107 protein-coding genes and 1 pseudogene (2 of these 108 cut by a window edge) are annotated in these 115343 nt (G+C 44.6%); 47 read left to right on the forward strand and 61 right to left on the reverse strand.

The window, feature by feature from the left end; genetic code table 11:
- The 3 genes from AC3D28_RS18125 to AC3D28_RS18135 all read left to right on the forward strand — a co-directional run.
- On the forward strand, positions 1-112 hold the final stretch of the coding sequence (locus tag AC3D28_RS18125; protein WP_098413594.1) for a LysR family transcriptional regulator. Its footprint begins 773 nt before the window's first position; the window shows 112 of its 885 coding nt (coding positions 774-885); its start codon lies beyond the left edge, outside the window; it ends in the stop codon at positions 110-112.
- A 176-nt stretch (positions 113-288) separates the two neighbouring features.
- Positions 289-903 (forward strand): outer membrane beta-barrel protein, encoded by a 615-nt coding sequence (locus AC3D28_RS18130; RefSeq protein ID WP_488536221.1) that lies wholly within the window; start codon positions 289-291, stop codon positions 901-903.
- Positions 904-1062: 159 nt separating this feature from the next.
- Positions 1063-2730 carry an ABC transporter substrate-binding protein gene (locus AC3D28_RS18135; RefSeq protein ID WP_488536222.1) on the forward strand — a complete coding sequence of 556 codons (1668 nt, stop codon included), beginning with the start codon at positions 1063-1065 and terminating at the stop codon, positions 2728-2730.
- 386 nt (positions 2731-3116) lie between these two features.
- Here the strand turns inward: AC3D28_RS18135 and AC3D28_RS18140 are convergent, their stop codons facing one another.
- The 4 genes from AC3D28_RS18140 to AC3D28_RS18155 form a co-directional block, all read right to left on the reverse strand.
- Positions 3117-3620, reverse strand: coding sequence for a copper resistance protein NlpE (locus AC3D28_RS18140; protein ID WP_488536223.1), 504 nt, complete (start codon positions 3618-3620; stop codon positions 3117-3119).
- A gap of 248 nt (positions 3621-3868) precedes the next feature.
- On the reverse strand, positions 3869-5092 hold the full coding sequence (locus tag AC3D28_RS18145) for a quaternary amine ABC transporter ATP-binding protein (protein ID WP_098413596.1): 1224 nt from the start codon (positions 5090-5092) through the stop codon (positions 3869-3871).
- Entirely contained in the window at positions 5085-5984 is a 900-nt protein-coding gene (locus tag AC3D28_RS18150) for an ABC transporter permease (RefSeq protein ID WP_098413597.1), read from the reverse strand. The genes AC3D28_RS18145 and AC3D28_RS18150 overlap by 8 nt, the downstream gene beginning before the upstream one ends.
- Before the next feature lie 131 nt (positions 5985-6115).
- Positions 6116-7105 (reverse strand): ABC transporter substrate-binding protein, encoded by a 990-nt coding sequence (locus AC3D28_RS18155; RefSeq protein ID WP_488536224.1) that lies wholly within the window; start codon positions 7103-7105, stop codon positions 6116-6118.
- 359 nt (positions 7106-7464) lie between these two features.
- Between AC3D28_RS18155 and AC3D28_RS18160 the strand changes: the two genes are divergently transcribed.
- The 4 genes from AC3D28_RS18160 (at position 7465) to AC3D28_RS18175 (ending at position 9038) form a co-directional block, all read left to right on the forward strand.
- Positions 7465-7755 (forward strand): DUF134 domain-containing protein, encoded by a 291-nt coding sequence (locus AC3D28_RS18160; protein WP_488536806.1) that lies wholly within the window; start codon positions 7465-7467, stop codon positions 7753-7755.
- A complete protein-coding gene (locus tag AC3D28_RS18165; RefSeq protein WP_488536225.1) occupies positions 7752-8252 on the forward strand; it encodes a NifB/NifX family molybdenum-iron cluster-binding protein in 501 nt (166 codons plus the stop codon). The genes AC3D28_RS18160 and AC3D28_RS18165 overlap by 4 nt, the downstream gene beginning before the upstream one ends.
- Position 8253: 1 nt before the next feature.
- A complete protein-coding gene (gene nqrM, locus AC3D28_RS18170) occupies positions 8254-8463 on the forward strand; it encodes a (Na+)-NQR maturation NqrM (protein ID WP_098413601.1) in 210 nt (69 codons plus the stop codon).
- Positions 8464-8843: 380 nt separating this feature from the next.
- The gene (locus AC3D28_RS18175; protein WP_098413602.1) at positions 8844-9038 is read left to right on the forward strand and encodes a hypothetical protein; all 195 of its coding nucleotides are present in this window, start codon (positions 8844-8846) and stop codon (positions 9036-9038) included.
- A gap of 79 nt (positions 9039-9117) precedes the next feature.
- On the opposite strand, the gene fusA is transcribed toward AC3D28_RS18175, so the two are convergent.
- The 10 genes from fusA to AC3D28_RS18225 form a co-directional block, all read right to left on the reverse strand.
- Positions 9118-11142 (reverse strand): elongation factor G, encoded by a 2025-nt coding sequence (gene fusA, locus AC3D28_RS18180; RefSeq protein WP_488536226.1) that lies wholly within the window; start codon positions 11140-11142, stop codon positions 9118-9120.
- A 332-nt stretch (positions 11143-11474) separates the two neighbouring features.
- The gene (gene dgcA, locus AC3D28_RS18185; RefSeq protein WP_488536227.1) at positions 11475-12467 is read right to left on the reverse strand and encodes an N-acetyl-D-Glu racemase DgcA; all 993 of its coding nucleotides are present in this window, start codon (positions 12465-12467) and stop codon (positions 11475-11477) included.
- A 14-nt stretch (positions 12468-12481) separates the two neighbouring features.
- Positions 12482-13486: an N-acetyltransferase DgcN gene (gene dgcN / locus AC3D28_RS18190; RefSeq protein WP_488536228.1), complete on the reverse strand. Its 1005-nt coding sequence runs from the start codon at positions 13484-13486 to the stop codon at positions 12482-12484.
- Between the two features lie 88 nt (positions 13487-13574).
- Positions 13575-14468, reverse strand: a complete 894-nt coding sequence (locus AC3D28_RS18195; protein ID WP_488536229.1) for a LysR family transcriptional regulator — start codon at positions 14466-14468, stop codon at positions 13575-13577.
- 104 nt (positions 14469-14572) lie between these two features.
- Positions 14573-14968 (reverse strand): DUF2391 family protein, encoded by a 396-nt coding sequence (locus AC3D28_RS18200; protein ID WP_488536230.1) that lies wholly within the window; start codon positions 14966-14968, stop codon positions 14573-14575.
- 13 nt (positions 14969-14981) lie between these two features.
- Positions 14982-15827 (reverse strand): tetratricopeptide repeat protein, encoded by an 846-nt coding sequence (locus AC3D28_RS18205; protein ID WP_179885560.1) that lies wholly within the window; start codon positions 15825-15827, stop codon positions 14982-14984.
- 806 nt (positions 15828-16633) lie between these two features.
- Positions 16634-19735 (reverse strand): efflux RND transporter permease subunit, encoded by a 3102-nt coding sequence (locus tag AC3D28_RS18210; protein WP_488536231.1) that lies wholly within the window; start codon positions 19733-19735, stop codon positions 16634-16636.
- Complete coding sequence (locus tag AC3D28_RS18215) at positions 19732-21057, reverse strand: efflux RND transporter periplasmic adaptor subunit (RefSeq protein WP_488536232.1); 1326 nt, start codon at positions 21055-21057, stop codon at positions 19732-19734. The genes AC3D28_RS18210 and AC3D28_RS18215 overlap by 4 nt, the downstream gene beginning before the upstream one ends.
- Positions 21047-21697 (reverse strand): TetR/AcrR family transcriptional regulator, encoded by a 651-nt coding sequence (locus AC3D28_RS18220; RefSeq protein WP_488536233.1) that lies wholly within the window; start codon positions 21695-21697, stop codon positions 21047-21049. Before AC3D28_RS18220 ends, AC3D28_RS18215 begins: the two co-directional genes overlap by 11 nt.
- A 213-nt stretch (positions 21698-21910) precedes the next feature.
- Positions 21911-23494 (reverse strand): BCCT family transporter, encoded by a 1584-nt coding sequence (locus AC3D28_RS18225; RefSeq protein WP_179885561.1) that lies wholly within the window; start codon positions 23492-23494, stop codon positions 21911-21913.
- 303 nt (positions 23495-23797) lie between these two features.
- Here AC3D28_RS18225 and AC3D28_RS18230 point away from each other — a divergent pair, with 303 nt between their 5' ends.
- Positions 23798-26212, forward strand: a complete 2415-nt coding sequence (locus AC3D28_RS18230; RefSeq protein ID WP_488536234.1) for a beta-mannosidase — start codon at positions 23798-23800, stop codon at positions 26210-26212.
- Between the two features lie 60 nt (positions 26213-26272).
- Here AC3D28_RS18230 and AC3D28_RS18235 read toward each other — a convergent pair whose 3' ends face one another.
- On the reverse strand, positions 26273-26527 hold the full coding sequence (locus tag AC3D28_RS18235) for a hypothetical protein (RefSeq protein WP_098413613.1): 255 nt from the start codon (positions 26525-26527) through the stop codon (positions 26273-26275).
- Between the two features lie 150 nt (positions 26528-26677).
- On the opposite strand from AC3D28_RS18235, the gene AC3D28_RS18240 reads away from it, so the two are divergent.
- Entirely contained in the window at positions 26678-27037 is a 360-nt protein-coding gene (locus tag AC3D28_RS18240; RefSeq protein WP_098413614.1) for a DUF6559 family protein, read from the forward strand.
- A gap of 69 nt (positions 27038-27106) precedes the next feature.
- Here AC3D28_RS18240 and tyrS read toward each other — a convergent pair whose 3' ends face one another.
- The 4 genes from tyrS to ppsA form a co-directional block, all read right to left on the reverse strand.
- Positions 27107-28360, reverse strand: coding sequence for a tyrosine--tRNA ligase (gene tyrS, locus AC3D28_RS18245; RefSeq protein ID WP_488536235.1), 1254 nt, complete (start codon positions 28358-28360; stop codon positions 27107-27109).
- 81 nt (positions 28361-28441) lie between these two features.
- On the reverse strand, positions 28442-29248 hold the full coding sequence (locus AC3D28_RS18250) for a helix-turn-helix domain-containing protein (protein WP_488536236.1): 807 nt from the start codon (positions 29246-29248) through the stop codon (positions 28442-28444).
- A 129-nt stretch (positions 29249-29377) separates the two neighbouring features.
- A complete protein-coding gene (locus AC3D28_RS18255; protein ID WP_488536237.1) occupies positions 29378-30157 on the reverse strand; it encodes a lipid-binding SYLF domain-containing protein in 780 nt (259 codons plus the stop codon).
- Between the two features lie 162 nt (positions 30158-30319).
- Positions 30320-32692, reverse strand: coding sequence for a phosphoenolpyruvate synthase (gene ppsA / locus AC3D28_RS18260; RefSeq protein ID WP_488536238.1), 2373 nt, complete (start codon positions 32690-32692; stop codon positions 30320-30322).
- 250 nt (positions 32693-32942) lie between these two features.
- Here ppsA and ppsR point away from each other — a divergent pair, with 250 nt between their 5' ends.
- Positions 32943-33776 (forward strand): posphoenolpyruvate synthetase regulatory kinase/phosphorylase PpsR, encoded by an 834-nt coding sequence (gene ppsR / locus AC3D28_RS18265; RefSeq protein WP_488536239.1) that lies wholly within the window; start codon positions 32943-32945, stop codon positions 33774-33776.
- A 115-nt stretch (positions 33777-33891) separates the two neighbouring features.
- On the opposite strand, the gene AC3D28_RS18270 is transcribed toward ppsR, so the two are convergent.
- The gene (locus tag AC3D28_RS18270) at positions 33892-35148 is read right to left on the reverse strand and encodes an adenylosuccinate synthase (protein WP_098413619.1); all 1257 of its coding nucleotides are present in this window, start codon (positions 35146-35148) and stop codon (positions 33892-33894) included.
- A gap of 105 nt (positions 35149-35253) precedes the next feature.
- Here AC3D28_RS18270 and AC3D28_RS18275 point away from each other — a divergent pair, with 105 nt between their 5' ends.
- The 3 genes from AC3D28_RS18275 to AC3D28_RS18285 all read left to right on the forward strand — a co-directional run bounded on the left by AC3D28_RS18275 (position 35254) and on the right by AC3D28_RS18285 (position 37216).
- A complete protein-coding gene (locus AC3D28_RS18275) occupies positions 35254-36123 on the forward strand; it encodes a LysR family transcriptional regulator (protein WP_488536240.1) in 870 nt (289 codons plus the stop codon).
- Positions 36124-36126: 3 nt separating this feature from the next.
- The gene (locus AC3D28_RS18280; protein WP_488536241.1) at positions 36127-36519 is read left to right on the forward strand and encodes a ribosome recycling factor family protein; all 393 of its coding nucleotides are present in this window, start codon (positions 36127-36129) and stop codon (positions 36517-36519) included.
- Between the two features lie 82 nt (positions 36520-36601).
- A complete protein-coding gene (locus tag AC3D28_RS18285) occupies positions 36602-37216 on the forward strand; it encodes a LysE family translocator (RefSeq protein WP_098413622.1) in 615 nt (204 codons plus the stop codon).
- 84 nt (positions 37217-37300) lie between these two features.
- Here AC3D28_RS18285 and AC3D28_RS18290 read toward each other — a convergent pair whose 3' ends face one another.
- The 7 genes from AC3D28_RS18290 to AC3D28_RS18320 all read right to left on the reverse strand — a co-directional run bounded on the left by AC3D28_RS18290 (position 37301) and on the right by AC3D28_RS18320 (position 46292).
- A complete protein-coding gene (locus AC3D28_RS18290; protein ID WP_098413623.1) occupies positions 37301-37822 on the reverse strand; it encodes a DUF2058 domain-containing protein in 522 nt (173 codons plus the stop codon).
- Positions 37823-38188: 366 nt separating this feature from the next.
- The gene (locus AC3D28_RS18295) at positions 38189-39595 is read right to left on the reverse strand and encodes an aspartate aminotransferase family protein (RefSeq protein ID WP_098413624.1); all 1407 of its coding nucleotides are present in this window, start codon (positions 39593-39595) and stop codon (positions 38189-38191) included.
- Between the two features lie 41 nt (positions 39596-39636).
- Positions 39637-41157, reverse strand: a complete 1521-nt coding sequence (locus AC3D28_RS18300; protein WP_488536242.1) for an NAD-dependent succinate-semialdehyde dehydrogenase — start codon at positions 41155-41157, stop codon at positions 39637-39639.
- A 155-nt stretch (positions 41158-41312) separates the two neighbouring features.
- Positions 41313-41792 (reverse strand): Lrp/AsnC family transcriptional regulator, encoded by a 480-nt coding sequence (locus tag AC3D28_RS18305; protein WP_098413626.1) that lies wholly within the window; start codon positions 41790-41792, stop codon positions 41313-41315.
- A 35-nt stretch (positions 41793-41827) separates the two neighbouring features.
- Positions 41828-42844 (reverse strand): N(2)-acetyl-L-2,4-diaminobutanoate deacetylase DoeB, encoded by a 1017-nt coding sequence (gene doeB / locus AC3D28_RS18310; protein ID WP_488536243.1) that lies wholly within the window; start codon positions 42842-42844, stop codon positions 41828-41830.
- A gap of 23 nt (positions 42845-42867) precedes the next feature.
- Positions 42868-44055, reverse strand: a complete 1188-nt coding sequence (gene doeA, locus AC3D28_RS18315) for an ectoine hydrolase DoeA (protein WP_098413628.1) — start codon at positions 44053-44055, stop codon at positions 42868-42870.
- A 728-nt stretch (positions 44056-44783) separates the two neighbouring features.
- The gene (locus tag AC3D28_RS18320; protein ID WP_488536244.1) at positions 44784-46292 is read right to left on the reverse strand and encodes a DEAD/DEAH box helicase; all 1509 of its coding nucleotides are present in this window, start codon (positions 46290-46292) and stop codon (positions 44784-44786) included.
- 300 nt (positions 46293-46592) lie between these two features.
- Between AC3D28_RS18320 and AC3D28_RS18325 the strand changes: the two genes are divergently transcribed.
- The 3 genes from AC3D28_RS18325 to AC3D28_RS18335 are packed head-to-tail and all read left to right on the forward strand — an operon-like array spanning position 46593 to position 50290.
- Complete coding sequence (locus tag AC3D28_RS18325; protein ID WP_488536245.1) at positions 46593-47948, forward strand: TackOD1 domain-containing metal-binding protein; 1356 nt, start codon at positions 46593-46595, stop codon at positions 47946-47948.
- The gene (locus AC3D28_RS18330) at positions 47935-49251 is read left to right on the forward strand and encodes a glycosyltransferase family 2 protein (RefSeq protein WP_488536246.1); all 1317 of its coding nucleotides are present in this window, start codon (positions 47935-47937) and stop codon (positions 49249-49251) included. Before AC3D28_RS18325 ends, AC3D28_RS18330 begins: the two co-directional genes overlap by 14 nt.
- A gap of 1 nt (position 49252) precedes the next feature.
- Positions 49253-50290 (forward strand): HlyD family secretion protein, encoded by a 1038-nt coding sequence (locus tag AC3D28_RS18335; protein ID WP_488536247.1) that lies wholly within the window; start codon positions 49253-49255, stop codon positions 50288-50290.
- Between the two features lie 58 nt (positions 50291-50348).
- Here AC3D28_RS18335 and AC3D28_RS18340 read toward each other — a convergent pair whose 3' ends face one another.
- Positions 50349-51059: a lipoate--protein ligase family protein gene (locus tag AC3D28_RS18340; RefSeq protein WP_488536248.1), complete on the reverse strand. Its 711-nt coding sequence runs from the start codon at positions 51057-51059 to the stop codon at positions 50349-50351.
- 340 nt (positions 51060-51399) lie between these two features.
- Between AC3D28_RS18340 and AC3D28_RS18345 the strand changes: the two genes are divergently transcribed.
- The 4 genes from AC3D28_RS18345 (at position 51400) to pstB (ending at position 54944) form a co-directional block, all read left to right on the forward strand.
- Positions 51400-52221 carry a phosphate ABC transporter substrate-binding protein gene (locus AC3D28_RS18345; protein ID WP_098413634.1) on the forward strand — a complete coding sequence of 274 codons (822 nt, stop codon included), beginning with the start codon at positions 51400-51402 and terminating at the stop codon, positions 52219-52221.
- A gap of 100 nt (positions 52222-52321) precedes the next feature.
- Complete coding sequence (gene pstC, locus AC3D28_RS18350) at positions 52322-53248, forward strand: phosphate ABC transporter permease subunit PstC (RefSeq protein ID WP_488536249.1); 927 nt, start codon at positions 52322-52324, stop codon at positions 53246-53248.
- A gap of 22 nt (positions 53249-53270) precedes the next feature.
- Positions 53271-54134, forward strand: a complete 864-nt coding sequence (gene pstA / locus AC3D28_RS18355; RefSeq protein ID WP_098413636.1) for a phosphate ABC transporter permease PstA — start codon at positions 53271-53273, stop codon at positions 54132-54134.
- 60 nt (positions 54135-54194) lie between these two features.
- Positions 54195-54944 (forward strand): phosphate ABC transporter ATP-binding protein PstB, encoded by a 750-nt coding sequence (gene pstB / locus AC3D28_RS18360; RefSeq protein WP_098413637.1) that lies wholly within the window; start codon positions 54195-54197, stop codon positions 54942-54944.
- 125 nt (positions 54945-55069) lie between these two features.
- Here the strand turns inward: pstB and AC3D28_RS18365 are convergent, their stop codons facing one another.
- The 6 genes and pseudogenes from AC3D28_RS18365 to AC3D28_RS18390 form a co-directional block, all read right to left on the reverse strand.
- Positions 55070-56716, reverse strand: coding sequence for a BatD family protein (locus AC3D28_RS18365; RefSeq protein WP_488536250.1), 1647 nt, complete (start codon positions 56714-56716; stop codon positions 55070-55072).
- A 4-nt stretch (positions 56717-56720) separates the two neighbouring features.
- Positions 56721-58588, reverse strand: a pseudogene (locus AC3D28_RS18370) (VWA domain-containing protein).
- The gene (locus AC3D28_RS18375) at positions 58581-59585 is read right to left on the reverse strand and encodes a vWA domain-containing protein (protein WP_488536251.1); all 1005 of its coding nucleotides are present in this window, start codon (positions 59583-59585) and stop codon (positions 58581-58583) included. The pseudogene AC3D28_RS18370 and the gene AC3D28_RS18375 overlap by 8 nt, the downstream one beginning before the upstream one ends.
- On the reverse strand, positions 59578-60054 hold the full coding sequence (locus tag AC3D28_RS18380) for a DUF4381 domain-containing protein (protein ID WP_488536252.1): 477 nt from the start codon (positions 60052-60054) through the stop codon (positions 59578-59580). The genes AC3D28_RS18375 and AC3D28_RS18380 overlap by 8 nt, the downstream gene beginning before the upstream one ends.
- 38 nt (positions 60055-60092) lie before the next feature.
- Positions 60093-61019: a DUF58 domain-containing protein gene (locus tag AC3D28_RS18385; protein ID WP_488536253.1), complete on the reverse strand. Its 927-nt coding sequence runs from the start codon at positions 61017-61019 to the stop codon at positions 60093-60095.
- Between the two features lie 14 nt (positions 61020-61033).
- On the reverse strand, positions 61034-61990 hold the full coding sequence (locus AC3D28_RS18390) for an AAA family ATPase (protein ID WP_488536254.1): 957 nt from the start codon (positions 61988-61990) through the stop codon (positions 61034-61036).
- 297 nt (positions 61991-62287) lie between these two features.
- Between AC3D28_RS18390 and AC3D28_RS18395 the strand changes: the two genes are divergently transcribed.
- The 5 genes from AC3D28_RS18395 to AC3D28_RS18415 all read left to right on the forward strand — a co-directional run bounded on the left by AC3D28_RS18395 (position 62288) and on the right by AC3D28_RS18415 (position 67587).
- Entirely contained in the window at positions 62288-64204 is a 1917-nt protein-coding gene (locus AC3D28_RS18395; RefSeq protein WP_488536255.1) for a methyl-accepting chemotaxis protein, read from the forward strand.
- A gap of 56 nt (positions 64205-64260) precedes the next feature.
- Positions 64261-64461: a restriction endonuclease subunit S domain-containing protein gene (locus tag AC3D28_RS18400; RefSeq protein WP_098413644.1), complete on the forward strand. Its 201-nt coding sequence runs from the start codon at positions 64261-64263 to the stop codon at positions 64459-64461.
- A gap of 354 nt (positions 64462-64815) precedes the next feature.
- Complete coding sequence (locus AC3D28_RS18405; RefSeq protein WP_098413645.1) at positions 64816-65664, forward strand: mechanosensitive ion channel family protein; 849 nt, start codon at positions 64816-64818, stop codon at positions 65662-65664.
- Positions 65665-65922: 258 nt separating this feature from the next.
- Positions 65923-66780 carry a glutathione-dependent disulfide-bond oxidoreductase gene (yghU, locus tag AC3D28_RS18410; RefSeq protein ID WP_098413646.1) on the forward strand — a complete coding sequence of 286 codons (858 nt, stop codon included), beginning with the start codon at positions 65923-65925 and terminating at the stop codon, positions 66778-66780.
- A gap of 402 nt (positions 66781-67182) precedes the next feature.
- Positions 67183-67587 (forward strand): SPOR domain-containing protein, encoded by a 405-nt coding sequence (locus AC3D28_RS18415; protein ID WP_098413647.1) that lies wholly within the window; start codon positions 67183-67185, stop codon positions 67585-67587.
- Positions 67588-67959: 372 nt separating this feature from the next.
- On the opposite strand, the gene AC3D28_RS18420 is transcribed toward AC3D28_RS18415, so the two are convergent.
- From AC3D28_RS18420 to cspE, 4 genes are all read right to left on the reverse strand, one after another.
- Positions 67960-68433, reverse strand: coding sequence for a peroxiredoxin (locus AC3D28_RS18420; protein WP_098413648.1), 474 nt, complete (start codon positions 68431-68433; stop codon positions 67960-67962).
- A 593-nt stretch (positions 68434-69026) separates the two neighbouring features.
- Positions 69027-69167, reverse strand: coding sequence for a PA3496 family putative envelope integrity protein (locus AC3D28_RS18425; RefSeq protein ID WP_098413649.1), 141 nt, complete (start codon positions 69165-69167; stop codon positions 69027-69029).
- Positions 69168-69219: 52 nt separating this feature from the next.
- Positions 69220-69429 carry a hypothetical protein gene (locus AC3D28_RS18430; RefSeq protein WP_098413650.1) on the reverse strand — a complete coding sequence of 70 codons (210 nt, stop codon included), beginning with the start codon at positions 69427-69429 and terminating at the stop codon, positions 69220-69222.
- Between the two features lie 243 nt (positions 69430-69672).
- The gene (gene cspE / locus AC3D28_RS18435) at positions 69673-69882 is read right to left on the reverse strand and encodes a transcription antiterminator/RNA stability regulator CspE (protein ID WP_098413651.1); all 210 of its coding nucleotides are present in this window, start codon (positions 69880-69882) and stop codon (positions 69673-69675) included.
- A gap of 539 nt (positions 69883-70421) precedes the next feature.
- On the opposite strand from cspE, the gene AC3D28_RS18440 reads away from it, so the two are divergent.
- Positions 70422-71270 (forward strand): pirin family protein, encoded by an 849-nt coding sequence (locus AC3D28_RS18440; RefSeq protein WP_488536256.1) that lies wholly within the window; start codon positions 70422-70424, stop codon positions 71268-71270.
- Positions 71271-71526: 256 nt separating this feature from the next.
- Here the strand turns inward: AC3D28_RS18440 and AC3D28_RS18445 are convergent, their stop codons facing one another.
- Positions 71527-72441, reverse strand: coding sequence for a chemotaxis protein (locus AC3D28_RS18445; RefSeq protein WP_098413653.1), 915 nt, complete (start codon positions 72439-72441; stop codon positions 71527-71529).
- 253 nt (positions 72442-72694) lie between these two features.
- Between AC3D28_RS18445 and ppiC the strand changes: the two genes are divergently transcribed.
- Positions 72695-72973 carry a peptidylprolyl isomerase PpiC gene (ppiC, locus tag AC3D28_RS18450; RefSeq protein ID WP_098413654.1) on the forward strand — a complete coding sequence of 93 codons (279 nt, stop codon included), beginning with the start codon at positions 72695-72697 and terminating at the stop codon, positions 72971-72973.
- A gap of 402 nt (positions 72974-73375) precedes the next feature.
- On the opposite strand, the gene AC3D28_RS18455 is transcribed toward ppiC, so the two are convergent.
- Together AC3D28_RS18455 and AC3D28_RS18460 are read right to left on the reverse strand one after the other, a co-directional pair.
- The gene (locus AC3D28_RS18455) at positions 73376-73597 is read right to left on the reverse strand and encodes a hypothetical protein (protein ID WP_098413655.1); all 222 of its coding nucleotides are present in this window, start codon (positions 73595-73597) and stop codon (positions 73376-73378) included.
- Positions 73598-73841: 244 nt separating this feature from the next.
- The gene (locus tag AC3D28_RS18460) at positions 73842-75275 is read right to left on the reverse strand and encodes a glyceraldehyde-3-phosphate dehydrogenase (protein WP_488536257.1); all 1434 of its coding nucleotides are present in this window, start codon (positions 75273-75275) and stop codon (positions 73842-73844) included.
- An 887-nt stretch (positions 75276-76162) separates the two neighbouring features.
- Here AC3D28_RS18460 and AC3D28_RS18465 point away from each other — a divergent pair.
- Positions 76163-77146, forward strand: a complete 984-nt coding sequence (locus AC3D28_RS18465; RefSeq protein WP_488536258.1) for a Gfo/Idh/MocA family protein — start codon at positions 76163-76165, stop codon at positions 77144-77146.
- 67 nt (positions 77147-77213) lie between these two features.
- Here AC3D28_RS18465 and AC3D28_RS18470 read toward each other — a convergent pair whose 3' ends face one another.
- The 4 genes from AC3D28_RS18470 to tal form a co-directional block, all read right to left on the reverse strand.
- Positions 77214-78056 carry an IS3 family transposase gene (locus AC3D28_RS18470; protein ID WP_488536032.1) on the reverse strand — a complete coding sequence of 281 codons (843 nt, stop codon included), beginning with the start codon at positions 78054-78056 and terminating at the stop codon, positions 77214-77216.
- Positions 78053-78559, reverse strand: a complete 507-nt coding sequence (locus AC3D28_RS18475) for a helix-turn-helix domain-containing protein (protein ID WP_098414183.1) — start codon at positions 78557-78559, stop codon at positions 78053-78055. The genes AC3D28_RS18470 and AC3D28_RS18475 overlap by 4 nt, the downstream gene beginning before the upstream one ends.
- Before the next feature lie 108 nt (positions 78560-78667).
- Positions 78668-80659: a transketolase gene (gene tkt / locus AC3D28_RS18480; RefSeq protein WP_488536259.1), complete on the reverse strand. Its 1992-nt coding sequence runs from the start codon at positions 80657-80659 to the stop codon at positions 78668-78670.
- 80 nt (positions 80660-80739) lie between these two features.
- A complete protein-coding gene (tal, locus tag AC3D28_RS18485; protein WP_098414196.1) occupies positions 80740-81690 on the reverse strand; it encodes a transaldolase in 951 nt (316 codons plus the stop codon).
- A 466-nt stretch (positions 81691-82156) separates the two neighbouring features.
- On the opposite strand from tal, the gene AC3D28_RS18490 reads away from it, so the two are divergent.
- Positions 82157-83167 carry a sugar-binding transcriptional regulator gene (locus AC3D28_RS18490; RefSeq protein ID WP_098414195.1) on the forward strand — a complete coding sequence of 337 codons (1011 nt, stop codon included), beginning with the start codon at positions 82157-82159 and terminating at the stop codon, positions 83165-83167.
- Positions 83168-83290: 123 nt separating this feature from the next.
- Positions 83291-84583, forward strand: a complete 1293-nt coding sequence (locus AC3D28_RS18495; RefSeq protein WP_488536260.1) for a glycoside hydrolase family 18 protein — start codon at positions 83291-83293, stop codon at positions 84581-84583.
- Between the two features lie 996 nt (positions 84584-85579).
- Here the strand turns inward: AC3D28_RS18495 and AC3D28_RS18500 are convergent.
- From AC3D28_RS18500 to AC3D28_RS18510, 3 genes are all read right to left on the reverse strand, one after another.
- On the reverse strand, positions 85580-86944 hold the full coding sequence (locus tag AC3D28_RS18500; RefSeq protein ID WP_098414192.1) for a YjiH family protein: 1365 nt from the start codon (positions 86942-86944) through the stop codon (positions 85580-85582).
- Between the two features lie 455 nt (positions 86945-87399).
- On the reverse strand, positions 87400-88071 hold the full coding sequence (locus tag AC3D28_RS18505; protein WP_488536261.1) for a YoaK family protein: 672 nt from the start codon (positions 88069-88071) through the stop codon (positions 87400-87402).
- Between the two features lie 157 nt (positions 88072-88228).
- Positions 88229-88630, reverse strand: a complete 402-nt coding sequence (locus AC3D28_RS18510; RefSeq protein ID WP_488536262.1) for a GFA family protein — start codon at positions 88628-88630, stop codon at positions 88229-88231.
- Positions 88631-88922: 292 nt separating this feature from the next.
- On the opposite strand from AC3D28_RS18510, the gene AC3D28_RS18515 reads away from it, so the two are divergent.
- Positions 88923-89552, forward strand: coding sequence for a hypothetical protein (locus AC3D28_RS18515; protein WP_488536263.1), 630 nt, complete (start codon positions 88923-88925; stop codon positions 89550-89552).
- 124 nt (positions 89553-89676) lie between these two features.
- Positions 89677-90960 (forward strand): peptidoglycan DD-endopeptidase ShyA, encoded by a 1284-nt coding sequence (shyA, locus tag AC3D28_RS18520; RefSeq protein WP_488536264.1) that lies wholly within the window; start codon positions 89677-89679, stop codon positions 90958-90960.
- Between the two features lie 21 nt (positions 90961-90981).
- On the opposite strand, the gene AC3D28_RS18525 is transcribed toward shyA, so the two are convergent.
- Entirely contained in the window at positions 90982-91209 is a 228-nt protein-coding gene (locus AC3D28_RS18525; RefSeq protein ID WP_488536265.1) for a hypothetical protein, read from the reverse strand.
- Between the two features lie 166 nt (positions 91210-91375).
- Here AC3D28_RS18525 and AC3D28_RS18530 point away from each other — a divergent pair, with 166 nt between their 5' ends.
- Together AC3D28_RS18530 and AC3D28_RS18535 are read left to right on the forward strand one after the other, a co-directional pair.
- The gene (locus tag AC3D28_RS18530) at positions 91376-91723 is read left to right on the forward strand and encodes a hypothetical protein (RefSeq protein ID WP_488536266.1); all 348 of its coding nucleotides are present in this window, start codon (positions 91376-91378) and stop codon (positions 91721-91723) included.
- A gap of 123 nt (positions 91724-91846) precedes the next feature.
- Positions 91847-91987 (forward strand): hypothetical protein, encoded by a 141-nt coding sequence (locus AC3D28_RS18535; RefSeq protein WP_488536267.1) that lies wholly within the window; start codon positions 91847-91849, stop codon positions 91985-91987.
- Between the two features lie 48 nt (positions 91988-92035).
- Here the strand turns inward: AC3D28_RS18535 and AC3D28_RS18540 are convergent, their stop codons facing one another.
- The 4 genes from AC3D28_RS18540 to AC3D28_RS18555 all read right to left on the reverse strand — a co-directional run bounded on the left by AC3D28_RS18540 (position 92036) and on the right by AC3D28_RS18555 (position 95235).
- The gene (locus AC3D28_RS18540; RefSeq protein WP_488536032.1) at positions 92036-92878 is read right to left on the reverse strand and encodes an IS3 family transposase; all 843 of its coding nucleotides are present in this window, start codon (positions 92876-92878) and stop codon (positions 92036-92038) included.
- Positions 92875-93381 carry a helix-turn-helix domain-containing protein gene (locus tag AC3D28_RS18545; RefSeq protein WP_098414183.1) on the reverse strand — a complete coding sequence of 169 codons (507 nt, stop codon included), beginning with the start codon at positions 93379-93381 and terminating at the stop codon, positions 92875-92877. Before AC3D28_RS18545 ends, AC3D28_RS18540 begins: the two co-directional genes overlap by 4 nt.
- 81 nt (positions 93382-93462) lie before the next feature.
- Entirely contained in the window at positions 93463-94800 is a 1338-nt protein-coding gene (locus AC3D28_RS18550) for an MATE family efflux transporter (protein WP_488536268.1), read from the reverse strand.
- A 120-nt stretch (positions 94801-94920) separates the two neighbouring features.
- The gene (locus AC3D28_RS18555) at positions 94921-95235 is read right to left on the reverse strand and encodes a DUF496 family protein (protein WP_098413659.1); all 315 of its coding nucleotides are present in this window, start codon (positions 95233-95235) and stop codon (positions 94921-94923) included.
- Between the two features lie 331 nt (positions 95236-95566).
- On the opposite strand from AC3D28_RS18555, the gene AC3D28_RS18560 reads away from it, so the two are divergent.
- The 8 genes from AC3D28_RS18560 to AC3D28_RS18595 all read left to right on the forward strand — a co-directional run bounded on the left by AC3D28_RS18560 (position 95567) and on the right by AC3D28_RS18595 (position 103988).
- Positions 95567-95782, forward strand: coding sequence for a hypothetical protein (locus AC3D28_RS18560; RefSeq protein WP_179885605.1), 216 nt, complete (start codon positions 95567-95569; stop codon positions 95780-95782).
- A 169-nt stretch (positions 95783-95951) separates the two neighbouring features.
- Positions 95952-96602, forward strand: coding sequence for a YceH family protein (locus tag AC3D28_RS18565; RefSeq protein ID WP_488536269.1), 651 nt, complete (start codon positions 95952-95954; stop codon positions 96600-96602).
- Positions 96599-96916, forward strand: coding sequence for a GIY-YIG nuclease family protein (locus AC3D28_RS18570; protein WP_098413662.1), 318 nt, complete (start codon positions 96599-96601; stop codon positions 96914-96916). The genes AC3D28_RS18565 and AC3D28_RS18570 overlap by 4 nt, the downstream gene beginning before the upstream one ends.
- 397 nt (positions 96917-97313) lie before the next feature.
- Entirely contained in the window at positions 97314-98411 is a 1098-nt protein-coding gene (locus AC3D28_RS18575; RefSeq protein ID WP_488536270.1) for an autoinducer 2-binding periplasmic protein LuxP, read from the forward strand.
- Complete coding sequence (gene luxQ, locus AC3D28_RS18580) at positions 98411-100990, forward strand: quorum-sensing autoinducer 2 sensor kinase/phosphatase LuxQ (protein ID WP_488536271.1); 2580 nt, start codon at positions 98411-98413, stop codon at positions 100988-100990. The genes AC3D28_RS18575 and luxQ overlap by 1 nt, the downstream gene beginning before the upstream one ends.
- A 226-nt stretch (positions 100991-101216) precedes the next feature.
- Positions 101217-101672, forward strand: coding sequence for a MarR family transcriptional regulator (locus AC3D28_RS18585; protein WP_488536272.1), 456 nt, complete (start codon positions 101217-101219; stop codon positions 101670-101672).
- A 207-nt stretch (positions 101673-101879) separates the two neighbouring features.
- Positions 101880-102938, forward strand: coding sequence for an HlyD family secretion protein (locus AC3D28_RS18590; protein ID WP_488536273.1), 1059 nt, complete (start codon positions 101880-101882; stop codon positions 102936-102938).
- A gap of 12 nt (positions 102939-102950) precedes the next feature.
- Positions 102951-103988 (forward strand): DUF2955 domain-containing protein, encoded by a 1038-nt coding sequence (locus tag AC3D28_RS18595; protein ID WP_488536274.1) that lies wholly within the window; start codon positions 102951-102953, stop codon positions 103986-103988.
- Between the two features lie 140 nt (positions 103989-104128).
- Here the strand turns inward: AC3D28_RS18595 and AC3D28_RS18600 are convergent, their stop codons facing one another.
- The gene (locus AC3D28_RS18600) at positions 104129-105055 is read right to left on the reverse strand and encodes a DMT family transporter (protein WP_488536807.1); all 927 of its coding nucleotides are present in this window, start codon (positions 105053-105055) and stop codon (positions 104129-104131) included.
- 148 nt (positions 105056-105203) lie between these two features.
- On the opposite strand from AC3D28_RS18600, the gene AC3D28_RS18605 reads away from it, so the two are divergent.
- Both AC3D28_RS18605 and AC3D28_RS18610 read left to right on the forward strand, forming a co-directional pair.
- Positions 105204-105659, forward strand: a complete 456-nt coding sequence (locus tag AC3D28_RS18605; RefSeq protein WP_098413669.1) for an Lrp/AsnC family transcriptional regulator — start codon at positions 105204-105206, stop codon at positions 105657-105659.
- 5 nt (positions 105660-105664) lie between these two features.
- Positions 105665-106288, forward strand: coding sequence for a class I SAM-dependent methyltransferase (locus AC3D28_RS18610; RefSeq protein ID WP_488536808.1), 624 nt, complete (start codon positions 105665-105667; stop codon positions 106286-106288).
- Positions 106289-106841: 553 nt separating this feature from the next.
- On the opposite strand, the gene AC3D28_RS18615 is transcribed toward AC3D28_RS18610, so the two are convergent.
- Positions 106842-107396, reverse strand: a complete 555-nt coding sequence (locus AC3D28_RS18615; RefSeq protein WP_488536275.1) for an ATPase — start codon at positions 107394-107396, stop codon at positions 106842-106844.
- 102 nt (positions 107397-107498) lie between these two features.
- Between AC3D28_RS18615 and AC3D28_RS18620 the strand changes: the two genes are divergently transcribed.
- A complete protein-coding gene (locus AC3D28_RS18620) occupies positions 107499-108170 on the forward strand; it encodes an SH3 domain-containing protein (protein ID WP_488536276.1) in 672 nt (223 codons plus the stop codon).
- Between the two features lie 117 nt (positions 108171-108287).
- Here the strand turns inward: AC3D28_RS18620 and AC3D28_RS18625 are convergent, their stop codons facing one another.
- Positions 108288-109331 carry a DUF4382 domain-containing protein gene (locus AC3D28_RS18625; protein ID WP_488536277.1) on the reverse strand — a complete coding sequence of 348 codons (1044 nt, stop codon included), beginning with the start codon at positions 109329-109331 and terminating at the stop codon, positions 108288-108290.
- Positions 109332-109568: 237 nt separating this feature from the next.
- Between AC3D28_RS18625 and AC3D28_RS18630 the strand changes: the two genes are divergently transcribed.
- Positions 109569-109808: an HP1242/YdcH family protein gene (locus tag AC3D28_RS18630; RefSeq protein ID WP_098414489.1), complete on the forward strand. Its 240-nt coding sequence runs from the start codon at positions 109569-109571 to the stop codon at positions 109806-109808.
- Between the two features lie 54 nt (positions 109809-109862).
- Here AC3D28_RS18630 and AC3D28_RS18635 read toward each other — a convergent pair whose 3' ends face one another.
- From AC3D28_RS18635 to AC3D28_RS18645, 3 genes are all read right to left on the reverse strand, one after another.
- The gene (locus tag AC3D28_RS18635; RefSeq protein ID WP_488536278.1) at positions 109863-110516 is read right to left on the reverse strand and encodes a cupin domain-containing protein; all 654 of its coding nucleotides are present in this window, start codon (positions 110514-110516) and stop codon (positions 109863-109865) included.
- Positions 110517-110727: 211 nt separating this feature from the next.
- On the reverse strand, positions 110728-111180 hold the full coding sequence (azu, locus tag AC3D28_RS18640) for an azurin (protein ID WP_098413675.1): 453 nt from the start codon (positions 111178-111180) through the stop codon (positions 110728-110730).
- A 369-nt stretch (positions 111181-111549) separates the two neighbouring features.
- On the reverse strand, positions 111550-112200 hold the full coding sequence (locus AC3D28_RS18645; protein ID WP_098413676.1) for an HAD family hydrolase: 651 nt from the start codon (positions 112198-112200) through the stop codon (positions 111550-111552).
- 470 nt (positions 112201-112670) lie between these two features.
- Between AC3D28_RS18645 and AC3D28_RS18650 the strand changes: the two genes are divergently transcribed.
- Positions 112671-113366: a hypothetical protein gene (locus AC3D28_RS18650; protein ID WP_488536279.1), complete on the forward strand. Its 696-nt coding sequence runs from the start codon at positions 112671-112673 to the stop codon at positions 113364-113366.
- Positions 113367-113442: 76 nt separating this feature from the next.
- On the opposite strand, the gene manA is transcribed toward AC3D28_RS18650, so the two are convergent.
- Both manA and AC3D28_RS18660 read right to left on the reverse strand, forming a co-directional pair.
- Entirely contained in the window at positions 113443-114675 is a 1233-nt protein-coding gene (manA, locus tag AC3D28_RS18655; protein ID WP_488536280.1) for a mannose-6-phosphate isomerase, class I, read from the reverse strand.
- Between the two features lie 72 nt (positions 114676-114747).
- A protein-coding gene (locus AC3D28_RS18660) for a fructose-specific PTS transporter subunit EIIC (protein WP_488536281.1) crosses the window boundary here: on the reverse strand, positions 114748-115343 show its final stretch. It continues 1312 nt past the right edge of the window; the window shows 596 of its 1908 coding nt (coding positions 1313-1908); the start codon falls outside the window, past its right edge — the gene reads right to left on this strand; it ends in the stop codon at positions 114748-114750.

The raw sequence follows: 115343 nt of genomic DNA on the forward strand, positions 1-115343 counted from the left end.
TTCCCATGGGTTAGAAACTGGCGACAGTTTTTACTTTATTCATAAGAAAAGTCGAGCCAAACAAACGGAGATTATAAAACTCACTAACTGGTTGAAACAGCAGTGTTTGTGAAATAACTAAATTATCATGGCTAAGAAAGTGGCAAGATTATGTCTAAACATTTCATGTTTTATGGAGTTTTGATTCATTAAAATCAACGTGGTTTTGAAACCGAGTGAAATGGACAGCATGACGTGCTTAAGGATGGGCAAAACACAACCTCAATAATAAACAGGCAGTGGAATACAATGTTAAAAAAAACATGTCTAATGACAGCCCTTCTAGCAACATGTTCTCTTGCAAACGCAGCTCCTTACGTCGGTGCATCGGTAGGTCAAGCATCGTTTGGTGATGTAAACGGCTCTATCAATGGTGGTGGTACCAACGCTAGCACTAAGCTTAAACTTGAAGATGACTCAAGCCTTTCAGGTAAAGTATTTGGTGGTTACAAATTCAACGAATACATTTCTCTAGAAGCAGCCATTGGTGGCTACGACGCTTTAGACGGCAAAGTTGTTACTGTTGGTGATATGAAGTATTTATCGATTCAACCAAAGGCGACTCTACCTATTGGTGATCGTTTCAACCTTTTTGCTAAAGCTGGTCTTTCTTACTTCAATGCTGAATTCAAAATTAGCAACTCTGTGATTGACGGTAGCGCAGGCCATACCACCATTTCTGACAGCACTGTGACAGGCATGTACGGTTTAGGCGCAGAGTTTGCTATTACAGAGAACTTTGCTCTGCAAGTTGAATGGGAATACATGATGCCAGAGCTAGACATTGCGAAATTTGGCAATGAAAAAGTAACGGTTGATGCTGACATCAACGTGTTCTCTGTCGGTATGAGTTACCGTTTCTAAGAATACTTATTCAAGTTACCTCTTGGCTTAGTACACGTTTTTGACTTCTGTTGGTCGAGCTGAGTCCAAGCTTTGAATATGTGTAGATATAGCACAGGAAGTTTAGTTGCTAAGCGTCCTGTGCTATTTTTTGCTTTGGAATAACTCTTAGGAATCTTTGTGAACGATATCAATCTTAGGTATCTGGATCTACTGTTAAAGCACTTTGAACCTCATCAATATCACTTCGTTACGCTGTCGGAGCTTGAAGTGGTAATTTGTACGTCGAGGCGCAATGTTTCTATTGTGATGAAAAAGCTTGCCACATACGGTTGGGTAGATTGGCAACCTGCAATTGGCAGAAGTAACGCCAGCCGTCTGAATATTACTACTTCCCTTCAACAAGCGATGACCGAATTTTTGGTTGAGGAGCTTGGTCGGGGAAGAATGAACTCGATAACAAAACTTATCGATTGGTTCGGCCAAAGTGCTGTCAGGGCGCTGACGATTGCCTCTGAAAAAGTGAACCAGTTGAATGAGTCAAATAACGCTATTTTGATCTCCTCTTATCCTTGGGTGTCTAAGGTCGATCCTGCGAATACTTATCGTCATACTGAACTGCATGTGGCGAAAAGTGTTTATGATGTTTTGCTGACTCAAAATTCCAATGGTGGCATTGAGCCTTCGCTAGCACATCAGTGGAAAATGGAAGGCAATGTGATGACGTTTTGGTTGAGACCTGGAATATATCGTCACGATGGCGAACTGCTTAGCATACAAGATGTTGTTTGGAGCATAGAAAGGCTTAAGGAAATAAAAGGACCAGTACACGAGCTCTGGCAATGTATTGACAGTGTGGTTGCCGAAACATCGAGCTGCTTAAAAATTACATTGAAACATCCGAACATGCTTTTTCCATATATGCTAGCCACTCCTCACGCTTCTATTCTTTGTCGAGATGTTGTTTCTTTCGGTTCTGGTTATTCTTACCACATAGGCACCGGACCATTTAAAATCAGTGGTTGGAGCCAAGAGAGCATGACTCTTCAAGCGCACAAAGAGTATTATTCAGCGCGCGCGTTGTTAGACCAAATAACGCTGTCTTATGGTGATGTTAAAACCTTGAACATGTTGAGCTTTAACCAAACCTCTGATCACGTTGAAGTGGAAAAAATCAGCGCATTTTCATATTTGACCTATCGCGAGCGTGCGGACTCTAATCTCGCAAAAGAAGATTGGTATCAACTCGCCGATTACCTCAATGCGCAAAAGAGAATCTATGAGGCGCAAAGTGCCGTTGACAGCATTCAGTTAGCGACTCAAGAGCAAGATTTACTAATAGTAGATTCTGTTGTGACGCCTAAGCTACAAGGTAAAGTAGCGCTAGCCGAGCCAGTATGGACGATACCAAGTTTAATCCGACACTCTGAGTGGCTGCACCGTGTGATTCGAGCGACGGGATTAGAGCTGGAGATCGTCATTATTGATGACATTAGTTTTCCTAAAGTAGTATCACATCGAGCGGACTTGCTCCTAATTGAAGAAGTCATGGAGGCGCCGTTTGAGTATGGCGTATTTGAGTGGCTATCGATAGCAACAGGACTGCGTTTTAGTTTTGACTCAAGTCAGATGTTGAGCCATCGAGAAAAGGTTCGCGAAGCCATGACAAATGCTCAACCTTTGCAATCTCTGTTAGACGTAGAAAAAGCGTTGCGCGACCAGTACATTTATTTGCCTTTATTTGTTGGTTATGAAGAGGTCACAAAGACACAGCAAGTGCGCGGTGTTCAGGTGAAAAATACGGGTTATAGCGATTTGCATCGCCTCTGGATTGCTCACTCTAACTAGTATTTTGGTACACGGTATTAATACATAAAACCATCGAAATGATGGGTTTATATTTAAATGCCGAATTAGAAGTTGTACGACACGCTCGCATAACAACCCATTGGTTTGCACTATCAACAATAGAGAGTCACTGGTACCGCTACCTAGGCGTGTTTATTATGTCATTTGGCTTACTTGCCAGTTGTCCTGCTTTGTTTTGAACGCTGTATATAATGAAGTTGTAAGCTTCTATCAGCAAAGCGTATGGAAATGTTATGAACAATCAGGATGAGAAGCAGAAATAAGATCAAAAGAGGAAGATAAGGGGTACAGTTATAGTCAGTAGAAATAAAAATCCGAGCTGGGGTGGCTCGGATTTAGATTACTTATCAGGTATCGATACTAACTTATTGTTGCTTCGTTAAGTTGTATAACGGTGCTAGGTCACCCGTTACTTTTTCACCGTTCATGTCTAATTTCATCAGTACGTTTTCACCAACGAAGTACTGATTTGGTACTTCTTCGTTTGCTAATGTAACGATGCTGCCGTTTGCGTCCCAAGTAAACTGACCTTCAGATTTTGACTGACCATCTTCTTTGTCTTGGTAACTTTCTTCTAGCATATAAGTGCCGTCTTGATTGAGTATGAGTGTCGTATCAATACCTGAGCAATCTGCACATGGAAGTGTACCTTTATAAGTGCCATTCCAGTCCAATGCATTTTGAGCGTTATGTTCAGAGTCCATAAACGTTTCAGCAGTAATGACTTGCTCTTCTTCTACTGGCAACGCCTCTGTGGTGACTTCTGTTTCTGGGGGTACTTCAACAGCGCTTGTGTCGGTCGGTTTCTCATCTTGACAGCCTGTAAGAATGATGACTGCGCCTGTTAATGCCAATAATGCTTTTTTCATTGTTATCCCTCTTTAAATAAAGATTTTGTATGAGAGTAATAATAGATATTTGTCGGAGAGTTACGTCATAAAAAAGCAATAGAATGATCTATCGATGTCAATAAAATCAAGGTTAAGTATAAAATTGTCAGGAAAATCAGAATAATGTAAACGTGAAGGAATTATAAAGAGTGAACTTAGCTGCGGCACTTTTTAGTCTGTCAAAAGTCAAACGGCCCACGTTAAAGTGGGCCGTTTGATTGAAAAGGCTAAGAGGCTTTGTCGATCTTTGAACGGACAGCACCTCGCTCGGTATCATCGGCAAATATACCAGCCACGGCATTGCGCTCCAATTCACCTTGTAAATGCCCATATTCATCAACAACCGGCAGCGAGTAGTTACAAGACATGGTTTCTGGTAATACTTTCTCAATCGCGGAGTTGGGAGAAATGATGGGCACCTCTTCATAGATGTCGTTATCCCACGTAGACGTTCGGTGTAGCTTGGTCGCGTCTAACAGACCTTGCTGAGTAATGACGCCTTGGTAGCCTTCCTCGGTGACGTGGTAAGCGTAATCACGTTTAACACGTTTCATTTCCGCTAGGGCTTCTTCAATCGTGGTGGCTGCAATTCGGTAAGAAGGCGGCTGCATGACGGTCTCGACGGTCAGTGCTCGTGCTCGGTTTACGTCTTTTACAAACGCTTCCACGTACTCATCGGCAGGATGAAGTAAAATCTCGTCTGGCGAGCCTTGTTGTACCAGTTCACCATCTTTAAGAATCGCAATACGATCGCCAAGGCGTAGCGCCTCGTCTAAATCGTGAGTAATAAAGATGATCGTTTTGTGCAACTTTTCTTGGAGCTCAATTAATTGATCTTGCATTTCACTACGAATGAGTGGATCGAGCGCAGAGAATGCTTCATCCATAAGAAGAATTTCCGCATCGGTTGCTAGTGCTCGCGCCAAACCAACACGTTGTTGTTGGCCGCCAGAAAGTTGAGATGGGTATTGGTTCTCATATCCCGTCAAGCCAACAGCCTCTAGCCATTCATGGGCTTTTACTAAGCGAGTCTCTTTACTGATCCCTTGTACTTCCAAGCCATAAGCGACGTTATCTATGACAGTGCGATGAGGCAGCAAACCGAAACGTTGAAAGACCATCGACATTTTATGTCGGCGAAACTGCTCGAGTTCCTTGGTAGACAATTGCATGACATCCACACCTTCCACCAAAATCTGTCCCATGGTTGGGTCAATTAGGCGGTTGAAATGGCGGATCATAGTCGACTTACCAGAGCCGGACAGGCCCATAATGACAAATATTTCGCCTTCATTAATTTGAAGATTAATGTTTTTCAGGCCGACAGTATGGCCAGTTTCAGCCAGTACTTGATCTTTGCTTTGGCCTGATTTTACGCGTTCAATAACACTTTGGGGTTTAGGACCGAAGATTTTGTACAGACCGCTGATCTCAATAAGTGGGCTAGTCATGCTTTAAGTCTCCTAAATGGGCCTGAGTACGTTTTGCATAAGCTTGTGACGCACGGTCGAAGAGAATCGCCAAGGCAACAATGGCTAAACCATTCAACAGCCCGAGAGTGAAGTATTGATTCGTAATGGACTTTAAAACGGGTTGCCCTAAGCCTTTCACACCAATCATCGACGCGATCACCACCATCGAAAGTGCCATCATGATGGTTTGGTTAATCCCTGCCATGATGGTTGGCATCGCGAGCGGTAACTGGACACCAAACAGGCGCTGATTGCTGCTTGCACCAAACGCGGTTGCGGCTTCCAGTACTTCTTTATCGACGAGTCGAATACCTAAATTGGTCAGACGAATCACAGGAGGAATCGCATAAATAACCACGGCAATCAAGCCCGGAATTTTTCCTATCCCCAGTAGCATCACAACTGGGATAAGGTAAACAAACGCAGGCATGGTTTGCATCACGTCTAGCAATGGCGTCACAACGGACTGAATACGATTAGAGCGTGCCATTACAATGCCGATAGGAATGCCGAGTGCTATTGCGAGCATAGTACAGACCGTAATGATGCTCAGTGTGCGCATGGTGTCTTCCCACATCCCGAAGTACCCAATCAAAATGAGCGAACCGAAACAAGCCACGGCGAGTTTCCAAGAGCGACTCGCGGCGTAAACCAGAACGGTACTCACACCCAGTATGATGAACCAAGGCGTGGAAATGAGGAGGTTTTCAAACCAAACAAGAAACGAAAGGAGAGGATCAAATAAGGATTCAATCAGTTCGCCATATTCTCGAGAAAAGTCTCGGTAGGCACCATCTAAAGTTTTTCGAATCATCCTGAGATCTGAGCGATCCATTTCTGGGAATTCGCTCAGCCAGTTCGAGTCAGACATAGTTACTTCCTTTTTCTTGCCGAAGCGAGAGGTTACCTCGGCATACAACATTTGCTTATACCCAAAATGACGATTTTGTAGTCTGTGTGTTTGACTAGCATTGGGTCTGTTTGGGTATTAATGTCCAAAGCTTATAGCGCGCGCTGAACTTTGTCGGCGACATCTTGTGATACCCAGTGGGTCCAAATTTGTGGGTAGTTTTCTAAAAAGTAGAACATGGTCTCTTCACCGTCCGCTTGGTTATCTTCCATCCACGCCAGCAGCTGGTTCATATCTGCATTAGTAAATCCGCGTTTAGTAAAGTATTGATAAGCTTGCGGTGCACGGTTTGCAAAAGCTTCGGTTGTAATGGTATGAACAGGTGATACAGGGTACATCGTTGGTTTTGGATCATCACAATAGGCGTGAGTGGTGCAGTTTACGAATTCGTCAAGGTTGACTCCGCTCCCAAAGTCGACTTTCACCATATCGTACTTTCCGAGTACTGCCGTCGGTGCCCAGTAATAACCAAACCAAGCTTCTTCACGCTCGTATGCTTTGGCAATCGAGCCTGATAGACCCGCACTTGAACCAGGATCGATAATATCGAACCCTGCCTCATTAAGTTTCATTGCTCTATAGAGGTTGCCAGTACTGATTTGGCAGTTCCAGCCAGCAGGGCAGCTATAAAAGGCCGATTTGGAATCATCTTCTGGGTGAGAAAATAATTTCGCGTGTTTTTTCACGCCTTCAATGGTTTTGAGTTCTGGGTATTGCTTTACTAAGTAAGCAGGAACCCAAAAGCCTTCCTCGCCGCCGTCGATTAATGATTTACCAGCAAAGCGTAGACGTTTTTCGGCAACGCCTTTTTCTAACGCACCTTTTAAGCTATTACTCCAAAGTTCAGGGGCGACATCTGGTTGCCCTTTTTCGATCATTGAGGTGCCGGTTGGCATGGTATCGCCGGGAATGAGCTCTGCATCGCAGCCGTATCCATGTTCAAGAATAAAGCGGTCGACATTCGCCATGAGTGTTGCTGAGTTCCAGTTCATATCGGCAATAGTGACGCGGCCACACTCGTCGGCATGTGCGTGGGTCGCTAGTGCGCCCATTATGATGAATAACGAGACTTTGTACTTCATATTGAGTTCCTTTCTCTAATGGCACTTTTTAATAAAACAATCATTCGTGTTCAAATTAATGATTTGTCTGAATTATAAGTTTCCTTATTTAAGGAAATGAATACATTAGCGCGTATTTGTATGAAAAATCTGCGCAAATTAACACTTTTGTTATTTGAATGAGCAAAAGTGTTTTTCTATTGGTTCGTTGGCAAGACTGATAAATCGTTAGATGTCTAATGAAAGTCCCTTGTTCGAAGTTCATAACAACGTGTATAACGCGATTTTTGCAAACTTAGGTTGTTAGCATATGCCAAAAAATGTTGTTGGCATATGCCATATTTAAGCGTAAGTTGGCGTGGTGTTTTAGAGGAATAATGATGGCAAGACCAAAGATAGAAAGACGAATATGCGGGCGCGCTGCACACTATTGTTTCAAACCTAATGGGGTGCCATTCTACCAACTGGAACAAGTTGTCATATTACCAGAAGAGCTGGAAGCTTTGCGCTTGGCAGATTTAGAAGAACTCAGTCAACAACAAGCAGCAGATCAGATGGGGATATCGAGACAAACTTTTGGTAATACAGTAAAAAGTGCGCGATTAAAAGTCGCAAAAAGCTTAGTTGAAGGTCATGCGTTAGTTTTTCCGAATGAGGAGTCAAACTTATGATTTATGCGGTTCCTAATGATGGTGGGCGAGTGGCAAACCATTTTGTTAAAGCGCCATACATTGCTATTTATTCTGATACTGACGGAATATTAAAAAACTTAGTAAACATCGCTTCGATGCCACAATCTGGCTGCCACGCGAAGTCTCAGCTGATTCAGTCACTACAAGAGTACAATGTGGATGCCGTTCTAGTGCGCAATATTGGTGAACGAGCGCTGAAAAAACTGCTTCGTGATGGCACACAAGTATTCAGGCTGTTAACCCGTAGCTCGTTAGAAGATGTTCTCGGAGTATCAAGAGAGCGATTGACTGACCCATCTCAGGGCCGTCCTTCTACAAACCATAAGAAAAAGGGTGGATGTGATTCATGCCGCTGTGGTGGTAAAGCATCGAAGCCTTCACTGCTAGCTCGGCCAAAACAACTCGATACCGCGTCCACCATGAAATCTAGCCCAGCTATACTTAGTTTACGGGCTTCTGTTCATAAGGCAGATTAATATGGTGTGGTTATTTACTTTTATTGGCTTTCTCGCGATTATTTTGTTGATGTCACTTGGGGTGATCTTTCACAACAAACGAATTCAAGGCAGTTGTGGTGGCTTGAATCATGTTGGCGTTGATAAGGTGTGTAATTGCGAAACCTCTTGTGCAGAGTCAGAGCGTCGTTTATATCAAATTTCTGAGCCTAACTCGTCGCCTGAGCGTTAAACTTTTTCGCCCATTTAGATCATGCTTATATCAACGAAATATACCTACTGGTTTGTGGGCCTTCTCCCGAGATCAGTAGGTTAACCGCGTTTCTCCCAATCCATTTGCTAAAGCGACTGTAGTCACAAACGTTTTCAGGTGGCTTTATTCTGCCTATTTCGTGGGGCTGCGCATTGCTAGGGGATTGCCTATCTTTAGTCATTCTTCAGTTGGCGTAGTGACGCGTGACAAGAATAAGAAGAATGAAGAGAACACCGAAACCCAAAAATGCAATCACAGGGTTAAAAATTGCCGTAAGGGTCTAAATTTTACACTGGTACTTTTGCCCATTATCAGTTCCGTTCTACGCTTAATATTCGATTTAAAAAAGGAGAACCAAGATGGCTGTCATTAAGCAGGATATTCCCAATCGTGTAACGGTTTACCATGACAATGTCGAGCAAGAACAAGAGCTGAAAAATGCGATGCTGCCGGAAAAACCGCGTTACTTTAACGGTGCTCCAACTTACAGAGCGAGCAGTGTCGAAGAATTTGAAAGTAAAATCAGTCAGATAGGCTTGTCTCTAGACAAGTAAATTTCCTTGGATACTTAAAGCGCCCTCATCCCATGAGGGCGCTTTTGTTTTACCTGCCAAGGATTGCGACTGAGGAAAGTCAGCTTTGCTGAGCACGACTTTGGCACACTTGTTGTTGAATGGCGGGTGGGGCTGGCTCGTAGTGACTCAAGGTCATACTAAAACTGCCTTCACCACCTGTGATGGAACGCAATCGCCGCGCGTAATCTTGCAGTTCGTTCACTGGGGATTTGGCTTTTAGGACGGTAAAGTGACTGTCGACTGGCTCTGTGCCCTCTATCAAACCACGATTACCAGACAAGTCACCGGTCACATCCCCAACATTGGCTGTAGGGATATGCAATTCCATCTGCACGATCGGTTCAAGTACGATTGGATCGGCATTGCTAATCGCCTCTAAGAAGGCTTTTTTACCTGCTATCACAAATGCAATTTCTTTTGAATCGACAGAGTGGTATTTGCCGTCGTAAACGGTGACTTCAATATCTTTGATGGGGTTACCAGAAATTGCACCTTCTTCTACTGCTTGCATGATGCCTTTTTCAACCGCAGGAATAAGCGCGGTCGGAATTGCACCACCGACAACTTTATTGATGAACTTAAAACCTGAACCACGCTCCAGTGGGCGCACTTTTAATTGAACTTCACCAAACTGACCTGCTCCGCCACTTTGTTTTTTGTGTCGATAACGACCTTCAGCTGGTTTGGTGATGGCTTCGAAATACTCGACGCTAGGCTGACAAGTTTCAACATCAAGCTTATAGATGTTGGCCATCTTTTCTAATACCACTTTGAGGTGGAACTCTCCTTGACCGCTAATGATGGTTTCGTTGGTTCTGGCGCGATGCTCAATGCGCAAAGAGGGGTCTTCACTGGCAATCTTATTCAGCACATCACTCAGCTTTTGCTCATCGCCACGTTTAACGGGTTTTAAGCGCAGAGCGTACATGGAGTCTGGGAAGTTTAATGTTTTCAGTTCTACGCCGTCTTCTGCATGGGAGTCATGGACAATAGCATCAAATTCAAGATCATCGATTTTGGCTAACACACAGAAGTCGCCGGGCAGTGCGCGAGAAATTTCCATCCTGTCTTTGCCTTGGAGCTGGTATAGGTGCCCAACTTTAAATGCTTTGTTGTTCTCACCAAGGTAGAGTTGACTACCTGCGTTAATTTCGCCTTGATACACACGCAAGTAAGCGAGTTTTCCCATGTACGGGTCAACACTGATTTTATATACGTGCGCAACGGTATGTTCTAACGTTTCACAGTTTACTTTGATTCTTTGACCGTTCTTCTCCAGCATTGGCGGGTTGCCTTCGTTTGGCATCGGCATGATTTCTGCTAACGTTCGCAGGAGTAAATCGACGCCTGCCCCGGTTTGTGCAGAGACAAAACAAATAGGGATGACGTGGCCAGTTCTCAGGGCTTCTTCAAATGGGTCATGCAGTTGCTCGGCAGTCAGTTCTGAGCCTTGTTCCAAATACAGATCCATTAATTCTTCATCAACTTCAATGACTTGGTCGATTAAGGTTTCATGGGCTTCGTCGACTCTAGCCAATAAGGTGTCTTGCTCTAATTCAGGTTCAAAATAGCAATCGACAACCGACTGACCATCGGTAGACGGTAAGTTAATTGGCAGGCAGCTATCCCCAAAATGCTCAACAATACTTTCCATTAATTTTTCTAATTGATTACCGTGATTGTCGAGCTTATTGATGATGATCATCTGACACTTTTTTTGCTCGTTGGCAAAGGCGAATAACCGGTCGGAAGTTTGGTTGAGGGGCGTTTGTGGGTCGATGACAAGAGCCGAAGTTTCTACAGCAGGAAAAATACTGATCGTGCGGCCGAGTAATTCGTTTTGCCCCGGCGTATCGATAATATTAAGCCGATGTTTGTTCCAGCGAAGTGCGACTGGGGTGGCCTCGATACTGTGTTGATATTGAATGGATTGTGGGTCGAAATCAGTAACGGTATCGCCTTTTTCAACACTACCTAAATGACGAGTTGCATCGCAGGTATAAAGCAGTTTTTCTATCAGAGTGGTTTTACCGGTTCCCGTTTGACCGACAAAAGCGATATTGCGAATGTTATTAATAGGCATAGAGCCTCCTTGCAAGATGACGTGAAAAAAACCATGGGTTCTTAGACAAACGTTTATATCCGTCCTACCTGTCACTCCAAGTAGTTTGGGTATATCAGCTCACGAACTGCATTGGAGTCGGGCGGGATTACCGCCTGTTCGTCTTCCATGTCATTTTCCGGATGACTCTATACATATAACCACCTCAATGGAGAATTATAATATTAGCATGCCGTAATCACCGTATAATTTATGTGACTTATTTCATTATGCGGTGGATTATTTCTTAATCGAGATCATAAACTTAGAGGTTCTGTCTAGTAGGTACAAGGTTCACTGAGTTTTTAGGTAGGTTAGTTGGAGAGAACGATTTCGCCCTCACGATAAACTAAGCTCGGTTCAACATCTTGACCCAGTAACACTGGACCATCGAGGTCGACCACACTGGCTTGTGCTGCGATCGGCAGTGCCGCGCGCATGGCAAGTGAAGTTCCAAGCATACAGCCTGACATGAGGTGAAAGCCGAGCTTTTGCGCTTCTTCAGCCAGTAGTAATGCTTCGGTTAGTCCCCCAGTTTTATCCAACTTGATGTTGACCATCTCATACTTGCCGACAAGTTCGTTTAATTGCTCTTTGGTGTGACAACTTTCATCGGCACACAGCGGAATGGGATGAGAAATGTTGGTTAACACATCATCACTGTCTTGCGGCAAAGGCTGCTCAATCATGGTGATATTTAATGGTGTGAGCTGAGTGAAAATGGCGGGCAAATCGAGGTGTTGCCAGGCTTCGTTTGCATCTAAAACGATGGTTGTTTGGGGAGACACGTTACGAACGGCGGTGACGCGTTCGATAATCTGCTCGCCATCGAGCTTCACTTTCAGCAGTTTAGCGCCTTTGAGCAAATAGGCTTGCGCCTGCCTTGCCATGGCTTGAGGTGTGTCGATGGAAACCGTCATGGCGGTCACAATAGACGTGGGTAGCTCAAATAAGTCATTAAGCTGTTGTCGGTGATTCAATTTGGCGAGTAGATGCCACAGCGCGCAATCCAACGCGTTTCTTGCTGCGCCGGCGGGTAATATTGATTGAAGTGTTGTTTTGATGGATGTTACATCGGCTTCTCCCTTAGGGGATAAAGCTTGTAGCTCGTGCGCAGCTTGAGAAATCGCTTTAATAACTGACTCCACCGACTCGCCATAACGAGAGTATGGTGTACATTCGCCTTGGGCGGTCACGCCTCTGTGCTCAATGGTTACACGGACGACGTGACATTCAGCCCGACTGCCGCGAGCGATGCGAAAGGGGGTCGTCAACGCAATCGTCACGGGCTCTACATGAATATTCATTTCACTGCTGTTCCTTAAATCGTAAGAATGTTGTCTGCCACAGTATCAACACCAAAACGAACTGGGTCGGTAACGGGGATACGATATTGTTCGCTCCAGTCTTGGCATAGCTGCCGCGCATCCTGTTCATCGATTGCCGACGTGTTTAAGCAAATCCCAACCAGCTGCGCTTGTGGGTTGGTGAGTCGTGCCGCTTGGAGGTTCGCTGCTATGGCCTGCTCGATGGTCGGCAGACTCGCATGTGGTAAGTTGCGAATGTGCGCACGACCAATCTCATGACACAGTACCAGTGCATCGGCTTGCGCACCGTGAAGTAAACCTAAACTTACGCCAGCAAAAGACGGGTTGAATAGTGACCCTTGCCCTTCAATAATGTCCCAATCGTGGTTACTAAACGTCGGGCTAATCGCTTCTACCGCACCGGAAATGAAATCGGCGACCACAGCATCGATGGAAATGCCGCTACCCGCGATGAGGATCCCGGTTTGACCCGTGGCTTGGAATTCGGCGCGGCAGTTTTTTCGGAGGAGTGCACTTTCTAATGCTAAAGCGGAGTACATTTTTCCTACGGAGCAATCTGTTCCTACCGTCAGTACTCGTTTGCCTAATCGTGCTTTACCATTGCCGACTTTAAGCGGCGCATCATAGTGGCGCACATCATGCAGTTTGGTGAAACCGCGCTGTTCGAGTAGAGAAAGAGGCGCAAACTCAGTTAGGCGTTGGTGCATCCCAGATGCGATTTCAAATCCCATTTCAGCCGCTTCGGTTAATGTGGCCTGCCAAGTTTTGGGGATCACGCCGCCAGGATTTGTCGTACCAATGACAAGCGTTTTTGCACCTTGTTGCTGCGCTTGTTGCAACGTCATGTCTGTGAGACCAAGCGATACGGTTTCTGACGTTAAGCGGAGTTGGCCTAGGCAAATATCAGGACGCCATTGATGGATGCCACGTGCCGTTTTTGCTGCGAGAGGGTCGGTGACATCACCAAGAAAAAGTAAATAAGGTTGAGCAATTTGCATGAGAGTTCCTTTTATCATCTGCATTGCTCATTAAGCTAGCGGGGCTAACCAAAGAAACCGAATGCTTATTTGTTGCTTGGGTATAATGCTAAGTTATAGGCTGCTCAATGCGTTGTTTTAGCGAGGAGATAAATGCTTTGGTCGCGATTGATTGTGGTGTGTGTTCGGCAAACAATATCGAAACAGAGAACGAGATGGTCGGAGAGAGCGTGTACACCGAAATCGCATCATCAGCGCGATATTGCCGAGCGGTCCAAGGGTCAACGATGGCGAATCCTGCCTGATGCTTCACCAGTTCTGCCGCGGCTGAATAGCTGCGTACGGTAATGTCATGTTGAGGGTGTTCTTGACGGGCCGATAAGGTTTGATGCAAGAGCAATCCAAGTGGATCACGACTATCTAAGCCGATAATGGGCATATTGTGCGCGATGATAGTCTCTAAACTCATTGATGCAGGCGTCGTTTCCAGTACGCCTTGTGGTGCTAATAAAACTAACTGTGTTTTGAAGAGCGTATCACTCAAAATCGCTGGTGGTGTTTCTTCTCCAAAAGCGATGGCCACGTCCAGTTCGTGCTGGAGTAACCCAGCGCATAGCTCGTCTTGATTCGCAGTTAATAGATCAAATGAGATGCCTTGTTCTTTAGATAATAAGGCGACCGTTGGCGCAAGCAAGTGTGTGGCTAAGACGGGCGGTGCTCCGACTCTTAAGTGTTGTTTCCCCTGCTTAACTTTATTGGTGAGAGAGCGAAATTGTCCCAGTTGCTGGTAGACCTTTTCTGCTTCTGGCAATAATGTTTTAGCTTCATGGGTTGGTACTAATCGCCCTTTGACTCGTTCAAAAAGAGTCAGTTTGAGCTGCTGCTCAGTGTGAGCCAAGATGCGGGTAACATTAGGCTGAGAGACATGTAACAAGCGGGCTGCAGCGGAGACTGTCCCAGTTTGCATAATGGCGTAAAAGACTTCTAGTTGCCTCAAGTTCACGACGAGCTTCCTTCCCTTAATTTGAACTAAGTTAGGATACCCAAGCTATTACTTAAGTGGTAGTCGTAAAGTGTGTGAACAGCTTAGATAACGAAGCCAGCACTCTATTCTTTGTCGAAACTGTCTACCACAATCGCACCCATAGAAGCGGGCATTGTGATCACGATGATCCGTTTTATGGCGACCACAGGGTCAGTTATAAGCGGTAGTTTATCAAGGCAAAATAATACTAAAGCGACCACTACAGCGGTGATCAAGTAAGCGATGACGACGCGGAAAACAAAAATCCACACCCGGTTTTTGATATGGCTTTGAAAGACGCTTTGGTAAGCGAAAAAGCTAAGGAAAATGACAGAAAGGCTTAACAGCATGAGAAGGTTCACCATCGGTAAGCTTTCTCCTAGTCGCCACGCTTCTTCGGAAAAAGAAATCGGGACGGCAAGGGCGAAAGCACCAACCAAGACTTGGCTGGCGTCCTCTAGGTTAAAGTGGCTACTCATGCTGTTAATTCCATTATTCGTGACTTAGGTTTAACAGCTTCTCAAATCGCTCATTACCATGCAGTAACTCAAGGTCTCGCTCATCGGCGAGTAAGTCACGAATGGATGGGCTGTATTCAATCGCGCGTTCTAAATCTTCAATGGATTGCTCTTCGATACCGAGGCGAGAATAAGCACACGCACGTTGATAAAGCGCAGGGCCGTTGGTGTAATCCACTTCAAGTACGCGGTTACAGATACTCAGTGCCCAATGGTATTCGTTGATTTCCATCGCCGCATCAGCTTTATAGGTCAACGCTTCTAGGTCACCTGGGCGGATCAACAAGATTTCATCATAGATCTCGATACGTTGCTCCGGTGTTTGAGAGCTTTGCGCACGCAGCCACAAGTTATGTATCTCATTGATTTTTTCTATTTCTCTGTTGTTTTCACTAATAATACGAGTTTTGCGTTTCAAGTCTCGTTCAAGAGCGAGGAACTTTTTCTCGTATTCTTGGGCGATTTTTTCTAATCGCTTATCTGCCATCTCTTTCGTGTTGTGTTTAAACTCACGTAATGACTGCCAACCGACGAAGGCGATCAGAGAGGCAACCCCTGCAATGATGTAGAAGAAGTAGGTCACCGTCACATTGGCGTAGTTCAATGACTTATCCGCCACCGTGAGTTCGCGATCGGTGATCTCCGTGATCATTCGTTTTTCTAAGCTCTGATAGTCCTGACGCAGAGATTTAAGCTCATCTAAAATATAGCGTTCCACTAATGGTCTATCTAATAACTCCGACTCTGAATACTTTTCTTCCGATGCCATGGTAGGCAAAGCAAGTATCAGTGAGAAAAAAATACCAATAAATAAGCGCATAAAACGTCCTTTTGCGGGAAGAGTACAGATAGACCATGCAACAATAGCAAATAGCACAAACGTTTAGCAAAGTTATTACAAAAGAAATATTTATTACCAAATATCTTGTGGTTACTTAAGGATAGTGTTTGAAAAACAGACTCTATTTTCATTCTTGTCAGATTGTGATTTGAGAGACTAGTGTTTATTCTTTTTTGCAAATTCTACGGATTAAGAGTGAGCATGGACGCGAAAGTGAAAAAATCACTTAAACCAATACTTAGCGTTATTATCGCCGGATCAGAGGGCGGCAATACCATCGGTAAGTGTTGATGATTATGGTGCGGATGAGTATAACGTGAATGTATGTGCCGATTTTCCCTAATTAATATTCTTTTTTATCGTTAAGAAAAAAAAGCCCACAAAGTAATGTCTTTGCGGGCTAAAAAGGGCACCACAATGGGTGTGTATTCATTTTTGGAGATGGTCAAATGTCCATATTGAAACCGATACTAGGCTAGGTGAGGGGCTTAGCATCAGTGCGACTAACGAAGCTAAAGTTAGCATTGTTGTTTTGGTTGTTAAAATGTTAATTTTTCAATCAATGGTTTCGTTATTGTTGCCTTTGGTTAATAAGTGTGTTGTTTGGGTGTGTTTAAACACGTTAGATTCTACATTAGAGCGTTCAATAAGTTTTGCATGCACCGTTAACGACTTTGATTTAGAACGGCTAGATCTTAAAATCGTTATCGCGTCTGCGAATCAAGTCCTGTTTGCGGAACCACGTATCTTAAGGTTACTTGGGTATCAGTCAGTTTATCGTGTAGCTAAATCTCTTCGTGCTTACGAACCAACCCGAAATCTGCCAAAATCGCATAAGCCGCTGGTATCATAAATAGCACCAATAAGGTAGAGGCAAAAATACCAAACACAATTGAGATAACCAGAGGTTGGATAACCTGCGCTTGCAAGCTGGTTTCTGTGAGCAGCGGCAGTAAGCCTGCTGCGGTTGTTATTGAAGTGAGGAATACGGCTCTAAAACGCTCTCGACTGGCTTTCACCACTGAGTTATGTACGTCATCACCTTCATCAATGTGATGACGTATGTATTGCACCAGAAGAATCGAGTCATTGACTACGATGCCGGCTAATGAAACAAACCCCATCATACTTGGCATACTTAAAGAGTGATTCAGTAGAATATGTCCCCAAACCACGCCAATGAAAGCAAGTGGAATCGCCAACATCACAACCAGTGGCTCTAAATAGCTGCGAAATTGATAACTGAGAATCGCAAATACGCCAAATAAACCAAGCATAAATCCTTTCGCCATAGACGATCCGGTTTCTGCCGTATCTTTCGCCTCTCCTTCAAAGTCGAAACGAAGCCCAGGGTACTTTTTCAGTAATTTAGGCGCTTCGTTTTGCTGGAATTGGCGAACGATTGCAGTGGAGTTGGCTTTGGTATTGTCGATGTCACCAAACACACTAATCGTACGCATGCCATCAATACGTTGGATGCGTACATAATTACGTTGGAAGTCGAGTGTCGCGATGGTCGCGAGTGGGATCTGGCTGCCATTCGCTAAGATGATCGGAAAGTTAGCCAATTGCTGTAAATCGCCCGCTTGTTGCTTATCAAGTCGTACTTCTATCGAAATGTTTTCAACACCGACTTGGATTTCATCTGCGGTTTGACCAAAAAACGCGGCCCTAAGCTGATTTGCGATTAATTGCCCATTCACGCCGTATGTTTCAGCCCCTGGCCGAAGTTTTATTAATACCTCTTCTTTGCCCTTGCGCATATCATCAAGTACGCCGTGAACACCAGAAAACTCATTAAGGTATTGTTGAATATCGATAGAAGCCGCTTTAAGTGCATCAAGGTCATTATGTTGAGCTCGGATTTCAATGGCACGGCCGCCCGGACCCATGGTCGGCTGCTTGAACACGAGTGAAATAGGATCGGCTAACTCACCGACATCTTCACGCCATGCTGCGATAAAATCATCGATCAGTGTGTTACGAGTTTCAGCCCCAAGTAAGTCCAGTCTAACCGTTGCAATATGAGGTCCAGACTCGTTGGCATCGGCATTGGCATTAAACTGGCTCGTGATATGTAATATCAGTGGATTGCCATTTTCAACTTGCTCTGTCCATGCTTTATCGAGTTTTTTCGCCGAGGCGATGATGTTCTCAACCACGACTTCCGTTTGAGTAAGTGACGCGCCCGGTGGGAGAATAATACGCGCTTCGACAACATCGCCGTCGAGCTCAGGGAAAGGTTGAAATTTCAGTAACCCGACGACTATCGTTGCTGCTGAGATAAGCAGTAGAGTAATCACACTGCCCATGAAAGCATAGCGATATTCAATCACGTTATCGACCGCGTTGACGAGCGTGGTATTGCGAAACTTCTCAAAGGATTTGAGCAATTTCTGTTTAAATTTAGGCGTAGATTTCTCTTCTTTTTGTTTATGCAGCGAGTGAGAAAGGTGATTAGGCAAAATTAAAAATGCCTCGATCAAACTTAAGCTCAGCACCAAGATGAGCACTTGCGGCACTGCTTTAAGCACCGCCCCCATTTGGCCTTGCAAAAAGAGTAGACTGCCAAAGATACACACTGTGGTAAGGAAAGATGAGACAACACCGGGCAGGACTTTCTTCACCCCCTTGATCACCGCATCATCTATTGTTTCTCCTCGATCAAGGTGTGCGGCAATAGATTCTGCTATCACGATCGCATCATCCATCATGATCCCAATTGCCATCAACAAGCCGACAAGAGACATGATATTAATGGACAGTCCAAGTTGCGCCATCAAAAACAAACCACCTAAGAAGGCGACAGGTAGACCAGCGGCAACCCAGAATGAATAACGAAAGCTAAAGAATAACCACATGGTGGCGAAGACCAAAGTGATGCCCTGCCAACCGTTTCTGACCATCATGGTAAGGCGATCCCATAATACCGATGAGAGGTCGTTGGTCATTTGCAGTGTCACGCCATCGGGCGCAATCGCTTGTTGATCTTTGACAAATTGAGCCACACGCTCTTTAATTCGCAACGCGTCGTCTTCTTTATTTTTGCTGATTTTCAACAGTGCAGAAGGATGGCCATCAAACAGAATTTTTTGTTCGTCCAGTTCAAAGCGATCAGTAATCGTGGCGATACTACCCAGACGAATGACGGACCCGTTAGGGGAAGCACCGATAACAATGGTGGCTAATTCTTCGGGTGTAATACGGCGTTCATCAAAACGAATGAGAAAGTTTTTATCGTCAGTTTCAATATTACCGCTAGGCAGTTTTACGTTTTGACGAGCAATTTGATTGGCAATATCACCCACGCTCAACCCCAACTGACGAATCGCGAGCGTATCAAGTTCTACTCGGTATTGATGATCTGAAAAGCCAGCGATTTCAACTAAAGAGACATCGTAGTCAAGCTTTAAGGTGCGTTTGAGCTCTTCTGCATACGATTTTAACTCCGGCCAAGTGGTATCGGCAGTCAGGGCAACATCGACGACGGGCTCATTCCAATCAAGTTCTTGAACCATTGGTGATTCTATCTCTTGTGGGAAGTCGTTAATGGCGTTAATTTGGGTTTGAACATCCACTAACAGACGGCCGATGTCAGCTTCTTCATTCAGCTTCAAAACGAGACGCGCAGAGCCTTCAATGGCCTCACACCGCGTCTCTTCGATATTTGCCAACCCATCTACCGCATCTTCCATGCGCACACAGAGGCTTTCTTCTACTTCTTGTGGTGAAGCACCGGGGTATATAACTCCGGCCAAAATATAAGGAGGAGCGAACTCAGGGAAGGTTTCGCGTTTAATGCTGGAAAGTGATGAGATACCTAAAATCAACAGGGTAAGCATCAGTAAGTTTGCAGCGGTCGGGTGTTTGGCGAAGAACCGGATCATGAATCAGGCTCCTCTGTGCTGACTGTTTCTTCCGATGCTTCCCGCAATAACATGCCGGGGATAGCCGGTAACAGATCATTAATGATCATCTTTTGGCCTTGTGTGAGTTCTCCATCGATCACCACTTGGTTATCGCGACGGAAAAGAACGTCGACGGGAACGATTTTCAGGCGCTTATCGTCACCGAATAGATAGATTCTATCACCATGTAACGCCCGCTCCGGTATCACCCAGCTTGGGTTTTCTTGACCAGTTACCCGTGCACGGACAAACATACCGTTCACCAAAGATGGGTTAGTACTTGAGTTTAGCGCACGATAGTCCTGTGGAATTTCTAGAATGATGCCGGTGGTTGCTTGGTTAGGATCAACGCTTTCACTAATGCGCACCACTTTAGCTGGCCAACGTGCAAAAAGGTTACCGCTACTCAGTTCTATTGAAGCATGAATTGTATCCATATCCGGTTGTGGGATGCCAAAATCATCATGCGCAAATTGACGGAAACTGGCGGCTAATGTTTGCATGTCATGAATCGACAGCTGAGCTTCAACTTCCATAACATCAATACCATGAGCGGTGATCATCGTTTGTTGAGGACTCACCACTTGGTTTTGTTCGATGTTGACGTTGGCAATGCGTAAATCGAAGGGCAAAGTGATGATGGTTTTATCCAGTGAGCGCTGCGCCTCATCAGCTTTTGATGCATTAATTTTTATTTGGGCTTCGGCCATTTTCTTTTCATCTGGCATTAAGCCGATTTGGTTTTCGATCTCTTGGACTAATTTACGCTGAGCCAGAACACTTTGTTCTTGTTGCTCCACTTCTGATTGGGAGGTTAAGCCCTTTTGACGTAAGTTTTGTTTACGGGCGAGTTCTTTGTTGGCGATGAGGAGACGGTTTTTTTCTATTTTAAGGGTGTGATTGAGGTTTGTTTCTTCTTGATTCAGTTTAGCTAAAGTGGTTTGTGCAGACTTGAGACTGGCTTGAGCTTGAACTAACTTCAGCTCGTAATCGAGCGGATCAATGCGTAAAACTTCCGCTCCGGCGGGTAGTACATTTCCTTTCTCCAACTGCGGATGGCGGTAAACCACTTTACCAGTGACCTCGGCGATCGCTTGCCATTCCACTTTGGGAATTACGTTGCCAAAGCCAATCGCAACAGGGGCGATCGCTTTCAACTCTAGCGGGATTGTTTCTACTAGCCTTGCGCGATCGCCTGCTGGTTTTACTGGTAAGTCCGGCTTAAGACGAATGGCTAAAAATAAAATAATGATTCCAATAGCAAGGGCAGGAAAAAACAGCAGTTTTTTATTAATGTTCATATTGGTCGCCCGAATCGAGGAATCCATGTTTCATCAGTTGTATGTTGTGTTCGAGTAATCGATCTAAAAAGCTTTCTGAGAGTTCAATGCCGTGAACCGCAAGCATGGCTGGTGGTGCGATAAAAGGGAATACCATTAAGCTAATGTAGGAAACGCGGCATAACTGTGGGTCGGCGTCTTTTCGCAGTACCCCACTATTGACCAGTTTGTCGAAGATAATGCCTTGCATTGGTTTACTGATATCGGTGAATACTTTTTCTAGCAATTTTCGCTGAGTATCAGACGCTGGTATGTGCATGACCTGTGCGATCAAGCGCGGAAACTGCGGTACCTTAATCATTTCACGGTAGTAGGTACGCATTAAGTCTAAAAAGTTTTGCTCGTTACTATTGGATACCAATGCCTGCATTTGCCTTTGCATTGGTGCAAGCGTTTCACGAAGCATTGTTTCGAACAACCCTTCTTTGTTACCAAAATAGTAGCGGATCATCGCCACGTTCACGTTAGCCTTTTGCGCGACCAATCGCGTAGATACCTTGTCGTAAGCCATGCTTGTGAAGAGTTCACGCGCATGAAATATCAGCTTTTCACGTGCCGCTATGCTGTTCGTTGGCCGACCTACCCGTCGATGAGCTTCCATGACTATCGCTTCTGAAAATATTAAACACTTGATTAATTATAAGACGCTGATTTCTTATGCGATATGTAAAAAATTAATCAGTATCGAAACAAATGATTAATTTGTGAAGGGGAACATCGAAAAGGTGTAATGAGTACTGCACTTTTTAGAGGGGTACAAAAAGAGCCCAATGAAGGGCTCTTTTTAATTCTTATCAATGTTTATAGTCGGTACTTAAACCAAACCTTGCTCTTTCGCCATTGTGCTTGCAACGCGAGGTGCTTTCCAAATGCTTGGCAGCAAGATGAAAGAAACAGGCACCGCGGTAATGACGATGAAAGATTGCAGCGCAGAGATACCGCCAGAGCCCATCGAGATGAGTGCGATAGCTACGATACCCATGATCAACCCCCAGAACGAGCGAATAACCGCGTTTGGTTCTGTAGAGCCAGTCATAACCACACTGATGGTGTAAGTCATTGAGTCACCTGTCGTGACGATAAACGTTGTCGTTAAGATCAAGAACAGGACAGAAATGAGCATCGGGTAAGGCAGTTGACCAGTAATCGCGAGTAGTGCGGCTGGTAAGTTAAAGCCTTCAAATGCAGATGAAATTAAGCCTGGGTTATCAAGCTCAAATGCTAGACCACTACCACCCACAATGCTAAACCAGAAGCATGTGATAAGCGGTGCAGCAACACTAATAGCCATGATCAATTGGCGAATGGTGCGACCACGCGAGATGCGAGCAATAAAAATTGCCATCATCGGGCCGTAACCGATAAACCAACCCCAGAAGAATACTGTCCACCAGCTTAACCAATCAGTATCACCACGGTAAAGCGCCATTGGGAAGAAGTTATCTACCATGCGGCCAACGCCTTGAACGTATCCGTCCACAATAAAGCTCGTCGGACCGAAAACTAGGATGTAACCAATCAAAAGTACTGATAACACAATGTTGTAGCGACTGATGATTTGAATACCTTTACTCAAGCCACTGAGTGCTGAAAGGGTATACATTAGGATCGCTGCCATGACAACCATGCTTTGAGTAAAGAATGTATCTGGCAAGCCGAACAGAGAGTTCAATGCGTAGCTGATTTGCAGACCTAGGAATCCAATAGGGCCGATTGTACCTGCCGCGACAGCGACGATGCTACATGCGTCAGCGACATTACCAATCCAACCATTAATCGCTTTATCACCAAACACAGGGTAAAGCAGAGTACGTGGTTTAAGAGGTAGACCTTTATCGTAATGTAGATGCATCAGCACAATTGAAGAGAGACCACCAAGGATCGCCCAAGCTAAAAAGCCCCAGTGCATAAATGACTGCGATAGCGCATTGATTGCAGCCGTTTTTGGTGATGCTTCACCATATAGTGGCGGAGCCGAGACAAAGTGAGCGATAGGCTCAGCGGCTGCCCAGAATACCCCACCGCCTGCAAGTAGGGTGCAGAGTATGATTGATAACCACTTAAAGTTATCAATATCTGGTTTCGCTAAACCACCCAGACGCACATAACCTGTGCGACCAAACGCAAGAACCAAACCAATAAGGAAATTGAGAAGAAGCAATACTTGCCAGTAAGCTCCGAAATATTTAGTAGCAAAGCCGAAGCCGGTATTAACCATTGCGGTTAGAGAGTCGGTATTCGTTAGAGCAAGCAAAACGAATAGAGTGAGGAAGCTGCCACTTAACCAAAAAACAGGGTTAGTGAGTTCGAGGCGCTTGAATAAAGAAGGGGGATGGATCGCAGAATAGTCAGCATCCTGAATAGGAGCATGGGAGGCGGCATTCGTCATATTTGACATAATTACTTCGCTTTTTAGGGCCATGAAGCCGTGCATTTCCCCTCATAACGATTCTATGAAAAGTATGAAGGTGTTTAAAAAGCCGATGATATTAGCATATAGAAGCTGAAAATATAACCTTATATTTTTCTTGATTTTTGACGTTTTATCTAAGTCACTGATTTATTGGTAGAGATCGTCTCCATAATTTTCTGTGAAATGCATCGCATTTCGTATGTAAATGACACTTTCCGTATTCTTGTAAGAACTTCTCAGGATTACATTGAGACAACTTGTTTCTTATAAAAACCGAGGTTTCACTCAATGACTCACTTCGAACTGAATGGACAATGGCTACTTACCTCGCCACAACGTCCAGATATCGAAATTCCAATGTCTATCCCAGGGGATAACGTGTCTGCACTTTTACAGGCAGGGCGCATTCCGGATCCTTACTTTGCGGATAATGAAGACAAAGTTCGTTGGATTGAAGAGTGCGATTGGCATATCTCGCGTGAGTTTGATCTAGACGCGTTGGTACTGTCTGCTAAGCAAGTTTGGATGACGTTAACTCGTGTCGATACCTTGGCAACTTTCTACATTAACGGCGAGCTAGTATTAACTTGCAGTAACATGTTTGCCCGACAACGTGTTGATATTAAATCTTACTTAAAGCAAGGCACCAATACGATTCGTGTTGAGTTCGCGAGAGTCGATTTAGAAGGACTGGCGCGAGCAGAAAAACTGCCATTTCCGATCCCCTCTGCGATGGGGAATAACCAAATTCCACATATGAATCTGATCCGTAAAACGCAATGCCATTCGGGGTGGGACTGGGGCATTTGTTTGATGATCTCTGGCATTTATGACCCCATCCAAATTGACGAGGTGAACGAACTGTGGTTGAAAGGATTCTCAACAGATCAGCAATGGCAAGACGATGGCAGTGTTATTATTGATGTCTTGGTGGAGGTAGAAACGGATTACCAGAGTCATGAAATCAGCGTTGAATTTAATGGCGAGATCCAAGCAATTCTCACTGAAGGAAGTGGTCTGTATCGCTACGCGTTCCATATGGATGAGCCTCAACTTTGGTGGCCTTCGGGTTATGGTGAAGCGCATCTTTATTTGATCACGGTTTTCAGCGGCGACCAACAATTATCTCGCAAGATAGGCTTACGTCAACTGAGCCTCAATAATCAAGCGGATGAGCATGGTTCCGCGATGGAGTTTGTGGTCAACGGCACTCCCATTAATGCGAAAGGGGCTAACTGGATTCCGGTTGATGCGATGCCTGATCGCGAATGTGAAAGCCGTTACCGTAACTTGCTGCAAAGTGCCGTCGATGCCAACATGAACATGATTCGGGTCTGGGGGGGTGGTCAGTACGAGAGTGAAACCTTCTATCGTTTATGTGATGAGTTAGGGTTACTCGTTTGGCAAGACATGATGTTTGCTTGCTCGTTGTATCCTTCTAATGAGGACTTCGTAACAAGTGTCGAGGCGGAGCTTCGGTTTCAAATTCAGCGCCTGAAAGAGCACCCATCCATCGCTTTGTGGTGTGGGGATAATGAAGTGATCGGCGCAATTGGTTGGTATGACGAATCCAAACATAACAAAGTCAAATATACGGTGAACTACGATCGCTTGAATCGTGTGGTTGAGCAAGTGATTACCCAGCAGGACAATACACGTCACTTCTGGCCGAGTTCACCGTGTAATGGCGAGTTAGACTTTGGCGATGCATGGCACGATGACAGTAAAGGCGACATGCATTTTTGGGATGTATGGCATTCTGGCAAGTCGTTTAGTGCGTATCTCGACATTAACCCTCGTTTTTGCTCTGAGTTTGGTTTCCAATCTTGGCCATCATTTGCTGAGGTAAAGCAGTTTGTACCAGAGCAAGATTGGAACATCACATCACCCACTTTCGAGCATCATCAAAAGAACCCAAGCGGCAATAGTATCATTACAGAAATGTTCACCCGCTATTTTCGTTTCCCGTCTGGTTTTGAGCAGATGTTGTATCTGAGCCAAGTGCAGCAAGCTATCGCCATCAAAACCGCTTGTGACCATTGGCGCGCGATTTCACCCGTGTGTCGTGGCATGCTGTATTGGCAGCTGAACGACAACTGGCCAGTGAGTTCATGGTCGAGTTTGGAATACAGTGGTCGCTGGAAGCAACTCCATTACCATGCGAAACGCTTTTTTGCGCCGCAGTATTTGGTGTTTTCTGAGCACACAGGCAAGTTGAGCTTGCATGTATTGAATGATGCGCAAGAGTCAGTCAGCGTACACGCACAGCTTAAGTGGGTGAATTGGTTGGGCGAAGTCAAGCAAAGTTGGCAATTAGAACAAACCGTACCGAACGACAGCAATACCATTGTTTGGCAGTTGGATGACGAGTTTGATGCATCAGAGCTTAAGTCTGGGTTCTTACATGTTGAGGCGCAAGTAGGTGAAGACCGAATCAGCAATACTTGGTTCAGCACCCATGAGTTAAAAACATTACCAATGGCACAAGCCAACATAAAAGTGGATATCGAAGGTAGCCGTATCTTGCTCACCGCAGACAAGCCAGCGTTTTTTGTTCATTTGGAAAGTGATGTGGATGGAAGGTTTAGTGATTCCAGCTTTACGATGTTAGCGAATACATCCGTTACCGTAGAGTATTTGGGAGAGGATATCTTCGGTATGAAGCAATCGTTACGCGTTTATCATCTCAACAGTGAAGACTAAGCATCTAAGCAAGGAACGGTGTGCTTCTTTTTTATCGCTGTTTGGCGGTTTGGATGATAACTACTTGAACTTTTGGTAAGTGCGATAGCTAGCGATAAACCCAATGTAAAATAGTGCGACGAGTGTGATAAACGCAGCAACGTGAGCGAGAATACTGTTTAGGCCCAAACCAAAGGCAAGAGTAAAAGCGAGTCCGTGAAAGGCTTCCGCCGGGATTTTATACCAAGCAGCATGGACGGAAGATCCAAATAAGATCAAGGTACTAAGTAAGACAATCGTGCCGCCCATAAAGCCGACCAATTTGCTGTTGTTCATGTTGCAGTCTCAGGTATTAGCGAGGTAACGTAACAAAATGTTTCAGAGGTGTATTATACAACGGATGGTGGGTATGAGTACTAGAGAAATTTCAATCAATAAAAATTAGGTTCTCTAATTTGGTATAAACCCAAGAGAGGAGTGAGTGACGTGTTGATGTATCTACAAAGGCGTCGTATCAAAAAAGTCATTAAACGGCTTAATGTTAAATTAGTTTCTGGCTACGGGAGTCGAGAGTATTTCTCAGTAGGGCAAGTATTGACAAGTGCCAGTGAGTTGAATAAACGCCAACAGAAAATTGCCTTAGCACTGTATGTGAATCCTCAAGATCTGTGTGTTGAAAACCAGCCAGATTTAAAACTTATGCGCCTAGATATTGCCCATGAATTTTTTAACGGGGCTGAATACACAGCACAAGATGTACTCAATTTACTCGGTTCTGGCGGTTGGAAAGGGGGGCGAATGGATGATGGTCTGTCCCATCACTTTGGTATGCACAGCCGATACTAGAACGAGCTAGCTTTGCATAACTGTAAAGCTAGCTCGCCATATTTTGTTACATGCGTTTTCGATACTTTGTTAAGCGATGCGCTTCACTAAGCAGAAATGCTTTTTACCGCGTTGAAGTAACCAATATTGATCAAACAGCGGGAAATTCAAACTCGGGTTCTCGCTAGATACTTTTTCGCCGTTGACGCTAATCGCGTTGTTGCGAATGTGCTCACGCGCCACACGCTTTGAGTTCGCCAGACCCGATTCAATCAACAGCTCAACCAAATCTTGTTGCGAGCTTGCAATGCTTGGTAAGCCGTCTAAGTCCAGTTGTTCTAATTCGCCTAAATTCAATTGCTGCACATTGCCGCTGAATAGTGCTTGAGTGATGCGCTCGGCACTTGCCAAACCTGCATCGCTGTGGACAAAACGTGTCATTTCTTCGGCGAGAATACGTTGTGCTTGTGGCTTGCCTTGGCTTGCTTGGTCTTGCGCTTCAATGTTGGCAATTTCTTCGCAGCTCAAGAACGTGTAGTAACGTAAAAAGTGGTAAACATCATCGTCTTCTGCGCCAAGCCAAAACTGGTAAAACGCGTAAGGCGACGTTTTGGTTGGGTCTAACCACACGGCTCCGCCTTCAGTTTTACCAAACTTAGTGCCATCGGATTTAGTAATCAGCGGAAGCGTCAAACCAAACACTTGTTCACTGTTTTGGCGACGGGTCAGGTCGATACCGCTAACGATATTCCCCCATTGGTCATTGCCGCCAATTTGCAGGCGGCAGCCATGTTGACGGTTTAGTTCGGCAAAATCGTACGATTGCAGCAGAGCGTAGCTAAATTCGGTAAAAGAGATGCCTTGATCCGGACGCTGTAATCGCTGCTTGACCGACTCACGATTAATCATGGTATTGATAGAAAAGTGCTTGCCGACATCGCGGAAGAAGTCGATCACGTTGATCTGCTGCATCCAATCTGCATTGTTGGCCATTATCATAGGTTTAGTCAGTTGATGAGCCATTAGCTGCTGGATTTGATGCGACAGATCGCTCACCCATCCAGAAACGGTCTCGGCGGAATTCAGGTTGCGCTCTGTTGCTTTAAAGCTGGGGTCACCGATCATTCCCGTTGCCCCACCAATCAACGCAATAGCTTGGTGCCCAGCATCTTGGAAGCGTTTAAGCATAATAAGTGGCACGAGATGGCCAATATGAAGGCTACCAGCCGTTGGATCAAAGCCGCAGTATACTGTTTGAGGCTCAGATAAAAGCGTTTGAATTTCTGCCAAATCACTGGCTTGTGCAATCAAACCACGCGCTTGTAAGTCTTGAATCAGTGTCATCGTTTTGCCTGTCTATGTTTTGGTTGGTTTCAGACTAAAACCTGACACCTTCAGCAGAAATATCCCATAAGGGATGGTTTTCTATTTTGAATGGGTGATGAGATGGTTGAGGAAAAGCTGAAAGAGTTCACTCAACGATGAAACGTTGAGCTGTGAGTAAATGCGCTTTCGATGGTTTTTTACTGTGCCTTGAACTAAATGGAGTCTGGCTGCAATTTCCTTAGTGTCAAACCCTTGAGCGAGGAGTGACGCCACTTCTTGTTCACGCCGAGTTAACGTATCGGCGCCAAATGTTGTCAAAGCTTGTTCAATGGCTATTCGGATACTGCCTGAATATGAACTCGCAGTAATGACAGGTTCTGACAAGGTAAACTCAGTTTGCTTCCAGTGCTGCTGGCACAGCGATTGAATTAATGAGAAGTAGGGTTGCAACTGACGAGTTTGTTGTTGAGAGAAACGCTGACCTTCTTGCATATATCCGAAGTAAAGCATGACCCAGCGCCCCGGCTCGATTTCGATGAGCATACTCAGTTCGTCTTTCCATCCTGTTTGATGATAGAACTGTTCGCAGTAAGATTGGAAATCAACGCCTTTGCGAGCAACGTCTTTTAGCGTAAAAATACCTTGTTGTTTGCATTCATTTAGTTTGAGAAAAAACGGATCGTTTTGAAACGTATTCGTGAGGTAGCGTTGGAAAAGTAATTCTCGCTCGTTCTCAATCGAATCATAGAGATAGATAGGATGTTTGCCTTCTCGATAACCTAAAATAACTGCGCAATCAAAGTGAAACAGAGTACGGAATACACGCATTAGCTTGGGAGTAAAGTTGGGCGTATTTAACGCAGAAATGGCTTCTGCCAGCAGATTATTAAAGTTATTGTCAGGCATGGGGTACCGAGTTGAAGGTGGTTTTGGGCAAGCATAACGAAAACCCATCCAACGAGGAAGGGAAGTGATCGCCTTCTTGTCAGTCCCCCTTAAAAAGTTGCGCAGTAATGCCGTTTTTTATGACTCGCGTTACTGGGAGTTGGTGAGTTCTTCGTTAACCCAATATTTGGAGCCAGACACGTTGGCATCGATGAGCAAGCCTTTTGCATTCAACTGATAAATGGCGACGCCACTGTTAAATTGCTTTGAAAGTTGCTCTGAGTCTTCGCCAGCTACAGCAGAGGCTTCACTCGTGGCCTCCCATCCTTCATTGACGAAAGTGTCAAAGTCTTCTTTGCTCTCAAACAGAACCACTTGTTGGTAAAATTTGCCGCCAGCCCCAAGTGCGACGCCCAAACCAAACATATTCATATAAGTGCGCTTTTCTGTTGCTTTATTTACTGCGACACCTGACCCTGAGTTGGTGTGAAACAACAAAGACAATTTACGAGAATCAAAGACCGCGTAGCCGTACGCGTTGTCGTAAATGGCTTTGGCCTCCGGCTTTTCATTAAACAACTTGAGCAAAGCACTATCCGCCATTAAGTCTACAGCTTGGCGAGCTTCTTCTGGCGTGTCGCCTTCCATCAGTTCATCAATTTTCTTGTCGGCTGCATCTATCCATTCTTTGCTTTTCTCGATACTGGCTTCTGTCCACTCGCCCGCGGTATTGATTGCTTCCTCGGACCAATTAGTGAAATCTTGCCACGCTTGTTTTGAAAAGGCTTTGGTATCGTCCCAAGCATCTTTAGCGGTGTCAGAAACCGCTTCGCCTAGCTCAGACATTTTGTTGGAAATATCATCCCAATCTGCGTAAGCGGGAGATGCGAGGAGCATCAATGTGGTAATGAGTGCGATAGACTTTTTCATCAAATTCTCTCTGGAGTTGTCGATACATCATTCATTCTAGGCCAACCTGCCCTAACAATAAAATTTACCGAGTGACGAGCTTGAGAGAGTGAGTGATGAGAAATGACGTGCGAACAACAAAGCCCCCACACAGGGTGTGTGAGGGCTTGAGTTTTTAGCGCGTTACTTGCTGCTAACTTTACCGAGCTGTAACCATGTATCGATAACCGTATCTGGGTTAAGTGATACCGAGTTTATGCCTTGTTCCATCAACCATTCTGCCAAGTCTTCATGGTCTGAAGGGCCTTGGCCACAAATACCGACGTACTTACCGGCTTTGGTTGCCGCGTCAATTGCCATTTTCAGCATGATTTTCACTGCCGGGTTACGCTCATCAAACAGGTGGGCGACGTCGCCAGAGTCGCGGTCCAACCCAAGCGTCAGCTGAGTCATGTCGTTTGAGCCGATAGAGAAGCCATCAAAATACTTCAAGAATTCATCTGCCAGAACGGCGTTTGACGGCAATTCACACATCATGATGACTTTCAGACCTTGGTCGCCACGGCGCAGATCAAACTTCGCTAGCAAATCAATCACTGATGCAGCTTCACTTGGCGTGCGCACGAATGGGATCATGAGCTCTACGTTCTTCAGGCCCATTTCGTTACGCACGCGTTTGATGGCTTGAGTTTCGAGTTCAAAACAGTCCTCAAACACAGGAGAGATGTAGCGAGACGCACCACGGAAACCGAGCATTGGGTTCTCTTCGTGCGGTTCATACGCGCTTCCGCCAACTAAGTTACTGTACTCATTCGATTTGAAGTCAGACATGCGAACGATAACGCGTTTTGGCCAGAATGCCGCTGCAATCGTTGAAATACCTTCGGTAAGTTTGCTGACGTAAAAATCGATAGGATCGTTGTAACCGCGAATACGTTGAGTAATTTCTGCTTTCAGCTCATCGCTTTGCGCATCAAAATTCAGTAATGCTTTCGGGTGAATACCAATCATCTTGTTGATGATAAATTCGAGACGCGCAAGGCCAACACCTTCGTTCGGAATTTGCGCGAAATCGAACGCACGATCTGGGTTGCCCACGTTCATCATCACTTTGGTTGGTAGCAGCGGTAGTTCATTCACAGAAGAGCGTTTCACTTCAAACTCAAGTTCACCTTGGTAAACGTAACCGGTTTCCCCCTCAGCGCAAGATGCCGTTACTGTTGCACCATCCGCGAGTTTGCTGGTTGCATCACCACAACCGACGATGGCTGGAATGCCTAATTCACGGGCAATGATGGCAGCGTGACAAGTACGACCACCACGGTTGGTGACAATCGCAGCCGCTTTCTTCATCACTGGCTCCCAGTCAGGATCCGTCATGTCTGTAACCAGTACGTCGCCATCTTGTACCAGTGACATTTGGTCTAAAGAATCCACTAAACGTACGGTTCCTTTGCCAATGCGTTGACCGATTGCACGACCTTCCACCAAAACGTCAGCTTTGTTGTTGAGCTCGTAACGTTCAATAATGTTTTGCTCGTTTTGTGAGCACACAGTCTCAGGACGAGCTTGAACAATGTAAAGTTTACCGTCGATACCATCTTTCGCCCATTCAATGTCCATTGGACGCTGGTAGTGCTTTTCGATGATCATCGCTTGTTTCGCCAGTTCTTTAATCTCTTGGTCGTTTAGCGAGAACGTGTTGCGTTCTTGTTCTGAAGTGTCAATGATATCAACTTGCTTACCGATCTCTTGGTTGTCAGAGTAGATCATTTTGATCAGTTTAGAACCAAACGTTTTTTTGACGATAGGGTGTTCACCTGCTTCAAGCATTGGTTTGTGCACGTAGAATTCATCGGGGTTAACCGCACCTTGCACCACCATTTCACCTAGGCCCCACGAAGAGGTGATGAAGACGACTTGGTCGAAACCAGATTCGGTGTCCAATGTGAACATTACGCCAGAAGACGCTTTGTCAGATCGAACCATACGCTGGATACCCGCAGAGAGCGAGATACCACGATGGTTGAAGCCTTGGTGGACACGATAAGAGATCGCACGGTCGTTGAATAGAGAGGCGTAAACGTGTTTTGTTGCTTCTAGAACAGCATCAATGCCTTTCACATTTAAGAACGTTTCTTGCTGACCCGCAAAAGAGGCATCAGGTAGGTCTTCTGCCGTCGCAGATGAGCGAACAGCAACAGAAATCTCAGGATGGTTGTCTGTCAGTTCTTGGTAGTTTTCACGGATTTCTTGTTCAAGGTCCGCAGGGAAAGGAGCCTCCAATACCCATTGACGGATGGTGGCGCCTGTCTTGCGCAGAGCTTCCACATCCTCAACATCTAGTTGATCAAGTCGTTGGTGAATACGCTCATCCAAACCTTCGTGATCAAGAAATTGGTTAAACGCGTATGAGGTTGTCGCAAAACCATTTGGTACCGAAACGCCAGCATTCGCGAGGTTAGAAACCATTTCGCCAAGTGACGCATTTTTACCGCCGACTTTGTCGACATCATGCATGGATAGGCCATTGAACCAGAGGGTGTTCTTTTGCATGTCTTTCTCCAGAAACATTGCAGCATTAGTAGGGGACTTCATCAAACTAAACAAATGCAGGATCGTTGTGGTCATACAGTTACCGACCATTTGTTCATTTAGGTTGATATCAAAGGCAAACGATTACGTTCTGGCTGAAAAAAATTCGAACGAATTTCCAAAGCTGTGGTGAACCTAACTGAAAGCCAAATTGATTTATTAATATTATGTTTACTATCCTACTCAAAATATTTTGAAAAATTAAACAGAAATGCAAATAAATAACCCAAGTCGTGATGTATTCTATGTTTCTGATGGTACGGCCATAACATGTGAGACATTAGGGCATGTTGTTCTCGGTCAATTTCCTTTTATTCCTAACGAAATAACCTTTCCTTTTGTCGAAAGCCAGGACAAAGTTTTGGATGTTGTCAAAGAAATTGAAACTTCCTACCAACGCAATGGGGTCAAGCCTCTGGTATTTTTCTCTATTGTGGTACCAGAAGTACGTGAAATACTGCTCGAGGCACCCGCGTACAGTTACGATGTGCTAGAAAGTATTGTGCAAAAGGTTCAGAACGATATTCAAATGGCTCCTAAGCCGAAGTTGCAGCGTTCTCGCAGCGTAGGTAAAGACTCCGATAGTTATTTTGATCGCATTGCTGCTATTGAATACACATTGGCGCATGATGATGGCATTACGCTAAAAGGCTTGGAGCAAGCGGACATCATTTTGCTTGGGGTATCGCGCAGCGGTAAAACGCCAACCAGTTTGTACATGGCCATGCAGTTTGGTTTGCGTGTTGTGAACTATCCGTTTATCGCGGAAGATGTGAAAGTGATGCGCTTAATGCCGGAGTTTGAGGTTTATCGTCATAAGCTGTTTGGTCTTACGATTGACCCTGAACGTTTGACTGAAATCCGTGAGAGTCGTTTATCCGGAAGTGATTACGCCAGTAGTGAGCAATGTAAGCTGGAGTTGGATACGGTGGAAGCATTATTTAGAAGGGAAGCGATTCCTTACATCAATACCTCGTCTTTATCCGTAGAAGAGATCACTACGCGTATTTTAGAGAAGGCAGGAATGAAGCGTCGGTTGCTCTAGTCCGTACGGCTTTCTTTCTGATCTTTAAGCAAAAAAAGCGGCTCTACCCCGGAACAGATAAGAGCCGCTTGCCAATGGTGTGCGATACCAATCAGAGTTGGTGTCGATTCACACTTTAGCGCATAATCATTTGTTCACGGCCAGGACCTACAGACACCATTTTCACTGGCACGCCCATCAGTTCTTCAATGCGTAGAACGTATTGCTGGGCGGCTGCTGGTAGCTCTTCGAACTTACGGCAACCTGTGATGTCCTCACTCCAGCTTTCCATTGTTTCGTAGATTGGCGTTAGTGCGGCCGTTTGAGGCCAGATTGGGTTCTCATTGTGATCGCCTTCGTAGCCAACACAGATTTTTAGATCGTTAAGGCCTGTCAGACAGTCCACTTTCGTTAGCGCAATTTCAGTTGCGGCTTGCAGTTCAACGCCGTTTTTCGTCGCAACGGCATCGAAGTAACCCATGTCACGTGGACGACCCGTGGTTGCGCCGAATTCACCGGCTAATTCACGGAACGCGTCTTGCTCTTCCATTGCCGTGATCAACGTACCCGTACCCACAGACGAGCTGAATGCCTTTGCAACCGCAATAACGCGCTCAGGGCGAAGTGCAGGAAGGCCACTGCCGATACCCGCGTACATAGACACAACGTTAGAAGAGGTTGTCCAAGGGTACTCACCGTAAACAAGGTCACGACCCGCGCCAAGCTGCGCTTCGAATAAAAGCGTTTTGTTCTCTGCCTGTAGTGCTTTTAGAGGAAGCGTCACGTTACAAATAGCATCGCGCCAAGGAGCAGACACTTCTAGCAACCAGTTCGCCAACTCTTCAGCCGTTTGTTCAAACTCGAAGGTAGGGTAAAGCGCACGCAGCTGAGGCAATTTCCAATCCATCATAAATTGCAGGCGTTCCACCAATACGTCCGGCTGCTTCAACCAACCAACTAAGATGCCTTTCTTCATTACGCGGTCACCGTACGCAGGGGCAATACCTTGACGAGTTGAACCGTATGCTTTGTCGCCTAAACGCTGTTCTTCTAGCGTATCTTCTAGTGCGTGGAGAGGTAGACACAGTGTTGCGCGATCAGAGATGCACATATTCACTTTTACGCCCGCTTCTTCAACTTCCGTAATCTCCTGAGACAGCAACGCAGGGCTGATAACCATACCCGGACCTAACACTGCCAAACAGTCTGGGTTGAATACGCCACTTGGTAGCTGGTGCAGCTTGAACGTACCTAGGTCGTTAACCACGGTATGACCCGCGTTGTTACCCCCTTGGAAACGAATGCTTGCAGAAGCCTGCTCTGCCAAAAAGTCAACGATGCGGCCTTTGCCTTCATCACCCCAGTTTGCACCCACAACAACGATAGACGACATAATTTAATCTCCCAAAACAGATGCAAAAATCTTAAGATGTTCGACCCAATAAGAGAAATTAATTATACTCATTAACTTGATAAGAATCTCATATCGGAATGGGCAATGTTAGATTTGAATTGGTTGCGAACCTTCGCCACGCTGGCAGAAGTCAAACATTTCGGCAAAACCGCGACAGAACTGCACATGACGCAGCCGAACGTAAGCTTGCATATCAAGCAGCTTGAGCAAGCCACGCGCACTAAATTAATTGAACGTAATCCCGTACAACTGACCCAAGCGGGCAAGCGTTTATTCGCTACGGCGCAGCGGATGCTTAATGAGCTGCAAATTTGTCAGTCCGATCTCAATGCCATTAACGATCTTACACAGGGCTCACTTTCTATTGCGGCGAGCGACATTGTTTCGCGCTTACTGCTTATCAAACCTTTCCAACAATTCAAAAGTGAATATCCGGGCATCGACTTAGCGCTGTTCAACACCACGTCTTCGCAAGCGGTGGAGTTGGTGAAAAGTGCGCGCGCTGATATTGGTTTCGTGATCGCACAAAAAGAGAGCCAGCCACTGCACTTTACCTCGTTGACCCAAATCCATTGGTGTGCGTTTGGTGACAATATTTTTGAGTGGCAAGAAAATAAGAAAGAAAGCCAGACATTGATTTTGCTCGGGCACGATACACGAACTCGTGAATTGATTGATGCATCGTTACCAGAATTGAACCTACCAAAACATCGAGTGATGGAAGTGGGCAGCGTAGAGGCCCAAATTGATTGGGCCGAAGCGGGCTTTGGTACCGCCATCGTGCCAGATTTCTCTCTTGACCCAAGGCTGAAAATATCTCGACAAATAACGCCTCTACCTAGCTTCCCCAATACTGATTTTGGCTATATTGTGCGCCAAAATCAGGTGTTATCTAAAGCCGCTAAACAGTTACTGAATTGGGTTGGGGAAAATGTGTCGGCGGTAGGGGAGTAACGGATGAATGATCATAACATCACGGTTTCGCTTCCATCTCTGATTCATCGCATTGGCGGTGAGAATGCTAAACGCATTAAAGTCATGGTGGAAGATTGTGGGTGTGAAGTTAAGCGAGTCAGGCGCTCTCGTCATTGGCAAGTTTCGGGGGAGGCCTTGAACTTAAAAGCGCTTCTTGAGCAGCTAAAAGCAGGACAATGTGAAGAGCTAAGATTTGTGATGAATAAGTTGGAGAATGGATTATCCGCTCATCAAGATAAATTAGAATCGCTAGAAGACAAACTGATTCGTTTGGTGGGGCAAAACCCGAATATCACGTTGGCAGAGTTGATGGCAGAAACTAACTGTACGATAGCGCAGGCGAGAACGGCGCGATTTGAAGCGGAAATGCTCTAGAGCTGAACGTTTTTATTTACTCATTCTAACGGCCAATGTTACGGTGCAGGCTATTACTAAAAATTAAGGCCATTTTTTTATCATGGACATTTGGAAGCTCCTCCTTTTTATTCCCGCTTGTTTTGCTCTGAATATGACTCCAGGCCCCAACAACTTACTGGCAATGAATAATGCACGTTGTTATGGGTTTCGCGCGGCTTTTGTTGCAAGTTTAGGTCGGATCACCGCTTTTTCTGGCATGATCGCTTTATCTGCTTCGGGGCTAGCTGTGATTTTATATACGTCAGAAATGCTGTTTTTAGCGTTAAAGCTGGTGGGTGCGTTGTATCTATTGTGGATTGCATTCAACCTTTGGCGTTCGGAATCGAGCCCGATCTCTGAGTTAACTAATTCACGTAACTATGCAGGGCTTGCGAAACAAGAGTTTACGCTTGCCGCCGGTAACCCGAAGGCGATTCTTATTTTTACTGCATTTTTGCCCCAGTTTGTCGATGTGACGGCGAATATTAATGAGCAGTTTTTTGCCCTTGGCTCCACGTTTTTGATTTTAGAAATGGTCGCCATTTCAATTTATGCGATTTTTGGTTTGTACCTTAGACACTGGTTTTCAAATCCCAAAATGGCGAAACGTTTCAATCGCGGATGTGCACTGTTCTTAGCTGCATCTGGTGCCAACTTGCTCCTAAGTAAGCAGTAGAAACCACGGTAAATCGAACGAAAAGAGCCGCCTGATACGAGATCAGCGGCTCTTTTTGTTGGGTTAGCTGAAGGTGGTCGGTGTTTACCACATCAAATCATCAGGTACGACAAAATCTGCGTATGGGTCGTCTTCATCTGGAGTATCTGATTCCGGCTCTTTCTGGTCGATAATGACAGATTCATCTCGTTGTGCGATTTTGTTCGCCACTGAACGTGGGATAACAACGTAGCTTCCATCTACCACAGCGATCGCTAAAATGCCGGCGCTCAATTGTTTGCGAATCATTGAGTCGACATAAAGCGACTTCACTAGAGTACCATCAGTAAAGTTGTATTTGATGTCGCCATCTTTCAAGTCAATCTTATTCATCTCGATCAACTGGTTGATTTGCGCCTTAATTTCTTTACTTAATCGTTCTGCTTTTTGCTTCTCGTTGAGCTGTTGATCGTGCTCTAACTGCTGACGTTTATTCTCTTCAACCGCCTCTTTTACTTCACGTGCTTGAACGCGTGATTTTTTAGAGCCTTTTTTCGCTTTTTTTAGTTTTTTCTCATTAACCAAGCCAGCTTTCAGCATTTGTTCTTGAAGGGTTAGTTTTGCCATGTTTCATCCAGTCAGTGCGTAATTTCGTACATTTTACCCAGTCCTTATCAGCAAAGAAAGGGTGATGAGGATGGGTTGAGCAAATTATCGGACTCTAGCAAGTGTATGCACTCCAGAGCGGCTGGCCATTTAAAGCACCAATGGCGAGAGGGGCGAGTGCTAACCAAACTTCATCTTGATATGGTTGCGATTAAATCGGGAATAGTGGAATGTCACTTCTCACCCCGTTGAGTTTTCGTGGATAGTTTTCACGGCAAAAATTGTTTGTGCTTGTGCTTGTGCTTGTGCTTGGGTGTATTTCCTCTCTTTGCATCGCCCCTCCCGTTTTGGAGAGAGGCGGTAATCGTAGAGTGGTGTGAGTCGCGGCTATTTTGGCTGCCACTGTTTAGAGGTGACGAGGGTATCCATCACTTTGTTTATCGCTTGGTGCGCTTTGTCGACAATAGTGTCGATGTCATTACGGTTGGCGATAAGCGGTGGCGCAAAGCCAAGGATGTCACCATGTGGCATGGCGCGAGCGATTAACCCTTGTTCTAAACAGGCCGCCGCGATTTGCGGGCCCACTTTCAAGTTTGGGTCAAAGTGTGCTCGGCGGAGTTTGTCTGAAGAAAACTCCAACGCATGCAACAAGCCAACGCCACGAGTATCACCGACCAATGGATGATCGTTAAACGTCTCCGCCATGCGTTGCTGCAAGTAAGCGCCGACGTCGGCTGCGTTTTGCACCAAGCCTTCACGTTCAATGATATCGAGGTTGCAGTTCGCGGCTGCCGCTCCCATTGGGTGACCGGAGTAGGTGTAGCCGTGTCCGATAGCGCCCCATTGGTCGGTGCCGTTTTCTAGCACACTCCAAACGCGCTCACCGACGATCACGCCAGACAGCGGTTGATACGCCGAAGTTAACCCTTTCGCTACCGTGATGAGATCCGGTTTCATGTCGTAGTGCAGCGAGCCAAAATCGGAGCCGAGACGACCAAAGCCACACACCACTTCATCCGCAATCAAGAGTACATCGTATTTGTCGAGCACTTTGCGAATCGCCTGCCAGTACCCTTCTGGTGGTGGCACAATACCGCCAGTACCGAGCACTGGTTCTGCAATCATCGCTGCGACTGTTTCTGGGCCTTCTTCCAAGATCATCGCTTCGAGTTGATCCGCGCAATATTGAGAGAATTCAAGCTCAGACATGTTGTCGTCTTCACGGCGATAGTAATACGGCGCCATGGTGTGCTTGATGCGTTCAAGCGGTAAATCAAAATGCGCGTGGAACAGAGGCAGCCCTGTCATTGAACCCGAAGCGATACTTGAACCATGGTAGCCGCGGTCACGGGAGATGATTTTTTTCTTCTCTGGTAGACCACGAGCATTGTTGTAATACCACACTAACTTAAGTTGTGTTTCGTTTGCGTCACTGCCGGACATGCCGTAGTAGACTTTGCTCATGCCTTCAGGCGCCATTTTGATGATGCGATCTGACAGTGTCACTAGTGCTTCGTTCGTATGGCCGACGTAAGTGTGATAATACGCCAGCTGTTTGGCTTGTTCATAAATAGCCTCGGCCATTTCAGTCCTGCCATAGCCAATGTTCACACAATACAACCCGGCAAAGCCGTCTATCAGCTCGATGCCTTCTGAATCGGTGATGCGTATTCCGTTTCCGCTCGAGATAATTCTTCCCGAAAGCTCCCCAGCCGCATACTGCTTCAGGTGGGTTGAGGCATGAAATACTCTCTGACGATCGATCTCTAAAAGTTGTTGGGTTTTATTGCTCATGATCCTTCTCCTCGAATAATTGGATATCCATATTTTGTGCCTTAACTGCCACTGACGGTTGGTAAAGCGCCTAAGCAGCAGTATTTGATTTCACTGTATTCTTCAAAGCCGTGGCGACTGCCTTCTCGTCCAAGCCCTGACTGTTTCACGCCGCCGAATGGGATAGGGTGACCAGTCATCTTGACGGAGTTCACGCTCACCATGCCAAATTCCAAACCACGCATGCAGCGCCAAATTTGGTGAATATCGTGACCATAAACATAGGCAGCTAAGCCGTACTCAGTGTCGTTGCTCATTTCAATCACGGTATCTAAGTCTTGGTAAGGCAATACGCCTGCCACAGGACAAAAATTCTCTTCGCGATACACCGCCATGTCTGGGGTGACATCGGCCAGCAATGTCGGCGCGAAGAAGTTTTCGCCTGGTACGGGCTGGTGGTATCCCGCGACCAATCGCGCGCCTTTGTCGAGTGCGTCACGCACCAAATCATGCGCTTTATCCACCGCAGCGCGATTGTTCAGCGGCCCCATGGTGGTTTTCTCATCTAAACCATTGCCTAAAACGATGTGGTTCATTTCTTTGGCAAACGCTTCCAAAAACGCTTCGTACTTATCGTCAGGGACGAAGATACGGTTTGCGGCCAAGCAGTCTTGTCCTGCGGTTTGAAACTTGGCATCCACGGCGGCTTTGGCTGCTTGCTCGACATCCATATCTGGCAGCACGATGAAAGGGGCATTACCGCCGAGCTCCATGCTGCACTTCTTCACGGTTTGTGCCGCGTCGCGCAGCAGCAACTTACCCACCCGAGTTGAGCCTGTGAACGAGAGTGCTTTGACTTTATCGGAGTGACACAAGGTTTGTGACACCATCACCGCATCACCAGTGATCACGTTAAATACACCCGGCGGAAAGCCAGCTCGGTCTGCTAATTCTGCCAAGGCTAATGCGGAAAAGGGCGTTTCACTGGCGGGTTTGATGAGCACTGGACAGCCTATCGCTAATGCTGCGGCGGCTTTGCGGGTGACCATCGCATTAGGAAAATTCCATGGGGTAATCAGTGCTGCGACACCAATCGGTTCGCGCACCGTCGACAGCTGCGCATTCGGAATATGACTTGGGATGGTTTCGCCATAGCTGCGGCGTGCTTCCTCTGCAAACCAACGAACAAAGGAGGCGCCGTAGTCTATTTCACCCAAAGCATCAGCTAATGTTTTGCCTTGCTCCATAACCATCAAACGAGCAAGATCTTGTTGTGATTCTAAAATCAGATCGTACCAACGCATGAGAATTTCAGCGCGTTCTTCTGCTTGCATTTTTCGCCATTGACGAAAGGCTTGATCAGCTTCATCAATCGCTTGATAGAGTTGCTGCTGAGATAGCTTGGTAATGTAGCCGATGACCGTACCATCCGCCGGATTATTCACCGGATGAAATTGTTCACCACTTACCCATTTGCCGTTGACGTACGCTAAACCTCTCACCAAACGTATGTCTTTCATTATCGCCATCATGTCGTGCGAGGCTTTTAATTCCTCAGCATGTAAGCTGTGCAGTGCTGTCATGAGTCCTTCTCCCAGCGTCGTTGTCCATAGTTAAACTGTAATAGAGAAGTGACCGAAATAATTTCTGATGCCGAGGTTTAAACCATCAAAACTTTCTTTTCCACACCGTTAGATATGGTGATTTTTCTGGTCGTCTTTTAAGCGTGTTTTCCCTTTTAGAACAAGGCGTTTTGGTTCACTCCTAATGTGCCGGCATCACGTTTGATTGTTTTCGTCACGATGTAAGTAAAGTAGCGCTCAATGCCCACTTCTGACTCTAACCAGTTGTCGATAAGCCGTTGGTATTGATCAATATCTTCCGACTGAATTTTGAGGATGTAATCGACACCGCCGCCTGTGGCATAACAATCCGTGACTTCTGGTGAGTGTTGAACCAGTTGCTCGAAACGTTTGAACGCTTGGGCGCTGTGCTCTTTGAGCGTCACTTCAACCATGACCGACGTTCGTTTGAACAAAACATCGGTATTTACTTTTGCCCCGTAGCCTTCAATGATGCCTGCTTGTTCCAGTTTTTTGACACGCTCCCAGCAAGGGCTCACAGATAGGTTAATGGCCTCGGCAAGGTGAGATTTGGTAATACGGCCATTGTCATGCAGTATTTGTAGAATTTTTACGTCGTAGCGATCGAGGCGCATGATGCTTCTCCTTTTAAACGATAAAATAATTCGTCTTATCCATTATCTTCATCAGACTCGATGTTGTTCGCAATGACGGCGACGGTATCACCCATATTTACCATGGCAGGAAAACGGCGTGCAGCAAAAATACCATTGCGTTGCGCTTTATATTCGGTAGGAGGTGTCCCCGTACGTTCGATTGGGTAAATTCTCACCATCACATCGCCTTGTTTGACATGATCGCCAAGCTCAAATAAGTATTCGGTGATGCCGTGGTGCTGGCTTTGCACATAACAACTTGCATCTGGCATATCTAGCAACTTGGTTGGCTGTGCTGGTTTTTCGTACTCACCGGGTAAATTACCTGAAAAACGTAAGAAGTTACGGATACCGCGATCGGCGTAAGCAATGGTTTGTGGCGTACTGGTTCCACCGCCTCCGAGCTCTGTGGTGACAAAGATTTTACCTTGAGACTCCACTGTTGTGTCATACAGGCTGGTGGCATCCATTTCGAGCAATATCATGGTATAAGGCGCACCAAACAGTGTTGCACCTAGGATGCATGATTCTTCTTGAACGGGGTTGTCTAAGCGGTGAGCGGCGGCGAAAGGCACAATGTCTAATGTTTTACCGCCAGAGTGAATATCCAACGCAAAATCACACATTGGGACAAGATAACGGATGAAGTAATCCGCAATTTTCTCGGTGACTGTACCAGCGGGGTTACCGGGAAAGCTGCGGTTCAAGTTGCCTTTATCGATAGAAGAAGTACGAGAAGCATTTTGTACCGCGGGTAAATTCATCATGGGTACAATAATAACGCGACCTTGTATTTGTTCTGTTTGAAGCGAGTTTGCCAATTTGAGCAAGCTCGTAATTCCTTCATATTCATCACCGTGATTCCCACCAGTGAGCAGGGCCGTTGGTCCTTCTCCATTTTTAATCACGGTTATTGGGATCATGATGCTTCCCCAAGCGGAGTCATCATGGGAGTACGGCAGGGTTAAAAATCCGTGCTGCATACCTTCTCGGTCAAAGTCGACGGTGGCTGTGATCGAGCTATTTTGCATAGCCAGTCCTTTTGGTTTCAAGCTCAGTGTTTGATAAATAAATGGCGCGGGAAATCACACAATGTTTTTGCGCCATCACGGGTAATGACGATGCTTTCCGTGGTTTCTAGGCCCCAATCCTCGAACCATAATCCAGGCATAAAATGGAATGTCATGCCTTCTTTCAGCACGGTTTTATCGGTATCACGCAAGCTCATGGTTCGCTCACCCCAATCTGGCGGGTAACTCAGACCGATAGGGTAACCACAACGCGCGCCCTCACGCGAGAAACCGGCTTTATCGAGAACTTTGTTTAGTGCATTGGCGATGTCAGCGCAGGTATTGCCTGGTCTCGCAGCTTCTAAGCCGACTTCCAGACCAAGCGTGAGCGCTTCATCTGCACGTTTGAATTTATCATCGGGCTCACCAAGAAAAATGGTGCGAGAAAGAGGGCAGTGGTAGCGACGATGGGCCCCCGCAATTTCGAAAAAGGTGCCTTCGCCTTTTTTGAATGGTTTGTCATCCCAAGTTAGGTGTGGCGCGGAGGCATCCGATCCCGATGGTAAAAGCGGTACGATTGCGGTGTAATCGCCAAAGTGGTCTTCATGACCAAGTACGGCTTGGCGGTTAATCTCTGCAACTAAATGATGCTTAGGCAAACCGGGTTCAATCATATCGAAGGCGACACGGTGCATGTTTTCTACAATGCGTGCGGCGCGGTACATGTAAGCCAGTTCTTGATCCGATTTGACGGCGCGGCACCAGTTGACAAGGCCAGTGGCATCCAGCAATTGAGCATTGGGTAAGTGTGTAGTGAGTGATTCGTACGCGGTGGCACTGAAGTAGTAGTTGTCTTTTTCTACGCCGATACGACCACGGTCCCAAAGGCGAGGGGTGAGTATGGCTTCGACGAGAAAATCCATGGGATGCAACGGTGGGTTCATCACATAGTGATCGGGGTAATAAGTGATGTTTTCTGCCGCCATGTAGGCGGTTCTGTATGCGCCATTTGCATCTTGGCAACGGCCAAACCAAACGGGTTCTCCAGATGATCCCACCACAACGCATTGCGGCACGTAAAACGACCAACCGTCATAGCCTGTCAGCCACGCCATGTTAGAAGGATCATGAATGATGAGCATATCTAATTGCTGTTCTTCCATCGACTGGCGAACTTTTGTTAACCGATCTTGGAATTCATCCAGTGTAAAATGCAAAACAATGCCTCTCATATGCTCTCCTTGCTAAAAATCCGACGCCTTATCGGCCTTCGGAGACGTTGAGGTATTGTTACCTTCTATCAGGTCAGTCAGACCTGCGTTTACCGCTCTTGCACTCACTATTGCGGCCGTATTTTGGGTTAAACGATGACATCTAACCGGCTTGTGGGATCTCTGTTTCTCATGGCAATTATTACAATTGTGGCTCATTTTTGTGCATTACACCGCATTTGGTAGCTAATAAGTCATCAATTGTTAAATTTAGGTTACAGATGGTGATGGGGGAAGCCATTAAAATACGGTGTCATGACAATTTTTCTGAAGCCGATCATCCTTTCAAGCACTGTCAAGTACATCGCTATCGGTGATTGTCTTGTTGAATGTGTGTTGTGTAGTGGCTATTTAAAATCAGGCATTCGACTGCTCACGCATCGTGAATTGGGTGCAAGTGTTCAAACCATGAGGCATGGTTATACAGAGCAAAAAGGGAAGGGGGCAGAGACAAACGAGGTTATATTCAGCATGATCTATCTGTGATTGCAGAAATCCTTGATACAACCCGCCAACTTGCCACTTTCTGGTCTGAGCCGGACGCTCAGACCGATTTTCTGCGAAAAGGGCAAGTTGAGAAGGTCTTTCTGTTCACTTGATGGTCATGAAAAGAGTGCCTTTTATTCATATCGTGGTTCAGTCAGAGTCAGTATGATGAAAGAGACCCGTAATTAAACCATTGAGTCCGCTTAATTAGCGACTTTCGCACGGCGCTGGGCAGATGGTTTATTTCCTGCAGGTTTCGTGCTGTTCGGCTTGCGGTTACCAGACGGTTTGGCACTGCTGTTATTCTGATTGCTAGTTGGCTTGCTGGTGTTTGGTTTGCGACCGTCAGGTTGACTGTTTGCGCGACCTTGACCTTCGCGATTACCTTTAGGCTTGCCAGCGGCGCCTTGGTTTGACCCATTTTTGTTACCGTTGAAGCGACGCTTAGGTTTGTTCGCGCCATTTGATTCTTTAGCGTCTGTAGATTGTGTGTTGCCACCGTCGGCTTTTTGCGTTTGGGGTTTTTTAGGCTTCTTCGGTTTAATTGGACGCGTATCCAGTTTTGATTCTGGCACTGCATTGGTTGGTGCGAAGCCTGCAAGCTCTTTGCGTGGCAGTAGCTGTTTAATTAAACGTTCAATGGCGAAGAGCTCTGGTGCTTCAATGGCACATACTAGAGAAATCGCTTTACCCACCTCACCCGCACGTCCAGTACGGCCAATACGGTGAACATAATCTTCAGCCACTTTTGGCAACTCAAAGTTCACGACTTGAGGCAACTGAGGAATGTCGATACCGCGCGCCGCGATGTCCGTTGCTACCAATACTCGAATCCCACCCGATTTAAAATCGGCCAATGCTTTGGTGCGCGCGGCTTGGCTTTTGTTGCCATGGATCGCGGCTGCAGGCAAACCTTGCTCGATCAAGAATTTCGCCAAACGGTTAGCACCGTGTTTGGTACGCATGAACACGAGGACTTGTTGCCAATCACCATCGTTAATCAATTTTACCAACATGGGCGCTTTTTTCTTAGCGTCTGCTGGGTAAATACTCTGTTCTACCGTTCTTGCTGTAGAGTTCGCCGGGCTAACCGAAATCTCAACAGGGTTGTTGACCAAGCCTTTGGCTAGATCGCGAATCTCGTTAGAGAACGTTGCTGAGAACAGAAGGTTCTGGCGCTGTTTTGGTAGTAAATTAAGAATCTTACGAATATCGCGGATAAAGCCCATGTCCAACATGCGATCTGCTTCATCTAGGACTAAAACTTCGAGTTGGTCAAACTTAACTGCATTTTGATTGAAAAGATCCATCAAGCGACCCGGCGTCGCCACTAATACATCGGCACCTTTACGTAGACGTTGCATTTGCGGGTTGATCTTCACACCACCAAACACGACCGCACTTGTTAGAGGAAGATGGCGACCGTACATGGACACGCTTTCTTGAACTTGAGCGGCAAGTTCACGTGTGGGTGTCAGGATCAAAGTGCGCACTTGATTGCTACGAACGCGAGGGCCGTTAGATAAGCGTTCAAGAATGGGCAACGTAAAGCCTGCCGTTTTACCCGTACCAGTCTGTGCTGCCGCCATGACGTCTTTCCCTTCCAAAATCGCTGGAATTGCTTGAGCCTGAATTGGGGAGGGGGTGTCGTAGCCTTTTTCCTGAATTGCTTTAAGGATTGGAGCAGATAGACCTAACGAGGTAAAACCCATATATATGATTCTCAATTGTCGAGTTGGATAACAACGCATGAATTTAGATTCTATGCGAAAAGTCCGACATTCTGAGGCTTTTACGTGTTTGCTTCAACTAATTCCGTATTTGATCTTGATCTCATTTTATCCGTACATACATATTTACGGTGATAATAAGCGTTAAGTCAAATTAACTGATTGTTTTTTATAATATTTAACTTGCGAGAGGTGATGCTAGTTCGGTTGTGAGGTTTTTCTCTTTTCAGTTGTATATTTTTAATGTGATGAACAACATTTATGGTTTTGAGAGTTCATAAAATGCCCTTAAAAAATAATTATTTCTATTGGGTCGGTGACCGACTCCCAGAGCGCTCGTTTGAGACTCTAATTAATGTCAACAGTGTGGAGGAAATACCTACAGGGCTTGGAGGGATGGTGTGCATTGCCGAGCAAAACGCTCGGCAAATTGATGAGGCGCTATCCGCCTTTTATCAGCAGCCGGGGAGATGGTCATGGGCGGTGTATGTCACGCAAGAAACGGCGTACTCAAGATGTGTTACGGATGGTTTATTCGACGAAGAAAGGTCGATCAATGCATGGCAAGCGATTCAGCGCAAGCTTGATACGATGGATGAACTTGAATGGCTAGACCCAATGATTGGTTGGCTCGGAGTGAATCGGCAACGTAGAGTGAAGGCAATGAAAAGCCTTGAATCAACACCGATATATTCATATCCGATTATCGATGTTCTGTTTCCTGATATTTATTCGACGTACAGATATGTGCTGTCAGAACAAAGTCGTGGAGTATTAGAGGCAGAAGAGCTGGTTGATAGAATTCGCGTGTGCTCACAGTGCAATAGTGGCCACCTCAATTATGTCGAAGTTTGCCCAGATTGCAGTAGCATTGACATTGATACTCAAAGCTCTTTGCATTGTTTCACTTGCGGTCATGTTGGCGACCAACAAAGTTTTCAACGCCGCGGTAAGTTAGAGTGCCCTAAATGCTTAACGCAGTTGCGTCACATCGGGGTCGATTATGATCGCCCGCTGGAAAACTATGTGTGTAACCGTTGCACTGGCTTATTTGTCGAAGCAGCAACGAGCTGCCATTGTTTAAGTTGTGATGCGAAGATGAAGGTTGAAGAACTGGTGGTCCGTAAAATTCATCAGTATCGACTTGGTGACGTTGGCGAGTACATTTACCAGCATGGCAAATCAATTCAGGCGCCTGAACTCTCGATAAAAGGAAAAGTAGAAATTAGCTTTTTCCAAAACTTACTTACTTGGCTGAATAAGGTGGCATTGAGACATCAAGAGCAGCATCTGTTGCTGGGGTTACATTTACCTACGCTCAATGAATATGGTCAGCAGTATGGCGATGCAAAATTGTTCTCGTTAATGGACCAGTTAACACGCCGACTGAGCGGAATGTTCCGTGATACCGATATTTGCTGTCAGTATAAACAAGACGTGCTGCTCGTACTCATGCCCAACACAACAAACAAGAGTTTGACGGTTCTGCAAGAGAAGCTATCTAAACTTGGAGAGCTTATCGAAGACAAAGAATTTGAGTTGAATGTCTTTGCTTGGGAGCTACCCAACCCAATTATAGAAGACGGGGTGTCCGGCTGGATTGAGTCACTAATAGGTGAGATCTATGTTGCAAGATAGCTTGGTGCTGCTCGACTATCTTGGTGGGATGTTACTGCATAACGAAGATCTGTGGCTGCTGGTATTCCCGGTCATGATCGTCATCGAACTGCCATTGTATTTGCTGGTATTAACCGGGATTTTTCGTTGGGCGTATGTCCCTGAAGAGCAAGCCCTGACTTATTTCCCATCGGTGAGTATTATCATTACTTGTTACGGTGAAGGTGAAGCGATAGGCCTTACTATCGATACGCTGGTTGAGCAGGTGTATCCGGGGCAGATCGAAATCTTGGTGGTGGTGGATGGGGCCGTGCAAAACCAAGAGACCTACCAAGCCGCGCTAAATGGCGAAAAAAGGCATGCGAGGGTACGTAACCGCAAAGTGCGTGTTTTACCTAAGTGGCAGCGTGGTGGGCGAGTTTCTACGCTCAATGCTGGTTTGTCGGAGGCTCGCGGCGAGATAGTGATCAATGTGGATGGAGACACTTCGTTTGATAACGATATGGTTTTTACCATGATGCAACAGTTTGCTAACAAAGAGGTTATTGCCAGCGGAGGGGCATTGAGAGTTCGAAATCATAATGCGAACTTACTCACGAAGATGCAATCGCTCGAATACATGCTCTCCATGCAAGCAGGTAAGACAGGAATGGCAAAGTGGGGAGTGCTGAATAATATTTCAGGGGCATTTGGCGCGTTTCGGAAAAATTTATTGAAGCAAGTGGGGGGGTGGGATACGCATACCGCAGAGGACCTAGACTTAACCATGCGTTTAAAGCAATACAAGCGGCGCTATCCGAATAATAAATTAGCGTTTGCCAATCATGCGATTGGACATACAGATGTCCCCGACACCCTCAAAGGCTTGGTATTACAACGACTGCGTTGGGATGGAGACCTGCTGTTTTTGTTTTTACGAAAACACAATGAGGGCTTATCTCCGACGCTCTTAGGGTGGGGAAACTTCTTGTTCACTTTAGTTTATGGGGTGATACAGAACGTTTTATTGCCACTGCTTGTCGTACTATTTTGCGTATATATGGTCATTGTATATCCAATTAAGTTTGTCCTAGCTCTGATGCTGATGCTCTACTTTGTTTATCTCTTTTTGTCGGCTTTGCTCTTTGTTGTGTATATCGGTTTGGTATCAGAGAGAAAAAAAGAAGATTTAAAGTCAGTGAAATGGTTATTTCTTTATCCAGTGTACCAATTCTTTATGCGCTTAATTACCGCCTTCTCCATGGTTAACGAAGTGGTAAGGCGAAGCCATGAAGAATCGAGTATGGCGCCTTGGTGGGTATTGAAGCGAGGTAAAAAGTTTTAATATGAAAGTTAACTTTTACTTAGATAAAAGGCATAAACCGCAGTCGGAGAGCGGCATGAAAGTCGTCTACGGGCAAGCAAAGCGCGGTGGTTACCGGCTTCGTTGGTATCTGATTTTAGCCATTGTTATTAGCCCTCTTGTATTGATGGCTTACTACTTGTTTAAAACTCAAATTTTAGTCACCGCTCCGGGAGTGATTACCTCTTATCCATTGATCGTGACAGCAACGCGAGCTGCCACTGTGGGACCCGTTCCCGTGGATATCGGCTCTGTCGTGGCGAAGGAGCAATCACTGATATTGTTACAAGATAATGCGTTAAATAAAGAAATTGATTTTATTCAAGACGAGCTCGTTGAGCTTTCTAAAAAGCAGGTGCAAAACACGGATGAGCTATACAAAAGCGCGATTGAAAGCTCTGAAGCGGGGTTGAAAAAAGTTGAAGAAATTCAGAAAACATACGATGTATACAGAGAGAAAGGGCAAGTTTCTGAAGTGGATTATGCAGCCATTGTCAGTGTTGATAATACTCTGAACAATCAGTTGAACAGCCAGAGAATCGCTTATGTGGATGCGATGCGCCATCTTGAAGAATTAGAGCTCGCGGGCCCTGTAGCGCAAGAATACCGAGCATTAATGCGCGAGCTGGTGGTGAAGCGTGCTCAACAAGAAAGCCTGACCTTGCGCTCTCCGATAAATGGGCGTGTGCTGGATATTCACGTACATGAGGGGCAAAATGTGGCAAAAAATACACCAATGCTTACGATTGCTCGTAATGTGACACCAGAAATCATCGCTTTTCTTAATCCGAAGCATCTTGAATACAGTCAAATAGATAAGAAAGCGAAAGTGGTGTTTCCCGATGGCCGAAAGTTTGCAGCGACCGTATCTCAGCCAGTTGAAGTGGTGAATAAATTACCTCCTGAACTGCAAAGTCCTTTTGAGGGCCAACCTGCTTATTTAAAAGTGACACTAAGTTTTGATGAGCCGTTAGAAAAAAGCCGCTGGATTGAAGGGGTATCCGTCGAAGTTCGCTTTTAACGTCAAAGAAATAGATGAGGAGCGGATAGCGCCTCGTCTTTTGGCTTCGTAAATAAAGTTATATGCTCTTCGCATGCTCTAAAAACGCAGTGGTCAGCTTTTGAAACAGGGTGTCAACCGACGGCCTTGCTTTGATATGTTTAAACAACGAAGTGTGCACATCGCCTTTAATGTCATCGTCATGACCGCATAGTTGATTGCATAGTTGGACTGGCTCTACAATCTCATTAACCTTGGCGTCTATCAGAATACAGGCTTGGGATAAAATGACTTGGCCACCCCCCTTCTTAAGCAAAACACGTTGCGCGGTTCCGACCACTTTTTGTCCTGCGATGTTTAGATTGTATTCGCCATCGCAGTATGAATAAGGCGTTGCATGCACATCAACGTTGACCCCGAGTTGCTCGAAAAACACTGTCAGGATTGAACACAAATCAAGGTAGGCTTTTTTAATATCGTAAGGTTTATCTTCTGGCCAGTGATAGATATGGGACAGATTAATAATGCCAGGAACTTGAGGCACTGGCGCACCGCCCGTTTTGCGTGAAAACAACTTCCACCCTAACTTATCGAGCGTTAGTTTTAATTGCTCTGAGACGAGCCATTTCTTGCCTGCTGGTAACACCAAGGTTGGACTTTTTACTTGCCAAAGCAACAGTACTTGCGACAGTTGATTTGATTGGACTTGTTTCATTAATTCACTTTCTTTTTCAAAGACATCAGCCACTTCCGTTGCAACATAGCGAATTAGCTTATTTGTAGAAACCAAACTCTATTCCTCGTACGCTTTTTATCGCTTCATTTGTAGCTCAGATATTGCGGCATTGCTAGATGCATGATCACTCTTTAAATTTTTAGCTAAATCGATAACGGTAACGTTGCTCGCCTATTCGTTGCACGATGAGCTTGGTACAACAGTGCGCGAGAAGCGCGTCCATTAGGTCAAAGCCGCAAATTGCCAGTCACTTAAGTTGCGCCATTAAGACACAAAAATGACAACGTGTCATAGAGGGTTCAACGAAGTGAAACACAATTGTCATATTCGGATTCTAAAGTGAGCATCGTTCGAGTGAAACACAACGGCAATAACGCCACTTAAGGAAATTGTGATGAAAAAGACAGTAATCGGTGCAATCGCACTTCTAGGCGCAATGGCAGTAACTCCTGTTTCTGCTAAAGAAACTATCTCTGCAGTGGGTTCTAGCAGCGTAACGCCACTGATGGAAGTTTTCTCTGAAACATACATGAAGAAGAACCCTAATGTATATATTGAGGTGCAAGGACCGGGCTCTTCCGCTGGTGTGAAAGCCGCAAAAAATGGGTCAGCAGACCTTGGTATGTCTTCTCGTAACCTAAAAGACTCTGAAAAAGAATCAACACTAATCGAAGAAGTGGTTGCACGTGACGGTATCGCAGTGGTTGTTAACCCACAAAACAAACTGCCTGGCCTAACTGCAGAACAAGTGACGGCAATCTACAAAGGCGAAGTATCAAACTGGAAAGAAGTCGGTGGTGCAGACAAGCCAATTGTGGCTATCACGCGTGATACGGCTTCTGGTACTCGCGGTGCATTCGAAGACATCATGTCGCTAAAAATGAAAATTTCAGGTAAGAAAGTGTCGGCTATCTCTCAACGTGCTCAAGTTGCAAACGGTAACGGTGCACTAAAAACAATGGTTGCTTCTAACCCATACGCAATCGGTTATATCTCGCTAGGCACAGTAGACAACACGGTTAACGCACTAGCAATCGACGGTGTGGATGCGACGGTGGCGAATGTTAAGAGTGGTTCTTACAAGGTCGCTCGTCCATTCCTTGTTCTTTACAAAGAAGGCAAGCCATCAACAGAAACTCAAAAATTCCTAGACTGGATGTTAACTGAAGATGCGCAAAAGCTTGTTGACCAAAACGGTTACATCTCAGTGAATTAATTTTATTGGACTCTTAAGTTTGCTCAGCCCGCCATTTAGGGCTGAGCCTTTTCTATTCATCGTGTTCATCGGCAAAAACCAGAACCGTGAGATATTTTAAATGACCATCGCAACAAATAGTGAAAAGCTTATGAATACTAAAGCTATCAGCAAGCCCGGCCTACGCGAGAAACGTCGTGTAGATTGGAGAGAGCGGATCTTTCACGGCTTGTTCCTGACCAGTGCCGTGATCGGCATCGTATCCTTAGCCGTTATCGCCTATTTTATTGTTCGAGAAAGTATCCCAGCGTTCCAAGAAGTTGGCGTATCGGGCATTATCTTTGGCCAAAACTGGCTACCACCGGCGTTATACGGCGTTGCGACTATGATTGTTGCTTCTGTTGTATCAACTATTGGCGCGGTTATTGTTGGTGTGCCTATAGGGGTTTTGACCGCCATTTTTATCGCAGAAATCGCACCGAAACGTCTTGCGGATCTTATTCGTCCTGCGGTTGAGCTGTTAGCGGGTATTCCTTCCGTCGTTTACGGTTTCTTTGGTTTGGTTATCATCGTACCGTTGATTCAAAAAATCTTTGATGTTCCTGCTGGTAATACCATTTTGGCGGGTATCATCGTGCTCGGTGTGATGATTCTACCAACCGTTATTACGGTATCTGAAACGTCAATTCGTGCGGTGCCACGTGCCTATAAAGAAGGCTCCTTGGCATTGGGCGCATCTAAAATCTACACCATTTTTAAATTACTCGTTCCAGCGGCTCGTTCAGGCATCATGACTGGTGTGATTCTGGGTATTGGTCGTGCACTCGGTGAGACAATGGCCATTATTATGGTGATGGGGAATGCGCCTGCGATGCCAGAAGGCATTTTAGACTCTGCGCGTACGCTGACCGCCAACATTGCTATCGAAATGTCTTACGCCAGTGGTATCCACGCGAATGCTCTCTACGCGACTGGTGTGGTGCTTCTGGCCTTCATCATGTCGTTGAACGCAGTATTGCTTTACCTCAATCGAGAAAAAGCGAAGTAATCGCTCGTTAAAGGTGACTATTATGGATCGCGCAAAACTAAAACAAGCTCGCCAGTTCAAAGATAACGTCTTTAACGTTTTCGTTTGGATTTCGGCGGGATTAACGGTAGGTTTTTTGTTCTGGATTATCTGGTACATCCTATCAAACGGTCTACAACATGTAGATTGGGATTTTATTACTGATGACTATACCCGTACTGGTGAAGAGCACGGCATTTTCCCAATGATCGTGTCGACCATCTATATGGTTATTGCATCTATCGCAGTGGCCGCGCCACTGGGGATTATGACGGCAATCTACTTAACCGAGTACGCGAAAGTCGGCAGCCGTTTGGTGAAAATCATCCGATTCTGTACCGAGTCGCTGGCGGGGATCCCGTCAATCATTTTCGGCCTATTCGGTATGACTTTTTTCGTCGCCATTCTTGGTCTTGGTTTCTCGATTCTGTCGGGGGCACTAACACTGAGTATTCTGATTTTGCCGGTGATCATCCGTACCACAGAAGAAGCGTTAATGGCAGTGCCACAAACGTATCGCGAAGGCTCTTATGGTCTTGGCGCATCAAAAATCTACACTATCTGGCGTTTGATCCTTCCGAGTGCAATGCCAGGCATCTTAACCTCGATCATTCTAAGTATTGGTCGTGTCATTGGTGAGTCGGCTCCAGTATTTTTGACCGCAGGTATGGTGGCGCGTATTCCGGATTCTTTGTTGGACTCTGGTCGGACGCTAACCGTTCACCTCTACAAACTGACGACCGAACTGTTTACTGTTGAAGAATGGAATCAGGCTTACGGTACCGCAACCGTGCTTATCGTTGTTGTTCTTTTGATCAACATGGTGACTAAACTGATTGCACGACGTTTTAATACGGCAACTTACTAACAATACGAATTAAAAACGCACGTTTAAAAACACGAATTCAAGATTTAAGAGATTAAGAACATGAACAAGTTTGACATTGAAAACCTCGATCTATTTTACGGTGATAACCAAGCACTGAAATCGATCAATTTGCCAATTCCAGTACGCCAAGTTACGGCATTGATTGGCCCGTCGGGCTGTGGTAAGTCAACGTTGCTACGTTGTTTGAACCGTATGAATGATCTTATCGAAGGGGTAAAAATCACCGGTAAACTGGCAATGGACGGCGAAGATATTTACGGCAATATTGACGTTGCAGACCTTCGTATCAAAGTGGGTATGGTATTCCAAAAACCAAACCCATTCCCAATGAGCATCTATGAAAACGTGGCATATGGTCTGCGTGCTCAGGGAATCAAAGACAAGAAGCATATTGATGAAGTGGTTGAGCGTTCACTACGTAGTGCCGCCTTGTGGGATGAGGTAAAAGATCGTCTTAAATCGCACGCGTTTGGTTTGTCTGGTGGTCAGCAACAGCGGTTATGTATCGCACGTACCATTGCAATGGAGCCGGATGTGATCTTGATGGATGAACCTACCTCAGCACTTGACCCGATTGCAACGCACAAAATTGAAGAATTGATGGAAGAGCTGAAAAAAAACTACACCATCGTTATCGTCACTCACTCAATGCAGCAGGCACGCCGTATCTCCGACCGCACGGCGTTCTTTCTGATGGGCGAGTTGGTTGAGCATAACGACACCCAAGTGATCTTTAGCAACCCGCAAGACGACCGAACTCAAGGCTACGTAAATGGCGACTTCGGTTAATCCATCATATTTATTAGCATAACCAAATAACTATAAGCGATGGTAACTTTGCCCCTCTACACGAGGGGCCTTTTTTTCTCGTACACGCTTTTCTATCGATATCACTTCAGCTGTGAGTCTGCTGTTTATAGTTTTTCTAGCTGGTGATTAGGTTTTATTATTTTTGCTTGCCCAAGTTTTTGAATGTTAGCCAGTAGCGAGTCTGGGCTCCACGGCTGTGGGGTCACACTAAAGCGTGCTTGGTTCATCACATTGAGCTCTTGTTTTACTGCTTGCACATCCGCGGGATTTAACCTTTCTCCGTGCGTATTTAAGAATTCATTTATAGAACGTTCAATTTTAGCGGCGTCACCTTCTTTAATGATGTTCTTTAATGTCTCGACACCGCGTGGGTTTTCGGCTTGTATGGTTTGTTCTCGTGCGGTTGTTGGGCGGTTTTTCCAAATTAAAAACGCAATGACTAACGTTACCACCCATAGTCCAGCGAAAACAAAGGTTAAGGTTTGCCATATCTCATTCACGCCATTTTGTCGCGTTGGACTGGTACTTTGCGCGGGTGGTGCTGGCTGGGGGGATTCCGGTAACGTGATCAATCCAGTGTCACTTTGCTCGACTTCTAGATTCAGCTCAGGCAACGTCGCTTGCTTTGTCGTGTCTCGTTGACTGTCCCACCAGTTCAGAGTATACCCCGGTAAAATATATGAGCCTTCTTCGGTTGGGATGAGAACTTGCTTCATGGTCATGATAACCGTGCCATCTTTCGCGCTGTCGAACTGAGGCTGTTCTGGGTAGACCCGCAGCGAACTTGGATAATCAATACTCACTCGTGGCAAATATTCGGCTTGTGTTCCGCGAGCTTTAATTTGAATGGTTCGAGTGAGTGAAGCGCCCTGTTTGACAGTGTTGAGCGCATTAACCGACATTGGGTTACCTTGATCGTCTTGCCAGCTCTGCGTCATTTCTAACGCTGAAGCTGGAAGCCATTCACCTTCAAATTCGCTTGGGATTGGTTTTACTTCGATAGAGATTTGCTCAGCTTTGGTGTTGATTGGCATGATCTTGGTTGAGCCCGTCAAGCTGTCGCCATAAATGTAAGAGCCTGTCAGTTTAGGACCTATCAAGGTGTAAGTGCCCGGCTGATTCGCCGTTAAGCGAAACGACTGTTCAATGACCGCTACTTCTAATCCATTTAAGATCTTCTGTCCTTGTTGTAAGCCACCAAGTGCTTCAAGCTTCATGCCTTCAATCTGTGGAGGCACAATCTGTGGGTTATCCAGACGGCGGGTATCCGCTTTGATCAAAAGCTGCATACGTAATGTCGCAGATTGCTGAGGGTACAGCGTGCGGTTGTCGACATTGATATTAAAGCTAAATAGGTCATCGAGATTAGGTTCTGCTTGGCTTGCGGTGACACGCAGTTTTATTGGCTCCGTTCTCATGCCATCTGCGGAAAAGCTCGGAATAGTCAGAACACCTTCTTTCATCGGCGCAATTGAGATACTCCACTCAGTACGCACAGATTTTCTTCCGTTAATGTTATTGCTGGAGCGACCATAATGAGGTTGACCCAAGAAAAAGTCTTTCTCAAGTACATTAAAGTCAATTGCATCTGAGCTGATCTCAGTATCTGCCATGATCCTGAGGTTGATCACTTCATTCTTAGCAACTTGTGTTTTATTGACACTGGCTTGAAGCGTCTGTGCCATCACCGAGAAGCTGGATAATAGGCTGGCCACAAGAATAAAGATCAGTTGTACGCCTTTGTTCATCACGGGCTTACCACTCCTTTTGAGATTGTTGTGGAGGTTGTTTTTGTTGAGCTTGAAGCTGCATTTGTGCACGAATCAAAAAACTTGGGTCGCGAGCGCTTTCGACGGCTTCTAGACGACGGAATTCAGGATCATCCTGATGCGTATTTTTTGGCTGCACTTGAGCCTGCTGCATTGGTTCACCTTGTTCCTGAGCTTGCTTTTCATCTTGTTTTGGTCGATGTTGCTCTGTTTTTTCTTTTCTTTTTTATTTTCAGATTCTTGCTGGTTTTGTGACGGCTGACCTTGCTCTTCCTTCTCACCGTTTTGAGACTTGTGTTGCTGTTGCTGTTGCTGTTGCTGTTGCTGTTGCTGTTGCTGTTGCTGTTGCTGTTGCTGTTGCTGTTGCTGTTGCTGTTGCTGTTGCTGTTGCTGTTGCTGTTGCTGTTGCTGTTGCTGTTGCTGTTGCTGTTGCTGTTGCTGTTGCTGTTGCTGTTGCTGTTGCTGTTGCTGTTGCTGTTGCTGTTGCTGTTGCTGTTGCTGTTGCTGTTGCTGTTGCTGTTTCAGCTTCTGTTCCACAACCGACAGGTTTTTCTTTGCGGCTTCAAAGTTAGGCTTTTCTTCAAGCAGTTTTTTATAAAGCTCTGCCGCTTCTTCTAATTGGCCATTTTGCGCCAGAGAGTTGGCAAGGTTATAGCGGCCGTTAAGAGAGGCATCATGAGAAAATGCTTCGATAGCGGCGTCGTAGTCACCTTTTTGGTAACTGGCTGCCCCTTTCCAGCTTGGGTTTGTAAATAGATTTTGGGCTTGTTCATATTCCCCTTGCTTGTAGAGTTCCGCTCCTCGTTGGTCGGCATTTAAGAACGGATTGGCTTCGGCGTGTGGTGTCCAAGTCATCGGTATTATTGTTGCCACAAACATCCAAATCAGGCCGCGTCGGAATAATAAAGCTGCAGGCAGAAGTAACAGCGGCAGTAACCAAAAGCCACCATTTAAGCGAGAGTCAGTGCTCACTTCTTCACTCTGCTTGGCCGAAAGGTGACTGCCAACGTTGTTCGTAAAGCCCGAAATGTTCTCAACATCGCGATTGGTGTGCTGAATAGGAACAAAAATTCCACCTGTTTGCTTGGCTAGTACTTGTAAGTTCTTAAGGTTTGTTTTCGCTACGACTGTTGTGCCTTGTGCGGTCTTTAAAAGAGAGCCATCGGGTAGGGCGATGGGCGCGCCATTAGCAGTTCCTATTGCGAGAACAGAGATGCGAATGTTTTTACCTTTGACTAACTTCAACGCGCGAGACAGCTCTGACTCATCAAGGTCATCAGCTAACACGATGATGTCGCCTTGCAGCGTGCCTGTTTGAGAGAACTGATTAAGCGCCAGTTCAATCGCGGAAGGCAGGTTTGCCCCTTGAAAAGGCATCAGCTCTGGTGACAAATTCTCGATAATGCCGGCAAGCGTGCTTGAGTCGGTCGTCAGTGGACTTAAGTTATAGGCATCGCCAGCGTAAGCAATAAGCCCCGTAGCGCCCTCTTGCCATTTAGGAAGTAAGTCCAGCGCTTTATAACGCGTTTGTGTTAGTCGATTGGGCTTGATGTCCGTAGCAAACATCGAACGAGACATATCAAGCACTAAAATGCGGTTTTGGTTTAACTCAAAGCTTGGTCGAGCGTTGGATTGCCAGCTTGGTCCCGCTAGCGCAATACAGGCAATCGCCCAAGATAAGCCCCAGAGAATAAAATAGTGTTTGGACTGCGCGTTTTGTCCGAGTACTTTTGCTAGATGAGGAGCAATCAGTGTCGAATTTTTTGCTCTAAATTTGTGATTGAGCAAGAGCGCGATAGGGATCGCGATGAGCCCCAACAGCCAATAAGGGTTAAGGAAAATAAACTCAGCCATGTTTTCTCCTCAGTAGGAATAACAATACCGACAATACGAATGCAGCGCTTAATGGGTATGGGAACCATTCTGACTGCGGACGCCAAGTTTGCGTGTCGCTAGACACGGGCTCTAGTTGGTTGATGGTGTCGTAGATCTTTTCGAGCTGCTCAGTATCTCGCGCCCGAAAATATTGTCCTCCCGTCATCTCTGCCACTTTAGTGAGTGTTTGCTCATCCAAGTCGGCTGCGGTGTTAACCTTGCGAGTCATGAAAAACTCTTTCACCATCATTTCACCAGCGCCTACGCCGATGGTGTAAATGGTCGCATTGTATTTTCTCGCGATTTCCGCTGCTTCGAGCGGTTCGAGCACACCAGCAGTATTGCTGCCGTCACTGAGCAAAATCATGACTCGTTGCGGAGCGTCACTGTCTACAAAGGTTTTCGTGCCTAGGCCAATGCCATCACCAATGGCGGTTCGTTGACCAACCAAGCCGATGACGGTTTGATTAATCTGCTGCATGACGGTTTTACGGTCTGCAGTGAGTGGCGTCTGCAAATACGCGTGATCGCCAAACAAAACAACCCCGAGACGGTCGCCTTTTCTCTTTGCCACGAAATCCGACAGAACTTTTTTGACAGCAGTGAGGCGGTCGATGTATTCGCCGTTGAGCTCCATGTCTTCTTGCTGCATCGAGCCAGATAGGTCGACGACTAACATCAAGTCCCGATATTTGGGTTGGAACTCAACTGGGTCACCAAACCAAACTGGACGCGCACAAGCAATGATCAGCAGAACCCAGATCGCCATTGATAGTGCTTTTTGTAGGGCTTGCTTAGGCTTGCTGCCACTTTCACTATTTGGCAAATATGCCAATTTGATCTCGGCTTGTTGAGATTCTTGTGGCAGGAGCTTGTATACCAGACAGGGGACAGGCAGCAAAAATAGTGCCCACCACCAGACAAATTCAATGTTTAGCCATTGGGCAAGTTCGGTTATGAGTGTTGGCTCAGTCACGGTTATTTGCCTTTTTCTTTGGTGGCAAAGCGTGAGTTATCCAAAAGACACAATCATCGACCAAGCTTTGATGGTTTTCTTGAGAGGATTTCTGATACAGCGCTTTTTGCCACTGATGTTGTTTGTCTACGAATCGAGTTTCTTTGGTATGGCTATCGAGAAATTCATACCAAGCGATCCCAGTTAATGGCGCGATTTCTTCACGCGGAAAGTAACTCAATGCCGCCTGACGCAATATTTCCAGAGCAGAGGAAGGGGTATGAGGTGTGACAGATTGAGTTAAAAGTTTTAAGGCTGCCTTTTGCGCGCGTAGGCGTTTTTTACGCCATTTCGTATAAAGATAAATGCTGAAAACGAAAAGTACGGTGACCGCAAGCACTGCCCACCATCCCCAAGCGAGCGGAAACCAATCCGGAGCGTTTGGTAAAATCAGAGGTTCAAGGTCTAGGCTTTGGTTGTTTGTTGTCATTATTATTACTGCTTAATAAATGCTGCTGGTACAGTTTGTTAGCTTAATTGTGAAATTAGGGGCCAACCACTTGATAGCGTGTTAAATGGAATCGCCATCGAATGGCATTGCTGTTTAATGATTTCTTGGTGTTGAGTAAAGTGTGTTTCGAGTTCCTTTCTTTGGCCCTTGGAGCCAAAGTTGAACCATTGGCTACGTTGTCCATCCGAGGCTTTTACTTGGCCTCTAAAGTTTGTTTCGCCTTTTTCTAATGGATCATAAAACTGAATAGCCCTCACACTGTTGTGCTGTTTTAGTCGACGTAACTGCGTCAACTCTGCTGCGCTTATGTGGGCAAAGTCACTAAGCATAATCAGCTCGCTGCCCTTAGGTGTCAGTGTATGAAGTGTCTCTAACACCTGAGTATACGGCAGTGTACGAGCCTCGCTGTTGGCAGTACGAGCCACCTGCGCGTTATGTGTATCGACGATAGCATTAAGAATCCGCAGCCCCTGTTTTTGTAGAGAGGAAGGGCGAAACTCAAAACATTGATGTCCATCGTCAATCACCGCACCGATGCGATCCTTTTTAGCCAAAGTGAGCCAAATTAGCACACTGGCAAAGTGGGCCAATTGAACCGACTTAAGCACATACTTAGACCCAAAATGCAGGCTAGAACTCAGGTCAAGGTAAAGAATCACAGCTTGTTCTTTGTCTTCTGCAAACAGCTTGGTGTGCGCTTTCCCGGTACGAGCCGTTACCCGCCAATCAATGCTGCGGATATCATCGCCAGGTTGGTATTGGCGTACTTCCATAAAATCCATACCTCGCCCTTTTTGGCGGCTGGTATGGTTACCGCTCATTTGCGACCAGATATTTTGTGCGGGTGGCAACCAACGTACAGATTGAGTGCGGTATTGCAGCAGCTCTTCAAGGGTTAATGTCACCCCATTCGCATGAGGTGGCAGTGGATGCGTTGTGGACATATCATTCACCCGTCCTAGGCACTGCCAACGAGGTTTAACAACTTATCGATGACTTGGTTTGCGGTAATGCCTTCCGCTTGCGCGTGGTAACTCAGTAATAAACGGTGGCGCAAAACCGGATAAGCCATGGTTTGAACATCTTCTGGGGAGACAAAATCACGACCCGCAAGCCAAGCGTGCGCACGAGCACAACGATCCAGAGCGATGGTGGCACGCGGACTAACGCCCATTGACAACCACTTATCCAGTTCAGTGTCATATTCGCGGGCTCGACGTGTCGCCATAACTAAACGAACGATGTACTGTTCAATCGTTTCTGCCATGTGAATATCCAGCACTTCTTTACGCGCGGTGAATATATCTTGTTGGCTTAACATTGGGCGCTCGACGGTCGTTTCGCCTTTTGCTTCACCACGGTTAATACGCAAGATAGAGAGTTCATGCTCCGCATCTGGGTATTCCACTTCTAAATGTAACAAAAAGCGGTCTAGCTGCGCTTCCGGCAGCGGATAAGTCCCTTCTTGTTCAATCGGGTTTTGAGTTGCCATGACCAAAAACAACTCTGGCAGCGGGTAAGTATGACGGCCGGCTGTGACTTGTTTTTCTGCCATTGCTTCAAGCATCGCCGCCTGCACTTTGGCCGGCGCGCGGTTTATCTCATCCGCAAGAATAAGCGAGTTGAAGATAGGGCCAGATTGGAAAGTGAACTCTCCGGTTTCGGGGCGGAAGATATCGGTGCCGGTTAAATCGGCTGGCAGCAAGTCAGGGGTAAACTGAATTCGGTGGAAGTCGCCTTCAACACAGTCTGAGAGTGATTTTACTGCACGGGTTTTTGCCAGCCCTGGAGGACCCTCAACCAAAATATGTCCATCTGCCAAAAGGGCAACAAGCAGTTGCTTGACTAGATCTTGCTGACCAATGATTTGCGATTCTAGATAAGACTGAAGGCTTTCGAAGTTAGATTTATGCATGCTTTGGACTCTCGATATCCATTTGGTTTTGGTTTTGAGTATTGGTTACTTCCGATAAGGAAAAGTTCCAGTTGGCTCTCGCAATTATTGTTCAATATTGGGGCGTAAAAAAGAATTACAAGCACTTGTTAACGAGCAAAGTACTTAAATGACAATACGTTACATCTAATTTTCATCAGATAGTGAGAAATGCCTCTAGTTTTATCAACATGAGCCGATATAAATATCGTGATATGAATGCCCCTGAATTCGCCAATTTTGGGGTCAATGACAAGTGATTCTTTAAAAGGTCCGAATATGTTGAAACTTTATTCTCTGAGTATCAAACAGAAGGTTGTACTTGGTATTACTTTCGCTGTTCTGGCATCAACAATCATTGTTGGTGTGATGGCTCAGCGCCATGCAAGAGATGTGTTGAGCCACCGTCTTATTGATATTGAGCTACCGGCAATCTTGCAACAAATCAATACGGAAATTGACCGCGAAGTTGTAGAAATGCAACAAGCCGCAAAACAGCTTGCGACAAACGAGTTTATTGTTGAAGCCTTATCGAATACAGACCGCGACCCGTCGGTAGAAGCTCAGTTGGTTCAGCAGCTGAATAACGTGAAATCCCAATATGATCTGAACGATGCGTCAGTAGCAAATCGTCAAACGGCCTATTACTGGAACCAAAATGGTTTCTTACGTCAGCTTAATCAAACACAAGATGCTTGGTTCTTTGACTTTACTTCTTCACGAAAAGAGACATCAGTAAGCATTTTCCAAGAGGCGAATGGCGACGTAAAAATGTTTGCGAACTACCAAGACCTGAATGGGACGTCAATGTCGGGGCTTTCTAAATCGATCGATGATATGGTTTCGCTGCTCAATGGCTTTAACATTGAAGATACCGGTTATGTTTTCCTGACAAATGATCAGGGGAATATTCAAATACACCGTCAGCAGGGCAAAAACCAAACATCGATTGCTAAGCTCTTCGGAAGCGATGCGAATCAGCTATTGAATAAAAATAGCTTTAACCTGATAAATGTAGAGTTTGAAGGGCAGGATACCTTTGTCTCTAGCCTTTATGTGCCTTCGATGAACTGGTTCGTCATTGGTGTGGTTCCCGTTGACGAAGTATTTGCTGACCTGAATGCAACCGCTCAAAAAATGCTGTTTACAACCATCATCGTGGCTGTAGTGTTTATCTTAATGGGCGTATGGTTGGCGAACAGTATCACGAAACCAATTCGACTGATTGCCGATCGTTTTACCGACCTTGGTCAAGGCGAAGGCGACTTGGCGCAGCGTATTGAAATTCAGGGTAATGATGAAATTGCGCAGCTTTCAAAGGGCTTTAACGGATTTATTGAGAAGATCCACACAACGATGAAAGAAGTGGCGTTGACCAGTGGCTCATTGAGTCACGCAGCGGAGAGCGTCTCGTTGAAAGCGACATCAACGCATGACAATAGCCAAGAGCAACGTGACCAAACCATTCAAGTCGTCGCCGCTATTAATCAAATGGGCGCGACCATCAGTGAGATTGCTTCTAATGCTGCAACCGCTGCCGACACGGCCAATCAGGCCTCTGAGAATACACAAATCGGTCGTGAGGTTGTGATCAAAGCAAAAGAAGTCATCAGCCGCTTAGCCGATGATGTCGAGTCAACCAATATCGTCGTGACTCAACTGGCTTCTACCACCAAAGATATTGGCTCTATTCTTGGAGTCATTCGTGATATATCAGAGCAAACTAACTTGTTGGCGCTTAATGCGGCAATTGAGGCGGCCCGAGCGGGTGAGCAAGGTCGTGGTTTTGCAGTGGTAGCCGATGAAGTGAGAAACCTAGCGTCACGTACAAACGACTCTACAGAAGAGATCCAACGGATGATCAACCAGCTTCAAAGCGATGCACAAGATGCGGTTAGTGCGATGGAAGCAGGCAAGGCGGTGACGATTGAAGGGGTTGCGTCTACAGATGAAGCGGTAGAAGTATTGATTAACATATCCGAGCGAATTACTGACATTTCAGACCGTAATACCCAAGTGGCGACGGCGACGGAAGAGCAATCTACCGTGGTTCATGCGATCAACCAGAACATCGAAGAGAGCAACGCAATCAATGAAATGACGACGGCGACAGCTGAAGAGCTGGCTGGTGCGAGTCGTGACCTTCAAGCCCTCTCAGCTCGTTTGGATAAGATGGTTGGTAGCTTCAAGCTTTAGAGTTGGATAGAATAGACCAAGTTTAAAAGTTCAATGACTATATTTGGGTGAGTACTATGAATGACTTTGAAAATGAACTAGAGCAGATATCTCAAGAAGCAGGGCAAGAGCCAGAAGTAAAGCTACCATCGCTAGAGGAACAAAAAGCGATTGTTGCAGAGCTGAAAAAGCTAGAAGCAGAAGGTAAGCTGACGCCAGAAGTGTTAGAGCAACACTTTGGTCAATTTAACCAGAAAAACGCTGTGCCAGTTCACTAGATAGCGTCATTTTCATTGCCAACATTAGCTCGAAAGAGCAACGCTTATTCTTAAAAAAGGGAGTCGTCGATACTCCCTTTTTTTATCTCTTCAAAAAGATTAGACCCCAATAATTCACCAGTTAGAAGTGATTGCCCCTGTAATCATTTTTAGTCAATTCCTCTCATTTAAAATCGTTGCCGCGGCTGCAAATCAAGTCATTTTCGCTGAACCCAATATCTTGACGTTATTTGGGTGTTTTTAAAAAGGTTTGCGCGGACAACTTACTGAATAATTTGTTATGGTTACCTGCTAATAGGAGATATTCCTAATCGATAGGCTATAGGCCATATTTTTATACAAAGGAGCTGGGTAATGGAGAGAGTGCAGTTGGTGGTCGATTTTCTTCTCACTCATAAATTGTTTTTTACTGCATTAATATTTTTTCTCATGTGGTTAGTTCGTCGAGCCATTTTGTCCATGATTCGTGGCGATGACGCCTTTCTTTCGGAAGATCAGCGCAGTTGGATGTCCAGAACTAAAAATGGCACCTTTACGATTACCTTGCTGATTCTATTTATTTTGTGGCAGTCGGAAATTAACGAATTCGCGCTAAGTGTGACCGCGATAGCTGTTGCAATTGTTGTGGCATCGAAAGAGATCATTTTGTGTTTTACTGGCTCGATACAAAGAGCAAGCTCGCGTTCATTCCGAGTCGGTGATTGGATTGAAGTCGGTAAGTTGTGTGGTGAAGTGATCGAACATAATATGATGGCAACCGTGATCCAAGAAATTGATCTCCACCACGGTCAGTATCACTACACAGGAAAAACGGCGACGCTACCTAACAGCATGTTTTTTACTTATCCTGTAAAAAATCTCAATTTTATGAAGCGTTACGTTTACCATAACTTTTCTGTGGTGGTGAAAGACTTCGTTAATTTATACCCTATATTGCCGACATTGGTCGATAAAATCGAAGAACATTGCAGTTACTTCAGAGATGTTGCCCACCGTTACAATGCCATGATTGAGAAGCATGCGGGTGTTGATTTACCTGGGGCTGAGCCACATATCCATATTTCAAGTAACATTAATGGCGAACAAATTCTGCATGTTATGATTTTTTGCCCGACAGATAAGGCAAACCATCTAGAGCACCTGATTCGTAAGGACTTTATGGAGCTTTATGAACAACGGTTTCCTTTCGTGAGTGAAAGATAAAGAAGAATTAATCTACGCTTAAATATAGCCCGCGGTCGAAAGTAGCGGGTTTGTTTATTTTTTTGACTAGACTCCAACCACCTCAAGAGATTTGATTCATCGAAAATGGCTTGGTTTGCTTATGGAGCATTGATATTGAAGGTTTAGATCAATACCTTGAGTATGGCCATTCGAGAATGGGGCGAATAAATTTAATCATGCTGTCGGCGCGCTGAGTCGTCAACTTGCAAATACATTCAAACACAATAAGGGATCACCATGACTAACGAATACATTCCACCAAAAGTTTGGACAAACGATAATGAAAACGGCGGTCAGTGGGCGAGCATCAACCGACCGGAGTCTGGTGCACGACATGAGCAAGAGTTACCAGTTGGTGAACACCCATTTCAACTTTATTCTATGGGCACGCCAAATGGGCAGAAGGTGACCATCATGTTTGAAGAACTGCTGGCAGCTGGTGTGGTAGAGGCAGAATACGATGCATACATAATTAAGATTGGCGATGGTGATCAGTTTGGCTCTGGTTTTGTATCGGTCAACCCAAACTCGAAAATTCCTGCTTTAGTCGACCGTTCTGGAGATGAACCAATAAACGTGTTTGAATCTGGTAACATTCTGTTTTACCTGGCGGAAAAGTTTGGTCACTTCCTACCAAAAGAAGGTGCGAAACGTGTTGAGGTGATGAACTGGCTATTCTGGTTACAAGGCTCCGCTCCTTACTTAGGCGGCGGTTTCGGCCACTTTTATGCTTACGCACCAGAAAAGTTTGAATACCCAATTAACCGTTTCACTATGGAAGTGAAACGTCAGCTCGATGTGCTTGATAAGCGCTTGGCGAACAATGAGTTCTTGGGCGGCAATGAATACAGTATCGCGGACATCGCAACATGGCCATGGTACGGTAACTTAGTATTAGGTCGTGCTTATGACGCCGCTGAGTTTCTGGATGTTAATAGTTATAAGAACGTCGTACGTTGGGCGAACGCGATTGATGAGCGTGAGGCGGTGAAACGTGGTCGCATTGTAAACCGCTCATGGGGGGAAGAATGGGAGCAATTACCTGAACGCCATAGCGCAGAAGATATTGATAATGTATTAAAACTTAAACCATAAGTGTTCTATAGCTAACGATTTCAAGAAGCTGAATTTTGCGAGAAGCGGTCCTTGATGCCACCAATATTCAAAGAGTAAGGCGTTGGCAAAAGTATGCGACCAAGTAGGTACGAATATAGTTAAAGAGACAAAAATGAGTTGCATCAGAATCAGCAGAGGAAAGCAGTATTATGGTAGATTTTATTGTAGCGAGTTGGTTCTAGTCATTGATTAAATTAAATCAATTTACTAAGGCGGCCTAGATGGTCGCCTTAGTTTTTTGGGATACTCATTACGCTCAAAACTGTAAACCGTCTTGTTTATATGATGTTTCCACAAGAAATTGTGTTTACAGGAAGGTTATATTACTTATCAGTTTTTGAGTGTGAGAGAAAAGAAACTAGAACCAAAATGGAGTGACACGTGCACAAGATTTTATCTTTGACATTGATTTTTTCGCTCATGGGCTGCGCCATGCCTCATCAACAAGTCGATAGCGGGCAGTGTGTTGGAGTGATGAATTCTCAAGATGCATATGGCTATTTAAACCCGAATCATTACACGGTTCAGGTGCTAGCGCTCAAACAAGAGAAAGATGTGAAAGATTACATTCGTTACATCGATCCCAAGCACCCTGCATGGGTCAACTGGAAAAATAGTCGAGGTACTCGCTGGTATACAGTAACCGTTGGCGATTTCGAAACCAAGCAGGACGCCTACAGTGCGCTTTCCTCACTGCCTAGTCGAGTGAAGCAGTCGTCTCCGTTTGTACTGACTTTCGCTGAAATGCAGCGCAAACAAGAAACAAGTGTTGTGAGAATGCGCTAACATCTCCTATTAAGCCCCCAACCATCGAACGGTATTGAATTGGGGGCTGTGTTATATGCTCTCAATTCTTAAAACCTCCCCCCCTATCATTTCTTATTTTTAATATAAACCAAATCAATAACGGAATAACCACGTACACGTTTTAAGAGGTACTTGACTATGCATATAAGTGCAAATGATGCCTCATATGTTAAACCTTATTGTTATTTCTATAAGTCTAGGAGGGGAAAAGCATGTGGTGGGACTGTGGAGAGGTTACTGAACGTACTTATTTGTTGGCGATGTTGCTAATTATGTGGGGTCGAAGAAAACAATTTGAGATGTATAAGAGAACAATCGCCCCTATGACGTAGGGGCGATTAATTATAAAAGTTAAAGCGCTGCAAGAATGGTTTCTGCTTTACTTGCTTCAAACTCTTTTGGTTGTTCTACGTTAAGCGTTGTCACGATGCCGTTTTCAATGATCATAGCATAACGTTGTGAGCGAACGCCGCCAAAGCCGCCTGTATCCATGTCAAGGCCCAACGCTTTGGTAAAGCTTGCATCGCCATCGCCTAACATCAGGATTTCAGAAGCATTTTGCGCTTCACCCCAAGCTTGCATAACAAATGCATCGTTTACAGAGACGCATGCAATCAAATCAACGCCTTTCGCTTTCAGTTGATCTGCCAATACAACATAGCCTGGTAGGTGAGCTTCTGAGCAAGTAGGAGTAAATGCGCCAGGTACAGCGAAAAGCACAACTTTCTTGTTGGCGAACAGTTCAGTGACCTCGTGATTGACCACGCCATCGGCAGTCAGTTCGCTGAGGGTCGCAACAGGTAGTGCTTGGCCTTGTTGAATCATGATTTCTTCCTTTTTGTGCTGAGTTTTGCTCATTCAGTCTAGCGTTTAACCGCAGAATTAACCACGGAAGGTTTGTAAGGGTATCTCATCTTGAACGTTTTACTCAAGGTGGTGCTGATTTTTACAGAGTAGAGGGGAAAGCGCTGGTTAACCGTTAATGTAACCGCGGAAGTGTCTGAGTGAATTAATTGCCACGACAACGCCTTTACCGAAATCACTAGGTATTCTGGGGCATCTTCATGTGCAACACAGACTAGACCACACCTTTTCTTTACCAACTTGAATAGGACAAGCACGAAAGAATTTTTGATATGTAAGTGACACTCTATTTTTTGGAAGGACTTGAATAAATGTGTGCATAGTTCATGTAAATTTATTAATTTAACTATACCCAAATAACCTTGGTGTAAGAACTAAATAAAAGTCATTTGGGTATAAAAGGCTCACAAATCATATATGCTTTTTATGCAACGATATTTTGGCCTAGAAGAGTTTGATTATGAAGAGTTTGGGTATTCGTGTGGCAAAGGCAAGTGGCGGTACCTTGCACAACGATAGTGATGTCATAGCCTTGGAAGAGTAGCTGAAAGGTTTTAGAGATCAAATAATTTATCAAATTCTCTTTGTTCCATAATATCTTCTATACGACGTCGTGTTTGTTGTTTTACAGCGGCCGTATTTTTCTCAGACTCTTTCTTTTCTTTTTCAATCTGCTTTTTAGTTTTTTTAGCCATTAGATACCTTCCAAATTAATTTGCATATATTTATTAATGCCTGAAAATCGTATTATTTGACAGTAAAACTTCCTAACTTTGAACCTGAATCACAGAGAATGGTCCCAGAGAGTGTTTTTTCACAATATTGAAAATCGATAAGATAGCAATCAGAGTGCAGTTTGGGTAATACATGCCTTCTTAAAACATCACCATTTAACTGATGTATTTTGGCCTTCCAAGAGGTATGCGATTGTTCTAAATTAAATGCAATTTCTAACATTTATTCTCCTGTGGTGTGATGATTTTTTCTTTATTGATCAATTGATACCAGTGCCTTTGACGGCCTGTTCTTCTTGTGGACATAAGTTTTCCTTTAAATAATTAAATAAATTGTACTGCTCGTCTTATTTTAAGCAGTAGAATACCGAACCTGTTATTTAGGTTGAGTATTTTGTGGGGGATAGATTTCGAAAAAGGGGAGAGTTTGGTGCAGCATGGGGATGCTACACCAAGAAAAGCCGTCTTATAGAGGAGAGACTTCAGTCGCTTGAGGACCTTTTTGACCTTGCTCTACATTGAAGCTTACTTTCTGACCTTCAGTTAGGGTCTTGAAGCCATCAGCAACGATAGCGTTAAAGTGTACGAATACATCTTGACCGCCGTTGTCTTGAGATAGGAAACCGAAGCCTTTAGTTTCGTTAAACCATTTTACTGAACCAGTTACTTTAGACATAAAAATACCTTTGAATTAAACATTAAAATTATGATTTGTTTGGTGGATCTTTTCTAAGCTATTGAATGTTCAATCAAGAGGAAGTTGTACGCAGGTGTCTGAATTGGTGATTCAAGATTTTACTGAGAGGAAACTTAAACTAAATGTTGCATTAACAGCTCTCTTCTAAGAGCCAAGGCACACTATACACCTTGACTAGGAAATAGCTACATTTATTTTTAATTATTTTATCCTTCAGTGACCTCAAGATATTTGGTCGAGCGAGAATAAATTTGGCTTGCAGATGCAATAATGATTTGCAGATCTGTTATTTAAATATTTTATTAGCTAAGTATATTGAACAAAACAGTTCAACCTAACCGTTTATAAGCGAGGGTTCTTTTTGTGTGACCGAGAACTGTATCTTTAAATCGTCTTTAGGCACAACCATGTTCGAAAAAATCGAATAACTAGCTCAAATGTATCCGCTCATTATATTTTTATCTTCAACTTACAATGAATCTATTCAGTCGGAGGAATTAGGGTTGAGGAGAGTAACAATGAGTACCACTAGAGAGATTCGTCAGATTATGACCGCGCAACCAACCGCTGATGGAGATGGAGTGAAGATCCAGCGAGTGGCTGGTTTTAATAACACTAGTTTCTCACCATTCCTAATGATGGATGAATTGAAATCAGATGATAGCTCTGATTATATCGGTGGTTTTCCTCCTCACCCTCATCGTGGTATTGAAACACTCACTTATATGTTGAAAGGGCACTTTCAACATCGTGATCATATGAATAACGTTGGGGAGCTTCGCTCTGGTGGCGCGCAATGGATGGCCGCTGGTCGTGGTGTTATTCACAGCGAAATGCCGATTATGCAAGAGGGTGAGTTACATGGCTTTCAAATTTGGATTAACCAACCAGCGAAAAATAAGATGCAACCTGCGCAATACCATGACTTGCAACCAGAAACGATCAATGAATATGAGACGAAAGAAACAGGCGTGGTACGTGTGATCTCTGGTCTTCTAAATATCAATGGAGATAGTGTTCAAGGCCCGCTCACGGAAACAGGTGTAGAAGCCACTCTGGCTGACTGGCAAGCTCATTGTGGAGCGAGCTTGAGTCTAGAGACAGACCCAAATCACAATATGATGGTTTATGTCTATAAAGGGTGTCTCGAGTTACAGCAGCGTGCGGTTAAGCAAGGTGAAATGGCCATTTTATCTAAAGGTGAAGTGGTTGAATTGAAGGCCAAGGATAATAGCGGTGTATTGATTTTTATTGGTGAGCCCATTAATGAGCCTGTGGTTCATTACGGTCCCTTTGTGATGAACAGTATGCAAGAAATCGAGCAAGCAATCCAAGACTACAATGCTGGGGTGTTCGAAACTTATTAAATTCAGCCTAACTATGAAAAATTTTAAGTCTGATCATTGGGCTTGACCTAAAGCAAATACGATAATCCACTGCCTTCGAATTTGTATTCGCCACGTTTAAACAACGTGGCTTTTTTATCTCAGGGTTATCATGGGGGCCGTTTGAGCTAAGTCACTCACTTATCCATAGTAGCGTTCTCATACCCACCACTTTTTCTGCTTTAACGACTGGGTAATCTTGGTCAATAAATAAAAATTCAAAAAAATTATTAATGTTCTAAGAAGCCATTGCTTTTGTTTCTAGGTCTTTTGCACCACGTAGCATAGCTTCAATCAACTCACCGGCATTAAACTTCTCAAGCGCTTCGTGAGCGCCCACTTGATGCGCTCTGTCGACACAGATCTCACTCGATAATGACGTGTGCAAAATACGGTATGAACGATTCAGTGCCGAGTCATTTTGTACTTCAAATGCCAATTCGTAGCCATCAAGGCCGGGCATTTCAATGTCACTCACCAGCATATCCACAGGACGATGAGCTTCAGCCTCACTTTTCATGAGTTGCAATGCATCTAAGCCATTTTTACAGATTTGATAAGCAATATTAATGCTATCAAGCGCGTCACAAAGTTGCTTACGAGCTATTGAGGAATCATCGACCAACAAAATGCTGAGTGCTTTTAGACGTTCTCGTTCAACATCCGTTAGCATCGGAATCTTTGAGTTTTCATATTGTGGATAAATTTTTGAGAGTAGGAGTTCAACATCTAGCATTTGAACCGTTTTATCTTCGTAGCGAGTAATACCCGTCACGAAAATGTTTTTGCCCGCACTTACTGGTGGTGTTTCAATGGCTTTCCAATCGCACTCAATGATCTTCTCGATACTACGAACCATAAATGCAACCACCGTTCGCAAACAGTCGGTCACGATAAGGTAGCAGTTCTTATACTCTTCTTCACTGATTGGACGAAAGCCTACAGCGGCAGACATATCGATCACCGGCACGGTTAAATTACGAATGGTAACCGTGCCAATCACATGGTGGTGTGAGTAGGGGATCTTAGTGGTGGGCATGTAAGGAACAATTTCACGGACTTTTAGTGTGCCTATCGCGAAGCTCTGTTGCAGGGTGAGTTTGAACATCAACATGCCCTGTGATTGATTCGCCTTACTAACGACTTTTGCCATGGAATAACCTTATAAATACCACCAATTTGTGTCTAATCTAATCTTATAAAGCAACCGCTTCAACTATCGGAGAGATAAATGTGAGCTTTTTAGACAATCTATGAATTTATAGCGACTAATTGAGCAGGATTTGGCTGTGTTTTAAGCTATTTTTGTAGAAGGTTCGATGAGAGTTGCTCTTGAGATGAGAAATGCTTGGCGAGTTTAGAGCGGATGGGTACACTTGCGTAAACAGAATCGTGAGAGAGAAAAAATGGCAAATACAGCAGCCGCATTACACATTCTTGTGAAGCACAAAGAGCAAGCAGAAGATATTATCAAGCAACTAAAAAAAGGGGCGAAGTTTCAGACATTAGCGAAGAAATATTCGACTTGTCCATCTGGTAAGCGAGGTGGTGATCTTGGGGAGTTTCGCCGCGGTCAAATGGTGCCTCAGTTCGACAAAGTCTGCTTTTCTGGAGAAGTTCTGACGCCACAGTTAGTCAAAACCAAGTTTGGTTGGCATGTGGTGAAGGTATTATATAGGACGTAGATTTCGGGTAGATAGTATAGGTTGAATTCTGAACACCTTAAACCTTATCGATTCGATGTCGATTTTTATACGAGTTAAAAATGGCAGACACGATTTGAGCTGTCATTTTATCATCGATTCGCTGTGACTAATTGGTTGGCGAAAATAGTCCCGGCATCAAGTTTGATTTATAGCGACTTAGGTTTAAAGAAATCGCTTTATTAAAGGTCTCATCGTAGTACTTAGGATTACAATAGCTTAGGAGCATCAGTCGTTTCTAAGTTCTAGCTATAAACAAAATTCGTTTTTTTTAATGTGGGTAAGATAATCCTTACTCATATGCGATATGCCGTGCTGATGGGAAGAATCGGTATGGCTCTTCTGCATCCTCTTTAACCATTAAAAAAGTTGAGAATTTTAATATTATCGGCGAACCTCTTCGAACTCGCCTTCAATCGCATCCGGTTTTCCTGTATTAAACTCATACTCTTTATGTACTTCCTTCTGCATTCGTTTCACGCGCTTTTCAATGCGCTTACCAGCAATTAGTGCCGCAATGGTCAATGGAATCGCGATGATCAGGCTAAAAACTAATGTAAAAAAGCCGATAATCAATGCAAGTGCTGTAACGATAATCCGATTCATAATGTTGACCTCTCTATTCGTCTATGTGTTTAGATTAACGCTGTATAGATGAATGAAACATGAACAATCTACAGGATTTTGTCTGGAAAGTGTTAAATGGCTTAAAACGAAAAAACGCCTGAGGTGATCAGGCGTATAAACGGGGGAATAAATATTAGTACTGCGCTTTAACGCTTATTATAAAGAACAAATGTTAGATATTGTCCGTTACGTTATGTGGTTAACGTTGTGGAGCAAAGTTCACCTACCGAGGGAATGTTTGGTAACGAACACCCATCATTTGTTCCATACAGTGCACGACTTGGCAGCTGTAACCGAATTCGTTGTCATACCAAATATACAGTACACAACGTTTATCTTGCGCAATCGTTGCCTGTCCATCAACCACACCTGCATGGCGAGAGCCAACCAAATCTGTCGATACGATTTCAGTTGAATCTGTATAGTCAATCTGCGCTGAAAGCTCAGAGTTCAGTGCTATTTCACGCAGGTAGTCATTGAGTGAATCACGGTCAACATCTTCACCTAGGTTAAGGTTCGCCACTGCCATTGATACGTTTGGTGTCGGTACGCGAATCGAATTGCCTGTTAACTTACCAGCGAGCTCAGGCAGCGCTTTGGCAACGGCTTTTGCAGCCCCTGTTGAGGTCAGAACCATGTTCAGAGAAGCACTACGTCCACGACGGTCACCGGAATGGAAGTTGTCGATCAAGTTTTGGTCGTTCGTGTATGAGTGAACGGTTTCTATGTGACCTGAAAGTACACCGTACTTGTCATGTAATGCTTTTAGTACTGGTGTTATTGCGTTAGTCGTACAACTCGCGGCAGAGATAATAGTGTCATCTTCTTGAATAACCGACTCATTAACACCAAATACTACGTTCTTAATGTCGCCCTTACCCGGTGCGGTTAATAGAACTTTCTCTGCCCCTTTGCTGGCGAGGTGTTGGCTTAGGCCTTCTGTATCACGCCAAACTCCTGTGTTATCGACAATAAGTGCGTTGTTAATCCCGTAAGTTGTGTAGTCTATTTCACTAGGATTGTTCGCGTAGATAATTTGGATGTAGTTACCATTTACGATCAGTGCTTTACGTTGTTCATCAATAACGATGCTACCATTAAACTGGCCATGTACAGAGTCACGACGTAGTAAGCTAGCACGTTTCTCTAAATCACCTTTTTTACCACCACGCACTACAATCGCACGCAGTCGTAATGGGTAACCTGGACCACTTTTCTCGATGAGTAGACGGGTCAATAGTCGACCTATGCGACCAAAACCGTAAAGCACCACATTGCGAGCTTTAAGTGATGAGTCTGCATCGCGCGCACCGTCAAGAGCCGTGATAAGGAAGTCATTTAGGGCTGACGCATCTTCGTGTTCATTCCAATACTTAGTCGCCAATTGGCCAACATCGACTCGGCATGAAGAGATGCTCATCTCACAAAGCGCTTGGATAATAGGCATTGTATGCTCAAGCGAAAGCGGATTACCTGTGTAACGTCTTGCTACGCGGTGAGTTTTGAGAATGTCTATCGTAGTCGCGTTGATAAGCGTCTTACCAAACAGAACCACTTCGATTCCTTTTTGACGATATAGCTTACCAATAAGAGGGGAAATAGATTCAGCAATCGTTTGGCTAGTTTGCCAATCTTGGAGATATTTCTCTGGACTCATTGTTGTATTGGACCTTTCACGTTTGGGGGCTAACCATACTCTCTACAATTGCCTCTGCAGGAGAATGCAAGAGTATGTAATCGGGTTGTAATAGTTATGTGTGCAGATTCTACGGTGGGAGGTCTTATTCTGCTAGGAAAATTAAATCTAGTGAAAAACACTATTTCATCGTTTGATAATGGTGGATTAATATGGCTAAAGCGGCGGATTTCACATATTGACATTTAGGAAAGAGTTGGCTTTTTTCGCGATGATAACGAATAACTTCAAAGTGTTGCTGTAATAATCACTAATAAACTTGCACTTTAATGTGACTGGAATCCTCAAGGCAACTTAATAAGTAAACATCCTGAGGGGATCTGACCTTATAAAGTGTTGGTTCTTAGGGATCAGAGAAATTTGATTGCTTTTGTTTTTTCTTAAGATCAAAAAATATGCGTTACATCACAATTCTTGCTTTGCTGTTAGATGAGTAAATAACCAAAGAAACCCAATCATTTATACGTATTAATTGAAGCCGTAACTCATCAGACTGAGCAACTCGTAACTCAAATTAATGAGCAAAAGCATTTTGGTGACATTGTCACTTATAGTGTATCTACCCCCAGAGACTAAGCCTTTCGAATCGATCAACGAATATTGACCGCTATGAAAGAGAGACTTCGATGGGACAAGACAACTGGACGAAAAACGCAAAGACTATTGCCATTAAATGAGTGTGTTAGCCGCCATCATCTAATATTTCGCTGTAGGGATGGATGCCTATTTATCTAAACCGTATAAATCGAACCCGTGATTTGAGTTGTTTAATGAACCAAAGCTTGCTTAAATCGCGCCAACCAGCCGAAATTATTTTTGGCTCTTAGACGCAAATAAAAGGAAGTGACATGTTTAAGCTCGCTGTTATCGGTACAAACTGGATCTCTCAACAATTCGTTGAAGCGGCAATTCAAACAGAGCAGTTTTGTCTAAAAGCGGTGTATTCGAGAGATATTGAGAAAGCGCGTTTGTTTGGAACACCTTATGACGCGGAGATTTATTATGACAGTCTCGAGGCGTTGGGAGATGATGCCGAGATTGACGCAGTGTATATTGCGAGTCCGAATTCATTTCATGCCCCACAAGCGATACAGATGCTAAAGGCGGGCAAACACGTTATCTGTGAAAAGCCAATGGCGTCAAACTATGCTTTAGCTCAGGCGATGTTTCAATGCGCGGAAGAAAATAATGTCGTTCTTTTTGAAGCGTTCATGTCGCCATACACGCCAAACTTTAATGTCTTGAAAGAAAGTATCCCGTCAATTGCGCCATTGAGGCACGCCACGATTAATTATTGCCAATATTCTTCTAGATACCAAAAGTATTTAAACGGTGAAAACCCAAATACGTTTAACCCAGAGTTTTCGAACGGATCCATTATGGATATTGGCTATTATTGCGTAGGCTCTGCTGTTGAGTTGTTTGGAGAGCCTAAAGCGATTCAAGCGAGTGCTCATGTTTTGACTTCTGGTGTGGATGGGTGCGGCAGTGTGACATTGGCGTACGACGGCTTCAACGTCAACCTGTTACATTCTAAAGTCAGTGACTCATTGATTCCAAGTGAATTTCAAGGCGAGCAAGGCAGCATTCTTGTCGATATGATTGCAACAGGCCGAGAGATAGAACGCAAGCTCAGAGGTAGAGAAAAAGAAACACTGACATTACCTCAAACAGAAAACCACATGTTTTATGAAGCACAAGCCTTTGCTAAGCAACTTCAACTAGGAGTGATTGATCCTCAAATGAAACAGCGATCATTGACAGTTGCAAAAGTATTAACGGAAGTGAGAAGACAAACAGGCGTCATTTTTCCTGCCGATCAACAAGCGTAAGTAGTTGGTTTCTGCGCTTATGAAAAAGCCCTCAATTGAAGTGACCCCGTAAAGTTGGACATTTCTGTTAAGCGGCTTTCAAGACCTGAGTTCGATATTCTATCGGAGTCAGGCCTTTTAGTTTCACTTTTATACGCTTGGTATTGTAGTACTCGATGTATTCTTTAATTTGTTCTATCAGAGCATCTGCATCTTCAAAGCTTTGGTTGTGATACATCTCTGTTTTGAGTAAAGCAAAAAAGTTTTCAGCAACAGCATTATCCAAGCAGTTACCTTTTCTCGACATGCTTTGCGTTAACCCATTCTCCGCTACCTTTTTCTGATACTGTCGATGGCGATATTGCCAACCTTGATCGCTATGTATAATTGGTTTTGAGTTGGGTTTAAGCGTTGATATAGCTTCCGTCAGCATATCCGTGACAAGCGGCAAGCAGGCATTTTTGGCCACTCTATAAGCAACCACTTCCTGAGTAAACAAGTCGACAACGGGAGACAAGTATACTTTCTGCTCTTTGATTTTGAACTCCGTGACATCTGTTACCCATTTTTCATCGGGTTGAGTCGCACTAAAATCTCTTTCAAGCACGTTAGGAGCTGCTGTTCCAGATTCTCCTCGGTATGAACGATACTTTTTAACCCTGACCGTCGATTTAAGGTTGAGCTGAGCCATAAGTCTTTGAACCGTTTTGTGATTAAGCATAACCCCCTGATTTTTTAGTTCCAAGTGAATACGGCGGTAGCCGTATCGACCCTTATGTTCATGATAAATTGACTTTATCAAACGCAGCTCACGTTCGTAGCTATTTGGGCGCTTACTCGTTTGAGCCTGATAATAGAAGACACTTTTTGCCAACTGTAGAGTGTGCAGTAAGTGCTTCAACGGGTACTTGCCTTTAAGAGTTAGAGCTATGACCGCTTTTTCTTTGTTCGACGGTTTTTTTCCTGCTCCAACTCTTCCAACTTTTTTAGAACGGCATTCTCAGTTCGTAAGTAGACCAACTCCTCTTTTAGCTCCTCAAGTGTCATTTCATTATCAGGTTTAGTGGTACGTTGAGGTTGCTGTTTCATTGAGGGTCTTCCTTTCTGGCGCATTTTGAGCCCTTTGATACCGAGCTCATTAAATCTTTTGAGCCAGACAGAGAGTATCCCCGGGGATGAGAGGTTTAATACTGCGCTAGTGTGCGTGAGAGACCAATCATTCGTCCACATTAAATTCAATGCTTTTCGTTTTTCCTGAGCAGTAGCATGCTTAGTTGGTAAAAATGAATCAGCACCATGGATGACAAAGACTTGAACCCAATACCGTATCTGTCTTGAAGACATTGAATATTGTTTTGCTAAATAGCGAGATGACGCACCATCTAAGCATTGTTTAGCAATGATACATTTTAGCTCGCGGCTATATTTGGACATAAAAAGACCCCCAATAATTGGTGTCCAACTATTGGGGGTCAGTTCAATGTCGGGGCTTTTCAGTTTTCAGATTCGTAATAGAGAAAACTGATTATCTTTTTACTGCAGTTACGCTAGCAATTCTTTTGCTGTGTTCACTACGTTTTCAGTCGTGAAGCCAAACATCTCGAATAGCTGACCAGCAGGTGCAGATTCACCGAATGTGGTCATGCCGATGATACGACCGTCGAAACCAACGTACTTGTACCAGAAGTCTGCGATGCCCGCTTCGATAGCGATACGAGCTGTTACGTCTGATGGTAGAACTGCTTCACGGTAAGCGGCATCTTGCTTGTCGAATGCGTCTGTTGATGGCATTGAAACCACGCGTACTTTCTTACCTTCAGCAGTTAGCTGTGCTGCTGCTTCTACTGCTAGTTCAACTTCAGAGCCTGTTGCGATAAGGATAAGCTCTGGCTTGCCTTCACAATCTTTTAGGATGTAAGCACCTTTCGCGATGTTCGCTACTTGTTCTGCTGTACGCTCTTGTTGCGCTAGGTTCTGACGCGAGAAGATAAGTGCAGTTGGTGCATCTTTACGTTCAATCGCTAGTTTCCAAGCGACTGCTGATTCAACTTGGTCACATGGACGCCATGTGCTCATGTTTGGCGTTAGACGTAGCGATGCCATTTGCTCAACGGGTTGGTGAGTTGGGCCATCTTCGCCAAGACCGATAGAATCGTGCGTGTACACTTGGATGTTCTGAATCTTCATCAGCGCAGCCATACGCATGGCGTTACGTGCGTACTCCATGAACATTAGGAATGTCGCGCCGTAAGGAACGAAACCACCGTGTAGCGCAATACCATTAATGACCGCGGTCATACCGAATTCACGTACACCGTAGTGGATGTAGTTACCCGAAAAATCATCCGCTTCTAGAGACTTAGAACCAGACCACATGGTCAGGTTAGAAGGCGCTAGGTCAGCAGAGCCACCCATGAACTCTGGAAGCATTTGGCCAAACGCTTCTAGTGCATTTTGAGACGCTTTACGTGAAGCGATATTGGCTGGGTTTGCTTGAAGGTCGGCAATGATTTGGCTTGCTTTCTCTTCCCACTGTGCAGGAAGCTCACCGTTTACGCGGCGTTTGAATTCAGCCGCCAGCTCAGGGTATGCTGCTTCATAAGCTGCAAATTTCTCGTTCCACGCTGCTTCCTTAGCTGCGCCTGTTTCTTTCGCTGACCATTCTGCGTAGACTTCTTGCGGAATTTCAAAAGGACCGTGCTCCCAACCTAGTTCTTTGCGTGTTGCTGCGATTTCTTCAGCACCTAATGGCGCACCGTGACAGTCGTGTGAACCAGATTTGTTTGGTGAACCAAAACCAATGATTGTCTTAGTACAGATAAGCGTAGGACGTGGGTCTGCTTTCGCTGCTTCAATGGCAGCGTTGATCGCTTCACTGTCATGACCATCTACGGCAGGAATAACGTGCCAACCGTAAGCTTCAAAACGCTTAGGTGTGTCATCAGAGAACCAACCATCAACGTGACCATCGATAGAAATGCCGTTGTCATCCCAGAACGCAATCAGTTTGCCTAGGCCAAGTGTGCCTGCAAGAGAACATGCCTCGTGCGAGATACCTTCCATCAGACAGCCGTCACCCATGAATGTATAAGTGAAGTGATCAACGATGTCGTGGCCTTCTTTGTTGAATTGAGCAGCTAGTGCTTTTTCAGCAATCGCCATACCCACAGCGTTTGTAACCCCTTGGCCTAGAGGGCCCGTGGTTGTCTCGATACCTGGTGCGTAGCCGTATTCTGGGTGACCTGGCGTTTTAGAGTGCAATTGACGAAAGTTTTTCAGATCATCAATAGATAGCTCGTAACCGCTCAAGTGCAGTAGAGAATAAAGCAGCATTGAACCGTGACCGTTTGAAAGCACAAAACGATCTCGATCCGCCCACTCTGGGTTTGATGGGTTGTGGTTTAGGTGAGAGCGCCAAAGAACTTCAGCGATGTCTGCCATACCCATAGGAGCACCTGGGTGGCCAGAATTAGCTTGTTGAACACCGTCCATACTTAATGCACGAATAGCGTTTGCGAGATATTTACGATCCATAATAACTACCAGTTTAAAATAATATCGAATTTAGAAATTAAGAGGGGAACGCAAACGTTCCCCTGATTTGATTTTGTGGATTACAGCTTTGCTGCGATCATATCTTCAAGTTTGCCTTGGTCAATCGCGAAGTTGCGGATACCTTCAGCAAGCTTCTCTACTGCCATTGGGTCTTGGTTGTGTTCCCATAGGAACTCAGAGTGAGTCATTGGTGCTGGGCGTTCTTTTGTGCCTTTAGAATCAACCAACTTCTCAACCACTTCGCCTTCTGCGGCTTCTAGCTCAGCAAGTAGAGCTGGAGCGATTGTTAGGCGGTCACAGCCAGCCAGTTCTAGGATTTCACCGATGTTACGGAAGCTAGCGCCCATGACTACGGTGTGGTAGCCGTATTCTTTGTAGTAGTTGTAGATTTGAGTAACAGACAGTACGCCTGGATCTTCTGAAGCTTCGAAGTCACGACCTTCTTTTGCTTTGTACCAGTCCATGATGCGGCCAACGAATGGTGAAATTAGGAATACGCCAGCTTCAGCACAAGCACGAGCCTGAGCGAATGAGAATAGAAGCGTCAGGTTACAGTTGATGCCTTCTTTCTCTAGGATTTCTGCTGCGCGGATACCTTCCCAAGTAGACGCTAGTTTGATAAGGATGCGGTCGTTAGTGATGCCGGCATCGTTGTACATTTTCACGAGTTGACGTGCTTTCGCTACGCTGCCTTCCATATCGTAAGATAGGCGGGCGTCAACTTCTGTAGAGATACGACCTGGAATAGTTTTTAGGATTTCTTTACCGATGCTTACTGCAAGCATGTCACAAGTGTCTTGAACTTGTTGAGCTTTGTCGTTGCTCTGTGCTTTAGCGTATTCGATTGAAGCATCGATTAGAGGTGCGTACTCTGCGATTTGAGCGGCTTTAAGGATAAGAGAAGGGTTAGTTGTTGCGTCTTCTGGCTGGTATTTTTTGATTGCATCAATTTCACCAGTGTCTGCTACTACCGTCGTTAGTTTACGAAGTTGCTCTAACTTGTTGCTCATAATCGATCATCCTATTTTTCAATGGGCTTAAGCGTGGTTTAGAGGCCACCGCTTGTGCACTTGCAAGCGAGTTAGCTAATCGTCTCATCGCATTTAATGAGACATCTGCTCAGCCAACTACGGAAATTCTGTTACCGAACAAAGGGTATGAACATATGTTCGATAGCTGAGTAAATGATGTCTCCATCTTTATCCTATCTATGCTGAAAGTCAATCGGTGGAATCGACTTATAGTGAACTTCATCAACGTTTTTGTACTGTGTGTTGAGCTCTTAGCCTAGATAAACGTTTGCCCTTATTGTTCAATGCTTGAGCGTTGAACGAAAGGGGAAAAAATGATGGTGAGAAAATGTTATTGCGATGAGCAAATGTAGCGTTTAAATTGGTGGAGAACGTAGGCTAAGTCAATGAGCAGATCTTCACTTATTGCATACAATATCGATCCTCTTAAAGGGTTAGAGAAATCATGAGCAGTTATAACCAAGATATTTCCATTGAAAACACAGATTTGTTGACCGAAATTTCCGTCGCTTATTATCAAGACGGTGCGACTCAGGAAGAGATATCCAGAAAGTTTGCCATTTCACGAGCAAAAGTAGGGCGAATGCTCAAGCAAGCTCGTGATGAAGGCATCGTTGAGATAACAGTAAAGTACCACCCAGTATTCAGTGCCAAAATTGAACAACGTCTGATTGAGAGATTTGGTGTAAAGCGTGCTCTGGTGGCGCTTGATCAACCGAACGAAGAAGCGCAGCGCCTTCAAGTCTCTGGTCTGGTCTCAAATTACCTAACCAGCACGCTTAAAAACGGAATGGTAGTGACGGTAGGGCAGGGGCGTAACGTCTCTTCCGTGGCTCATCACATTGGGGTCATTACGCCGCGTGACTGTAAATTTGTCTGTGGCATTGGAGGGATTCATCCGCGCGGTGGCATGTATAACGCCGATCACATTTGTCGTCAGTTAGCGAAAAAATATGGTGGAACTTCCGAAACCCTTTATGCTCCTGCCTATGCAGAAAATAGAGAGCAGAAATTGGCCTTCATGCAGAATGCGACGGTAAAGCAAACGCTCGATTTGGCGCGCAAAGCTGATGTCGCTTTGGTCGGTATTGGTGATATGAGCGAAAACAGTTATATGGTGGACTTAGGCTGGTTTACGCCAGATGAAGTGGTTCAATCAAGGTTGCAGCAAGGCGTGGTAGGGGATTTTGCTGGCTATGACTTTTTTGATATTCACGGTAATGTAGCCAATACCGTGATGAGTGATCGAGTCATTGGTTTAGGCATTGAAGAGTTTCGTCCAATAGCGGAAGTGATCGCTATTGCCGCCGAAAACAGCAAGCCATTAGCGCTTCTCGGCGCATTAAGAACAGGCGCAGTAGATGTGATTGCGACGAGCGTTAGCAACGCATTGACGGTTCTTAACTTAGATGAGCAAATGCACGGCAATGCGGTACCTGAGGGGGCGCACAGATAATATGTAATCTTATGCAATCAGGCTGCGAGGAGTTATAAATGACTCGCAGCCTGATGTCGTTTTCAAGTTAAAAACATTCTCTAGGAGTAGCTTTAAATTTGTACATCTACTCTGGAGAATACAATGAAAAAGACACTTCTTGCAGCCCTGCTTGTCGGGCTTACTGGTGCGGCTCACGCCGAGCAAAAAGTCGTAGCGGGTTACTTTGCGGATTGGCAGTACGCAAACGCAGAAAACCCATACACGGTGAAAGATATTCCCGCCGATAAGCTGACGCACGTGATTTACGCGTTTCTCAGTATGTGCGGTCCTCATACCGGTGCTTCTGAAACGGTGCAAAAACTGATTGCCAAACAATGTGAAGGAAAAGATCCTTATACGGCGATCATTGTCGATACCGAAGCGGCATTAGAAAAGGACTTTGGCGATGTCTCAGTTAACGCGCCATACAAAGGCCACTTCGCTCAGCTTGCCGAAATGAAGAAACAACATCCTGATCTCAAAATTCTCCCTTCTTTTGGTGGCTGGACAATGTCGGAGCCTTTCCATGCGATGGCGAAGAACAAACAAGCCATGGATCAATTCTCGAAAAGTGCGGTTGAGTTGATTGCTCAATATGATTTCTTTGATGGTATTGATCTGGATTGGGAATACCCAGGTGGTGGTGGTTTAACAACGTCGCCTTGGAACCCAGATACCAAGCTTTCTGATGAACAAAAAGCGTCTGAGCGTGATGCGTTTACCTATTTAGTTAAAACCATGCGTGGTGAGTTGGATGAGCTTACAAATCAAACCAAGCGTGAATACGAGCTTTCTACGGCGGTGGGCGTTGGTCCAAAAGCGGCAGGTATCGATTGGAAAGCGGCGGAGCCGTATCTGACCAACATGTTTGCGATGACTTATGATTTTTTAGGTGGTTGGGGACAACAAACCGGGCATACCACCAATTTGCACGCGACTGAGCGCAGTTGGTGGGGAATGGGCGCAGACGTCTTTATTAATCAGATGATTGAACTTGGGATCCCAAGTGAGAAGTTGGTGATTGGCGCGGCATTTTACGGCCGTGGTTGGCAAGGTACGAAAGATTTTTCGGGTGGCCTCCCCACGCAAGATCTTGTTTCTGAGCAAGGAGCCCAATTCGGTACTGGCGAAAATGGTTACTTCATGTTCTGGGATCTGATGAAGAATTACAGTGACAAGCAGGGGTATGAGTACAAGTATGATGAACAATCACAAGCGCCTTACTTGTGGCATCCTGAAAAGAAAGTGTTTATCTCTTATGAAAATGAACGTTCGATCAAAGCCAAAGCTAATTGGGCGAAACAGGCTAACCTCGGTGGCATTTTTACCTGGGAATTGTCTGGCGATCCGAAAGGTGATTTGGTTGAAGTTATGTATCAGGAGATGAAAAAATAATTGGATTATCAACTCGTTTATCTCAAATACATTAGTTGAGACTAGAGCCGACACTTCAATTTGAAAGAAGAGAGTTACCCTGATTAAAGGTGCTACATCCGTAATCAAAGAAACTAGAGGTAACTCTCATCCTTCATACTAGAACCCAATCAAACACAAGCGGACCTTCTCAATCTCGCATAAGAACTCGGCAACGTATTGAAAGCCTGCAAATTTGTGGTGTGTTTATCTCACCGAGTCGAGAAGTGGGTAACAGTCAGGGCATCAAGGTCATCACTCATCCTTAAAAGTGATTTCAATGCTTTCTTTAGTTACAGCTAACGAATGAAAGAGATTGATAAAAACTGGAACTTGTTGTTTGGTGAAATGTGGCGGTAGAGCCAACCGGACAAGAAGCAGAAATAGGGACGATCACTCGTTGCTGATCTATCTCAGAGGCGTCAATAGTGAGATAACGGCGTTGACCATTTAAAGAGTCGGTTAAAGTGTTACTAAGGACGGTCGCTGAGACTGTTTCTTCATTAGTGGGTTTACCCCATATTAAAAGCAGAAGGAGTAAAGCACTTAAACCGCCGAAGACCAAAATGTAAGTTTTGGGGTTATCCAAAGTCGAGTTCCAAAGGTTTTGCTTCGAGTAATTCTATTGTTTTACAATAAAAAATCTGCATGTTCAAAGAACAATACGGTTTTGTATTAAAACCGGTGGTGTACGCCAATCGAGGTTCTGCCCACTAGGGTTGTTTTCCTTCCATGCTGGTGGTTATATTGATAAGAGAGGTCGTTGATACCGAGATGTTATCGTCCTAAAGCGTCATTACTCTCACGAGCGACGGCCTCGTAACAACATGATATCCTGACGGGTAACTAACGGTGAATAGTCACGATTACCAACGTTTAAACGGACCTTATATTTATCTTAAACCACAAACAAAAACAGCGAACCTAAGCTCGCTGTTTCCTCAATTTGATTAAGTTTATGGTTTCATCTTGTTTTAATTAAAAGATGAGATGGGCAACACCAGCAATCACAGGCAAGGTAATGAGCGTACGTAGAATAAAGATAACAAACAGTTCTACGATGTTTACTGGAATTTTGCTGCCTAATAGTAATGCACCAACTTCAGACATGTAGATAAGTTGAGTCACTGACATCGCAGCGATCACAAAACGAGTCATTTCGTTATCAATTGACGCTGCAAGAATGGCGGGGATAAACATGTCTGCAAAGCCCACCACGATAGTCTGTGATGCTGCGACCGCCTCTGGTACTTGCAGTAGCTCTAGGTATGGAATGAATGGTTGGCCAAGGATCTCGAAGACTGAGGTGTATTCAGCTACGACTAACGCAACGGTACCAAGGCCCATGACTACAGGAAGTACACCAAATACCATGTCGACAGCGTTGTGCACGCCTTCTTTGAAAACAGACCGAACAGAGACCACCTGTCCTGCACGTTTTAATGCTAAATCTAACCCCCAAGAAAACGTCGTATGACCTTCTGGTATTGCATCCACGTCTTTGTCTGGATTACTGCCATCAATATAGTGATCTTTTTTAAGACTCAATGGTGGTAAACGAGGAATGATGACTGCTGCGACGATGCCTGCTAAACAGATTGCACCATAGAAAGGTAAGAACAAGTGCTCTAGCTGTACTTGGGCGATAACGACTAAGCTGAACGTAATCGATACTGCTGAAAACGTAGTGCCTACAACGGCCGCTTCACGTTGAGTGTAAAACTTATTCTCGTATTGTTTGCTAGTTAAAAGGATACCAACACTGCCATCACCCAGCCAAGAAGCCATACAGTCAATCGCACTGCGGCCTGGTAGATTGAAAATAGGACGCATTACTTTACTTAGTATGGCGCCAAGCAGTTCTAGTAGACCGAAGTTTAGAAGAAGCGGTAGCAATAGACCTGCGAAAATGAATACAGCAAATAAAGTAGGCAAAAGACCTGTCAGAACAAGGCCTCCGGTGTTCTCTTCCCAAATCGCATGTGGACCAACTTGGAAGAAGGTCATCAACACGGCTACACCGCCGATTAGACGTACAACAAGCCACAATGGGGATGGGTTAAAAAGGCCATTTAAAAAACCGTTACGTAGGATTGCTGCCGGCTTGAAAATTTTGCAAAGAACAGACGCGACTGCCATGAAAGCGATAATGGTGGTAACGATAGCGATTAACGTATCGCCTAGAAATGCCGGAATGACTTTTGCCATGATAGCAACAGGAATAGTTAGGCCGCCATCGTAAGAGATCGGCGCCATGAAGAGCAGAAGACCAATTAGGGATGGGATAAAAAATATCCAAAAGTTGCCCTTAGGTGCCTCAGTAGTATTAGTGGTGTTATTCATAGTTTTCTCGTGTTACTACTAATCAATACTCGCCATTTCCATGACATAAATATTCACTAAACATCCGTATTTAATCACAGTGATGCGGAGGTTACCCGCAAAAAGTCTCTCTTGCAATACTATTCATTAAGTACATTTAGTTATTCAGCCGATTTGTCGGGTAATTGGTCAAATAATATCATTATGTATATGATTATGTTGTTCGTGTTAGAGAATTGTAGCGCGAGAGGGCGACTGTGCAGAGAGTGCTGCGAAGCCGTGTGATTAGAATAATAAAACGGCGATAAAATGTGATGTTGGTCTTACTAACCTTGCCGTGATTTATCTTGTTAGCCTTATGTTTTATATAGAATTATTTCAATGGTTCAGTACGCCAAAAATCGTATTGCCACGACGTCGGTATTGTAAAAAGGTAAGAAACCGATTGAGCAAAGTGCTTTAATCGGTCTGCGATCCTATGCTTTTTGTTGGCGATTCAACATGTACAGATAAGTCCAGTAAATGAATGCGGTTGTAAATGCTAAAAACGCAGGAAATATCAAAGTATACAATCCGTACACAACAAACAATGCGGCACCAGCGACACCACCGAATAAGAAACCGAAGAAAATGAACAAGAATAGCTTGGCCTTACGGCGGTCAAATTGGCGACCTCTCAAACTTTCTCCGATCATGATGCCCAAATCGGTGATGATTCCGGTCATGTGTGTGGTTCTGACAACAGCGCCACTGAACGTCGTAATCATTGCGTTTTGCAAACCACATGCGGCAGAAGCTAAGTATTGACCATACATATTTCCTTCAATCAGGAAACCTAAACTGAGCAGAAGTAAGCTACCTTCGATGCAAAGTGCGACACCATATCGGCGTCCTAGTTTTAGAGCACTACTTTCAATAAAAAAGCCGCTGAATGCCGCACCGATCAGGAAACTGAACACGATGAAGAGCAGGTGAATGGAGCTATCTGCACCGGTCAGTAAGTTGTTCCCTAGCTGAGTGACGGTTCCCGAAAGATGTGTTATCGCTTGGTGTTGAAAGCCGAGGAGACCAACGGCATTGACGCAGCCCGCGAGAAGGGCGAGTAGAAAGGCGCCATATTCCACCCAACGAGGAAGTCTGGAAATCACAATAAAACCCCACCAAATGTTAGGCGCCGATTATAGCGCTCACACAGAGTTACGAAACCCCCTTACAGTGTAACTTGGTTGATCACCCTCAAAAAACTCAATTTTAATAAACCATTTAGGCTCTGCCCCTGTGTCTGAGGTTGTGGGTGTAGAAAACTTATTTGATGTGCTCCATCGTACATTCGAAGCTTACCCAGCCATGATTTCGTTGCTCATAGATAGAGATTATTGGTTCATGAAACTCCTTATCGGTAAAGAGCCCAATAGGAATGACACTAATATTTGGTAGTGCAGACAGTAACACGCGCATGGTTGTTCCACAGGATGGGCAGAACTCGTACTGAGCCTCGCTACCATCGTCGCCAACTCTGATGTAGCGAGTCACGTCACCATTTAGCGCTACGCGTTCTTTTTCAAACCGTGCTTGAACACCAAACACACTACCGGTGTGCTTTTGGCATTCAAAACAATAGCAGACCGAGGTATGGATAGGTTCTCCTTTACAGCGTATCTCGACTAAGCCACAGGCACATTCACAAGTATGGATAGTTGTTGTCATCGTTATTACCTATCGTTTCTCCAATATACCCAATCATCGCGAGACGCTTGAAGAAGTGTCAGTCACCAGTTCTGAATGAGGCGTCTACAAGTCGTTTGGTTATAGTCAGCTTAGTTTAATTTTGAAACCCTTGACGGGAATAAGAGGGTGACATTTTTGGTTTTCGTCAGTCATACCTAAATCGCTACTTGATGCTTGGTTTAGTGCTCTGGAGCTTACATCTTAAAGTGATCTGTTTATTTGTAGTGATATACTTATCTGTTATTTCTACCGTAGAAACAAGGAAGTCTTCATGACTCGTAAAAGAATCCTGCCAGTTCCACTTATTCTTCTCATTCCTATCGTACTATTAGTCGTCGTTGTGGTCGCAGGCGTTTATCGTTTTAATTTGTCCGATGAAGAGATTATGGCGAAGTTTCCGCAAGTGGAGATTCACACTAACGCGATTGTACAAGAGGTGTTAGGGATTTCGTCCCGAAACCCTTGGACACTCCAAGTGCCTGAACAAGGAGCCGTGACGTTTCTTGAAGAGTGGGACAAAGACAACGGTTATCTGATTGGTCAGTATGACGCAGGTGCAACCCAAGGGCAGGTTATCGTTCCGACAGCGTTTATTGCTCAACGTGAAATCAGCGATATACATTGGATAACGGCTCCGATGATTGTCAGTACTCAAGGGAGTGGTGCATTTTACTATGTGGGATTATTCAAATTTGACCCAGTACCCAGCCGAGTTGTTTTAGTCGATAGTATTTTTGTTGGCGATCGTATTAAACTTAACCAGTTAGCGTGGCGCGATGACGTGACAATCACTTTTTCTTACTTAGATCACGGTGAAGAACAAGCAATGACAGAGGTGCCAAATCAATTAAAATCGGCCATATTAAAGCGAGCAGAGAACAACCTGAATATGCAACAGTGATGGTTGTTTTTTGACTTCTGTAAAAATTCAGTGTTTTCTGTGCCAGATTTCGAAATTTGATAGTGATTTCTTATGCGGGAATGCATAAGCTATGCCTCTTGTTTGAAAGGAGATAGTAATTCCCGTGTCTACAAATGAAATTACAAGACGGTTGACGAATCTAAAAAGTCGTAGAGCACTTCTGGTATACTCCTTGCCTGTTCTAGTCGCTATTGGTATTTCTCACTCTCTCAAAGAGTCATCTTTAACCAAAACCATCGCGTTGAACTTGCCTGAATCTCAAGTCGTTGAAAACATTCTTGATGCGACGACTGCTGAAGTTGCCATCCCTCCGAACTTTGAATATCAGATCCAATCAGGTGATAACCTGAGCAGCATTTTCAGTCAGCTCGGTTTTGGTTACAGTTCATTAATGAAAGTGATGGAAACGGATTTAAACTACCTTGCGCTTGATACGCTAAAACCAGGCAACACGCTGCGCTTTTGGCGTGATGACGCAACCGGTGACTTAAAGAAAATGGAGCTGCAATTCTCTATTGCAGATAAAGTGGTTTACCAACTTAATAGTGATGGTAGCTATGACTTTACCGATATCTCAATCCCGGGTGTTTGGAGCCAAGAACCTTTAGTTGGTGTTATCCAAGGAAGTTTCTCTTCTTCTGCTAGCCGTTTAGGACTCACTTCTGCGGAAATTAGCCAAGTCGTCGGCTTGCTGAAAGAACAGTTAAACTTCGGTCGCGACCTTCGTGCTGGTGACCGATTTGAAGTCGTTCGACGTGTGCAGAATATTAACGGTGTACCAACAGGTAAGAATGAAATTGAAGCGATTAAAATTTATAATCGTGGTCGTGAAATCACGGCTTACCTTCACACCGATGGGCAATTCTACAATGCGAAAGGCGAGAGCTTACAACGTGCATTTCAACGTTATCCTGTCAGCCGCAGTTGGCGTATGAGTTCCAGTTTTAACCCTAACCGTTTACATCCTGTGACAGGACGAGTCGCACCGCACAATGGTACCGATTTCGCAGTACCGACAGGGACGCCAGTTGTCTCAACAGGTGATGGGACAGTGGTCATGACGCGTAAACACCCTTATGCGGGTAACTATGTGGTTGTAGAGCATGGCAGCAAGTACAAAACTCGTTACCTACACCTAAGTAAGATTTTGGTGAAGAAAGGTCAAAAAGTCTCTCGTGGTCAACGGATCGGTCTATCTGGGAAAACGGGTCGAGTGACTGGTCCGCACCTTCACTACGAATTGATTGAGTATGGTCGTCCGGTTGACGCAATGCGTGCCAATATCCCAATGGCGAGCTCTGTTGCTAAAAAAGAGATGGCGACATTTGTTGCGAATAGAGATGAACTGGAAAAGCTATTACACGATGAAGAAAAAACAGTGTTATAAATAACGCGGTCTTACTCGAATTTAGTCGCGCCAAGAGGTCAAGCATTGCTTGGCCTCTTTGATTGTGCGGCGTGAATAGAAATAGCCTTGAATGTAATCGCATCCCATTTCCATCAGTTTTTGCAATGCTCCATCGGCTACTAAAATGGATTTTCCAACTTTTGTTAAAGACCTTTGCCATTGTTGCACTACTGCCTGTCGTTTTAGCTGATACCTTTGATGTGTGATCTTTTTAGTGGCGGTTTGCATAGCGTTTTATATTGGCACTTACCAGAAACTAAGTGCGTAGAGCTTCTGAATCAATTCAAGCTGAAACTTCCAGTTGAATATGCTTGCAAGGAAAGGTGGGCCTTCCTAAAATGCACAACAACATAATATATGCAGACAGACTGTCCGTTAACCGTTAGGTGAAAAAATGCAACAGAACGAATTTGAAACACTGGTAAAAGAAATTATCCAGCAAGAAAGCCTCGCTAAGGCGCTTGAATTATTGAAAGCGTGTGAGGAAGAAGAAGTTGCACAAGCGGCGGAATCTCTAACCGGACAGTTTGGTCTTGCCGACGTTGCTGGTGAAAAACGTATTTATCACATAACGCACCAAGAGGATGAGTCTGGAGAGGATCAAGAGTATGTTGAGCATGTCATGAATGAAGGCGATCACTTGATTAAGTTTACTGCATGGTTCTTCGAAACGTTCTTCGAAATCAAGCAGAAAGACACCTACGCAGCGGCGGGCAAAACCTATCAGCAACCAAAGCGGTAATACATAACGCTAGCACCGTATTTTGAAAGTTCGTTACACATAAAATGTGATTTGAGTCTTGTTTTTGCTTGTTTGTGGTGTAATATTACAACATAGTTAAGTCAATACATTCAGGAGAAGGTCATGGGTAATGAACTTGGTGGTGCTTATATTGGCCAGATGATTGCACGAGACGCGATGCACAAAGCGCTTTACGGTAAAGGTAAAACGAAGAAGAAAAAAGCCTCATTTTTTGCTCGTGTGATGAAAAAACTGGCGAATTAATGTAAAAGCCCTGATTATGAAGTGACCCCGTAAAGTTGGACATTTCTGTTAAGCGGCTTTCAAGACCTGAGTTCGATATTCTATCGGAGTCAGGCCTTTTAGTTTCACTTTTATACGCTTGGTATTGTAGTACTCGATGTATTCTTTAATTTGTTCTATCAGAGCATCTGCATCTTCAAAGCTTTGGTTGTGATACATCTCTGTTTTGAGTAAAGCAAAAAAGTTTTCAGCAACAGCATTATCCAAGCAGTTACCTTTTCTCGACATGCTTTGCGTTAACCCATTCTCCGCTACCTTTTTCTGATACTGTCGATGGCGATATTGCCAACCTTGATCGCTATGTATAATTGGTTTTGAGTTGGGTTTAAGCGTTGATATAGCTTCCGTCAGCATATCCGTGACAAGCGGCAAGCAGGCATTTTTGGCCACTCTATAAGCAACCACTTCCTGAGTAAACAAGTCGACAACGGGAGACAAGTATACTTTCTGCTCTTTGATTTTGAACTCCGTGACATCTGTTACCCATTTTTCATCGGGTTGAGTCGCACTAAAATCTCTTTCAAGCACGTTAGGAGCTGCTGTTCCAGATTCTCCTCGGTATGAACGATACTTTTTAACCCTGACCGTCGATTTAAGGTTGAGCTGAGCCATAAGTCTTTGAACCGTTTTGTGATTAAGCATAACCCCCTGATTTTTTAGTTCCAAGTGAATACGGCGGTAGCCGTATCGACCCTTATGTTCATGATAAATTGACTTTATCAAACGCAGCTCACGTTCGTAGCTATTTGGGCGCTTACTCGTTTGAGCCTGATAATAGAAGACACTTTTTGCCAACTGTAGAGTGTGCAGTAAGTGCTTCAACGGGTACTTGCCTTTAAGAGTTAGAGCTATGACCGCTTTTTCTTTGTTCGACGGTTTTTTTCCTGCTCCAACTCTTCCAACTTTTTTAGAACGGCATTCTCAGTTCGTAAGTAGACCAACTCCTCTTTTAGCTCCTCAAGTGTCATTTCATTATCAGGTTTAGTGGTACGTTGAGGTTGCTGTTTCATTGAGGGTCTTCCTTTCTGGCGCATTTTGAGCCCTTTGATACCGAGCTCATTAAATCTTTTGAGCCAGACAGAGAGTATCCCCGGGGATGAGAGGTTTAATACTGCGCTAGTGTGCGTGAGAGACCAATCATTCGTCCACATTAAATTCAATGCTTTTCGTTTTTCCTGAGCAGTAGCATGCTTAGTTGGTAAAAATGAATCAGCACCATGGATGACAAAGACTTGAACCCAATACCGTATCTGTCTTGAAGACATTGAATATTGTTTTGCTAAATAGCGAGATGACGCACCATCTAAGCATTGTTTAGCAATGATACATTTTAGCTCGCGGCTATATTTGGACATAAAAAGACCCCCAATAATTGGTGTCCAACTATTGGGGGTCAGTTCAATGTCGGGGCTTTTCTGTTGGTCGCCGTGTGAAAGTTAAGTGGTCGCTTGGTGTGAAGCTAGCGTTTGTATTGTTTTCCGGTATGTCAGGTATGCAGACATGCCAGCCATGATGTTGCCAATACACGCACCCAAAAGAATGCCTCGGATTCCGGCCATTTGAGCGCCTACCCACAAGCATGGTAGGAAAAATACAAACAAGCGCAAAGCTGAAATAGTTAATGCGGTGTAAGATTTACCTAGTGCATTACATAGAGAAACCATGAGCATACACACGCCTAATGAACCTAAGCTGATAGGCACAATCATTAAATGCATCTCTAAAACTTGCTCGACTTGACCATCACTTGTCATTAATAACGCTAGCGGGTTGGCGATGACAAATGTAATCACTGCGATTAAGAGTTGGAAGCCTAGAATGAACTTTACCGCAATACTGACTAGCGATTGAATGTCCTGATAGTTTTTCGCCCCCAGTAATCGCCCAACCATCGGAGGCATAGACATGGTTAACGCTAAAACAGAGACGATCGCGAAAAATTCGTAACGAGACCCTAAAGCCCAGGCGGCAACAGCAGCAGTACCAAAACTAGCTAAGAGCTTAGTTGCTAACATAGACGATAGTGGAGGGAGCAGTTGGCTGATCATCGCAGGCCCCATAATATTCCCGATAGAAGCAACACTTTTGATTACGTTCAGATCTTGCCATTGTGTGGTTGCCCAGTGATGCTTTTTCACGCGGGGAGCAACCACTAAAATACCAAAGCCAAACGCGACAATGGTGGCGATCGCGGCGCCATTAATGCCTAGATCTAAGGTGAAAATAAATAGGGGGTCGAGGACTAAATTTACTCCACTGGTTACCATCATCATTGTGCCTGGCAACATCGTGTTTCCATTGGCTCGGCAAATGCTGTAATAGAAATACAAAACAGCCCCTGTCCATGAACTTAGTAACCACCAAGGCCAGTAACTATCGATGATAGGCATTACTGAATCAGGTGCGCTTAATAGAGATAAAATTGGGTAGCGTAAAAGCCAAATTAAACCGCTAAATACCGCCACACCAATCGAGCCAATCATCAACACTAAGCCACCTAATTGTTTAGCATAGCGACTTTCGTTTGCTCCTAGGGCTTTCGATATTACGGCAGTCGTCGCGATACCTAAACCGACTTGAATACCGATGATGACCATTTGAAGTGGAAGGGTAAAACCCTGCGCGGCCAAAGGCAAAACACCAAGTTGGCCGATAAATGCACTGTCCACAAGTTGAAAGCTCATTAATGACAATACGCCAAATAGCATGGGCCAAGTCATAGTGAACAATTGCTTAGCAAGTGCGGGTTGTGTGCTAGTCGTAGTTGAGGACATAGAAAGCTAGATATGTTGAAAATAAGAATTAGATTTATTGTACACGGCGCTTTGTTCGGAAACAAAATAAACCCCGAATAAGGCAGCCTTATTCGGGGTTTAAAACTTAACCAGTCGCGTTTATTTTTTGCCGCTAGTTTGTTTCACTTCTTCCGTTAATTCACGAATTCGACGACTAATATCACGGCGTGCTTTAGAAATTTCTGCACTCTTAATGATGTGGTCATCAACACGGTCTTCGTAGTCACATTTCATGTTTTTGATGATCGCTAAAATTTCGTCGTGAGTCATTTCTGGTTTGATGTAGTCTAGTAGATTCTCTAGCAAGTCGACACGTTTGCGGTTATCACGAACTTTTTTTTCGTTATCAAGTAGCTCACGTTTTAGTTTATTTTTACGACGAGCTTGGCTAACGATTTCAAATACGCTACTCATAGTTCTCTTTCCTAATTTTGTGAATATCTTTCTCGATTAAAGCACAACATCCCGTGGCATAACAGCCTTTAGATCAATCGATATGTTGAATTGAGCGTTTATCAACCAATGATGATATACCCTAATCGCTCCCACCACCTCAAGGCTGCTAGCGTCGATGGCCTAGCTGTTTTCCCATGATTTTACTTTTCACCTTTGTCCAAAAATAGGTGGCACAACATCTTTCTTGATACGTTTTAGCCAAACACATCAAGATCGCAAGTCAGAATAAATCGATTCATTGTCATAACATGACCTTCACTATATTATCAACGGCATTGAATGCAAAATGATGAAACTTGATATGGACTCTGGTCACACAGCGGAGCAAGTAGACAGTCAAGAGAATGGTCAAACCAACAGCTCTGTGACTGAAAAGTTAAAAATGGCATACATCAAAGCGCGCGAGCAGCTCGAACTTACAGAGGTCGAACTTAATCGCTCGAAAATAATGATGGTCGATCAAGACGGCAATTTGACGAAAGTCCCTATTCTCTCCGAGCATTGAGACCTGACCCGATTCGCAAAAGGTGTCAGGTCTGGCGCTATGTTTTAGCCTGACACCGATACTCAAATGATCTTCAAGTGTTTCATAAGCCTCGGTTATGGGACCGAATAAAAAATCGCTAGTTTGTTTGGGTACAAAGTCAAATGCAAAAATAATAAGGAAAGGCATTATGAAAGTTGAGCTAACGGCAATTGAAGCACGAATCATTGGTTGCTTAATCGAAAAAGAAGTCACTACCCCAGATCTGTATCCTCTTAGCCTAAACGCACTCACTAACGCATGTAACCAAAAAAGCAATCGTGATCCCGTCATGACATTATCAGAGTCCGATGTGCTCGATGCCGTTGATGCGCTGATTGAGCGCAGACTGGTTAGTGACGAAAGTGCGTTTAATAGCCGTGTAAGCAAGTATCAGCATCGTTTTTGTAACACAGAGTTTGGTGACCTAAAACTCACCGGGCAAGAAAAAGGCATTGTGTGCTGTATGTTGTTACGTGGTGCCCAGACTCCAGGAGAAATTCGTACTCGAACTAATCGTCTGGCAACTTTTCATGATGTAAAAGAAGTCGAAACCGTTTTAGAACATCTAGCCAGCGAAGAAAAAGGTCCACTGGTTGTTAAATTATCACGAGAGGCGGGTAAGCGAGAGTCACGTTATATGCACCTGTTCTGTGGTGAAGTCGATATCTCAGCCCTTGCTGCACCTGCTTTGGTTTCTACTTCTAGTTCCGAGCGCGTAAGCCAACTGGAGCAAGAAGTTGCACAGCTTCGAGAAGAGCTGAATGAGCTAAAAGCTCAGGTTGATGACTTATTCTCATGATTGAGGCCGCGGAGCAATCTTGGAGTGTTTATTTGATACGCACGAGCCACAATGCGTTGTACTGCGGTGTGACCAACGACATTTATCGTCGGTTTAATCAACATCAAGCGGGGAAAGGAGCGAAAGCGCTAAAAGGAAAAGGTCCGTTAGTACTAGAGTGGTCCTCGAATTTCGAATCAAAGACAGTTGCCATGCGTGCAGAATATTACATTAAGCAACTCACAAAGGCGAAAAAAGAGCTCTTGGTTTCATCAAAACTGTGTATCGTTGTCGATGAAAACCAACAAATGCAGCTTAAAATGAAGACACCTTAACCCTGTTGTTCTCATACCAACATTGCAGAAAAACCGCCATATAAAGGCGGTTTTTTTAGATAATAATAATATTCCCATCATGTAAAAGTGTCTACAAAACAACAGAATAGAAATTTTTAGTGTGTTTAGGTATACCATGTCAGACTAATCTGACGCATAATGGGTTGGTGTTCTGTTTAAATAACTGAGTGTTGGAAATCAAAGTCTATTCGAATTACGTTTTGATGTTGAATATTAGGCGATGACTACTATCTTTTACCCAAACTTAGGTTAACTTAAGACAATTTACTATTGAAACACACACTCAGAGGAAGGTAGATTACAAAAGTAATGGATGACTCGGCTAGGTGACAAATAGAGCGATAATAAGCTCAATAAAAAGCTAAAAGAGCAATAGATGAAAAAAGCGTTAGTACTTTCCCTGATTTCAATGGCCGGTATTACTCCGGTTGTAGAAGCTTCTCAAGTCCTGAGTGGGTATTGGGCATATCAAGAGTTTTTAGATGAGTTTCCCGAGCAGAGACAACTGACGGATGCGCTAGCAGAAGCCGTTCGTGAAAAACCAGTCCCAGTGGCGATAGAGAAAAAGCGCCCGTTAACGATCTCCGTTGTTTATCCAGGTCAGCAGATCTCCGATTATTGGATAAGGAACATCAATGCCTTCGAAAAGCGCTTGGATAAGCTCAATATTGATTATCAGCTTAATCAAGTGTTCACCCGACCAAATGCAGATATTAAACAGCAAAGTCTCTCCTTGATGGAAGCGCTCAAGAGTAACTCTGACTATTTAATTTTCACACTTGATACCACGAGACATCGCAAGTTTGTTGAGCATGTATTGGACTCAAAGAAAACCAAACTGATCTTACAAAATATTACAACTCCCGTTAAAGATTGGGAGCATCATCAGCCGTTTCTATATGTTGGGTTTGACCATGCGCAAGGAAGCCAAAAACTCGCAGCAGAGTTTGGAAAACATTTTCCAGAGCAGAGCCAGTATAGCGTGATCTACTTTTCTGAGGGGTATATTAGCGATGTGAGAGGTAACACATTTATTCATCAAGTGAAGCGTGACCACAACTTTGAACTACAATCAGCTTATTACACCAAAGCAACGAAACAATCGGGTTACGAGGCGGCAAAAGCAAGCTTAACCAAGTATCCGGATGTGGATTTTATTTATGCGTGCTCAACGGATGTGGCGCTTGGCGCAGTTGAGGCTCTAACAGAGTTAGGGCGTGATGATGTGATGATTAATGGATGGGGCGGAGGTTCTGCTGAGCTGGACGCCATCTCGAAAGGCGAGTTAGACATTACTGTCATGCGTATGAACGATGATACCGGCATTGCGATGGCTGAAGCCATAAAATGGGATCTTGAAGGAAAAACCGTTCCAACAACCTATTCCGGTGATTTTGAAGTGGTTACCAAATCCGATTTACCAGAAAGAATAGAAGCGTTAAGAAAACGCGCATTTAGATACTCCGATAATTGATGACAACGACATCGAAAGTAAGAAAACGTCGCTCTTTGTCGACGCTCATTACTAAAATCATTATTCTCGTTCTTGCTCCGATTATTTTAGGGATCTTCGTTCAGAGTTATTACTTTTCCAAACAGATTATTTGGCAAGAAGTCGATAGGACGAAACAACAAACATCCGCATTGATTCTGAATATTTTTGACAGTCATTTCGCGGCGATTCAGATTCACCATAACAGCAATTCGAAAAGTGATGTTGTTCTAGACTTCTACACCAAGCGTAATGAAGAAACCCTGAATTACTTTTTCCTTAGCATTGACCAAAATGATCCCTTACACACACCGGAATTTCGTTTTTTATCGGATCATCAAGGTATTATCTGGGATGACGGTAATGCGAATTTTTATGGTATCAATGACTTGATGCTCGATAATATCGCCAGCAAAGTCACCTTTAGCAACAATTGGTATTATGTGACTTCACATACCCAAATGGGAACACGTCATCTGTTCGTTAGACGAGTCCCCGTACTGCAGCCTAAAACCGGTGAAGTGATGGGGTATTCCTATAATGTTGTCGTTCTAGATAGTAACTTTGGATTAATGGAAAGGTTAAAGAATGAAGGCAATGTTGATAACGTTGTCTTAGTCGCGAATGACATTCCGGTAGCCAGCTCATTGATCGGAGATGAGGTTTATAAGGTCTTTGACGTCCTCAAGCGTAGAGAGTCACAACGAAAACTGGATCAGTTATTGGTCATTAAAACGCCGATTGAAGTCAATGCAACAGCAACCGATCTGTGTTTACTCACGGTGCAAGACAATCAAAGCGTTGTCACACTTCAAATTCAGCACCTATTAGCCATGTTAGCTTCGGTTATCGGGATGGTAATGATTGCGCTGATGACCAAAGAATGGATCGAGAATAGGGTGGTGGAAGAGCTTAGTTCTTTAATGTCTTACACACGCTCTGCGAGAGAAGAAAAAGGCTTCGAACGTTTTGGTGGTTCTGGAATTGAAGAGTTTGATCATATTGGTTCGACGCTAGAGAGCACCTTTGAGGAACTTGAAGCACAGAAACGGTCATTCCGCGATCTGTTTAACTTTGCGTTATCACCCATCATGGTGTGGTCAGACGGGGGGATGTTGATACAGATTAACCCCGCAGCGCGAAAAGAACTGATCATTGAAAGCGATATTGCTGAAACGATGCATCCAGTGTTTACACATTTCAAAGAGAAGTTGATGCCGCACCTCAGTATGGCTGCACAAGGTGCCACGTTAACCGGCGTTAATGTGCCAATTGGCGATAAAGTTTATCGCTGGAACTTATCTCCCATTCGAGTCGATGGAGGTATTAGCGGTATTATTGTTCAAGGACAGGATATTACGACTCTTATTGAGGCTGAAAAACAGAGTAATTTGGCCAGAGCAGAGGCTGAAAAGTCCGCACAAGCTCGCGCCGATTTTCTAGCTAAAATGAGCCATGAAATTCGTACCCCGATTAACGGCATTTTAGGGGTCGCTCAATTATTAAAAGGCTCGGTAGAAACGGAAGAGCAGAACAATCAAATTGATGTGCTTCGACATAGTGGCGAGCACCTATTGGCTGTTTTAAATGATATTTTAGACTTCTCAAAAATTGAGCAAGGTAAGTTTAATGTTCAGAAACACCCATTCACCTTCACGGATACGATTCGAACATTAGAAAATATCTATCGACCGATTTGCGAAAACAAAGGGGTCGACCTTATCATTGAAGACAACATCGATACTAATGTTGAAATCTTTACTGACCAAGTGCGTCTTAATCAGATTTTGTTTAACCTCGTTAGTAATGCGGTCAAATTTACCCCTTCCGGCAGTGTACGTATAAGTGCGGACTTAGAACAGTTCTATGGCGCCGAAAACAGTGTGTTAGTGGTGGAGATTGCAGATACAGGCATAGGTATTGATTCGGATAAGCTCGATCAAATGTTTGAACCTTTTGTTCAAGAAGAAGCGACGACGACAAGAGAATATGGCGGCAGTGGCTTAGGGCTGACGATTGTGAAAAACTTGGTCGATATGCTAGAAGGTGACGTGCAAGTCTGCAGTCAAAAAGGGCTGGGTACGAGGTTTGTGCTCACCTTGCCGGTAAAAGATCGTGAGCGAATATTAACGCCACTCGATTCGGATCTTCGCGTTAAGCCTAGCGAGCTGTTTGAAGAGAGCTTGAAAGTACTGCTGGTTGAAGACAATCATACCAATGCGTTTATTCTGAAAGCTTTTTGTAACAAATATAAGATGCAGGTTGATTGGGCAAAAGATGGCCTTGAAGCGATAGAATTCCTAAAAGTTCATGCTTACGATTTGATTTTAATGGATAACCAATTACCGCACCTTGGTGGTATTGAAACAACCGAAGCGATTCGACAGGAACTAAAACTAGGGACCCCAATTTACGCGTGTACCGCAGATACTGCAAAAGAAACCAGTGATGCATTCATGGAAGCGGGCGCAAACTACGTATTGCTTAAACCGATTAAAGAAAATGCCCTGCACGAAGCATTTTCTGACTATAAGCAGCGGTTCTTAATTGATCGGACATAGTCACTTTTACCTCATTCAGTTTAAGTTACCTGAGCTCAGCGCTGAGCGATACACAACACAACTCAAATGCTTTTGAGTTGTGTTTTTGTATTGGTTAACTCATCTTTACTCGTATTTTTATAATCCTTATGGTTTATCATTTATCTCGATCACGTCACAAAAAATATTTACTTAGCGTGCTAACCAAGTTATATTACTTAGCACGCTAAGTAAATGAGTGAGTCATATGATTCAAGATATCGACATATTGAGAGATCTTTCCCTTGCGGAGAAGCTTTCCCGCGTTGCTCGTTTATGGAAAACGGTGGCAGATCGAGAATTAGAGCCATTAAACCTGACATATCCTCGCTGGACCGCTTTATGGAAGCTTTATCGATTGGGCGATAATGTCAGCCAGAAAAAACTCTCAGAAGCATTAGAAATTGAACTAGCCTCGCTGATGCGAACTTTGAAATTACTTGAAGATCAATCTTTCATTACCCGACATTGCAGCGAGCATGACAAGCGAGCGCGTATTGTGAGTCTTACGGCAGAAGGGAAAGCGCTAGTTACGCAGGTGGAGGCACGAATTCTTCAAGTTCGCAGCAAATTACTGGCGGATATGGATGAGCAAGAGTTACAAAAGCTTGGATTAATCCTTGAGCAAATCGCTCAGAATGCTCTGAATACACTTAGCGAATAAATAATACCAGTCAAAATAAATATGTGATCATTCTTGCTTGTTAAAATCACTTATAGCTTCGTTGTCGATTTGGCAGTAGAACAACCTGTTCGCTAGCTAACGGCAATCTAACCCTCGATCTAAGCGATGTTTATAGCGTCATTATTTGAACACCTATTTATCCTCCCGATTGGTATCAGAAACCGAAGAAAGAGAAGTAAAACACCTATGACTCCAGACCAAAAATTCGCACGTTGGATCAAATGTTCTTGCGTCGCGTTTGCCCTTGTCTTTGCCTATTTTCTGGTTGCGGATCTAGTCATGCCCTTGACGCCGCAGGCAATGGCAACTCGTGTGGTAACCAAAGTGGTGCCACAAGTGAGTGGACAAATTACACGCTTATATGTAGCTAACAACCAAGAAATAAACAAAGGCGACCTGTTATTTCAGGTTGATCCCCAATCGTATCAACTCGCGGTTGAGGAAGCTCAGCTCAACTTAGAGCGCGTAACTCAGAATAATGAACAACTGGATGCTTCTATTGCTGCGGCGAAAGCGGACGTTGAAGCCAGCAAAATTGTCGCTGAGCAAAAAGCCCGTGAAGCGAAACGTCTTGAAACTTTGTTTCACCGAGATGGCACTTCACAACAACGACGTGATGATGCGAACAGCAGCGCAACAGCAGCAAGAGCCAACTTACTGGCCGCTCGTGCACGTCTGAAAGAGCTAGAGGTAAACCGAGGCGACTTGGATGCGACAAATTTGAATATCCGTGTGGCACAAAACCAGCTTAAACAAGCGGAGCTTAATTTATCTTACACTCACATCGTGGCTGAACATGATGGTGTGGTTGCGAATCTGCAATTCGAAACAGGTGCTTACGCCGCAGCCGGAACACCTCTTGTGGCGTTAGTATCGGATGACGTTGCTATTATCGCGGATTTTCGTGAAAAGAGTTTACGACACTTCAACCAAAACAGCCGTGCGTTGATCGCCTTTGATAGTTTGCCAGGCGATGTCTTTGAAGCGAGTATTACGAGTGTGGATGCAGGAGTCAGTTCGGGTCAGTTTGATGCAGATGGACGATTAGCGGCGCCCACCGATTCTAACCGTTGGGTGAGAGATGCGCAGCGTTTACGTTTACACTTAGCCATTGATGGGGCACAACCACGAGCATTCCCTGCTGGCGCGCGTGCCACCGTACAATTACTGCCAGAAAGCTGGCTGTCGGGTTACTTAGCAAGGTTTCAGATCCGTTTTTTGAGTTTTCTTCATTACATTTATTAACGGGGAGGTGGTATGAAATTATGGGACCACCCCATGTCGGAAAACGACTTCCGACAGTGTTTACGCATTGCAACCGGCGCTTCTATTGGTTTTACCTTATGTAAGGTGTTCGGCTGGAACTATGGGGTCTTTTTTACCGTAACGCCAATGCTGTTGCTTGGTATGGTGCCAGTCATGAGTTTACATGCCGCACGTCAGCTGATTTTTGCCGCCGTCGTGTGCGGCCTAGAAGTGGGCATTCTCGGTGGTTTATTTGGCGGACACCCCGGTATGATGACGTTAATGGCTTTCGGGCTATTTCTCTATAAATTCGCCTGTATGTCAAAAGGAAGTTTATTCCTGTTTGGTGCAAACAGCGTACTCAGCTTAAGTATCATGTTGCACTTTGCGAGCTACCCGACGGCGGATCTTAATGAGCTAATCTTCAGTAATCTACAAGCGAATGTGCTCTCTGTCATTGTGGCTTACTTAGTTACATTCTTGATCCCTGATGCGGAGTCTCGTCAACCACCGGCAAGAGCACCGGAGCCAAAGCAACGCCAGCGGATGCGTCACGAAGCGCTAATGGGGGCCAGCATTGCGACGCTGTCTTTTCTGGTGTTTCAAGTTTTCGATCTCCGTGACTCGATGTCCGCTCAGGCGACGACCTTGCTGCTATTGTTTCCTATGCATTGGAATGGTGCGCTGGGATACGCACGTAAAAGAGCCATGGGGACGTTAATGGGGGTAACCTTCGGTATTGTCGGCCAGCTCGTACTTTACGATTGGTCAGATACCTTACTGTTTATTGTTCCGTTACTTTGGATTGGCGCAATGATATTCAGTTACATGCATGTAAAAGAATCGAGTGGTTCAGGTGCGGGGTTTGGTGGGTTAACCACGTTAGGTATTTTGTTTGGCCAATATCTCACGCCAAATGGCGATTTGATCTTCAGTGCATTGTATCGAGTGAGTAGTATTTTATTTGCGATCGTCATTACGCTGCTAGTGACATACGCGATACACCGAGTTCTTAACAACTTTGAGGCAACTCGCTTTAGCCAACAGTAAGCTATCAGACGTTGCTGGTCAGAAAAGACGGCTCCAGCAACGCTCTTGTGAGTTTATGAGTCACCTCAATCGGCTTTTCATATTTTATTCCCATTATCCAGTCTTTCACCAATCTCTTAACATTCGTAATTAAGCATCGATTATCGGTGAATTGGTGGGCGATAAGTTTGGCCCCCCTTATTCTTCATAAAGATTTGGCTCGCCACAATACTGCCACAGGTCACCAACATCAGAGCCAACCAAGTAAGCGAATCTGGCTGCTCACCAAATGCAGGAATAGCGAACAGTGTCGCAACCACCGGCGTTAACGAACCAAAAGCGGCACTGGCTTCTGCTCCGATTATTCTGATTGCGTAGATATAGGTAAAAGAAGCGATCAGGCCAGCCCCAATACCTTGAAGCATAGCGTGGGCAAACAACTCATCCCAAGGCCAATATTTGAGCGGAGTTACTGCTAAGTGGCTGTCTATCCAACCAAATCCAACAGCGATAATAAGTAATAATAAAGAGGTTATTGCCACGAACCCTGCACAGACGTGAGCGTTAAGGTTGGCAACTCGCGCACTGATGGTGAAGATAGCCCACAGGATGCTACCCGTTAGAAAAAGGCTATGACCTTGTAACTGAGACCAGTTGTACTCGGCGTCAATGTTAGAAAGAAGGAAAACGAAAATACCTAATAAAACAGTTGAAAGCCCTACCAAGCGATGGGAGCTGAGTGACTGCTTATAACACAGCACTGCAATCGCAGAAACAAACAGTGGCAGCGTGCCTGGTACCAACGCGCTACCGTGCGCAACGGGAGCGTAGTGCATGGCAGTTCCTACGATGAGAAAATAGGGTAAGCCACTACCAATAACGACACCAGCCAGATAACGCTTAGGCACAACGCGAAACGCTTTTTTATTTTTAATCACGAAGGGTAATAAAATCAAACTTGGGATAAGAAATCGAACTAAGGCGATATCAGCGGGTTGTAAGATGGAGATCGCGCCTCCTTTTAGAGAAATGAAGAATCCAGACCAAAGCAATAAGGTCATTAATATAGCCGCGTATCCCAAAATCATTATTGGCGTGTCCATGTGTAATCAATGTGTTAATTGTTGAATAGAATCCGCGCTAAGTGGGGGCAAATTTTGACGAAATTATGTTTAATATTGGTAATAAAATGCGTATAAATGTAACTTGATAGTAATTATTGGCAGGAAGCGATGAATGGACAAAATTGACAGGCAACTGCTCAGTTTAATGCAAAAAAATGCCACACTGACGACAGCGGAGCTAGCCGATCGAGTAGGGTTATCGGCATCGCCTTGTGCAAGGCGCATTAAAAGGCTAGAGCAAGAAGGGGTGATCAGCGGCTATCGCGCAATAGTTTCAAGAAGCACAGTAGGTATTGCAATGACTGTTTTTGTGGAAGTCAGTTTGAATAATCACCAAGCGGCGTCTATTGATGAGTTTGAAAGTGCTATTGTTGAAATGGATGAAGTGATTTCATGTCATGTGGTGTCGGGAGCATATGATTACTTGCTCGAAGTGGTGAGTAAAGATCTCGCTGGGTACGAGGCGTTTACCCGAAAGCTACAGCGATTAGAAAATGTGAAAGACATCCATACACACTTGGCGATGAGGCAAGTGAAAGGAAATGGGAGCGTGCCGATTTATGCGTAAGAATGATGAAATTCCTCGATAGACTCAAGATAGCGAATTATCACCGCAAGCGGTATCGGCAATTTGGTAACGATAGAGCTAGAGCGCTTGGATGGCAAGACAAGTACAGTCAGATCAGTCGATTTGAAGCGTTGTGTCGCGGGTTTAATTTAGACGCCACCAGCATTCTAGACATTGGATGCGGTTATGGTGACTTGCTGGAGTTTGTTGAGCTTAGTGGTCAAAGCCCTAAAAGGTATATTGGGATTGATCAGCAAAAGCGATTTGTTTCTGATGCCAGAAAGCGGAACTTCCGCACTCCGAGCGACTTTATATGTGGCGACTTTTCCAGATTCGTTCTGCCTCGTTGTGATTACGTGTTTGCTTCAGGCTCATTGAATTATCAATCAGCGAATAAAAGTCACACCATTGAAATGATTGAGAAAATGTATTGTGTTGCTGAAAAGGGATGCGCTTTTAACCTCTTGGATGAAGCCAAGTTACCTAGTATGAGAATGTTAGCGTCGCACAATAAAGAAGGCATATTGCGTTATTGCCGATTGTTATGCCCAGATGCAAAGTTAGTCGAAGGGTATTCAGAGCATGACTTTACCATTGTTATGATCAAAAAAGCGGAATCAGTTTCCTGACTCCGCTTCATAAATTTTTAAGCCTTATTGGTGTCTGTAATGCGAGATTACACAATTACCAGTGTATCTATCAACTTTGAATGAGAATGCAGCGGAATGGTACTCCCTCCCATCACTCCATATTGTTTCTCCGAAGATTTTACAAAGGTCCAAGTCATTGATTGAACCGAACTCTTTTACGTGCCTAACTACTGACAAAAACTTGGCGTTGGTAGTATTAGGACAATCCCTGTAACTTAATCGATTGATAACCATTGTTATAGTATCATCTCCAGCCAAATGTGACTTTTTATTAAATTTTATGAATGGCTAACCTAACCAAAAATTGTCCATAAGTAAAGCATTATTGTGACCTATGTCTCTATAAGTTAGCTGGCTTGGTTATGGTTTAGTCAAGTTTGTTAAAAGGAATCGTCTCAATTTTTACATACTAAACTGAGCGAGTATAAATCTGACTTAAAAGTACGAATTGCGTCCAATGCTGAAGTGAAAATATGATACCGGAGTTTCACTCTGGAGACACTTTTAGAAGATATTGCTTCTGCGACTGGGCTTATTTCGACACATCTTGTGCATACTGCAAAGCACGAGCTTCTTTGTCGTATTGTTGAGCTAGTGCCAAATACTGCGAAGAGAGGCGGGTATAATCATCTGCCAATTGCAGAGCGTTCGTGTGGTACCACTCTGCGCTGATCTGATTGGTGATCGCAACCTCATTTGACTCGAGGCATTTTTGAGCGAGTTTCTTCCAGCTATTCGCAGACCACTTCGATTGAGTACTGAATGTGATCAGTTCGTTGGCTGTGTCTGTTAGCTCCTCGCGATATTGAATTGATGCTTTTAATTGGCTTTGAAATACGTTTTTGTTGGATTGGGAACGCCAAAGCAAAACGAGTTCATGCAGTGAAAATATTTGTGACAATAACTGGCGCTGATTATGATCGGCTAAAAGTGTATTGAATACTTTAACATGTTTATTGTAATTGGACTCTAAACGATTGAATTGGGTAAGATTGTCATTCCATGACGATTCGGTACATTGAATATTGGCATACCCTAAAGTAGGGAACAAAAGAAACAGCAGTATCCAATGGAGTTTGTTGATCATTATCGCTCGCGTAAGTTAACTGATTCTTTTTGAGTATATACCCAAATAACCGCGGCATGATTGTTCTTAGCGAGATAAGCATAAAGAATACAAAGGAAAAAAATGAAAAAAATTCTCACCGCAGTGGTGGTCATTTTGTTACTCAGTGGTATCGGCGCGGGTTATTACTTCTTATTTATGCAGAAAGATGCAGCAGAAGAGCCTGCGGCCACTCAAGAGGAAAACGCACCAGTAGAAAAGGAACGGCCGTTAAAGCCCATTGTGGATTTGGATCCCGAGCCACCTGAAGTGACGGAATATTATGTTATCAAACGCCGAATCAACGCTCACAATAAACCAGATGATAATGGTTTGGTTGTCGATACTTTGTATAAGGGAGAAAAAGTATCGGTGCTAGAAAAAGTCAAAGGCTGGTATCGTATTTCAGGTTATCTTGTCTACAAAGAAGGGGGACAAGAAACGGCAGAATGGCTCAATGCCGAAGGACTCTCTGACGCAGAGCCTGTCATCAAGGAGCAGGAACGGTTAGAAATACTTGATGGCTATTTACAGAAGTCGGATGATTTGAGAGTCCACTTGGATATCTTCCGTATTAAAACACAACAGTTGCTAAATGACGAAACCTGCGATCCGAGTGATTTTGAAGAGCTCGGTGGCTGGGTTCGCTCTGTCACCTATAACCAACGTAATGTTTACTTTATTTACTGTGGTGGGTTGGAACAAGAAAACAAAATTTATCTAGATGTCGATAAAGGTGAGATCTTTTACCGTTAGCTGGGTTTGAGGCGTTATTCAGATAGAAAGTCTGCTTTTTAAGCATCAAGAAAGGGTTGGTTAAATGAACGCTATGTACAGACCGAGTCAATATTGGCTCGGTCTGTACATTCAGAGCTAGAAATTTGCGTTAGTTTGTGAACCAGCCGTTACGTTTAGTCCACTCGTCGATTTATAAATGCTAAAGGTTTCGTCTGCGACAATGCCTTCTTCAGCATCGTCGTTTGCGGTACAGGTATAGCCCACAGAGTAAGTGCCGGGCTGCACAAAACCAAATTCATATTCGTAATTCATATCATCAATATCAAGAACGACATTGGCTGCAGCAATCGGCATCTCTTGACCTTCTACACCAGCAAGCGGCCCCATATTGTCTTTTAAGATATTTCCAGCATACAAGTAAACGGCGTGTACATACCCATTATTACTTAGTGTATCGGTTTCACAGTTTTGGTAGTTTAAGGTTGTCACGTCCCCCTCAATCTCACCTGTTGTGACGGTATTAATCAAAGTGACGGAAGTGCGTTGAATGCTGTATCCCTCGTTTTGACTTGTCCCGTCTTTTAACCCTCGACGTAGATCAAACTCAACCACGAATTCATTATTGTCCGGGTTAACCGTAAAAGTGTCGTTAAAGAACAGCACGCCGGTGTTCGGTTCTTTGCCGACGCCTTGTGGACATGCACCATCGCCTTTCACTGTCAAGGGAACCTGGTTCCCTGTCGCTTCATCAACGACGTAAGACGGGTAATTGGGGTGGGCGCCATCGTGAGCAAATACGCAAAGCTTGTAGTTGCCAATGGGTATTGCTTCATCATCAATGAGATCTTGTGCATCACTGCCTTGAAAGTTGAGTAAGTTAACGCTTAAAGGTAATGGTTTTTCGTTTGCTGCAAGAGGGTTGCCATTTTCATCTACCCAGTTGCCTTCATCATCGGTTTTATACACATTGAATATTTGTGGTGTGCCTTCATCAACATCAATGGGAAGAAACGCGACTTTGTTATATGTGATCACCACTTTAGATAGGTCGTCAACAGGGGCATCGGATACAGATAACGTCACCGGTGTCATGGTACTGACAGAATCACTGTCTGAATTACAGCCAATAAGTGCGACGGTCACTGCTGCACTGATTAAGCCCATTTTTATGCTATTCATTGGATTTGCCTTGTGCCTTTTTGTAAGGAGAGTATTAAATGTAGTCGATAATTGACCAAAATAGAGTGGTGAGAAGTGAGCATACCGCATGCTAAAGAGAAGGAAGACACTTGAAAGCGTTCAGTAAAAGTGTGCTCAAATCGACGATATAGTGCTCAATGAAGTGCTATGGTTAATAATGTGTCGCTCGAAAAAAGAGCGGAGATATACATTAACAACGCTAGCCAAGAGGTCTTTATGTTAGGTGAAAATCACTCATTAACTCATGAATTTCCGGAACATTTGGATACCATCACTCAGCTCACAGAAAACGATGCGTCATTTGCTGAAACCGTTAAAAACTATAATGCGTTAGATAAGAAAATCCGCGTACTAGAACTGCAAGGAAATCCGATTGATGACCATGAAATGAACGTGTTAAAACTCAATCGAGCAGAGCTAAAAGATTGGCTCCATTCAAAAATCATGAGTGCTTAGTGACGCAATAATTACCGGCTCGTGTATGTGAGCCGGTTAAGCAACGCTTAAGGATTAGTCTATTGGTAGATGCCCAGTTTTTACCCAAATGACCGTTTCTTCCTCAACATAAGGAAAGTGTTCGCTCTGATGTGGGTTTCGTACCCAAGTATGTTTTGAATAGCTTCCGTTCTCGTCTTTAAATTCTCCAAGTAAGACAAAGATCTCTTCGCCACCAAAGTGACGATGCGGTTGAAACTTCTCACCCTTCGGGCATTTCACTAGCGCAACGTGCTCGTGTTCAAAGTTATGCAGTGGCATTACTTGCAATCCGCCAATACCGGGCAGCCATTGAGCTTTATTAGTCTTGATGCACACTGTTTCAAGATCATGAGGTGCGAACTGGTTGAGCTTGACCAAGATTACACAACCTTCTCTGCTAAAGGGCGCATGTTGGCTACCCGGAGGATTACGCAAATAAGTCCCCGCTGGGTAGTCACCATTTTCATCAGAAAAGACACCTTCCAATACCAATATTTCTTCGCCAAACGGGTGAGAGTGGGTCGTGAATTGTGAGTGAGGTTCATACTTCACGACGCTGGTGGTGTATCCGGACTCTTTTGCTTCTCTCTCCAATGGTTTACGCCAAACCCCAGTAGCAGGGCTGGAAACCCAATCTTGCTTATCTGTGTTGACAACAATTCTTTGAGAAAAATCCATATTTAACATGCTGAAATTCCGTTGATTATATGGTGTAAATAATGCACTGATCCTGTGTTGCTCTACTTCAAATTCATGTCAGTGTAACGAACATTAGAATCAACTAAGCTTGTGCGAGCAGTTAAGCTAAAAATGGCCTAATAAAAATAAAGCCAGTCACTGACTGGCTTGGCGAAAGCTTTTCTCTTAGTAACGGTTTACCAGAAATCGACTTACGTTCTTATTTGAATTCAAACTTACCCTGCATGACTGCCCAGTGGCCAGGGAATGAACAGAAGAATGAGTAATCATCGCCCGCGTTCATTTTTTCTGTGCTGAAGGTGATGCTTGTGCTTTCTCCACCGCCAATCACTTTTGTGTAAGCATAAACACGATCGTCGTTTGGCTTCACGTAGTTGTTTTCTGCACCTGCGGCCATTCCATCAGTGCCTACCGCTTGAAGGTTGGCAGTGTCTGCGATCACTACGTTATGACCCATAGATTGTGCCGGCATTTTGCCAGTGTGGTTTAGCGTCAGTTTTACTTCTTCACAAGTGGCTGGCACGCTAAGCGTTTTAGTAGAAAATTGCATCATATCGTTAGCATCCAACGAGACTTCACACTCGGCATTAGCTTGTGCGCCAAAACTCATTCCAACAAGTGCGAAGGTTGCAGCTAATAAACGTAAAGACATATAACACTCTCCATTATGTATTTTGGTCTGACTTGGATTAATATCATCCAATAGTTCTCATTATCAGTCAAATCTCGCTTTAAAAACGTGCTTCAACCGGAAAATTGACGCTTTATTACAAAGTTAAGAAATCATAACGTTGTACTGATTGATTGTATTATTTGATCACTCAGGGATCTTATTTCACACCACCGCGTGAGTTGTATCGAACAGAACAGAGAAAAGAGAACAAAGTGCAGGGGGTAATAATAGCGGTGTCCAACAGAAGCCAAAAAAGTAATGTTTGTAGAATCATGTCCCTTCTGGACTACTAGTAGGGAGATAAAAAAGCTCAGTCGGTGACTGAGCTTTCTGTAAGAAGGTTGAGGGTTAGCACGTTTGTTTCAACGTATTTAACACATCATGCAATGAAGGCACAATCGCATGACCAAATTGGCGCACTTCTTCACAAGGTTCGACCAAATCAGGGATTTGATAGGTGATCATGTTCGCTGCGATCGCTGCGCGAACCCCATTATTGGAATCTTCAAAAGCCAAACACTGACTTGGTTCTACGCCTAGACGGTCTGCCGCTAATAAATAAATTTCTGGGGCTGGTTTACCATGGCTCACTTCACAACCTGTCGTTAGGTTGTCGACGTATTTACTCAAGCCCGCGAATTCCAGTTTGATCTTCGCCACTTCTTTTTCTGTAGAAGTCGCTACCGCGATGGGTAAACCTTGAGCTTTTAGCCATTCTAAAAGCTCTACCACTCCTTCTTTGACTGGGATGGCTTGGTGTTTTACCACTGCGTTGTAACGAGTGCGCCATTCTTGATGTAAACGCTCAAGGTTCTCGCCATAGGCTTTACGGAAAATCGTCTCAATACCCGCCGCATTACGGCCAATAATTGATAAGTAGACATCATCATAAAATGGTAGGTCTTGTTCTTCACACGCTTCTTTAAAAACACGCATACAGACGCGCTCAGTATCAAGAAGCAAGCCATCCATATCAAAAATAGCAGCTTGGTAGTTCATTACATTACAGACTTGTTGAGTGAGGGAACACATTTTGGCATAAGCCGACGTCATTTTCTCGGAAATTTACTTTTCTGTTTGCTGCAGCTGTATAAAGCGGATGCGGTCTTATTCGATAGGGTGACTTTATGGATCTAAAAAATGGTGACAGCGCAGCGTATATCATTCTGATTCATCAATATTATTTCTATTGATTTTGTTTGTTTTTTCTGTTGAACCATTATAAATATTGATTACTTAAATGTTGTAGATTATTCCCGTAGAGTTTTATAAAAACTACCTCTATTTAAAGCGTGAAACTTGTCGTAATTAATCACTTGGTTTTTAGGTTCTTGAGTTGAATGGTTTTTTTATCACTACAATAGATGTGGTTTAAGGTATTAATATCTCGATAACCATTCCTTCAAGCTTAAAGAGTGTAGAACGTTTTAATGAAGTACGAAGTGAGTGGTTTGTATTGGAGCTTAAGGATGAAGTTTAAAGTCGGTTTAATATCCGCGGCTATTTTATTATCTGGGTGCGCGACTCAAAAAATGGTTTTCCCGACACAAAACACATTAACCATTACAGGCAATACGTTGGTGTACGACGGCATGATTACCGGGGATGCCGTGCTCGAAGCCATAAGAATGGTGAATGATAGTGATCAGAAAGTGACAACATTGCGCATTACCAGTAGTGGTGGTGATATTGGCGTCGGGATCGAGTTTGGTCACTTCATAAAAAACAACGATATGGATGTGGTCGTCAGCCAATTGTGTTTTTCTGCTTGCGCGAGTTACATATTGTCTGCGGCGAAAAGTGTGGTGATTGGAAAAGATGCGCTTATTGGGTGGCATGGTGGCGCTAATCAGAGTGACGAGATGTGGGATCAATCGGTTCCTTCACAATTCGAAAAACAGTTTTATCGCTATCTCACTCGCTTACGAATTAAAGAGGCAGAGTTCTACAACAAAGTAGGAGTGGACCCAAATATTACCGTTTATGGGCATACGAGAACTAATACATGTCAACGTTCAACGCTCGCGAATGGTTGGTATTACACCGAATCTGATATGCGGTACATGGGAATTAAGAACCTGACTGTACAAGGTGAATTACTGGATACCTTGAACTACAACAACAACGAGATTAATTCTTGTTTGATGCCGCAAATATTTAATTAATTATCACCGCCACAAAAATCACTCTAATGAAAAGAAAACGCCTCGCTTAAATTGCGAGGCGTTTTTTCAACTTGAATCAACTATAAGCCCGCGCTACACGACCTTCGCAATTCAAGGTGTATTGTTTGGCATAAGCTGGGATGAAAACAGAGTGGCCTTTGTCCACTACACACGTTTCACCATTTGCGTGTGTAAGCACGAGTGTGGAGTCTAGCGGCAATAGGATTTCTGCGCTTTGTGCATTAAGCGTGCGCTTGTTGGCGTGCGGTATCAGCGCGAATTTGAAATCGTCGACGGGAATTGGGTATTCTAATATTCCATCGTTTTCTATAGGTTCGAGCAGAAGGCTATCGAATGGTTTTTCATCGAAGCGCGTGCACGCAACCAACTCTTCCACATCCATGTATTTTTGGGTTAAACCTGCGCGCAGAACGTTGTCGGAATTCGCCATGATCTCAAGACCTGTGCCTTGTAAGTATGCGTGTGGCGTTTCTGCATCCAAGAACATCGCTTCGCCCGGTTGCAACGTAATTACGTTAAGCAGCAGTGGTGCAAACAAACCGATGTCGCCTGGATATTGTTTTTCCAATGCCAAAATCAGATTGAACAGTGGTAAGTCAGTGAGACGAGCTTGAGCCAATAACACGGTGAGTGCCATCTCTTTTTGTGCGCCTTTGAGAGACAACAAACCAGAGAAAAATGTCGCTAAACTTGTGGGTGTTTGGTTGGTGATAAGGTCGTCCACTAAGCCATGTAACTCAGGAATCGCAAGCTCAGAGAAGAAACGGATGATTTCGCTTATCGGGCGGAAGCCATTCATTGCTTGGTATTCAGTCAGCGCATAAACCAGCTCTGGTTTGTGGTTTGGATCTTTGTAATTACGGTTCGCGGCCGTTAGAGGAATGCCCTGTTTTTCTTCTAGCGAAAACCCCAATTCTGCTTGCTGTTTGTTTGGGTGCACTTGAATCGAGAGCGCTTTTTCTGCGGCTAGTATTTTAAATAGGTAGGGAAGTTCACCAAAACGTGTTGCGACTTCTTCATTCAGGAAGGCGTTCACGTCTTGGGCAATCAGTTCAGAGAGTTTGGTTTCTTTACAGTTGGCCATCACCATAGAGCAGCCATTCGGATGCGCGCCCATCCAAAGTTCTGCTTGCGGCTCGTCCGCTGGATTTTCAATACCAAACAGTTGGCTAACGGAAGTCGTACTGCCCCAAGCGTAGTTTTGAATCACGTTGTTCATCAGAAAAAACATCGGATGCGCAGCTTGGGTTTGCATCGTTTGTGTATCGGAGAGAGTTAAATCAGACATAGAGTATCACCATGAAAGAAAATCATGGCTTGGGCGACATTGCTCAAGCCATTGGAGTAGTGAAAGAAGAGATTAAGCTGCTGCTTGCTGCATTTTTGCTTGACGCACTTTCTTCAGAGTCACACACGTTACTGCGGTAACCACAGCACCTGCCGCCATACAAATCAGAGCAAGAGCTGGATGGTTCATCGCGCCTAACAGAGCGACTACGGGGCCACCGTGCGCTACGCTGTTGGTGATGCCGAATGAGAATGCCATGACTGCAGCAACCATTGAGCCAAGTACGTTTGCTGGAATCACTGACATTGGGTCTTGCGCAGCAAATGGGATGGCACCTTCAGAAATACCCACCAAACCCATTGCTCCAGCGGCTTTACCTGCTTCGGTTTCTGATGCTTCAAACAGGTTAAACTTACGACCAAGTACGGTTGCTAGCGCCATACCCAGCGGAGCAACAGGAATGGCACATGCCATTGCCCCCATGAACTGAGTTTGACCGTTCGCGATCATGCCCACTGAAAAGAGGAACGCGACTTTGTTGAATGGACCACCCATATCGAAACCAGCCATCCCCCCAAGGACAATGCCTAACAGCACCACGTTACCGGTACTCATGCTGGTTAGTAGTGCGGTTAAACCGTCCATGAGGCTTGCGATTGGCGCGCCGA

The organism is Vibrio sp. TAP-3B, from assembly GCF_057784735.1.

Excerpts from the sequence above, each read along its gene's own strand:
- AC3D28_RS18560 (WP_179885605.1), top strand. The coding sequence starts at position 95,567 with ATGAAACTTGATATGGACTCTGGTCACACAGCGGAGCAAGTAGACAGT.
- AC3D28_RS18225 (WP_179885561.1), bottom strand. The coding sequence starts at position 23,494 with ATGTCAAATATGACGAATGCCGCCTCCCATGCTCCTATTCAGGATGCT.
- AC3D28_RS18220 (WP_488536233.1), bottom strand. The coding sequence starts at position 21,697 with ATGGAAGCTCATCGACGGGTAGGTCGGCCAACGAACAGCATAGCGGCA.
- AC3D28_RS18610 (WP_488536808.1), top strand. The coding sequence starts at position 105,665 with ATGAAATTCCTCGATAGACTCAAGATAGCGAATTATCACCGCAAGCGG.
- AC3D28_RS18500 (WP_098414192.1), bottom strand. The coding sequence starts at position 86,944 with ATGAATAACACCACTAATACTACTGAGGCACCTAAGGGCAACTTTTGG.
- AC3D28_RS18590 (WP_488536273.1), top strand. The coding sequence starts at position 101,880 with ATGACTCCAGACCAAAAATTCGCACGTTGGATCAAATGTTCTTGCGTC.
- AC3D28_RS18420 (WP_098413648.1), bottom strand. The coding sequence starts at position 68,433 with ATGATTCAACAAGGCCAAGCACTACCTGTTGCGACCCTCAGCGAACTG.
- AC3D28_RS18150 (WP_098413597.1), bottom strand. The coding sequence starts at position 5,984 with ATGTCTGACTCGAACTGGCTGAGCGAATTCCCAGAAATGGATCGCTCA.
- nqrM (WP_098413601.1), top strand. The coding sequence starts at position 8,254 with ATGGTGTGGTTATTTACTTTTATTGGCTTTCTCGCGATTATTTTGTTG.
- AC3D28_RS18490 (WP_098414195.1), top strand. The coding sequence starts at position 82,157 with ATGAGCAGTTATAACCAAGATATTTCCATTGAAAACACAGATTTGTTG.
- AC3D28_RS18530 (WP_488536266.1), top strand. The coding sequence starts at position 91,376 with ATGCAACAGAACGAATTTGAAACACTGGTAAAAGAAATTATCCAGCAA.
- fusA (WP_488536226.1), bottom strand. The coding sequence starts at position 11,142 with ATGCCTATTAATAACATTCGCAATATCGCTTTTGTCGGTCAAACGGGA.
- AC3D28_RS18165 (WP_488536225.1), top strand. The coding sequence starts at position 7,752 with ATGATTTATGCGGTTCCTAATGATGGTGGGCGAGTGGCAAACCATTTT.
- AC3D28_RS18550 (WP_488536268.1), bottom strand. The coding sequence starts at position 94,800 with ATGTCCTCAACTACGACTAGCACACAACCCGCACTTGCTAAGCAATTG.
- AC3D28_RS18455 (WP_098413655.1), bottom strand. The coding sequence starts at position 73,597 with ATGAATCGGATTATCGTTACAGCACTTGCATTGATTATCGGCTTTTTT.
- AC3D28_RS18155 (WP_488536224.1), bottom strand. The coding sequence starts at position 7,105 with ATGAAGTACAAAGTCTCGTTATTCATCATAATGGGCGCACTAGCGACC.
- ppsR (WP_488536239.1), top strand. The coding sequence starts at position 32,943 with ATGCAAATAAATAACCCAAGTCGTGATGTATTCTATGTTTCTGATGGT.
- ppsA (WP_488536238.1), bottom strand. The coding sequence starts at position 32,692 with ATGCAAAAGAACACCCTCTGGTTCAATGGCCTATCCATGCATGATGTC.
- AC3D28_RS18565 (WP_488536269.1), top strand. The coding sequence starts at position 95,952 with ATGAAAGTTGAGCTAACGGCAATTGAAGCACGAATCATTGGTTGCTTA.
- AC3D28_RS18175 (WP_098413602.1), top strand. The coding sequence starts at position 8,844 with ATGGCTGTCATTAAGCAGGATATTCCCAATCGTGTAACGGTTTACCAT.
- dgcA (WP_488536227.1), bottom strand. The coding sequence starts at position 12,467 with ATGAATATTCATGTAGAGCCCGTGACGATTGCGTTGACGACCCCCTTT.
- doeA (WP_098413628.1), bottom strand. The coding sequence starts at position 44,055 with ATGAGAGGCATTGTTTTGCATTTTACACTGGATGAATTCCAAGATCGG.
- AC3D28_RS18295 (WP_098413624.1), bottom strand. The coding sequence starts at position 39,595 with ATGAGCAATAAAACCCAACAACTTTTAGAGATCGATCGTCAGAGAGTA.
- AC3D28_RS18425 (WP_098413649.1), bottom strand. The coding sequence starts at position 69,167 with ATGGCTAAAAAAACTAAAAAGCAGATTGAAAAAGAAAAGAAAGAGTCT.
- AC3D28_RS18270 (WP_098413619.1), bottom strand. The coding sequence starts at position 35,148 with ATGTCGTCTATCGTTGTTGTGGGTGCAAACTGGGGTGATGAAGGCAAA.
- AC3D28_RS18210 (WP_488536231.1), bottom strand. The coding sequence starts at position 19,735 with ATGATCCGGTTCTTCGCCAAACACCCGACCGCTGCAAACTTACTGATG.
- ppiC (WP_098413654.1), top strand. The coding sequence starts at position 72,695 with ATGGCAAATACAGCAGCCGCATTACACATTCTTGTGAAGCACAAAGAG.
- AC3D28_RS18215 (WP_488536232.1), bottom strand. The coding sequence starts at position 21,057 with ATGAACATTAATAAAAAACTGCTGTTTTTTCCTGCCCTTGCTATTGGA.
- AC3D28_RS18620 (WP_488536276.1), top strand. The coding sequence starts at position 107,499 with ATGAAAAAAATTCTCACCGCAGTGGTGGTCATTTTGTTACTCAGTGGT.
- AC3D28_RS18335 (WP_488536247.1), top strand. The coding sequence starts at position 49,253 with ATGAAAGTTAACTTTTACTTAGATAAAAGGCATAAACCGCAGTCGGAG.
- AC3D28_RS18630 (WP_098414489.1), top strand. The coding sequence starts at position 109,569 with ATGTTAGGTGAAAATCACTCATTAACTCATGAATTTCCGGAACATTTG.
- doeB (WP_488536243.1), bottom strand. The coding sequence starts at position 42,844 with ATGCAAAATAGCTCGATCACAGCCACCGTCGACTTTGACCGAGAAGGT.
- AC3D28_RS18595 (WP_488536274.1), top strand. The coding sequence starts at position 102,951 with ATGAAATTATGGGACCACCCCATGTCGGAAAACGACTTCCGACAGTGT.
- AC3D28_RS18290 (WP_098413623.1), bottom strand. The coding sequence starts at position 37,822 with ATGGCAAAACTAACCCTTCAAGAACAAATGCTGAAAGCTGGCTTGGTT.
- yghU (WP_098413646.1), top strand. The coding sequence starts at position 65,923 with ATGACTAACGAATACATTCCACCAAAAGTTTGGACAAACGATAATGAA.
- AC3D28_RS18625 (WP_488536277.1), bottom strand. The coding sequence starts at position 109,331 with ATGAATAGCATAAAAATGGGCTTAATCAGTGCAGCAGTGACCGTCGCA.
- AC3D28_RS18465 (WP_488536258.1), top strand. The coding sequence starts at position 76,163 with ATGTTTAAGCTCGCTGTTATCGGTACAAACTGGATCTCTCAACAATTC.
- AC3D28_RS18205 (WP_179885560.1), bottom strand. The coding sequence starts at position 15,827 with ATGCGCTTATTTATTGGTATTTTTTTCTCACTGATACTTGCTTTGCCT.
- AC3D28_RS18380 (WP_488536252.1), bottom strand. The coding sequence starts at position 60,054 with ATGACAACAAACAACCAAAGCCTAGACCTTGAACCTCTGATTTTACCA.
- AC3D28_RS18325 (WP_488536245.1), top strand. The coding sequence starts at position 46,593 with ATGCCCTTAAAAAATAATTATTTCTATTGGGTCGGTGACCGACTCCCA.
- AC3D28_RS18255 (WP_488536237.1), bottom strand. The coding sequence starts at position 30,157 with ATGAAAAAGTCTATCGCACTCATTACCACATTGATGCTCCTCGCATCT.
- pstA (WP_098413636.1), top strand. The coding sequence starts at position 53,271 with ATGGATCGCGCAAAACTAAAACAAGCTCGCCAGTTCAAAGATAACGTC.
- AC3D28_RS18330 (WP_488536246.1), top strand. The coding sequence starts at position 47,935 with ATGTTGCAAGATAGCTTGGTGCTGCTCGACTATCTTGGTGGGATGTTA.
- AC3D28_RS18405 (WP_098413645.1), top strand. The coding sequence starts at position 64,816 with ATGGAGAGAGTGCAGTTGGTGGTCGATTTTCTTCTCACTCATAAATTG.
- AC3D28_RS18605 (WP_098413669.1), top strand. The coding sequence starts at position 105,204 with ATGGACAAAATTGACAGGCAACTGCTCAGTTTAATGCAAAAAAATGCC.
- AC3D28_RS18305 (WP_098413626.1), bottom strand. The coding sequence starts at position 41,792 with ATGCGCCTCGATCGCTACGACGTAAAAATTCTACAAATACTGCATGAC.
- AC3D28_RS18575 (WP_488536270.1), top strand. The coding sequence starts at position 97,314 with ATGAAAAAAGCGTTAGTACTTTCCCTGATTTCAATGGCCGGTATTACT.
- AC3D28_RS18475 (WP_098414183.1), bottom strand. The coding sequence starts at position 78,559 with ATGTCCAAATATAGCCGCGAGCTAAAATGTATCATTGCTAAACAATGC.
- AC3D28_RS18130 (WP_488536221.1), top strand. The coding sequence starts at position 289 with ATGTTAAAAAAAACATGTCTAATGACAGCCCTTCTAGCAACATGTTCT.
- AC3D28_RS18145 (WP_098413596.1), bottom strand. The coding sequence starts at position 5,092 with ATGACTAGCCCACTTATTGAGATCAGCGGTCTGTACAAAATCTTCGGT.
- AC3D28_RS18570 (WP_098413662.1), top strand. The coding sequence starts at position 96,599 with ATGATTGAGGCCGCGGAGCAATCTTGGAGTGTTTATTTGATACGCACG.
- AC3D28_RS18250 (WP_488536236.1), bottom strand. The coding sequence starts at position 29,248 with ATGCCTGACAATAACTTTAATAATCTGCTGGCAGAAGCCATTTCTGCG.
- AC3D28_RS18280 (WP_488536241.1), top strand. The coding sequence starts at position 36,127 with ATGAATGATCATAACATCACGGTTTCGCTTCCATCTCTGATTCATCGC.
- AC3D28_RS18320 (WP_488536244.1), bottom strand. The coding sequence starts at position 46,292 with ATGGGTTTTACCTCGTTAGGTCTATCTGCTCCAATCCTTAAAGCAATT.
- AC3D28_RS18510 (WP_488536262.1), bottom strand. The coding sequence starts at position 88,630 with ATGACAACAACTATCCATACTTGTGAATGTGCCTGTGGCTTAGTCGAG.
- pstB (WP_098413637.1), top strand. The coding sequence starts at position 54,195 with ATGAACAAGTTTGACATTGAAAACCTCGATCTATTTTACGGTGATAAC.
- AC3D28_RS18545 (WP_098414183.1), bottom strand. The coding sequence starts at position 93,381 with ATGTCCAAATATAGCCGCGAGCTAAAATGTATCATTGCTAAACAATGC.
- AC3D28_RS18525 (WP_488536265.1), bottom strand. The coding sequence starts at position 91,209 with ATGCAAACCGCCACTAAAAAGATCACACATCAAAGGTATCAGCTAAAA.
- AC3D28_RS18390 (WP_488536254.1), bottom strand. The coding sequence starts at position 61,990 with ATGCATAAATCTAACTTCGAAAGCCTTCAGTCTTATCTAGAATCGCAA.
- manA (WP_488536280.1), bottom strand. The coding sequence starts at position 114,675 with ATGTCTGATTTAACTCTCTCCGATACACAAACGATGCAAACCCAAGCT.
- AC3D28_RS18430 (WP_098413650.1), bottom strand. The coding sequence starts at position 69,429 with ATGTTAGAAATTGCATTTAATTTAGAACAATCGCATACCTCTTGGAAG.
- cspE (WP_098413651.1), bottom strand. The coding sequence starts at position 69,882 with ATGTCTAAAGTAACTGGTTCAGTAAAATGGTTTAACGAAACTAAAGGC.
- AC3D28_RS18600 (WP_488536807.1), bottom strand. The coding sequence starts at position 105,055 with ATGATTTTGGGATACGCGGCTATATTAATGACCTTATTGCTTTGGTCT.
- AC3D28_RS18460 (WP_488536257.1), bottom strand. The coding sequence starts at position 75,275 with ATGAGTCCAGAGAAATATCTCCAAGATTGGCAAACTAGCCAAACGATT.
- AC3D28_RS18230 (WP_488536234.1), top strand. The coding sequence starts at position 23,798 with ATGACTCACTTCGAACTGAATGGACAATGGCTACTTACCTCGCCACAA.
- tyrS (WP_488536235.1), bottom strand. The coding sequence starts at position 28,360 with ATGACACTGATTCAAGACTTACAAGCGCGTGGTTTGATTGCACAAGCC.
- AC3D28_RS18445 (WP_098413653.1), bottom strand. The coding sequence starts at position 72,441 with ATGGCAAAAGTCGTTAGTAAGGCGAATCAATCACAGGGCATGTTGATG.
- AC3D28_RS18440 (WP_488536256.1), top strand. The coding sequence starts at position 70,422 with ATGAGTACCACTAGAGAGATTCGTCAGATTATGACCGCGCAACCAACC.
- AC3D28_RS18495 (WP_488536260.1), top strand. The coding sequence starts at position 83,291 with ATGAAAAAGACACTTCTTGCAGCCCTGCTTGTCGGGCTTACTGGTGCG.
- AC3D28_RS18635 (WP_488536278.1), bottom strand. The coding sequence starts at position 110,516 with ATGTTAAATATGGATTTTTCTCAAAGAATTGTTGTCAACACAGATAAG.
- AC3D28_RS18300 (WP_488536242.1), bottom strand. The coding sequence starts at position 41,157 with ATGACAGCACTGCACAGCTTACATGCTGAGGAATTAAAAGCCTCGCAC.
- AC3D28_RS18160 (WP_488536806.1), top strand. The coding sequence starts at position 7,465 with ATGGCAAGACCAAAGATAGAAAGACGAATATGCGGGCGCGCTGCACAC.
- AC3D28_RS18400 (WP_098413644.1), top strand. The coding sequence starts at position 64,261 with ATGAATGACTTTGAAAATGAACTAGAGCAGATATCTCAAGAAGCAGGG.
- AC3D28_RS18645 (WP_098413676.1), bottom strand. The coding sequence starts at position 112,200 with ATGAACTACCAAGCTGCTATTTTTGATATGGATGGCTTGCTTCTTGAT.
- AC3D28_RS18650 (WP_488536279.1), top strand. The coding sequence starts at position 112,671 with ATGAAGTTTAAAGTCGGTTTAATATCCGCGGCTATTTTATTATCTGGG.
- AC3D28_RS18395 (WP_488536255.1), top strand. The coding sequence starts at position 62,288 with ATGTTGAAACTTTATTCTCTGAGTATCAAACAGAAGGTTGTACTTGGT.
- AC3D28_RS18535 (WP_488536267.1), top strand. The coding sequence starts at position 91,847 with ATGGGTAATGAACTTGGTGGTGCTTATATTGGCCAGATGATTGCACGA.
- dgcN (WP_488536228.1), bottom strand. The coding sequence starts at position 13,486 with ATGCAAATTGCTCAACCTTATTTACTTTTTCTTGGTGATGTCACCGAC.
- AC3D28_RS18200 (WP_488536230.1), bottom strand. The coding sequence starts at position 14,968 with ATGAGTAGCCACTTTAACCTAGAGGACGCCAGCCAAGTCTTGGTTGGT.
- AC3D28_RS18140 (WP_488536223.1), bottom strand. The coding sequence starts at position 3,620 with ATGAAAAAAGCATTATTGGCATTAACAGGCGCAGTCATCATTCTTACA.
- AC3D28_RS18275 (WP_488536240.1), top strand. The coding sequence starts at position 35,254 with ATGTTAGATTTGAATTGGTTGCGAACCTTCGCCACGCTGGCAGAAGTC.
- AC3D28_RS18235 (WP_098413613.1), bottom strand. The coding sequence starts at position 26,527 with ATGAACAACAGCAAATTGGTCGGCTTTATGGGCGGCACGATTGTCTTA.
- tal (WP_098414196.1), bottom strand. The coding sequence starts at position 81,690 with ATGAGCAACAAGTTAGAGCAACTTCGTAAACTAACGACGGTAGTAGCA.
- AC3D28_RS18345 (WP_098413634.1), top strand. The coding sequence starts at position 51,400 with ATGAAAAAGACAGTAATCGGTGCAATCGCACTTCTAGGCGCAATGGCA.
- azu (WP_098413675.1), bottom strand. The coding sequence starts at position 111,180 with ATGTCTTTACGTTTATTAGCTGCAACCTTCGCACTTGTTGGAATGAGT.
- AC3D28_RS18615 (WP_488536275.1), bottom strand. The coding sequence starts at position 107,396 with ATGATCAACAAACTCCATTGGATACTGCTGTTTCTTTTGTTCCCTACT.
- AC3D28_RS18555 (WP_098413659.1), bottom strand. The coding sequence starts at position 95,235 with ATGAGTAGCGTATTTGAAATCGTTAGCCAAGCTCGTCGTAAAAATAAA.
- AC3D28_RS18385 (WP_488536253.1), bottom strand. The coding sequence starts at position 61,019 with ATGTCCACAACGCATCCACTGCCACCTCATGCGAATGGGGTGACATTA.
- AC3D28_RS18285 (WP_098413622.1), top strand. The coding sequence starts at position 36,602 with ATGGACATTTGGAAGCTCCTCCTTTTTATTCCCGCTTGTTTTGCTCTG.
- luxQ (WP_488536271.1), top strand. The coding sequence starts at position 98,411 with ATGACAACGACATCGAAAGTAAGAAAACGTCGCTCTTTGTCGACGCTC.
- AC3D28_RS18515 (WP_488536263.1), top strand. The coding sequence starts at position 88,923 with ATGACTCGTAAAAGAATCCTGCCAGTTCCACTTATTCTTCTCATTCCT.
- AC3D28_RS18585 (WP_488536272.1), top strand. The coding sequence starts at position 101,217 with ATGATTCAAGATATCGACATATTGAGAGATCTTTCCCTTGCGGAGAAG.
- tkt (WP_488536259.1), bottom strand. The coding sequence starts at position 80,659 with ATGGATCGTAAATATCTCGCAAACGCTATTCGTGCATTAAGTATGGAC.
- pstC (WP_488536249.1), top strand. The coding sequence starts at position 52,322 with ATGACCATCGCAACAAATAGTGAAAAGCTTATGAATACTAAAGCTATC.